This window comes from Micromonospora sp. AMSO1212t (assembly GCF_008868145.1).
GTDB lineage: Bacteria > Actinomycetota > Actinomycetes > Mycobacteriales > Micromonosporaceae > Micromonospora > Micromonospora tulbaghiae.
In genome coordinates, this window is the sequence record NZ_WBKS01000008.1 from 1 (window position 1) to 89,597 (window position 89,597).

The 89,597-nt window shown below is 70.5% G+C and carries 74 protein-coding genes and 1 pseudogene; 55 read left to right on the forward strand and 20 right to left on the reverse strand.

The genetic code is table 11. The features are described from left to right. A pseudogene (locus tag F8279_RS03850) lies at positions 1 to 109 on the forward strand (IS5/IS1182 family transposase); the annotation flags it as partial. Positions 110 to 305: 196 nt separating this feature from the next. Here F8279_RS03850 and F8279_RS30485 read toward each other — a convergent pair. Then, positions 306 to 497: a hypothetical protein gene (locus tag F8279_RS30485; protein WP_225853113.1), complete on the reverse strand. Its 192-nt coding sequence runs from the start codon at positions 495 to 497 to the stop codon at positions 306 to 308. Positions 498 to 1,020: 523 nt separating this feature from the next. On the opposite strand from F8279_RS30485, the gene F8279_RS03860 reads away from it, so the two are divergent. The 6 genes from F8279_RS03860 to F8279_RS03885 all read left to right on the forward strand — a co-directional run bounded on the left by F8279_RS03860 (position 1,021) and on the right by F8279_RS03885 (position 6,756). After that, positions 1,021 to 2,235: a hypothetical protein gene (locus F8279_RS03860; protein WP_151499094.1), complete on the forward strand. Its 1,215-nt coding sequence runs from the start codon at positions 1,021 to 1,023 to the stop codon at positions 2,233 to 2,235. After that, positions 2,228 to 2,809: a hemerythrin domain-containing protein gene (locus tag F8279_RS03865; RefSeq protein ID WP_151499095.1), complete on the forward strand. Its 582-nt coding sequence runs from the start codon at positions 2,228 to 2,230 to the stop codon at positions 2,807 to 2,809. The genes F8279_RS03860 and F8279_RS03865 overlap by 8 nt, the downstream gene beginning before the upstream one ends. 15 nt (positions 2,810 to 2,824) lie before the next feature. Further along, a complete protein-coding gene (locus tag F8279_RS03870; protein WP_151499096.1) occupies positions 2,825 to 3,736 on the forward strand; it encodes an SDR family oxidoreductase in 912 nt (303 codons plus the stop codon). 1,479 nt (positions 3,737 to 5,215) lie between these two features. After that, positions 5,216 to 5,674: a hypothetical protein gene (locus F8279_RS03875; protein WP_192580617.1), complete on the forward strand. Its 459-nt coding sequence runs from the start codon at positions 5,216 to 5,218 to the stop codon at positions 5,672 to 5,674. Next, positions 5,671 to 6,075 carry a phage holin family protein gene (locus F8279_RS03880; RefSeq protein WP_151499098.1) on the forward strand — a complete coding sequence of 135 codons (405 nt, stop codon included), beginning with the start codon at positions 5,671 to 5,673 and terminating at the stop codon, positions 6,073 to 6,075. Before F8279_RS03875 ends, F8279_RS03880 begins: the two co-directional genes overlap by 4 nt. A 15-nt stretch (positions 6,076 to 6,090) precedes the next feature. After that, on the forward strand, positions 6,091 to 6,756 hold the full coding sequence (locus F8279_RS03885; RefSeq protein ID WP_151499099.1) for a DUF3618 domain-containing protein: 666 nt from the start codon (positions 6,091 to 6,093) through the stop codon (positions 6,754 to 6,756). A gap of 388 nt (positions 6,757 to 7,144) precedes the next feature. On the opposite strand, the gene F8279_RS30170 is transcribed toward F8279_RS03885, so the two are convergent. Beyond that, positions 7,145 to 7,414, reverse strand: coding sequence for a hypothetical protein (locus tag F8279_RS30170; protein ID WP_192580618.1), 270 nt, complete (start codon positions 7,412 to 7,414; stop codon positions 7,145 to 7,147). 242 nt (positions 7,415 to 7,656) lie between these two features. Here F8279_RS30170 and F8279_RS03895 point away from each other — a divergent pair, with 242 nt between their 5' ends. Both F8279_RS03895 and F8279_RS03900 read left to right on the forward strand, forming a co-directional pair. Then, entirely contained in the window at positions 7,657 to 8,436 is a 780-nt protein-coding gene (locus tag F8279_RS03895) for a DeoR/GlpR family DNA-binding transcription regulator (RefSeq protein WP_121684837.1), read from the forward strand. A 263-nt stretch (positions 8,437 to 8,699) separates the two neighbouring features. Then, entirely contained in the window at positions 8,700 to 10,838 is a 2,139-nt protein-coding gene (locus F8279_RS03900) for an RICIN domain-containing protein (protein WP_225853114.1), read from the forward strand. A gap of 122 nt (positions 10,839 to 10,960) precedes the next feature. Here the strand turns inward: F8279_RS03900 and F8279_RS03905 are convergent, their stop codons facing one another. Then, positions 10,961 to 13,123: an RICIN domain-containing protein gene (locus tag F8279_RS03905; protein WP_192580619.1), complete on the reverse strand. Its 2,163-nt coding sequence runs from the start codon at positions 13,121 to 13,123 to the stop codon at positions 10,961 to 10,963. Further along, positions 13,120 to 15,438 (reverse strand): RICIN domain-containing protein, encoded by a 2,319-nt coding sequence (locus F8279_RS03910; RefSeq protein WP_151499103.1) that lies wholly within the window; start codon positions 15,436 to 15,438, stop codon positions 13,120 to 13,122. The genes F8279_RS03905 and F8279_RS03910 overlap by 4 nt, the downstream gene beginning before the upstream one ends. Before the next feature lie 313 nt (positions 15,439 to 15,751). Here F8279_RS03910 and F8279_RS03915 point away from each other — a divergent pair, with 313 nt between their 5' ends. From F8279_RS03915 to F8279_RS03940, 6 genes are all read left to right on the forward strand, one after another. Further along, positions 15,752 to 16,999 carry an extracellular solute-binding protein gene (locus F8279_RS03915; protein WP_151499104.1) on the forward strand — a complete coding sequence of 416 codons (1,248 nt, stop codon included), beginning with the start codon at positions 15,752 to 15,754 and terminating at the stop codon, positions 16,997 to 16,999. Between the two features lie 226 nt (positions 17,000 to 17,225). Beyond that, positions 17,226 to 18,044, forward strand: a complete 819-nt coding sequence (locus F8279_RS03920; protein ID WP_225853115.1) for a carbohydrate ABC transporter permease — start codon at positions 17,226 to 17,228, stop codon at positions 18,042 to 18,044. After that, on the forward strand, positions 18,041 to 18,910 hold the full coding sequence (locus tag F8279_RS03925) for a carbohydrate ABC transporter permease (RefSeq protein ID WP_151499106.1): 870 nt from the start codon (positions 18,041 to 18,043) through the stop codon (positions 18,908 to 18,910). The genes F8279_RS03920 and F8279_RS03925 overlap by 4 nt, the downstream gene beginning before the upstream one ends. Continuing rightward, positions 18,907 to 19,830 (forward strand): 1-phosphofructokinase family hexose kinase, encoded by a 924-nt coding sequence (locus F8279_RS03930; protein WP_151499107.1) that lies wholly within the window; start codon positions 18,907 to 18,909, stop codon positions 19,828 to 19,830. Before F8279_RS03925 ends, F8279_RS03930 begins: the two co-directional genes overlap by 4 nt. 29 nt (positions 19,831 to 19,859) lie before the next feature. Further along, positions 19,860 to 20,756: an SIS domain-containing protein gene (locus F8279_RS03935; protein ID WP_151499108.1), complete on the forward strand. Its 897-nt coding sequence runs from the start codon at positions 19,860 to 19,862 to the stop codon at positions 20,754 to 20,756. Positions 20,757 to 20,765: 9 nt separating this feature from the next. Beyond that, positions 20,766 to 21,608, forward strand: coding sequence for a class II fructose-bisphosphate aldolase (locus F8279_RS03940; protein ID WP_151499109.1), 843 nt, complete (start codon positions 20,766 to 20,768; stop codon positions 21,606 to 21,608). An 80-nt stretch (positions 21,609 to 21,688) separates the two neighbouring features. Here F8279_RS03940 and F8279_RS03945 read toward each other — a convergent pair whose 3' ends face one another. Together F8279_RS03945 and F8279_RS03950 are read right to left on the reverse strand one after the other, a co-directional pair. Then, entirely contained in the window at positions 21,689 to 22,879 is a 1,191-nt protein-coding gene (locus F8279_RS03945) for an ROK family transcriptional regulator (RefSeq protein WP_151499110.1), read from the reverse strand. 80 nt (positions 22,880 to 22,959) lie between these two features. Beyond that, the gene (locus F8279_RS03950; protein WP_151499111.1) at positions 22,960 to 25,365 is read right to left on the reverse strand and encodes a family 20 glycosylhydrolase; all 2,406 of its coding nucleotides are present in this window, start codon (positions 25,363 to 25,365) and stop codon (positions 22,960 to 22,962) included. A 220-nt stretch (positions 25,366 to 25,585) separates the two neighbouring features. Between F8279_RS03950 and F8279_RS03955 the strand changes: the two genes are divergently transcribed. From F8279_RS03955 to F8279_RS03985, 7 genes are all read left to right on the forward strand, one after another. Next, the gene (locus F8279_RS03955; RefSeq protein ID WP_151499112.1) at positions 25,586 to 26,401 is read left to right on the forward strand and encodes an ABC transporter permease; all 816 of its coding nucleotides are present in this window, start codon (positions 25,586 to 25,588) and stop codon (positions 26,399 to 26,401) included. Then, a complete protein-coding gene (locus F8279_RS03960) occupies positions 26,398 to 27,180 on the forward strand; it encodes an ABC transporter ATP-binding protein (RefSeq protein WP_151499113.1) in 783 nt (260 codons plus the stop codon). Before F8279_RS03955 ends, F8279_RS03960 begins: the two co-directional genes overlap by 4 nt. Then, positions 27,177 to 28,184: an aliphatic sulfonate ABC transporter substrate-binding protein gene (locus tag F8279_RS03965; protein ID WP_151499114.1), complete on the forward strand. Its 1,008-nt coding sequence runs from the start codon at positions 27,177 to 27,179 to the stop codon at positions 28,182 to 28,184. The genes F8279_RS03960 and F8279_RS03965 overlap by 4 nt, the downstream gene beginning before the upstream one ends. A gap of 32 nt (positions 28,185 to 28,216) precedes the next feature. Beyond that, positions 28,217 to 29,617 (forward strand): sulfatase, encoded by a 1,401-nt coding sequence (locus F8279_RS03970; RefSeq protein WP_225853116.1) that lies wholly within the window; start codon positions 28,217 to 28,219, stop codon positions 29,615 to 29,617. After that, entirely contained in the window at positions 29,589 to 29,960 is a 372-nt protein-coding gene (locus F8279_RS03975) for a YidH family protein (RefSeq protein ID WP_199733189.1), read from the forward strand. The genes F8279_RS03970 and F8279_RS03975 overlap by 29 nt, the downstream gene beginning before the upstream one ends. Continuing rightward, a complete protein-coding gene (locus F8279_RS03980) occupies positions 29,960 to 30,283 on the forward strand; it encodes a DUF202 domain-containing protein (RefSeq protein WP_151499116.1) in 324 nt (107 codons plus the stop codon). Before F8279_RS03975 ends, F8279_RS03980 begins: the two co-directional genes overlap by 1 nt. Before the next feature lie 135 nt (positions 30,284 to 30,418). Beyond that, positions 30,419 to 32,734, forward strand: a complete 2,316-nt coding sequence (locus F8279_RS03985; RefSeq protein ID WP_192580620.1) for a beta-galactosidase — start codon at positions 30,419 to 30,421, stop codon at positions 32,732 to 32,734. A 68-nt stretch (positions 32,735 to 32,802) separates the two neighbouring features. Here the strand turns inward: F8279_RS03985 and F8279_RS03990 are convergent, their stop codons facing one another. From F8279_RS03990 to F8279_RS04020, 7 genes are all read right to left on the reverse strand, one after another. Continuing rightward, positions 32,803 to 33,381 carry a lactate utilization protein C gene (locus tag F8279_RS03990; protein WP_225853117.1) on the reverse strand — a complete coding sequence of 193 codons (579 nt, stop codon included), beginning with the start codon at positions 33,379 to 33,381 and terminating at the stop codon, positions 32,803 to 32,805. Further along, positions 33,368 to 34,819 carry a lactate utilization protein B gene (locus tag F8279_RS03995; protein WP_151499117.1) on the reverse strand — a complete coding sequence of 484 codons (1,452 nt, stop codon included), beginning with the start codon at positions 34,817 to 34,819 and terminating at the stop codon, positions 33,368 to 33,370. The genes F8279_RS03990 and F8279_RS03995 overlap by 14 nt, the downstream gene beginning before the upstream one ends. After that, positions 34,816 to 35,514: a (Fe-S)-binding protein gene (locus tag F8279_RS04000; RefSeq protein WP_151499118.1), complete on the reverse strand. Its 699-nt coding sequence runs from the start codon at positions 35,512 to 35,514 to the stop codon at positions 34,816 to 34,818. The genes F8279_RS03995 and F8279_RS04000 overlap by 4 nt, the downstream gene beginning before the upstream one ends. An 82-nt stretch (positions 35,515 to 35,596) precedes the next feature. Continuing rightward, positions 35,597 to 38,272 carry a discoidin domain-containing protein gene (locus tag F8279_RS04005; protein ID WP_151499119.1) on the reverse strand — a complete coding sequence of 892 codons (2,676 nt, stop codon included), beginning with the start codon at positions 38,270 to 38,272 and terminating at the stop codon, positions 35,597 to 35,599. Positions 38,273 to 38,289: 17 nt separating this feature from the next. Then, positions 38,290 to 40,566, reverse strand: a complete 2,277-nt coding sequence (locus F8279_RS04010; RefSeq protein ID WP_151499120.1) for a family 20 glycosylhydrolase — start codon at positions 40,564 to 40,566, stop codon at positions 38,290 to 38,292. A 20-nt stretch (positions 40,567 to 40,586) separates the two neighbouring features. Beyond that, positions 40,587 to 43,322 (reverse strand): alpha-L-fucosidase, encoded by a 2,736-nt coding sequence (locus F8279_RS04015; RefSeq protein WP_192580621.1) that lies wholly within the window; start codon positions 43,320 to 43,322, stop codon positions 40,587 to 40,589. Between the two features lie 11 nt (positions 43,323 to 43,333). Beyond that, positions 43,334 to 46,039, reverse strand: a complete 2,706-nt coding sequence (locus tag F8279_RS04020; RefSeq protein WP_225853118.1) for a glycoside hydrolase N-terminal domain-containing protein — start codon at positions 46,037 to 46,039, stop codon at positions 43,334 to 43,336. A gap of 276 nt (positions 46,040 to 46,315) precedes the next feature. Between F8279_RS04020 and F8279_RS04025 the strand changes: the two genes are divergently transcribed. Genes F8279_RS04025 through F8279_RS04070 form a run of 10 tightly spaced genes read left to right on the forward strand, consistent with a single transcriptional unit; the run spans position 46,316 to position 55,691 of the window. Next, positions 46,316 to 47,164 carry a fumarylacetoacetate hydrolase family protein gene (locus F8279_RS04025; RefSeq protein WP_151499123.1) on the forward strand — a complete coding sequence of 283 codons (849 nt, stop codon included), beginning with the start codon at positions 46,316 to 46,318 and terminating at the stop codon, positions 47,162 to 47,164. Further along, complete coding sequence (locus F8279_RS04030; RefSeq protein WP_225853119.1) at positions 47,161 to 48,474, forward strand: enolase C-terminal domain-like protein; 1,314 nt, start codon at positions 47,161 to 47,163, stop codon at positions 48,472 to 48,474. The genes F8279_RS04025 and F8279_RS04030 overlap by 4 nt, the downstream gene beginning before the upstream one ends. After that, the gene (locus F8279_RS04035) at positions 48,471 to 49,250 is read left to right on the forward strand and encodes an SDR family oxidoreductase (RefSeq protein WP_225853120.1); all 780 of its coding nucleotides are present in this window, start codon (positions 48,471 to 48,473) and stop codon (positions 49,248 to 49,250) included. The genes F8279_RS04030 and F8279_RS04035 overlap by 4 nt, the downstream gene beginning before the upstream one ends. Before the next feature lie 7 nt (positions 49,251 to 49,257). Beyond that, positions 49,258 to 50,304 (forward strand): sugar ABC transporter substrate-binding protein, encoded by a 1,047-nt coding sequence (locus F8279_RS04040; RefSeq protein WP_151499124.1) that lies wholly within the window; start codon positions 49,258 to 49,260, stop codon positions 50,302 to 50,304. Further along, a complete protein-coding gene (locus F8279_RS04045; protein ID WP_151499125.1) occupies positions 50,301 to 51,821 on the forward strand; it encodes a sugar ABC transporter ATP-binding protein in 1,521 nt (506 codons plus the stop codon). The genes F8279_RS04040 and F8279_RS04045 overlap by 4 nt, the downstream gene beginning before the upstream one ends. Continuing rightward, on the forward strand, positions 51,818 to 52,819 hold the full coding sequence (locus F8279_RS04050) for an ABC transporter permease (protein ID WP_151499126.1): 1,002 nt from the start codon (positions 51,818 to 51,820) through the stop codon (positions 52,817 to 52,819). Before F8279_RS04045 ends, F8279_RS04050 begins: the two co-directional genes overlap by 4 nt. A 2-nt stretch (positions 52,820 to 52,821) precedes the next feature. After that, a complete protein-coding gene (locus F8279_RS04055; protein ID WP_151499127.1) occupies positions 52,822 to 53,136 on the forward strand; it encodes an L-rhamnose mutarotase in 315 nt (104 codons plus the stop codon). Then, entirely contained in the window at positions 53,133 to 54,119 is a 987-nt protein-coding gene (locus F8279_RS04060; protein WP_225853121.1) for an aldo/keto reductase, read from the forward strand. The genes F8279_RS04055 and F8279_RS04060 overlap by 4 nt, the downstream gene beginning before the upstream one ends. Then, positions 54,113 to 54,967: an amidohydrolase gene (locus F8279_RS04065; RefSeq protein ID WP_192580622.1), complete on the forward strand. Its 855-nt coding sequence runs from the start codon at positions 54,113 to 54,115 to the stop codon at positions 54,965 to 54,967. Before F8279_RS04060 ends, F8279_RS04065 begins: the two co-directional genes overlap by 7 nt. A 52-nt stretch (positions 54,968 to 55,019) precedes the next feature. Next, positions 55,020 to 55,691, forward strand: coding sequence for a FadR/GntR family transcriptional regulator (locus tag F8279_RS04070; RefSeq protein WP_121684865.1), 672 nt, complete (start codon positions 55,020 to 55,022; stop codon positions 55,689 to 55,691). A gap of 10 nt (positions 55,692 to 55,701) precedes the next feature. On the opposite strand, the gene F8279_RS04075 is transcribed toward F8279_RS04070, so the two are convergent. Continuing rightward, complete coding sequence (locus F8279_RS04075; protein ID WP_151499129.1) at positions 55,702 to 57,525, reverse strand: beta-galactosidase; 1,824 nt, start codon at positions 57,523 to 57,525, stop codon at positions 55,702 to 55,704. A 119-nt stretch (positions 57,526 to 57,644) separates the two neighbouring features. On the opposite strand from F8279_RS04075, the gene F8279_RS04080 reads away from it, so the two are divergent. From F8279_RS04080 to F8279_RS30175, 8 genes are all read left to right on the forward strand, one after another. Beyond that, the gene (locus tag F8279_RS04080) at positions 57,645 to 58,622 is read left to right on the forward strand and encodes a LacI family DNA-binding transcriptional regulator (RefSeq protein WP_151499130.1); all 978 of its coding nucleotides are present in this window, start codon (positions 57,645 to 57,647) and stop codon (positions 58,620 to 58,622) included. 206 nt (positions 58,623 to 58,828) lie between these two features. After that, the gene (locus F8279_RS04085; protein ID WP_225853122.1) at positions 58,829 to 60,151 is read left to right on the forward strand and encodes a carbohydrate ABC transporter substrate-binding protein; all 1,323 of its coding nucleotides are present in this window, start codon (positions 58,829 to 58,831) and stop codon (positions 60,149 to 60,151) included. Positions 60,152 to 60,272: 121 nt separating this feature from the next. Further along, on the forward strand, positions 60,273 to 61,244 hold the full coding sequence (locus F8279_RS04090) for a carbohydrate ABC transporter permease (protein ID WP_225853123.1): 972 nt from the start codon (positions 60,273 to 60,275) through the stop codon (positions 61,242 to 61,244). 11 nt (positions 61,245 to 61,255) lie between these two features. Beyond that, positions 61,256 to 62,122 (forward strand): carbohydrate ABC transporter permease, encoded by an 867-nt coding sequence (locus tag F8279_RS04095; RefSeq protein WP_151499131.1) that lies wholly within the window; start codon positions 61,256 to 61,258, stop codon positions 62,120 to 62,122. A 19-nt stretch (positions 62,123 to 62,141) separates the two neighbouring features. Continuing rightward, complete coding sequence (locus tag F8279_RS04100; protein ID WP_151499132.1) at positions 62,142 to 62,324, forward strand: hypothetical protein; 183 nt, start codon at positions 62,142 to 62,144, stop codon at positions 62,322 to 62,324. A gap of 35 nt (positions 62,325 to 62,359) precedes the next feature. After that, entirely contained in the window at positions 62,360 to 64,351 is a 1,992-nt protein-coding gene (locus tag F8279_RS04105) for a discoidin domain-containing protein (protein WP_151499133.1), read from the forward strand. 296 nt (positions 64,352 to 64,647) lie between these two features. Then, positions 64,648 to 65,841, forward strand: coding sequence for a hypothetical protein (locus F8279_RS04110; protein ID WP_151499134.1), 1,194 nt, complete (start codon positions 64,648 to 64,650; stop codon positions 65,839 to 65,841). Further along, positions 65,838 to 68,669, forward strand: a complete 2,832-nt coding sequence (locus F8279_RS30175) for a right-handed parallel beta-helix repeat-containing protein (RefSeq protein WP_192580623.1) — start codon at positions 65,838 to 65,840, stop codon at positions 68,667 to 68,669. The genes F8279_RS04110 and F8279_RS30175 overlap by 4 nt, the downstream gene beginning before the upstream one ends. A gap of 39 nt (positions 68,670 to 68,708) precedes the next feature. On the opposite strand, the gene F8279_RS04120 is transcribed toward F8279_RS30175, so the two are convergent. The 4 genes from F8279_RS04120 to F8279_RS04135 all read right to left on the reverse strand — a co-directional run bounded on the left by F8279_RS04120 (position 68,709) and on the right by F8279_RS04135 (position 73,317). Beyond that, positions 68,709 to 70,142 (reverse strand): GH1 family beta-glucosidase, encoded by a 1,434-nt coding sequence (locus tag F8279_RS04120; RefSeq protein WP_151499135.1) that lies wholly within the window; start codon positions 70,140 to 70,142, stop codon positions 68,709 to 68,711. Continuing rightward, positions 70,139 to 70,918 carry a carbohydrate ABC transporter permease gene (locus F8279_RS04125; RefSeq protein ID WP_225853127.1) on the reverse strand — a complete coding sequence of 260 codons (780 nt, stop codon included), beginning with the start codon at positions 70,916 to 70,918 and terminating at the stop codon, positions 70,139 to 70,141. The genes F8279_RS04120 and F8279_RS04125 overlap by 4 nt, the downstream gene beginning before the upstream one ends. Before the next feature lie 130 nt (positions 70,919 to 71,048). Next, the gene (locus F8279_RS04130; protein WP_030500465.1) at positions 71,049 to 71,981 is read right to left on the reverse strand and encodes a carbohydrate ABC transporter permease; all 933 of its coding nucleotides are present in this window, start codon (positions 71,979 to 71,981) and stop codon (positions 71,049 to 71,051) included. A 64-nt stretch (positions 71,982 to 72,045) separates the two neighbouring features. After that, the gene (locus F8279_RS04135; protein ID WP_151499137.1) at positions 72,046 to 73,317 is read right to left on the reverse strand and encodes an ABC transporter substrate-binding protein; all 1,272 of its coding nucleotides are present in this window, start codon (positions 73,315 to 73,317) and stop codon (positions 72,046 to 72,048) included. 207 nt (positions 73,318 to 73,524) lie between these two features. Here F8279_RS04135 and F8279_RS04140 point away from each other — a divergent pair, with 207 nt between their 5' ends. Then, positions 73,525 to 74,598, forward strand: coding sequence for a LacI family DNA-binding transcriptional regulator (locus F8279_RS04140; protein WP_225853124.1), 1,074 nt, complete (start codon positions 73,525 to 73,527; stop codon positions 74,596 to 74,598). Between the two features lie 145 nt (positions 74,599 to 74,743). Here F8279_RS04140 and F8279_RS04145 read toward each other — a convergent pair whose 3' ends face one another. After that, the gene (locus F8279_RS04145; RefSeq protein WP_151499138.1) at positions 74,744 to 76,159 is read right to left on the reverse strand and encodes a PLP-dependent aminotransferase family protein; all 1,416 of its coding nucleotides are present in this window, start codon (positions 76,157 to 76,159) and stop codon (positions 74,744 to 74,746) included. Between the two features lie 751 nt (positions 76,160 to 76,910). On the opposite strand from F8279_RS04145, the gene F8279_RS30180 reads away from it, so the two are divergent. The 7 genes from F8279_RS30180 to F8279_RS04175 all read left to right on the forward strand — a co-directional run bounded on the left by F8279_RS30180 (position 76,911) and on the right by F8279_RS04175 (position 81,771). Beyond that, positions 76,911 to 77,087, forward strand: a complete 177-nt coding sequence (locus F8279_RS30180) for a hypothetical protein (RefSeq protein WP_192580624.1) — start codon at positions 76,911 to 76,913, stop codon at positions 77,085 to 77,087. A 91-nt stretch (positions 77,088 to 77,178) separates the two neighbouring features. After that, positions 77,179 to 77,481, forward strand: coding sequence for an urease subunit gamma (locus F8279_RS04150; protein ID WP_091427589.1), 303 nt, complete (start codon positions 77,179 to 77,181; stop codon positions 77,479 to 77,481). Continuing rightward, entirely contained in the window at positions 77,478 to 77,873 is a 396-nt protein-coding gene (locus F8279_RS04155) for an urease subunit beta (protein ID WP_151499139.1), read from the forward strand. The genes F8279_RS04150 and F8279_RS04155 overlap by 4 nt, the downstream gene beginning before the upstream one ends. After that, positions 77,870 to 79,573, forward strand: a complete 1,704-nt coding sequence (locus tag F8279_RS04160; RefSeq protein ID WP_151499140.1) for an urease subunit alpha — start codon at positions 77,870 to 77,872, stop codon at positions 79,571 to 79,573. Before F8279_RS04155 ends, F8279_RS04160 begins: the two co-directional genes overlap by 4 nt. Beyond that, the gene (locus F8279_RS04165; RefSeq protein WP_151499141.1) at positions 79,573 to 80,265 is read left to right on the forward strand and encodes an urease accessory protein UreF; all 693 of its coding nucleotides are present in this window, start codon (positions 79,573 to 79,575) and stop codon (positions 80,263 to 80,265) included. Before F8279_RS04160 ends, F8279_RS04165 begins: the two co-directional genes overlap by 1 nt. Before the next feature lie 88 nt (positions 80,266 to 80,353). Further along, on the forward strand, positions 80,354 to 81,025 hold the full coding sequence (ureG, locus tag F8279_RS04170; protein WP_225853125.1) for an urease accessory protein UreG: 672 nt from the start codon (positions 80,354 to 80,356) through the stop codon (positions 81,023 to 81,025). Then, a complete protein-coding gene (locus F8279_RS04175) occupies positions 81,025 to 81,771 on the forward strand; it encodes an urease accessory protein UreD (RefSeq protein ID WP_151499143.1) in 747 nt (248 codons plus the stop codon). The genes ureG and F8279_RS04175 overlap by 1 nt, the downstream gene beginning before the upstream one ends. A gap of 6 nt (positions 81,772 to 81,777) precedes the next feature. On the opposite strand, the gene F8279_RS04180 is transcribed toward F8279_RS04175, so the two are convergent. Beyond that, positions 81,778 to 82,242 carry a MarR family winged helix-turn-helix transcriptional regulator gene (locus F8279_RS04180; protein ID WP_151499144.1) on the reverse strand — a complete coding sequence of 155 codons (465 nt, stop codon included), beginning with the start codon at positions 82,240 to 82,242 and terminating at the stop codon, positions 81,778 to 81,780. A gap of 96 nt (positions 82,243 to 82,338) precedes the next feature. Here F8279_RS04180 and F8279_RS04185 point away from each other — a divergent pair, with 96 nt between their 5' ends. The 7 genes from F8279_RS04185 to F8279_RS04215 form a co-directional block, all read left to right on the forward strand. Continuing rightward, the gene (locus F8279_RS04185; RefSeq protein WP_151499145.1) at positions 82,339 to 83,421 is read left to right on the forward strand and encodes a substrate-binding domain-containing protein; all 1,083 of its coding nucleotides are present in this window, start codon (positions 82,339 to 82,341) and stop codon (positions 83,419 to 83,421) included. Positions 83,422 to 83,863: 442 nt separating this feature from the next. Next, positions 83,864 to 85,069, forward strand: a complete 1,206-nt coding sequence (gene urtA / locus F8279_RS04190; protein WP_225853126.1) for an urea ABC transporter substrate-binding protein — start codon at positions 83,864 to 83,866, stop codon at positions 85,067 to 85,069. A gap of 76 nt (positions 85,070 to 85,145) precedes the next feature. Next, positions 85,146 to 86,033 (forward strand): urea ABC transporter permease subunit UrtB, encoded by an 888-nt coding sequence (gene urtB / locus F8279_RS04195; RefSeq protein WP_121684922.1) that lies wholly within the window; start codon positions 85,146 to 85,148, stop codon positions 86,031 to 86,033. Continuing rightward, a complete protein-coding gene (gene urtC / locus F8279_RS04200; RefSeq protein WP_151499147.1) occupies positions 86,030 to 87,214 on the forward strand; it encodes an urea ABC transporter permease subunit UrtC in 1,185 nt (394 codons plus the stop codon). The genes urtB and urtC overlap by 4 nt, the downstream gene beginning before the upstream one ends. Beyond that, positions 87,211 to 87,987: an urea ABC transporter ATP-binding protein UrtD gene (urtD, locus tag F8279_RS04205; protein ID WP_151499148.1), complete on the forward strand. Its 777-nt coding sequence runs from the start codon at positions 87,211 to 87,213 to the stop codon at positions 87,985 to 87,987. The genes urtC and urtD overlap by 4 nt, the downstream gene beginning before the upstream one ends. Beyond that, positions 87,987 to 88,679 carry an urea ABC transporter ATP-binding subunit UrtE gene (gene urtE / locus F8279_RS04210; RefSeq protein ID WP_151499149.1) on the forward strand — a complete coding sequence of 231 codons (693 nt, stop codon included), beginning with the start codon at positions 87,987 to 87,989 and terminating at the stop codon, positions 88,677 to 88,679. Before urtD ends, urtE begins: the two co-directional genes overlap by 1 nt. Positions 88,680 to 88,908: 229 nt before the next feature. After that, positions 88,909 to 89,597, forward strand: a 689-nt coding sequence (locus F8279_RS04215) for a lytic polysaccharide monooxygenase (RefSeq protein WP_151499150.1), incomplete at its 3' end; no start/stop codon positions are given.

An 89,597-nucleotide genomic window follows, 5' to 3' on the forward strand; every position in this document is an offset into this window, starting at 1 on the left:
CTTCAACCGGCTCAAGCAGTGGCGTGACCTGGCAACGCGATACGCCAAACGCGCATCCCTCTACCGAGCCGGCCTCGTCCTGATCGCTGCCGTCATCTGGCTCCCATGATCGACAGGACACGCCCTAAGAGACGTGCCGAGACGCAGCACCGCCCGGTCGTGCGGATGGCGACCGGGCGGCGATGTCGTGCTTGGGATCAGGCGTTGTGGGTGGAGCGGCTGCGGGCCTTGGCCATGCCGCGGCTGACCATGTAGCCGATGGTCAGCATGGTGACGTAGAGCAGGCGCGGTCGGCGCGGAAGAAGTCACCGCCGCTGCCGTTGTCGCCGTTGCCGTTGTCGTCGACCACGAGGGAGGCGATTGAGCACGCCGTGGTCCATGACCACGTACACGACGAACTCGGTGGTCTTGTAGGCGGGCTTCGTCTCGCCGTGGACGCGGTGCGACTCGGTGGCGTTGGTGTCGCGCCGGGCGGTGGCAGTGGGGGACGAGGTCATGAACAGCTCCTGGTTATCGGGGTGCGCCCAGGGAGGAAGGACCGTCAGGTCCGCTGTCGCTGGACGCGGATGCCGGGGGCATCGAGAAGACATCTCTCTTCACGGAAGTCCGGGTGACCCACCGGGAAGCGCCGAATGCCGCCGTAGCGGCCGTATGCGCCGGTCCTTGACGTACCCCCGCCGACGTCGGGGCGAACACGCGGTTTCCGCCCGGCACGCCCAGCCGGGTGTACGCCTGCACCTATAGGTCGGAAAGCGCCGGGAAGGTGTCAGGTCGCCCGGGTCGGGTAGAGGGGACGAACGGGTCAAGACAGCGCCCTTCCGGGCCCTCCCCTGCTGTTTCGCGTAACGCGGGTGGGCCGTTCACGGAGAGCGGAGGTGCCATGTCGGCAAGGGGATACCCGGCCCACGCGACTGCCGGCGCCGTTCGTGCGGCGTGCAGGGTGGCGGGGCTCGGCGAGCGCCGGCCCACCTGCTCATGCCCTCGGGTGGAGACCGCAACAACACCCAACGAAGGAGTGCCATGTTCAATCCGTTGGATCACAAGGGAATCCCGCTGGAGAGCCAGATCCGCAACTGGCGCGAGCTTGATGTCGAGCCGATCGACCCTGAGGCCGTCGACCCGTACACCCGATGCCGGATCATCACGATGAACGGCATCGAGGTCGAGGCGATCAACTTCCAGCACCAGTTCGCCCGCAACTGCCCCGACCAGGAGGTCCGCCGGCAGCTCGCGTACGTGCGGTACGTGGAGAGCCAGCAGCAGCGGGTGGTGAACTGGCTGCTGCCCGGGGTGGCCAGCGTGCTGGAGACGACGCTGGGATACGAGCAGGTCGCCGTCGACCTCACCGCCTGGGTGGCCCGGCACGAGCCGGACCCGTACTTGAAGCGGGCGTACGAGTTCGGTGTGTTGGAGGACTTCGACCACCTGTACCGCTACGCCAACCTGTACGAGATGGTCGAGCGTCGCAAGGCGGAGAAAATCGTCGACGGGCTGACCGAGGTGATGCCCGGGCGGCCCACCGTGCAGGAGCACCGGCACCCGTTCGACGAGGTCCGCACGCCGTACGACCGTAACTCGGTGGACCCGCGCTCGAAGTTGCACGCGCTGACGATCCTCTCGGCCGAGCAGCAGGTGATGTTCTACTACATGAACGTCGGCCCGCAGTACATGGAGCCGATCGCCCGCCAGCTCTACCAGGAGATCAGCCTGATCGAGCAGGAGCACGTCACTCACTATGAGTCGCTGCTCGATCCGGGTGAGAACTGGTGGGAGCGGCTGCTCACCCACGAGTACAACGAGTGCTGGCTCTACTACTCCTTCCTGCAACAGGAGAGCGACCCAAAGGTCAAGGCGATCTGGGAGCTGCACCTGCAGATGGAGCTGGCCCACCTGCAGCAGGCCGCCGACCTGCTGCGTCGCCACGACGGCCGGGAGCCCGAGGAGATTGTCGGCAGCGCCGGCCTGCCCGAGCCGCTGACGTTCGAGCCGAACAAGCAGTACCTGCGGCACCTGCTGGCCGAGACGGTCGGCCTGACCAAGCTCGGCGAGGGCTACGTCACCGAGGCCCACGAGCGCTTCGAGTGGATGCAGCAGCAGCTGCACGACGGCCAGCAGCCGCCGAGCGAGCAGGTGATCGACATGCACCGGGAGCGCTTCGGCGACGAGTACCGCATCGAGACCGAGGGCCCGCACCCGGTGGAGCGGCTTCGCGCCGACGGAGGCACCCATGCCTGACACCGACGCCCCGGCCAGCCCGGGTCCGCAGGAGGACGTGGTCGACCTGCTGCTCGCCCAGCACGCCGAGATCGAGCGGCTTTTCCTGCTGGTCATCGGTGGCACCGGCGACACCCGCCGGGACGCCTTCGACGACCTGGTGAAGCTGCTCGCCGCGCACGAGACCGCCGAGGAGGAGGTCATCCACCCACTCGCCCGAACGCTGCCCGGCTCCGGCGGCGACGCGATGGTCGACGAACGGCTCGCCGAGGAACGGCAGGCCAAGGAGACGTTGCAGACGTTGATCGCCGGCGGCGTGGACGCCGGCGGCTTCGACACCGGCATCGTGCTGCTGCGCGACGCCGTGCTCACCCACTCCCGCTACGAGGAACGATACGAGTTCCCCCACCTGCGCCAGCACGTCCCGGCGGACCGGCTGCGCAGCCTCGCGACCGCGGTCCGGGCCGCGGAGGCGACCGCGCCGACCCGGCCGCACCCCAGCGCCCAGTCGGCCAAGGGAAACCTGGCCGCCGGCCCCGCGCTCGCGGTCGTCGACCGGGTCCGCGACGCCATCCGCAAGCCGTCGAAGAGCTGAACCGAAAGGGAGACGTTGAGCGACAACCAGTACCAGGAGCAAGACCCTAAGGACCAGTACCGCGGGCCCAACGAGCAGACCGGCGGCCAGCAGTCTGCCCCCGGGACCACCGGGGAGATGCCCGACAAACCGGACCACGGCGAGGAGAGCTACCAGGGCACCGGCCGGCTGACCGGCAAGCGCGCCGTGATCACCGGCGGTGACTCCGGCATCGGCCGCGCCGTCGCGATCGCTTTTGCCCGCGAGGGCGCCGATGTGCTCATCACGTACCTCCCGGAGGAGGAGGAGGAGGAGGAGGACGACGCCCGACAGACCGCGCAGCTGGTCGAGAAAGCCGGCCGCAAGGCGGTCACGGTACCCGGCGACATTCGCGACGAGGCGCACTGCGAAGAGATCATCTCGCGGGCGGTGAGCGAGCTGGGCGGCTTGGACATCCTGGTCAACAACGCGGCCTACCAGATGTCCCAGCCGAACGGCATCACCGACATCACCACCGAGCAGTTCGACCGGGTCCTCAAGACAAATCTGTACGCGATGTTCTGGCTCTCCAAGGCGGCCGTACCGCACCTGGCGCCGGGCTCCACGATCATCAACACCGCGTCGATCCAGGGCTACCAGCCCTCGCCGGACCTGCTCGACTACGCCACCACGAAGGCCGGCATCATCGCCTTCACCAAGGGTCTCGGCCAGGGCCTGGCGGAGAAGGGCATCCGGGTCAACGCGGTCGCGCCAGGTCCGGTCTGGACCCCGCTCATCCCCGCCACCATGGCCGAGGAGAAGGTCGAGTCGTTCGGCAAGGACGTCCCCCTCGGCCGCGCCGGGCAGCCGGCCGAACTGGCCCCGGCGTACGTCTTCTTTGCCTCCCAGGAATCCAGCTACGTCACCGGCGAGGTGCTCGGCGTCACCGGCGGCAAGCCGCTCGCCTGACCCCGCCCCCGCCCGGCCGTCCCCGACTCGTGCGGGGGCGGCCGGCGTCGTGTGCGCGGCGGCTCCATGTGATCTGAAACGACATGAGCCACGGCGGCTGTGCCGTCCTGCGCGTTCAGGTTGGTGCCGGCCGGCGGTTGTTGCCACGGAGGCTGAGCGAGGGTGTACGTGTCGACTCCGCCGGGTAGTGATGCATCACCGCGATCGCGACGGCACGGTGGTCGCGCTGGTTCGCGGCCACTTCGATGGCAGTGCGGTCGTAGAGGCGGTGCCCGACCAGCGCGCCAGCGGTTGGTGCGCGGTGCGTCGGCGGCACGACACTTTCGACGGCGGGTAGGAGGGCAGCTTCCGATGTCAGACCCGGCGCACGAACACCACTCCGACCCGCTGCCCCTGCTGGGCACCCTGACCGAGCGAACCGGGTCTCGGGGCATCGACCAGTGAACTGCTGCGGACCGTACTGGTGCACCTGCCGGTCGCCGTGAGCGTGCTCGACGCCGAACAGCGTTTCATCCTGGTGAAACCAGAGAGCCGCCGAGATCAGTGGTCTACCCGCCGACGCGCACGTCGACCGACTCGTGTTCGGCCTCCTGCCGGCATACCGAGGTCAATCGGAACCGTCGTGCGGCCGGTGGTCGAGACAGGCGAGCCGGAGGTGAACGTCGACATCGTCGGCTCCACCCCGGTCCGACCCGACAGCCCCCGCTGGCGAGGCAGCTACTATCCCGTCTACGCCGCAACCCCACCCTCGCCGACTGGAACGGCCGGCCGGCCTCTCACCCTGACAAGAACCAACAGCGGTCTCGCTCGGCGCCACAAGACCCCGGCCGTTCCGGCACCGCCCGCCACAGGGCCGTGCGCGATCCCCCTACGTGCGCGGGAGTGCGCTCAGGTCGCGAGCATCGACGACGTCTCCGCGCGGCGATCCGCAGCGGCGCCGTGCGTCCCAAGGGCTCCGGAAGTACCGCCGAGCTCCAGACGCTCGGCGGCGGAGTCGCGGCGCCGTCGGAGGACCGCGGCCCCCGCGACCGCCGTCAGGGCCAACGCCGCTAGCGTCCAGCGCTGACGTGCCGAGATCATCGTTGTTCGCCGCCTCTGGGGCCTCTTTGCTCTCATGCCGCGATTGTCGATCCCCGCTGTCGCACCGGGGACGAAAACGACGGCAGCCACCCGAAGTCGTGACGGTCCGGGCCGGATCGGTGGGCCGGAGCCGGCCATTGCGTGCGGCGGGGATTACGCCACGTTCCCGCGGGTAAGCCGTGCTGCCCGTCCTCCTGCCCGACGGGCCGAAGAGGGGACATAGGGATGACTTCGAGTATGGATTCAGGGTCCGCGCCATCCGCGAGCGGAGGTGGCACCGCTCAGGGCGCCCGTCGGGAGGCCGCACGGCTCGGTCAGGAGACTAAGCAGGCCGCAGGACACCTCGCTCACGAAGTTGCCGAGCAGGGCACGCAGGTGGCGTCGCAGAGCGGACAGCAGGTGCGCGACCTGGTCACGGATGTGTCTCGGCAGGTCCAGACCCAGGCTCAGGAACAGCAGCAACGAGCCGCCGAGAGCCTACGCAGCCTCGGTACGCAGTTGCGGTCCATGGCCGACGAGGGTGACGACCAGAACGGCCTCGCCGCGCAGGTCGTGCGCCGCGGGGCCGACATCGCCGATCAGGCCGCCGGGTGGCTCGGCGCCCGAGAGCCGGGCGACCTGGTACGAGAGGCCCGCGACTATGCCAGCCGGCACCCCGGCACCTTCCTCGCAGGCGCCGCGATCGCCGGAGTGCTCGCCGGACGGCTCACCCGCGCACTAACAGGCGGTGCGTCGGATGGGGACGGCACACCGCCGAGCGGGGGCGCCGACGCGGAGAAGGCCCTGCGCGTGCCGCCTTCGACAGGCACGGCCGCGCCGCTGCGGCACGGCCCCAGCGGCACCGAGGTCGGGCCGTGAGCACGCCGTCGGACGCCGACCGCCCGGAGCGGGCGCAGTCCTCCGTCGGCGAACTCCTCGCCGACGCAACCCGGAACTTCTCGCTTCTGCTCCGGCAGGAGATCGACCTGGCCAAGGCCGAGGTACGCGAGGAGGTGCGCACCATCGGCACCGTCGCGGCCATGTTCGCCGCCGCCGGGATCGCGGCCCTTATCACGTTGCTGTTCCTGTCCCACGCCCTGTGGTGGGGCCTGTCCAACGTGATGGACCAGGGATGGGCGGCGCTGATCGTAGCCGTGATCTGGGCCGTCATCGGTGCCGTGCTCGCTTCGCGAGCGCGCGGACAGATGCGTTCGATACGCACGCTGTCGCGCACCAAACAGACGGCGCGCGAAATACCGGACGCGGCCAGAGGCCGCTGAACCCGAGGGAGTGTCATGTCCAACGACCCAGACCGGATCCGACACGACATCGAGACGACCAGGACCGACCTGAGCAACGACGTCGACGCGCTGGCCTACAAGGCCAGTCCTCGCCGGCTGGCCGGCACACAGGTGTACCGCGCCCGCTCCGGACTCAGCAGGCTCCTCGACCGTGTCATGGGAACCGCACGTCACGCCGGGCACAGCACCCGGCACCAGAGCGCCGCGATGGGTCAGCGCATGTCCGGCATGGCCCAGCACGGCGTCGAGATGACGTCCGGCCGCGCCCACCAGGCGGCCGGCGCGATGTCCTCCGTCGGGCACCGCGGTCAGGCGCTCGGGCACGCCTCGCGTGAGCGCGCCGAGAGCAACCCGCTCGCCGCAGGTCTCGTCGCCTTTGGTGTTGGCCTGCTCGCCGCGTCCCTCGCGCCTTCCACTCGAAAGGAACACGATCTCGCCGAACGGGCGAAGCACCAGGTCATGGAGCATTCCGACCAGATCAAGCAGCGTGCCGGCGGGATGGCGCACCAAGTGCAGGACAATCTACGCGAGCCTACCCAGCATGCCACAGAAGCGGTCCGGTCAGCGGCGGCGGAAGGCGCGGCCACGGTGCGCGACACCGGGCGGGACGAGGCACAACGCGTCCGCGACGACGCTCGCGAGGCGCCGCGGAGGCTTTAATTCGACAGCGTCAGCGTCTCCGCAGCATCTCGGTGACACCCTGCGCGCCGAACGCCCTCAGGTTCGGCCGGAGCGGGGTGGTGGTGCGGGGTACCTCCGGGTCGGACAGTGGCCCCGGTCCGTGACGGCATCCCGGCCCTACTCCTCAAGTGATTCGAATCGGCTGGCGATCCGGGCGACCTCGCTCGCCTGGCCGGCCGTTGACGGAGGATCGGGCGTCCGATGGCGCGCTAGCCACCAGACGTCGGCAGTGAACGCTGGTCGAGCTGCTTGACCGCGTCGACGAAATGCATGTCGGCGCCCCTGCGGCTAGTGCGTCACCCGGCGAATCCAGTCCGGCCGGCGGCAGCCCCAGGCCAGCCGAAGAAGGCAGCGCTTGTGCGCGACGTCAGTCGTTGTCTGGCGCTGGAGTTCCGGCCGCTTGCCGGATCAGGTCCAGTAGCAGCTTCTGGTGCGCGGCGATGTGGGCTGAGTTGACGCTCATCCTGTGTCGGCTCCACCGCGCCGCGTCCGACAAGACGTCGAGGCCGGAAGCATCCAACAGGGCACTGGTGTCGTCGCTGCGCGGCAGCCGGATCTCCAACACCGCGTGACTGCGCCGTGGTCGCACTTGCACGAAGTTGTCGGCGATGCCGTCGCGGGCCAGACCGCGCTGCAAGCCGGCCTGCACGCGGTTGCCGCCGCTCAGCCTGCATCAACACCAGATCGCCCAACCCGAGCAGGCTCGGGTCCTCGGCGTGACTGCAAATGAAATACAGAGGCAATTTAGTTGCATTTTTTGTCATCGATCGGCCTGAACATGGGGGGTTGAAGGGGCGGAAGCAGCTACGGTGCCGTACAGACGTTGCATCGAGGATGCAAGGATGGCTGCATACGCAGGCCCGAGGACCGGAGTGAAACGTGAATCAGCACGAGCGGTGGCACCGGCTCCTGGAGATGGTGGCGGCCGCCGGCCAGCTCGACATCGAGTCCACCGCCCGGGAGCTGGGCGTGAGCGCGGCGACCATCCGGCGGGACTTCGACGAGCTGGCCACCCAGCAGCTGGTCACCCGCACCCGTGGCGGGGTCGTCGCCAGCAGCGTCTCCTACGACCTGCCGTTGCGCTACAAGGCCGTCCGGCAGGCGCCGGAGAAGCATCGCATCGCGGCGGCCGCTGCGGACCTGATCCCGGCCGGAGCCACCGTGGGGCTCAACGGGGGTACCACGACGACCGAGGTGGCCCGGGCGCTCGCGCTGCGGACCGACCCGAACGGGCAGGCGCCCGCGGTCACCGTGGTGACCAACGCGCTGAACATCGCCAACGAGCTCATCGTGCGGCCGCACCTTCGGGTGGTGCTGACCGGAGGCACGGCTCGCCCTCAGTCGTACGAGCTGGTCGGCCGGATCGCCGAGACGATGCTCACCTCGGTGGCGCTGGACCTGGTGGTCCTCGGCGTGGACGCGATCGACCACCAGCACGGCGCCAGCGCGCACAACGACAGCGAGGCGGCGATCAACCAGATCATGGTGACCAGCGCTGCCCGGACGATCGTGGTGGCGGACTCCTCGAAGATCGGCCGCCGGACGTTCAACCGGATCTGCCCGCTGGGCAACGTCGACACCCTGATCACCGACAAGGCGGCGGACCAGGACGCGGTGCAACTCATCGAGCAGGCCGGCGTGAACGTCGTACAGGTCTGACTTGATCTTCAACGTGCGGGGCGGCGGCATCGACCCTTGATCGATCATTCCTCCCCATGCCGCCGGGTGACCGAGAGTCCAGCTGGGACGGTCAAAAGGTAACGGGGCGATGCCCGGCCACCTATGGCATGGGTAACATGATCTGCGGCCCCGGGTTGCGCTTCAATCGATGGCAGTGGTTGTTATGGGTATCAATTCCTGCCATGCTGAGCGCTCCGCCAGAGGGAGGTCTCATGCGTCATCGCCACGGACCGTCAGCCCGCGTGACATTGACCGTCGCCCTGATCTTGACCAGCGCCCCGCTGACCGCTTCGGCAGCGTCGGCGGCAGTGCCCGGCTCGTTCACCGTCAGCGTCGACAGCAGATCGTCATGGACCCGCCCGGACGACACTCCGGCCTTCCCGTTCATCGACAAGGACGGCACCTTCTACTACCAGCAGTCCCACTCGCTGTACGGACCGAACGACGGTCGCTCGTGGAGCTTCTACACCGGCGCCGACTTCGACTCGGCGCCGCGAGCCGCCATCAGCGACGCCGGGACCAACCCGGACACCACGACGCTGTGCAACAACAGCCCCACCGGTGTGGAGTCGACGTACGCGCCCAGCGGCTCGGGTTACTCGCAGCGCAACTTCTGCGTGCTGTCCGGCGTCTGGGTGGACCCGGACACCGGCCACTGGTACGGGCTGGTCCACAACGAGTTCACCCCGCAGCCCTTCGGCGACGGCATCCACTACGACGGCATCGACTACGCCGTCTCCACCGACCAGGGCCGCACCTGGACCATCAGGGACCACGTCATCACGTCGCCGTACAGCACAGACCGGGGCGACAACGTGGCCTTCCCGCAGCAGACCTACCACTACGGTGACGGCGATCAGCGCCTGTACGTCGACGCCGCGTCGGGCTACTTCTACGCCTTCTACGGCTCGCGCATCGTCGACAAGTACGGCGGCTGGAAGGCGTTCTACGGGCACGTCGCCCGGGCGCCCATCGCGGGCAAGATGGCGCCCGGCTCCTGGCGCAAGTGGTACAACGGGGCCTGGTCGGAACCCGGAGTCGGCGGCCGGGAAAGCACCCTGATGCCGGTCACGTCGACCGCGCCGACCGGCTACGTCGCCGTCGACAAGGAATACAAGCCGACCACCCCCGGCACCGTCGACCAGCAGGTCGCGGCCGGCACCACCCCGCCCACCTCGCCGCTGTTCGTCATGGACATCACCTACAACGCGCACCTGGGCCTCTACATCGGTCAGCCGCAGGCGGTCGACCAGTCCGGCAACGCGCCGCAGCAGTTCTACGCCACCGACAACCTCGCCACGCAGAAGTGGACGCTGATCGGCGACACCGGCAGCTACCGCAACGCGTCGTGGTACCGGTGGTTCCTCGACAGCACCAGCAAGACCAGCTCGCGGATCGTCGGCAAGAGCTTCCGCTCCTACTGTTCCTTCGGGTGCTCGGGCGGCGCCTCCGGCGAATACATCAACGTCACCATCACCGGCTCGATCCCCGCGGTCGTGCCCTTCGACCCCGCCAGGACCTACCGGATCGCCAATGGCAACGGCCGTGTCCTGGCCCAGGTCGCCGGCGGCTCCGCCACCACCTCGTCGGCCGGCGCCACCGGAACAGGCCTGGACGCCTGGCGATTCACCACGACCGGCGACGGCGCCTACCGGATAGCCAACGCCGCCACCGGCAACCTGCTCGGCGTGCCCGGCACCCCGGCCGGCCGTGCCTGGGGGACCGCGCCCACCGTCACCGCTCCCGGCGCCGGCACGGCGGCCGTCGGGCAACAGTGGTGGATCGTGCCGAACGGGGGCACGTACCGCCTGGTGAACCGGCACAGCGGTTTGGTCATCGGCCTCTCCGCCACGGCCGGCCGGCTCGCCGAGACCACTCCCGTCCGCGCCTGGACCGACACCAGCGGAACCATCGTGGGCGCCGGGCGCACGGCCGGCGAGCAGACCCTCACCATCACCGCCACTGGCGACGCACCGAGCGGCGCCCGCACCCTCACCGTCTCGGGAAAGGCGCTCGACAACCCCGGGCACAGCACCGTCGCCGGCACCCAGCTCATCACGTACGCCACCAACGGCGGCGCGAACCAGAGCTGGGTCCTCACCCAGCAGAGCGACGGCTCCTACACCCTTGCCAACCGCGAGTCGGGGCTGTGCGCCGACGTCGAGGGCGGCGTCACCACCGCCGGCGCCCGGATCATCCAGTGGACCTGCACCGGCGGCACCAACCAGCGGTGGCGGATGACCCCGCGAGCCGACGGCGCCTACACGATGGCCTCTGTCCGCAGCGGCCTCCTGCTCACCGCGGGTTCCCTGACCGACGGCGCCCCGGTCACTCAGCAGCCGGACACCGGCAGCACGCTCCAGCGGTGGGTGATCGGCTGACCGTTCCGGCGCCTGAGGACCAAAGTTCGTGCCGACCGCCGTCGCGCCGTCGGCAACGTCAATAGATGAAGAACGATGGCCGCCACGAAGTGGCGGCCATCGTTCAACACCAGTCACCTAGCTCACGAGATGGACCACTGCTGACCGGTTCCGCCGTTGGCGGTCCGCTGGACGATGTCCGTCCCGTCGCTCGCTACCGGGCCGAGAAGGTCCAGTGGCAGGCCACTGTTGCGGTTCGTGATGACGTAGTGCGCGCCGGACCGGGTGATCCGCCACTGCTGGTTCGCCCGGCCGGTCGAGGTCCACTGGATCACGTCGGCGCCGTCCGCGGTGGAGCTGCCGGTGACGTCGAGTGCCCGGCCGCTGCGGCGGTTGATGATGCGGTGGTACCCGTCGCCGGTGGGGATGATCGACCATCGCTGGTGCGCGCCACCGTTGTCGGTCCACTGCACGGCGTCGCCGCCGTCGCCGGGCGCGCTGACCGCGACCTCCATGACCTTGCCGCTCGTCCGGTTCCTGATCGCGTAGGAGGCGTTCGGGTCGAACGAGCCGTTTCGGGCGTCGAGCTCGGCGAGCGTGAACCGGACAGTCATGATGTACGGGTTGCTGGTGTCGGTCCGGTCGAAGTAGCCGTAGGAGGTGAGGACGAAAGTACCGTCGGGCAGGACGACGTTGCCGGCGTAGCCGGTGTCGCCGCTTCGCGCCGAGGGTGTGAAGTCCTCCATCAGCCGGACCCGGTACTGGCCCTCGCGGGAGTTGACCAGGTCGTCATAGGTTCCGACCCACGCCACCCAGTCGCCGGCGAGCCACGCGCCGGTGTTGCTGACGCTGTTGCGGATGATCTCGCGGAAGGTGATGACGAGCCTGCCGCTCGCCGGGTCGTACGTCGCGGCGTGCCGTTCGCCCATCAGGGCGCCCTGCATCTCGCGCGGCTCGGTCCAGGTGTTGCCCTCGTCGTCGGAGAACGCGACCATGGCGTTGGTTCTCTTGTGCTGTGCGCGGGCGAGCAGCGCCAGCTGGCGCCCGTCGGGGGAGCGGATGATCTCGATCTCGCACAGGCCGGCGAACTTCTCGATGGCGTTGTGCGGTGCGAGCAGCCGGGTAGGTGTGCTCCAGACGGCGTTGCCCGCGGCGTCGAAGGTCAGGTAGGTCTTCCAGTTGTCGTACGCGCCGTCGTGGAAGACGCCCATGTACCGGAAGTCCCAGGACCCGTCGGCCCTCTTCAGCCGGGTCAGGGCGGCGTGCGCGACCCAGCCGTTGAAGCCGGAGTCGGCGAAGTGGTGGGTGAACTCCGACCAGGACGCGCCGTTGTCGTCGGAGAACGCGGTCTTGAAGCCGCCGGGGCTGCGCGGCAGTCCGCTGACCAGCAGCAGGCGGTTGCGGCCGGCCGGTGTGGCCACCTTGTAGAGCGTCGGTGTCTCCTGGCTGGTGTCCCAGCTCGCCGGGGTGGGCAGCCGGCCCGACCAGGTACGGCCGCCGTCGTCACTGCGCTTGAGCACCACCGGGCCGACGCCGTGGCCGCGCGGGTACACGGTGAAGATCGTCCGGCCGTCGTCGAGCAGCACCGAGTCGGGCTGACCGAGGTACTGCCCGGCCTGGCGGTCGGTGAGTACCTGGCGGGCGGTGTCGTCCTTGAGGTCCAGGAACGGGATCGTGTAGTCGATGCGCATGCTGAGGTCGCTGATCTCGCCGGCCGGCAGCGGCGTGCCGTACACCCGGACGAAGTCGATGTCGCCGTTGTAGTGCCACTCAGCGCCCCGCGAGTCGACGTTGCGGCCGATCCACATGCCGTTGAGGCCGGTGACGTTCGAGAAGAACCGCGTCGACGGGTCCGACGCCCGCAGCGTGCCGTCGACGTACAGCCGGGTGCCCCCGGCGCCGACGGTGACGATGGCGACGTGCCAGCGACCGTCGTTGAACGGTCCGCCCGACGAGTTCAGCCGGGTGGCGTTGACGCCGTTCTCCCGGTTCTCGAAGTACACCGTCCCACCGTTGACGGTCAGCGAGATGTTGCTGGACTCGTCCGCGGTGTGCGATGCGCTCAACAGCGTCTTCGCCGTGGCCGGACTCGAGGTCCGGAACCGGACGGCGATGCTGCCGTGCGTCAGCCCGGCCACCCGGGACACATCGGCGGACCGGTCGACGAAGGTGCTGCTGCCGTCGAAGGCCTGGTTGACCGCATAGTTCACGGTCGTTGCGGTCGCCGCCTGCGCGGCCGACGACGGTATCAACATGCCGAGCACGAGCATCAGCCCGGCGATGATGAAACTACCTGTCCGTTTCATCGGGTGAGTGTCCATTGCTGGTGGTTCCCTCCGGTGTAGGTCGACTGCACGACGTCCGCGCCGTCGGTCAGGTCGGAACCCGCCACGGTGAGCGCCTTGCCGGTAGCTCGATTGACGATCCGGTGGTAGCTGCCCTCCGGAACGATGCTCCAGAGCTGGTTGTCGTTGCCGGTCCAGGCCCACTGGATGACGTCCGTGCCGTCCGCCGTCTGGCTGCCGAACACGTCCAGTACCTTGCCGCTGCTGCGGTTGGCGATGCGGTAGTAGCCGTTGCCGGCGTCGGTGAGGGTCCAGCGCTGGTGCAGGGCGCCGTTGTTCGTCCACTGGATGGCGTGGCCGCCGTCCCCGGCACCGGCCGGCACCTCGAGCGCCTTGCCGCTGTTGCGGTTGAGGATGCGGTACTCCACCGCCGGGTCGAAGGCGCCGGCCTGCACGGCGATGGAGGACACCTCGGCCTTGTCCACTGCGACCGCGGTGCCGGTCGAGGCGGCGTTGCGAGTGTTCAGCACCCGGACGCGCAGGGTGTGCTGGCCCTGCGCCAGTGGACCGCTGGTGAACAGCTGGGCCTGGTCCATCCGGGTGGCGGAGTACAGGTCGACAACGGTCTCCGGGCCGCCGTCGATCGAGATGCCGGCCCGCCCGTGGTTCGCGGCCCGCGCCCCGAACAGTTTGACCTTGGTGCCGGTGAACCGCAGTTCGGCGGTGCTGCCCGCAGTGCTGCTGTAACGGTCGTCGCCCTGGAACTGCCGGGCGCCGCCGGTGCTGCGGTTCCACGTGCCCGCGTACTGGAGCTGGTCGTCGTTGAGCTGGGTCACCGTCGGCACGCCGGGCGCGTCCCCGATCGCGTCCACCCGCGCGAAGTACGCCTCCACTGTGGCTGATCGAGGGCCGCCCCACACCCGCTCGGCGAGAACCTCCATGGGCCGGGTCGCGTACTGGTCGAACCACTCGTCGGTCTGGAACTCGCGCTGGTCGGACCAACGGGCCATCCGATAGCCGTTGACCTTGGCGTTGGTGTCCGGCACCCAGTTCTCGTAGACGTTCTTGGAGTTGACGAACAGGTTGAGGCCCGGCGTCACGTACAGGGTGTTCTCCGGGATGGCCGACACCGTGTAGCCGAGGTTGTAGAAGTAGCTCAGTGTGCCGGTGTACGGCGTGAGCACGATCTGCGTGGACGGCTTGATGCTGGTCTGCTGGCCGTTGGTCTCCCACCAGTTCCACATCTGGGTGGTCTTGCCGTACGACCGCACCTTGTCGTTCATCAGGTTCATGAACTCGGTGAAGACGTCACCCGGGTACGGGAAGCCACGGCTGCGGGCGTAGTCCACCAGCTCGGGGCAGGCGTTCTTTGCGGCGTCGTTCTGGTACTCGTCGCCACCGATGTGGAAGTACGGGCCGTCGAACAGCGGCACGAACTCGTCCAGCAGGTTCATGGCGAAGTCCCGGGCGTTCTGCCTTGTCAGGTTCAGCGTCCAGCCGCCGAGCTCGCCGCCCGGCCAGGGCGCGACGCTCATCGACTGGCAGGAGAAGCGCATCGTCGGGTCGTAGGTGGTCATCACGGTCGCGTGACCCGGCAGGTCGATCTCCGGGACGATGGTGATGTGGTACCTGCGGGCGACGTCCTGCAGCCGGCGCAGGTCGGCCTTGCTGTAGGACTGGGCGGAGGCCAATCCGGGGTAGCGGTCGCTGCGCAGCCGGAAGCCGTTCCACTCGGTGAAGTGCAGGTGCAGGGTGTTGAGGCGCAGCCACGACATGCGACGGAGCAGGTTCTCCAGGTAGTCCATGTCGTAGTAGTGCCGGCCGACGTCGAGCATCACGCCGCGCTCGCGGAACTGCGGAAAGTCGCGGATCGTGCCGGCCGGCACGGTGGTCCGGGTCGCGCTCTGCTTGATGATCTGCAGCAGCGCCTGCGTGCCGTAGTAGACGCCGGCCGCGGGCCCGCGGATCGCCAGGTGCGTGCCGACGGCCATCACGTAGCCCTGTGCGCCGACGCCGGCGTCGGCGCCGGTCGTGCTGAGCAGGATGTCGCCGGCCCGGGGCGTCGCCGACGAGACGATCGGTACGGTGATGCCGCTGATCGCGCCGAGGTCGGCGCGCAGGGTTTCGGCCGCCGGGGTCAGCGCGGTGGTCTGTGCGGGGTCCACCAGGATGCGGGAGGACGTCGTCAGGGTGAAGGCGCCTTCGCCGCCGGTCCATTGCCGGATGCCCGGCGCGACCGGAGGCGCCGGGTTGGCCGCCTGGGCGGCGGTGGGTATCTGGAGGCAGGCGGCGGCCACCAGGATCGCGGTGAGACAGGAACGGGCGGATAACTTCATCGGTTACGGGCCTCCGTGGGTCGGGGAGTGCGGGGGCGGGTGGCACCGAGCGGGGCATGGTCAGGGCATCGCGACTGTGGTAGACATCTGACGTCCGATGTGGGACGACAGTAAGAACGCGGCGTGACGCCGTCAAGAGGGTCGATGCAACTTCCTGCAACCTTCAGCTGAGGTCAAGGCTCAACTTGTCGCCGGCAGCCTTGACGCCCTGGCCGTCGGCCCCTAGGGTCTGCAATATCTTGACTGACTCTGGCGCTTTCGCGTCATAAAAACTCATGCGCTCTCACGGCTTCCAACACGGGAAGAGGCATAGATGAATCGACGTCTGGGCGTGGCGCTCGCCGCTGCCACCGCAGCGGCACTCCTGATCTCCGGCTGTGGTTCTTCGGGAGAGTCCTCATCCGACGGGTCGGTCACCCTCAAGCTTGTCGGCGCCGACTACGGCACCGGCCCGGCCGACACCACCCAGAAGTATTGGCAGCAGATCGCCGACGCGTTCCACGCGCAGAACCCGACGATCACGGTCGAGGTCTCCACCATCAACTGGACCGACTACGACACCAAGGTCAAGACGCAGCTGCAGAACAAGGACTACCCGGACATCCTCCAGGGCGTGTTCTACCCGCAGTACGCGACGAACAAGCTGATCGCGCCGCTCTCCGAGGTCATGTCGAAACCCGACGCCGGCACCGCGACCTTCAAGGACGCGCTCAGCGTCGACGGCGTGCAGTACGCCGCGCCGTTCGTCACCTCGGCCCGGGCGATGTTCTACAACAAGAAAGCGTTCGCCGAGGCCGGCATCGCCGAGCCGCCGACCACCTGGGCCGAGCTCGAGACGGCCGCGAAGGCGCTGAAGGCCAAGAACTACATCCCGTACGCCCTGCCGCTGGGACCGGAGGAGGCGCAGGCCGAGTCCACGCTGTGGATGCTGGGTAACGGCGGTGGCTGGAAGACCGGTGACAAGTACACCATCGACAGCCCGCAGAACGTCGAGACCTTCACGTTCCTGAAGAATCTCGTCGGCGCCGGCCTCACCCAGCCCAACCCGGCGACCTACGACCGGACGGCCAACTCTGCCGCCGACTTCGCCGCGGGCAAGGTCGGCATGCAGTTCAACGGCCCGTTCCTCACCGCCACCATCGCGAAGGCCGGCAAGCTCGGCGAGACCGACTACGCCACCGCGCCGGTGCCCGGCAAGACGGGCCCGGTCCAGCAGACGCTCGGCGTGGCCGACGCGATCCAGGCCTTCAAGACCGACGACGCCGGCAAGGCCGCGGCGATCAAGAAGTTCATGGACTTCGCGCTCAGCGACGAATACCAGCTGTCGTTCGCCAAGCAGTACGCCCTGCTGCCCGGCACCCAGTCGGCGCTGGACAGCCTGAAGAGCGACCCGGTGCTGGGCACGTTCTCCAGCCTGCTGCCGCAGTCCGTGCAGTTCCCGAGCGACGAGAAGTGGACCGCGACGGTCCTGCCCGCGGTCAAGAAGAGCATCGGCCTGGCCGTCAAGGACGACCCGGCAACCGTGCTCGGCGACCTGCAGGCCAAGGCGACCGGGCGCTGACCGGCCCCGCGTAGACCACGGTGGCGCGCGGCTGTCCCGAGCCCGCGCGTCACCGTCCGACGCCCGGATGGGACTGAGAATGGCAAGAACTGCGACGCTGCCGCGGCCCCCGGCCGCGGTCAGCGCCACGCCGGACGGCACGCCACGCCGTCGCCGGCGCTCCCGGTGGGCAGGGCTGGAACCGCTGATCTGGATCGGGCCGGCGATCCTGCTGATCATCGGCGTGGTGCTGGTGCCGGTCGTCCTGATGTTCCGCACCGCGTTCCACGAGATCGACGCGATCGGCTTCGACCACGGCTTCGTGGGCTCCGCGAATTTCGAAGCGCTGTTCCAGGAGCCGTCGCTCGATGCCGTCGTGATGCGCACGGCCCTGTGGGTCGTGGTCGTCGTGACGGTCACGGTGATCGTCTCGCTGCTTCTCGCGCAGCTGTTCAACCAGAGCTTCCCCGGCCGCAGGGTGGCTCGCTGGGCCCTCATCGCGCCGTGGGCGGCGTCGGTCTTCATGACCGCCGTGGTGTTCCGCTGGATGCTCGACTCCCGGTCCGGGCTGATCAACATCTTCCTGCACGACATCGGGCTGCTGACGGAGCTCGGCACCGCGCAGGCGGACTGGCTCGGCCGGCCGTCCGTCGCGATCTGGTGGATGATGGGCGTCGCGGTGTTCGTGTCGGTGCCGTTCACCACCTACGCCATACTGGCCGGCCTGCAGGGCATCCCCGGCGACGTCTACGAGGCGGCTGTGCTCGACGGCGCGTCCGCGTGGCGTACCTATCTCTCAGTCACCCTGCCGCTGCTGCGCCCGGCCCTGCTCGTGGCCATCTTGATCAACATCATGAACGTCTTCAACAGCTTCCCGATCATCTGGGCCATGACCGGCGGCGGGCCGGGCGACGAGACCGCCACCACCACCATCTTCATGTACCAGTTGAAGTCGTCGTCGATCGCCGAGTCGGCGGCCATGTCGGTGGTCAACTTCGGCATCGTCATCGTGCTGGTCGGGCTCTTCGTCAGGGCCAGCAGCGGAAAATCGCAGGTGCAGTCATGACCACAGCCGTCGCGCCGAGCCCTATGCGTCAACCCCCGCGTCGCGTCAAGCCCCGACCCTCGGCCCGCAGGATCATTCTTGCCGTCATCGCGTACGCGATCGCCGCCCTCTTCCTGCTCCCGTACCTGGAGATGGTGGTCGCTGCCGCGCGCCCGTCCGACCAGCTCAAGGACCCGAACTACCTGCCGTCGGAGTTCGACTGGTCGAACTTCGTCAGCATGTGGACCAGCGGCCTGGGCGCCAACCTCTGGATCAGCCTGCAGGTCGCGGCCGGCGCGACCCTGGTGGTCCTGCTCGTGGCGCTGCCCGCGGCGTACTACACCGCGCGGTACCGGTTCCGCGGCCGGATGGTGTTCCTGCTGCTGGTTCTCGTCACCCAGATGTTCCAGCCCACCGCGATGCTGGTCGGCATCTACCGGGAGTTCGTGGCGCTCGGCCTGAACAACTCGGTGCTCGGGCTGACGCTGGTCAACGCGGGGTTCAACCTGGCGTTCGCGACGTGGATCCTCAACGCCTACATCAGCTCCATCCCGCCGGAGTTGGAGGAGGCGGCCACCGTGGACGGAAGCAGCCGGCTCGGAGCGCTGTTCCGGATCACCCTGCCGCTCGCCTGGCCCGGCATCGTCACCGCGCTGATCTTCACCTTCATCTCGGCGTGGAACGAGTTCGTCGTCGCGTTGATCCTGACGTCCGATCCGGAGAAGCAACCGCTGACCGTGGTGCTCGACAGCTTCCTCGGCGGCTACCAGATCGAATGGGGACAACTGTTCGCCGCGTCCGTGGTGGCCACCATTCCGGTGATCATCCTGTTCGCGCTGATCGAGCGGAAGGTCGTCGGCGGCCTCACCGCGGGGTCGGTCAAGTGATCGCGTCGGTGTCGCTCAACCCGGCTCTCGACCTCACCTATGCCTTGCCGGCGCTGGTTCCGGGCAGCTCGCACCGGGTCTCGGAGGTAATCGCCCGCGCCGGGGGCAAGGGCGTGAACGTGGCCCGGGTGCTGCACCGGCTGCGTGCCCCGGTCCTGGTCCTGGGTCTCGCCGGCGGCGCCACCGGCGAGCGTCTCGAGGCCGAGCTCGCCGGTGCCGGCCTGCCGGCGCGGTTCACCCGGCTGGCCGCCGAGACCCGCCGGACGGTGACCGTGGTCGCCGGCGGCTCGGCGACGGTCCTCAACGAGCCCGGTCCGCCCGTCACCGGCGCGGAGTGGGCGGAGTTCCGCGCGACCTTCGCGAGCCAGGTCCGGCAGGCGCGGGTCGTGGTGCTGTCCGGGAGCCGGCCGCCGGGCGTGCCCGAGAGCGCGTACGCCGATCTCGTCACGGTCGCCCGGGCCGCCGGCGCCGAGGCGATCGTGGACGCCGAGGGACCGGCCCTGCTCGGCGCCCTGGCGGCCGGGCCGGCGGTGGCGAAACCGAACGCCGAAGAGGCGGCCGGGCTGCTCGGCCGGCCCGTGCGCACCCGTGACGACGCCGTGGCGGTGGCGCACCGGCTGGTGCGTCACGGCGCCGGAGCCGGCGTGGTGTCCCGCGGCGCCGACGGCTTCGTGGCGGTAGCCGGCGGGGCCACCTACCACGCCCGCGTTCCGGAGGCCGTGCACGGCAACCCGACCGGGGCCGGAGACGCGTTGGCCGCCGTGCTCGCGGCCGGTCTGGTCGCCGGGACGCCGTGGCCCGAGGTCTTCGCCCGGGCCGTGGCCGTTTCCGCAGCGGCCGTCGCCTGTCCCTACGCCGGCGAGTACGACGACGCCGTGGCCGCCCGGCTGCTGCCCGTGGCCACTGTCGAACAGCTGTAGACGCACCACACCGACAGAAAGCAGGAATCGTGTTCCACGTCGCCTCCGAGATCGCCGCCCAGCCCGAGACCTGGCGCCGCGCCGCGGATCTGATCGCCCGGTCGCGTGCCACGGAGATGCTCCCGCGCCTGGGCGAACGGGTCGCGGTCGTCGGCTGCGGTACGTCCTTCTTCATGGCGCAAAGTTGCGCGGCGCTGCGCGAGGCGCTCGGTCAGGGTGAGACCGACGCGTTCGCGGCGTCGGAGTTCCCGGCCCGCCGCTACTACGACCGGGTGGTCGCCATCACCCGCTCCGGCACCACGACCGAGATCCTGCGGTTGCTGGGTCAGCTGCCGGCCGACAGCCGCTCCACCGTCATCACGACCGCTGCCGACCGGCCCGCGGCCAAGCTCGCGAACGCCAGTGTGGTGCTGGACTTCGCCGACGAGGAGTCGGTGGTGCAGACCCGCTTCGCCACCACCGCGCTGGCCGCGTGGCGGGCCGGCCTCGGCGAGAGCCTCACGCCGGCCGTCCTCGAGGCGCAGGCGTCGCTGAACGCGCCGCTCGACCCGGCCCTGGCCGACCGGCAGCAGTTCACCTTCCTCGGCACCGGCTGGACGGTGGGCGTGGCACACGAGGCGGCCCTGAAGGTGCGGGAGGCCGCGCAGGTGTGGGCCGAGTCCTACCCCGCCATGGAGTTCCGGCACGGCCCGATCAGCGTGGTGGACCACCGGTCGGTGGTGTGGATCTTCGGGGAGCCGGTGCCCGGACTCCGCGAGGACGTCGCCGCCTCGGGCGCGCTCGTGGTGCAGAACGGCATCGACGCCATGGCCGATCTCACCACCGCCCAGCGGCTCGCGGTCGAGCTCGCCGTGCGCCGCGGCCTGAACCCGGACCGGCCGCGGCTGCTCTCGCGTGCCGTCGTCCTGCCCGCACCGACCGCCTGAGGACTTTCGATGACCCTCGTACCCACCGCCGACCTGGTGGCCGCCGCGCGCGCCGCCGGTACCGGTGTGTTCGCCTTCAACGTCATCACGATCGAGCACGCGCAGGCGATCGCCGCCGCCGCGCAGCGTGCCGGCCGGCCGGCCATCCTGCAGATCAGCCAGAACGCGGCGCGTTACCACGGCGGCGTGTCGGCCATCGCCGCGGCCACCGCCGACATCGCGCATCGGGCGTCCGCGGACCTGGCGCTGCACCTGGACCACGTCGACGACCTGAACCTGCTGGTGCAGGCTCCGGCCGCCGGCTTCAGCTCGGTGATGGTCGACGCCTCCGCGTTGCCGTACGCGGAAAACGTCGCCACCACCCGCAAGGCCGCCGAGTGGACGCACGACCGCGGGCTGTGGGTGGAGGCGGAGCTCGGCTACGTCGGCGGGAAACCAGACGCCCCGGCCAGCGCCCACGCCGCCGGGGTCCGCACCGACCCGGCCGAGGCGGCCCGATACGTGGCCGAGACCGGAGTCGACGCGCTCGCCGTGGCGGTGGGCAGCTCACACGCCATGGCCGAGCGGACGGCGTCGCTGGACCTCGACCTGGTGAGCGCGATTCGCGACGCCGTGCCGGTACCCCTGGTCCTGCACGGCTCGTCCGGGGTCCCGCTGGAGCAGCTCCGGGCCGCCGCCGCCCGCGGCATGGTGAAGATCAATGTCGGCACCGCGCTCAACGTCGCGTTCACCGACGCGGTCCGCGGGGCCCTGCCTGCCTCGGCGGACCCGCGGCGATACCTGGCGGCCGGCCGGGAGGCGATGACCGGTGTGGTCGCCGGGTTGCTCACCGTCCTGTCCGCGGCCTACTAGCCGGGCGACAGCGGTGGTCGAGGACCTGTGGGTGCTGCGCCGGCTGATCTGTTTCCTGCGCGCCGTCGCTGCGGCGACGGCTACGTCAGCGGCCGGGTCGGCAGCAGGGATTCGGACGCGGTGAACCGCAGGGCGGCCGCCACCGCGCCCATCGCTCCGCCCTCGTCACCGAACTGGGCGGGCACGACGTCCACGCGCCGGGGATGACGGGGGATCGCCAGCCGGGCGATCGCGGTGCGCACCGGTTCGAGCACCGTGTCGCCGGCCTGGGCCAGCAGGCCCCCGATGGCTATCGTGCCGGGGTCGAGCTGCACCACCGAGCCCGACAGCACCTGACCGAGCAGGACCGCGGCGTCGTGCAGCACCTCCCGTACGGCCGGCACGCCGGCCTGCGCCTGCGCGACCAGGTCGGCCGGATCCCGCACGGTGACGCCGCGGCGGGCGCACTGCTCGATCAGTGCGGACGGGCGGATCAGCAGTTCCAAGCAGCCGCGTCCGCCGCACGGGCAGGGATCGCCGTCCGGGTCCACGCTGACGTGCCCGATCTCGCCGGCGGCGCCGTGCGCGCCGCGGGCCAGCTGGCCGTCGACGATGAAGCCGCCGCCCACGCCATCGCTCCACCGCACGTAGACGGCGTCACGAACGTCGCGGGCCGCGCCCCAGGTGCCCTCCGCGAGGGCGGCCAGCCGCGAGTTGTTGTCGGTGATCACGGCCGCGCCGTAGCGTTCGTGGATGCGGGTGCTGATCTGCTTGGCGGTCGCCGAGGAGCCGCCGCCGCCGGCCGGGCGGCCGCGCCCGGTCACGAGGCCGGGCAGGCCGATGCCGATCGCCTCGAGGGCACGCAGGTCGATGTCGTGCTCGCGGACGAGGTCGTCGATGAGCTTGCCGGCCGCGTCGGCGCGCCGGGCCGGTCCCGCGGTGAGCGTGACGGCGCGGGTGCCGCTGGCCAGGATGTCGTGGCCGAGCGTGGCGATGACGACGGTGATGCTCGCGCGGGCGAGGTCGATACCGATGATCCGCCCGGCGGACGGGTTGAGGCTGACCGTCGAGGTCGGCCGTCCGCGTCCGCGCTGGCCGGACAGCTCGGGTTCGCGTTCGACGACGACGCCGCGGGTGATGAGGTCGCCGATGATGTCGAACAGCGTCGTGCGCGACAGCCCGGTCAGCCGGATCAGCTCTGCCCGGCTCAGCGGCCCGGCACTGCGCAGTTGCGCCAGCAGGGTCTCGGTGTGCGCTCGCCGCACGCGTTGCATGGCATCCGGGCGTTCCATCACCGCACCATCATGCCTCCCCCATGTCGGCGCCGGTCGCCACCGTCGCTCCGGGCGGGGCGACGGCGGCGACGCCACGGTCAGGTGGCGCGCACGGTGACGGTCAGTGCCCGGGTGATCGGGGCCTGTCCGGCCGAGCGCACCGACAGCGTGCCGGTGTATGTGCCGGCCGCCGCGAACGTACGCCGGGACACCACGGTGAACGCGCTGTTGATCTGCATCGCCGTGATGTTCGCCTCCCGGGTCGCGGTGACCGGCAGCGACTCGACGCGTCCGTCACTCCAGGTGACCGTGGCGATCAGGTCGGCGGACGCGGCGCCGGGGGCGGTGACCGTCCAGGTGGCGCCGGCCTGAGCGCCGACGGTCACCGTGGCCGGCCTAGCGATGACCTGGCGCCGCCACGGGACGTCGGCGGTGGGGAAGAAGTTGATTCCCTGGACGGTCAGCCGGCCGCCGGCCACCGACAGCCGGGTGGTGAAGTCGGCGTAGTCGCGTTGAGCCTGCGGGGTCCAGCCCACCTCGGCGGTGGCGATGAGCCGCGGGTAGCTGTAGTACTGCGCCTGCCCGAGGCGGCGGATCCACTCGCCCCACAGGGCCGACTCGACGCCGAGCACGCTGCTCTCGGCGATGTTCGGGATGAAGGTGCCGGGGTCCCAGTCGTAGTGCCGGTCGAGACCGCACGGCCCGCCGCACGCCCATGTGCCGCCCTGCGGCTGGCGCGGGTCCTGCTTCTGCGGCACGTACGTGTGCGGCGCGGGGGACAGGAGCACCTTGGCGCCCCGGTTGTTCACCGCGGTGGCCACCGCGGTGCGGTCGCCGTTCCAGTACTGCACGACGGCGTTGTTCTGCGGCAGCGTCGTGCCGGAGTACTCGTTCCACCCGACCACGGTCTTGCCGAGCGACGCGACCGTCGCGTTGAAGTTGTTCACCATCGTGGTGTAGTCCGCGTGGCTGGTGACGTGGGCCTCGTCGCCGCCGATGTGCAGGTACGGGCCGGGCGTCATGGCCGCGATCTGGGTCAGCACCTGCCGGACGAACTCGTACGTGGCGGGGCTGTCGGCGTCGAGCGAGGAGTAGCCGACGTTGCCGGTGCCGTTGTGCGGGACGGTCTGCTGCCCGGGGGCCGGCTTCGGCTGCGCGCCCGCGGCGTTCAGCTGCGGGATGGCGTGCAGCGCGGCGTTGGTGTGCCCCGGCACGTCGATCTCCGGGACCACAGTCATGCCGTTGACGCCCGCGTAGCGGACGATCTCGGCGTAGTCGGCCTTGGTGTAGAAGCCGGTGACGCCGAGCTCGGTGCCCATCAGCTGGCCGCTGGGGCTGTAGGTCATCGCCGTGCGGCCGCTGACCTGGGTCAGCAGCGAGTAGTCGATCCCCGCGGGGTTGGACGCAGGGTTGTCCATCACGATCCGCCAGCCCTGGTCGTCGGTCAGGTGCAGGTGCAGGCGGTTGATCTTGTATTGGGCCGCGGCGTCGATGTACGCCTTGACCTCGTTCATCGGGTAGAAACTGCGGGCGACGTCGAGCATCATCCCGCGGTAGGCGAAACGTGGGCAGTCGGTGACGGTCACGGCCGGTACCTGCCAGACCGCGGCGGCGACGGTGTCCGACTCCACCCATTGCGGGAAGAGCTGCCGCAGCGTCTGTACGCCGTGGAGCGCGCCGGCCGCGGTGTCGGCGCTGATCGTGACCCGCGACGAGGTGCTCGTCAGCCGGTATCCCTCGGCGGCCTGGCCGGCCGGTCCCTTGCCGGGGCCGACGTCGAGGACGATCTGCGAGGCGGCGCTGCTCTGTGCGACGACCGGCAGGGCGTAGCCGGTGGACGGGCGCAGGATGTCGGCCAGGTGGTTGGCCGGCGCGCTCGCTCCGGCGCCGAGCGCGACGATCGGGCTACCCGGGGCGAGGGTGAACGGCGTGCCGCCGTTCTCGGACAACGACACCGGCTTGGGGATCAGGCCCAGCGACGGCGCGGGTGCCGGCGCGACGCTGTCCCAGATCTCGAACTCGGAGATCGAGTACCCGTAGGTCGACCACCGCTGGCGTCCCTGCATCCGCACGTGGGTCACCGGCTGGGCCGACTTCACGTCGATGACGTCGGTGCGGGGGCAGGTGTCGCGCTGGACGCGGGCCACGTCGGTCCAGGTGGTGCCGTTGGCCGAGGTCTGCAGGACGAAGTCACGGGCGCAGGCGTTGGGCCAGCTGATCGTGACGTGGTCGACCCGCGCGGCGGACGCCAGCTGCACCTGGACCCAGCTGTTGTCCTGATACTTCGACGACCACCGGCTGTTGCGGTTGCCGTCGTTGACGTGCGCCGCGACGAAATCGGCGCGGTCCAGTTCGACGCTGGACGCGGTGGCGGTGCCCGTGCGGGCGAGGTTCACGGGAGCGGCGGCGGCCGGGGCCGTGCCGCCGGTGAGAGGGGCGACGATCGTCGTGCCGAGCACGACGGCGAGGTACGCCGCGAGCCTGCGGCGTCGAGGGGATGGCATGGGACTCCTTCGTCTCCGCGAGTCGGTTATGCGGAGTATGGCGGCGCCACTCATTAACGTAAATGGGTTGAACAAAAATCTGCGGCTACACTGCCGCCAAAGATGAGACGTCCTACGTCGCGACCAGCTCGGCCTATTTAGTCCGACGGGTTGACAAGATTCGCGATGGCGCCCAAGATTCGTCCAGCCCCGCTCCCCGACCTGGCTACGGAGGACCACCGTGCCGACAGATGTCCGTCCGTCGCGGCCGCGCGCGCCGGGAACCACCCGCGCGGCCTCGCCGCCGCGCCGCGCCCTGCCCTTGCCGGTCTGGAACGTGCTCGCCGTGGCGCTCGGCCTCGGCATCTGGACCGGCCTGGCCCGGGCCGGCGTGTCCGGACTGCCCGGCCCCCAGGAGGTCGCCGTCCGCGCCGGCGAACTGGCCATGGACGGCACGCTGCTCGACGACGCCCTGGCCAGCCTCCGGAGGGTGTTCATCGGCTTCGCGCTGGGGACCGCGCTCGCCGTCCCGGTCGGCTTCCTCATGGGCTGGTACCGCACCGCGCGCGGCCTCATCGAGCCCTACGTGCAGTTCTTCCGCACCATCCCGCCGCTGGCCGTCATCCCGCTCGCCATCCTGCTGATGGGCATCGGAGAGACCCCCAAGGTCTTCGTCATCTTCCTGGCCGCGTTCCTGTCCTGCGTCGTGTCGACGTTCCAGGGCGTGGTGAGCGTCGACAAGACCACGATCAACGCGGCCCGGGTGCTGGGTGCCGGCGACGCCGTGGTGTTCCGCCGGGTGGTCGTGCCCGCCTCCACCCCGTTCATCCTGGTCGGCATGCGCGTCGGCCTCGGCGCGGCGTGGGCCACCCTGGTGGCAGCCGAGCTGATCGCCGCGCAGGAGGGGCTCGGCTACCGGATGCAGCAGGCCCAGATCTACTACGACCTGCCCAGCATCTTCGTCGGACTGATCACCATCGGCGTGCTCGGCCTGATCATGGACCGGCTCCTGCTCGCGGCCGAGAAGCGCCTCACCGGATGGCAGGAACGCCGATGACCGAGAAGATCTCCTTCCGCTCCACCAGCCGCACCTTCGACGTCGGCGGCAAGCCCTTCCAGGCGCTGCAGAGCGTGGACCTGGACATCGCCGACCGCGAGTTCGTCACCGTGGTCGGGCCCTCCGGCTGCGGCAAGTCGACGCTCATGAACATTGCGGCCGGCCTCGTCGAGCCCACCGGCGGCGAGGTGCTCGTCGACAACCGTCCGGTGCGCGGGCCCAGCCCGGAACGCGGCGTCATCTTCCAGCAGTACGCGCTGTTCCCCTGGCTGACCGTCCGGGACAACGTCGAGTTCGGCCTGCGTATCGCCAAGGTCGGCCGGGCCGAGCGGCGCAGGCGGGCTCAGCACTTCATCGACCTGGTGGGCCTGACCGACTTCGCCGACGTGCTGCCGCGGATGCTGTCCGGCGGCATGCGGCAGCGCTGCGCGATCGCCCGGGCGTATGCCGTCGACCCGCAGGTGCTGCTCATGGACGAGCCGTTCGGCGCGCTCGACGCCCTCACTCGCGTGCAGATGCAGGACCAGCTGCTGGCGACCTGGGGCTCCGAGCAGCGCACCGTCATGTTCATCACCCACGACGTGGACGAGGCCGTCTACCTCGCCAACCGGGTCGTCGTCATGGCCGCCCGGCCCGGCCGGGTGCAGGAGGTCATCGACGTCGACCTGCCGTACCCGCGCACCGAAGCCGTCCGTCTCTCCCCGGAGTTCACCCGGATCCGCAACCGGGTCTGGCGCGCCGTGTATCACCAGCCCGTACAGGAAGGTTCCGCCCGATGAGTCCTTTGTCCCGTCGTTCCGTTCTCGCCGGCCTCGCCGGCATCGGCGCCACCGCCGCCCTCGCCGCCTGCGGCGACGAGGAGCCGTCCGGAACCGGCGGCTCCGGTTCCGCCACCGAGCCGGTCAAGCTCGGCTACATCGCCGACTTCACCGGCGCCAGCCTCATGGCCATCGCCGAGGACAAGGGCCTGTGGGCGCAGCACGGCCTCAAGCCCGAGCTCAAGGTCTTCACCAACGGGCCGCTGCAGGTGCAGGCGCTGGGCGCCGGCGACCTCGACTTCGGCTACATCGGCCCCGGCGCGATGTGGCTGCCCGCCTCGGGCAAGGCGCGGGTCATCGCGATCAACTCGCTCGGCTTCGCCGACCGGGTCATCGCCCAGCCGGGCATCACCTCGGTCGCCGCGCTCAAGGGCAAGAAGGTCGGCGTACCGGAGGGCACCTCCGGCGACATGATCGTGCGGCTGGCCCTGCAGCAGGCCGGGCTCACCATCGACGACATCCAGAAGGTGTCCATGGACGCCAGCACGGTGGTCACCGCGTTCGGCTCCGGGCAGATCGACGCGGCCGGCATCTGGTACCCGCTCATCGGCACGATCAAGAAGCGGGTGCCGGATCTCGCCGAGCTGTCCAAGAACGAGGACTTCTACCCGAAGGTCAGCTTCCCGTCCGCGTACGTGGGACGCAATCAGGTCGTGAGCGGCAAGCCGGAGCTCGTGAAGAAGGTGCTCGCGGTCCTCAAGGCCGCCAACGACGAGCGGGCCGCCAACCTCGACGCCGCGGTTGAGGTGACCACGAAGTTCCTCAGGTCGGCGCCCGCCGACCAGCTGCGCGCCGAGGCCACCAACGCCCGGTTCCTGCCCTCCGCCGAACTCGCCGCCAGGTCGAAGGACGGCACCGTGAACGGCTGGCTCAGCGGTCTCAACGGCCTGTTCAAGGACCTCGGCAAGCTGCCCGAGGCCACCGACCCGGCCAGCTACTACGACGCGGCCGCCTACGCCGCCTGAGGTTGAGCGACTCCAGGCAAGAAAGGAAGGCCGTGCGGCCCAACATCGTCTTCATCATGGCCGACGACCATGCCGCGCATGCGGTTGGCGCCTATGGCAGCAAGATCAACGAGACACCGCACATCGACCGCATCGCGGCCGGCGGCGCCCTGTTGGGCAACTGCTTCTGCACCAACTCGCTGTGCGCGCCGAGCCGGGCAACCATCCTCACCGGCACCTACAACCATGTGAACGGCGTGCAGACGCTGTCGACCGAGTTTGACAACCGTCAGCTCGTCTTCCCCGAGCTGCTGCGCCGGGCCGGCTACCAGACCGCCCTGGTCGGCAAGTGGCATCTCGGGCACGGGCCGGAGCACGACCCCCGCGGTTTCGACTACTGGGAGGTCGTGCCCGGCCAGGGCCGCTACCGCGATCCGGTCTTCTACGGCGCCGACGGCGTGGAGCGGGTCCGGCCCGGCTACTGCACGAACATCATCACCGACCTGGCCGTCGACTGGCTCGACCAGCGCGACCGGTCGCGGCCGTTCTGCCTGCTCGTGCACCACAAGGCCCCGCACCGCAACTGGGAACCCGACGACAAGCACCGCGACATGTACGTCGACGACGTGATCGTCCCGGCCACCTTCGACGACGACCATTCCGGGCACGCCGCCGCCGCGCGGGCCGCCCGGATGCGCATCGACCGGGACCTGACCGCCGACGACGTCAAGGAACTGCTGCCGCCGGACCTCGACCCCGACGAGGCGGCGCTCTGGACCTACCAGCGCTACATCAAGGACTACCTGCGCTGCGTGGCGAGTGTGGACGACAACGTGGGCCGCCTGCTCGACTACCTCGACGAGCACGGGCTGACCGACGACACCATCGTCGTCTACACCTCCGACCAGGGCTTCTTCCTGGGCGACCACGGTTGGTACGACAAGCGCTTCATGTACGAGGAGTCGCTGCGGATGCCGTTCCTCATCCGCTACCCGGCGGAGATCCCGGCTGGTACGACGACGAACGCCCTCGCCATGAACGTCGACTTCGCCCAGACGTTCCTCGACTACGCCGGGGTGCCGGCCGACCCGCGGATGCAGGGCCGTTCGCTGCGGCCCCTGCTGCGCGGCGACGACGTGGACGACTGGCGGCAGTCGGTGTACTACCGCTACTGGGAGCACGACGACAACGAGCACCACGTGTGGGCGCACTACGGGGTGCGCACCCATGACCACAAGCTCGTCTTCTACTACGCCGACGGGCTCGGCCTGCCCGGCACGTCCGCGACGCCCCAGCCGCCCGAGTGGGAGCTGTTCGACCTGCGGGCCGACCCGTGGGAGATGCGCAGCGTCTACGACGACCCGGCGTATGCGGCGATCCGGGCGTCGCTCACCCGCGAGCTCGCCCGTGTGCAGGAGGAGTGCGGTGACGCCCCATGGACCCCGGCCGCCTGACGACCGTCGCTGGCCGCGCCGGGTCTACGGGACGGGCGACGAGCCGGACCCGCGGTTCACCCTGGCCAACGAACGCACCTTCCTCGCCTGGTTGCGTACGTCCCTGGGTCTCATGGTGGCCGCTGTCGCGGTGAAGGCCTTCGGCCGCGACGGCGCACAGTGGGCCGCCGCGGTGCTGGCACTGCTGGCGGTCCTGGTGGCCGCCGAGGCGTTTCCCCGCTGGATCCGCAACGAGCGCGCCCTGCGGATGCGAGCGCCGTTGCCGTCCACCCCCGTCGTGGTGGTGTCGGCGGCGGCGGTGATCGTGTCCGGCGTGATGATCAGCCTGGCGGTGCTGATCTGATGGAGCCACGCCGGCCACCCGACCCCGGCGCGCAGGCCGAACGCACGCTGCTCGCGTGGCTGCGCACCGCTCTCGCGACGGCCACCGTGCTGGTGCTGGCCGGCCGGGAGCTGGTGCCCCGCCATCCCTTCGCGGCGGGATGCGTGCTGGCCTGCGCGCCGGTGGCCGTCGCGGTGGCCGTCCTGGCCCGCCGCCGCTACCGGGTCGTCCGGCAGCCCGGCGGACTGGGGCGGCCGGGCGACGCGGTTCTACTGGCCGCGGGCGGCCTGCTGGTCGTGACGGGCGGCCTGGCGGTCGCCACCTCCGTCCTGGCCGGCTGGTGAGCCGCCTTCTGTATCGAGACTTCCCGATGCGCTGACCGCGTTCATGAAAAGATAAGCAACTTTAGATGTAAATATTTACAACTTCGAGCATAGGCTGGCACGATCGGTGTAGTCGCACCGAGCTAAGGGAGCCTCATGCGCCGACGCACACTGCTCGCAGTCAGCACGCTCACCCCGTTCGCGGCCGCATTGGGGTCGGGCGGTCCCGCGCACGCCGCCGCAGCGCAGACCTTCGGCTTCTCCGCCGACGGCAGCAACTTCCTGCTGGACGGCCAGCCCTTCCAGATCCGCAGCGGCGAGATGCACCCGTGCCGGATTCCGGTGGAGTACTGGCGGCACCGGATCCAGATGGCCAAGGCGATGGGCCTGAACGCGATCGGCGTCTACATCATGTGGAACGACGTCGAGCCGCGCGAGGGCGTCTTCGACTTCAGCACCGATCGCCGCAACATCGCCGCCTTCATCCGGCTGTGCCAGGAAGAGGGCATGTACGTGCTGCTGCGGCCCGGCCCGTACGTGTGCGCCGAATGGGACGCCGGCGGCATCCCGGCGTACCTGATGCGCCACCCGAACATCAAGCTGCGGGTACGGACGGCGTCCGACCCGAACTACATGGCCGCGGTCACCCGCTACGTCAACGCCCTGGCCGCGCAGGTGCGTCCGCTGATGGTCGCCAACGGCGGGCCGATCCTGATGGTGCAGGTGGAGAACGAGTACGGCTTCTTCGGCAACGACACCGTCTACCTCGAGGAGCTGCGGCAGCTGTGGCTGCGGGCCGGCATCGCCGGCCCGTTCTACACCCAGGATCCGCTGGCGCAGGTGCAGGCCGCCCGCTCGGTCGTCACCGGCGGGGCGATCGGGCTCAGCCGCGGTGACGCGGCCGCCATCGCGGCCGCACGGCAGTCCTTCCCGGCGGTGCCTGCCTTCTCCGGTGAGCTGTACCCGGGATGGCTGACGCACTGGGGCGACGGCACCTTCGCCGGGGCGACCACCGACATCTCCACCGAGCTGCGCGGGCTGATGTCCGGCCGGTTGTCGTTCAACTTCTACATGCTGCACGGCGGCACCAACTTCGGTTACTTCGCCGGGGCCAACGCGAACGACGACGGCAGCGGCTACCAGGCCGACATCACCAGCTACGACTACGGCGCGCCGATCACCGAGCAGGGCGGGCCGGGCCGCATGTACTCGGCGTACCGCAAGATCATCTCATCGTCGCTCGGCACCACCCCGCCGGCCGTGCCGGCGCCGATCCCCACCATCGTGCGGACCGGCATCCAGCCCACCCCGTACGCGTCGATCTGGGACAACCTGCCCGCCGCGCTGCCGTCCGCGGTCAACCCGCAGCCGATGGAGATGTACGGGCAGAGCTTTGGCTTCATCCTCTACCGGCGCACCCTGCCCGGCTACGCCCGCGCCGACCTCACCGTCAACTCGGTGCGCGACTACGCCACCGTGTTCCTCAACGGCGTCTACCAGGGCGGCATCTCGCGGCAGAACGTCGCGTCCACCTACACCGGACCGCTGGGCATCGTGCTCGGCAACGCGGCGCTGCCCCTGCAGAGCTCGGCCGTCGCCGCTCCGACGCTGGACATCCTGGTCGAGGGCATGGGCCGCAACAACTTCGGCCGGTACGTGGTCGACCGCAAGGGCATCACGAACTCGGTGTCGCTGGGCGGCACCACGCTGACCGGGTGGCAGACCTTCTCACTGCCGGTCGACGAGGCGTACGTGGCCGGCCTGCGCCCGGTGATCAGCAACCCGTCCCGGCCCGGCATTTTCTTCAAGGCCACGGTGAACCTCACCCAGACCGGTGACACCTACATCGACATGTCGCGCTGGACCAAGGGCGTCGTCTGGGTCAACGGCCGTAACCTCGGCCGCTACTGGAAGATCGGCCCGCAGCACCGGCTCTACTGTCCCGCACCCTGGCTGCGGGCCGGTGCCAACGAGATCGTGGTCTTCGACCTGCACCAGACGCAGGCCGCGCCGATCACCTTCGAGGCCACCCTCAGCGGCCAGGCCGGGGCGTCCACCTTCACGCTGACGAACCGGCGCAGCGGCAAGGTGCTGGACGTGCCGGCGCTGTCCCCCGAACCCGGCGTGCAGCTGGTGCAGTGGGCGGGCAACGGCGGCGCCAACCAGAAGTGGCAGATGGCCGGCGCGGCCGGCGGTGTCACCACGATCACCAACGTCAACTCGGCGCTGCTCGTCGACGTGGAGGGCAACGTGGCCGCCGACGGCACCCGCATCATCCAGTGGCCGAGCAACGGCGGCGCCAACCAGCAGTGGCGCCTCGTCACGGTGACCGGCGACTTCGTCAAGCTGGTGAACGTGTCGACCGGCAAGGTGCTCGGCGTGTCCGGCAGCGCGACCGGGGACGGCGCGTTGATCGTGCAGCAGACCGACAACGGCGACCTCAGCCAGCACTGGAGGCTGAGCGCCGGCTGAGCCGGGCCGGGCCGCGCCCGGCGGTTCCCGGAAGGCGCGGTGCGCGCTCCCGGACCGCCGGGTGCGGCTCAGCGCACCAGGATCACGTGCAGTCGCCGAGGGCCGTGCACACCTTCCACCCGGTCGAGTTCGATGTCGCTGGTGGCGGACGGCCCGGAGATCCAGGTCTGCGGGGCGGTGGGGCGCAGCGCCGCCACGGCGTCCGGCACGTCGGCGTGGATCTGCGACGCGCGGACGATGCAGATGTGGTGGTCCGGAATCAGGCTCAGCACTCGCGGACCCTGGGCAGGCCCGGCGTCGAGGATCACCGTGCCGGTCTCCGCCACGGCCGCCGCGCAGCCGGTCAGCACCGCGTCCGCGGCGTCCACATCGGTCACCACGCGTCCGTCGTAGTGGGCGAGCCACCCACGGGGAGCGTCGTCCGGCACGATGACCGTCGGTACGCCGGCGAGCGCCGCGGCGACCGACCGGGACAGCCCCTCGGGCGCGCACCTCGTGACGAGCGCCCGGTAGTCGGCCAGCCGTTCGGCGAACCGGTCGGCATCTCCCGGGCGCGGTGTGCACGGCATCGTGTCGCCCGGCGTGTGTGTGGGGCCGGTTGCCGCGGCTTGCCGGGCCCGGGCCAGGATCTCGTCACGAGCGTTCACGGATCCACCACTCTCGGAAGGTCTCGGCGGCCGGCTTCGGCGCGTCGCGGATGGTCGTCCAGGCCGAGGCCGGCCACGGCAGGCGCTTGATCCGGTCGCCGGGCATCAGCCCGGCGCCACGACGGGCGGCGCGCAGTGCCGCCGCGTACCGCCTACGGTGGCGCATCACCCAGGACGCGGCGCGCATCGCGGCGCGCTCGCCCGACGGCCGGGCCCGGCGGCTGTCCACCACGGCCTGCCGCAGATGGACCAGCACCCGCGGAATGTCGATCTTCACGGGGCAGACGTCGTAGCAGGCACCGCAGAGCGTCGAGGCGAACGGCAGGCTGCGTGCGGTGTCGTTGAGGGCGACGCCGGTCAGCTGAGGTGACAGGATGGCGCCGATCGGGCCGGGGTACACGCTGCCGTACGCGTGGCCGCCGACGCGTTCGTACACCGGGCAGACGTTGAGGCAGGCCGAGCAGCGGATGCAGCGCAGCGCCTGGCGGCCCACCGGGTCGGCGAGGGCGGCGGTGCGGCCGTTGTCCACCAGGACGACGTGGACTGCCCGCGGGCCGTCGCCCGGGGTCACTCCGGTCCAGATCGACGTGTACGGGTTCATCCGCTCGCCGGTGGAGGAGCGGGGCAGCAGGCGCAGGAACGTGCCGAGGTCGGCCTGGCATGGCACCAGTTTCTCGATGCCCACCACGGCGATCAGCGTCTCCGGGAGGGTCAGGCACATGCGGCCGTTGCCCTCGGACTCGACCACCACGAGGCTGCCGGTCTCGGCGACGGCGAAGTTCGCGCCGCAGATGCCCACCTTCGCCGTACGGAAGCGGTGGCGCAGGTGCAGCCGGGCGGCCTCGGCGAGGTCGGCCGGGTCGTCGCCGAGCTCGGCCGACGCACCGGGCATGCGGGCGCGGAAGATGTCCCGGATCTGCGTGCGGTTGTAGTGGATGGCGGGCACCAGGATGTGCGACGGCCGGTCGTCGGCCAGCTGCACGATGAGTTCGGCCAAGTCCGTCTCGGTCGCCTCGATGCCGGACGCCGCGAGGGCCTCGTTCAGCCCGATCTCCTGGGTGAGCATCGACTTGACCTTCACCACCTGGTCGGCGCCGGTGTCCCGGACCAGCGCGGTCACCACGGTGTTGGCCTCGGCGGCGTCGCGCGCCCAGTGCACCGTCGCGCCGGCCGCGGTCGCCGCCACCTCGAACCGGGTGAGCAGCTCGGGCAGACGGGACAGGACGTCCGCCTTGATCGCCGCTGCGGTGTCACGCAGCGCCTCCCAGTCCTCGACCTCGCCGACCACGGCGGCCCGCTTGTCGCGGATGGTGTGGGTGGCGCGGCGCAGGTTGGCCCGCAGTTGCGTGTCGCGCAGCCGCTCCGCGGCCGCCTCCGGAAACGCCGTGCCCTCGGCCAGCGGCGCCGCCGGGCGAGCCTGACTCCGTCTCCTGGTCACGCCGCCGCCAGGATTTCCGCGTAGTGCAGGGCTCGCACCGGTGCGCCACTGCGGGACAGGCCGCCGCCGATGTGGGCGAGGCAGGAGTTGTCCGCCGCCGCGAGGACCGTCGCGCCGGTGTCGCGGACCGCCGCGCACTTGTCGGTGAGCATGGCTCCCGAGACGCCGCTGTTCTTCAGCGCGAACGTGCCGCCGAAGCCGCAGCATTCGTCCGCGCCGGGCAGCTCGGCCAGGTCGAGGTCGCGCACCGCGCGCAGCAGGCGCTCCGGCCGGTCGCCCAGGCGGAGCATGCGGAGCCCGTGACAGGTGGGGTGGTAGGTGACGCGGGCGGGAAAGCGTGCGCCCACGTCGGTGACGCCGAGGATGTCGATGAGGAACTCCGAGAGCTCATAGGTGCGTGCGCCGATCTCGGCGGCGGCCGGGTCCAGCGCCGGATAGGAATCGCGGACCATCGCCACGCACGAGCCGGACGGGGCGACGATCGCGTCGTACGCGGCGAAGGTGTCGACGAATCCTCGTACGAGGGGCAGGGCCTCGGACCGGTAACCGGAGTTGGCCTGCATCTGCCCGCAGCAGGTCTGTGCCTGCGGGAAGTCCACGTGAACGCCGAGGCGTTCCAGCACGGTGACGACGGCGCGTCCGGTCTGCGGATACAACAGATCGTTGACGCAGGTGATGAAGAGGGCTACGCGCACAGCGTGGTGGATCCCTTCGCTTCGCCATGGCAGCAGGAGCCGGCCGCCCCGGGGCGGCGCTGCCCCGGGGCGGCCGAATCGGTCAGGCTGCCGAGCCGTACAGGTTGATCTCGGCGGCCGAGGCGTACCCGGCGCCGTTTGTGGCTCGGGTGGTCCACAGGCGGACGTAGCGGGCCGTGGTGGGTGTGAACGAGACCGACTTCAGGGCGCTGCCCGCACCGAACGTGCCGGCGGCCACCTGGGTCCAGGTGACGCCGTCGGCGCTGGTCTGGATCTGGTAGTCGGCGATGATGCCGTTGGTCCCGCCGTCCTGACGGGGCAGGTAGTCCAGCCGTTCGATCCGGTGGTTGCGCCTGGTGTCGAGCGTGATCTGGTGCGGCATGCCGGCGATCCCGCCGACGTACCGGGTGTGCCAGATCGTGGCCGGGTCGCCGTCGATGGCGTTGGCGGCGTTGCCGTTCTCCCCGGTCGTCTCGACGCTGTCGGCGCTCGCTGTCCAGCCGGCCCGCGACAGCACTGTGGTGCCGCCGAGCGGCTCGTCGGTCGGCGCCGCCTCGAAGACGGCCACCTCGAACGGCTGGAGGGTGACGGTCATCGGTCCGGCCGGGCCGACCACGAAGCCGGGGCGCAGCCCGTCCCGCTCGGTGAACCGGTATCGCTGCCACACCCCGCCGGGCAGCTCGAACAGCGTCTGCGGGTTCACCGTGAACGTCTGCGCCGACGCCGACGGGTTGCGCAGCATCAGCATGCCCTTCGACGCGCCCGTCGTGGAGTTCCAGGCGGTCGTGCCGTAGACGGCGCCCGAGGCCGGGTCACCGCCGACCCAGCGGACGTCGCTCAGCAGCCCCTGGTTGGCGCGCGCCCACCTGGCGTTGGCCGCCACGGTGTCCCAGAACCAGGCCGCGCCCGGCCGGCTCGCGTCGACGAGCGTGTTGCGCACGTACAGCTCCTGGAGGCTCAGCCCGAGCGCGAAGTACGCCCGGATGTCCTGCGAGACCTGAGCCTGCACGCTGGGCTTGGTCAGGTCGTGGTCCGCGGTGAACTGCGGCGTGCGGTCGGAGAAGATGATGCCGTGGTTCATGACGCTGGGCACCGGGAACAGCGGGTTCTGCACGGCGATGTTGCGGTAGGTCTCGGAGTCGCGGTAGTTGACGTATCGCTGCTGCGGGGTGCCCGCGCCGTTGAGGTACGCGTCGTCGCCGTCGCGCCAGATCGAGTCGACGAACCACAGCCAGTAGGGCGAGCCCCACGTGCCGACGGTGGCGTTGACGAACACCTCCTTCTGGTGCGCCCGCAGGTCGCCGGTCAGCTTGAGCAGCGCCTCGTAGTCGGCGATGTAGTCGGCGTTCGGGCCCCGCTGGTAGAGGCCGCCGCCGATGCCGTCGAACTTGAAGCCGCGGACGCCCTGGTTGTCCATCATGTCGAAGGCGACCGACCGGAACCGCTCGTAGTACTTCGGGCCGCCCAGCTTGAACTGGCCGCCGCCGTGCGTCTCGTACTGCTGGGCGGCCGGCTTGCTGGCGTTGAGCGCGGTTCGGGTGCCGGCACTTTGGCCGTACCCGCCGAACGGTGACATCCACACCGACATCGACGCGCCGTACTGCGCGGCGGCGGCCCGCTGCGGTGCGAAACCGGTGGGGAACTGAGTCGGGTCGAACGACCAGACGTTGAGGTTCGACTCGTTGACCGCCGGTGCGCGCAGGTAGTCCCAGCCGTCGTCGACCCAGAAGCTGTCGATCTTGGCGCCGCGGTTGGTCAGCTGCGTGCCGAACAGGTTCACCGCCCGGGTCAGCTCCGCGCTGTTGATGACCAGGCCCGGCGGCTTGAGGTCCATCCACGACTGGTAGTGCAGGAACGTCCGGCGGTCGTGGGCCCGCTCCCGCTGCACGTAGTACTGGAACGAGCGGCGCAGCTGCCCGGCCGGGGCTACACCGGTGGACGTCGTGTAGTTCCACGACTCGCCCTGGATCAGGTCGCCGGCGCGCGCCACCGCGATGTCGACGTCGCTGCCGCTCACGGTGGGCTTCGCCATCGGGTTCTCGATGCCGACGAACAGCGTCTCGCCGCCCGCGGCGCCGTGCACCACCGGGCTGCCGTCGTCCTGACCCATGACGCGGGCCTCGCCGAGGCTCAGCTGCACCAGGCGCAGCGAGGTGATGTCGAAGGTGCCGGCCACCGACCGGACGGTGAAACTGTGCTGCACCGAGTTGGCGCCGCCGCGCAGCCGTACCTGCCACTGCACCTCGAGCGTGCGCCCGCCGGACGCGTACCGGAAGGTGGTGGTGACGGCCTTGCCGGCGTAGCGCTCGGCGAGCCGGGCCGAGGCCGCGTCGGCCGGCAGGTCACTGAGCGCCGGAGCGGCCGTGACCGTCATGTTCGCCGGGGTGATGGTGGTGCCGTCGGCCAGCGTGAGCGTGAACAGCCCGCGCAGGCTCATCGGCGCCGTGCGGTTCGCCGCCCGGTTGTCGAAGCGGGTCAGCGAGACGGTGCTGCCGCTGAGGTTCCAGGTGGCCGACAGTGCCGCGTTGGCCAGCGTGAAGCTGCCGCCGGACAGCGACACCGTGGCCGGGCCCGGCTGGACACCGGGGAAGACCTGGCCGGATGCGTTGACGTAGGCCGGGTCCGACGGTGGCGCCGCCGCGGCCGGCGGCGGTCCGCCCGGTGTGGCGAGCGCGCCGGCGGTCAGGCCGGCGACCAGCACGGTGGCCAGGGGCCGCCGCCGGGATCGTGGCCCGGGTGGGGATTGTGCGTGACGCAACCTTGCTCCTCCATGCATCATGCGGCGGGGAGGGTCCACCGCTGGTTCGCGGCGCCGGTGCACGGCCACAGCACCAGACGGGTGCCGTTGGCGGTGGCTGCGGCGTTGGCGTCGAGGCACTTACCGCCGGTGCGATAGCTGCTGCCGGCGGCGTCGTAGGTCCAGCGTTGGGTCGCCGCGTCGGTGCAGGTGCGGATCACGATGCCGGTGCCGTCGGCGGTGCTGCCGCCGGCCGGCTCGAGGCATTTGCCGAGAGCGACCAGGTTGCCGTTGGCCCGCTGGGTCCAGGTCTGATTGGCCCCGCTGTTGCAGTCCCAGAGGTTGACCGCGGTGCCGTCGGCGCTGTTGCTGGCCGGGATGTCGATGCAGCGCGCGCTGGCCTGGCCGGTGATCAGGCCGCGGCGGGGCCCGAAGACCTCGAACTCCCAGAGCGAGTAGCCGAAGCCGGTGCCGCGCTGGGTGCCCTGCATCCGCACGTAGCGGGCGGTGCCGCTGACGGCCAGCTCGTCCTTGCCGCCGTCGCCGGTGGTCGTGCTCGCCACGGTCGTCCAGGTGGTGCCGTTGGCGGAGGTCTGGATCTGGTACGAGCGGGCGTAGGCCGCCTCCCAGTGCAGCACGACGCGGGAGAGCTCCTGGCTGCTGCCGAGGTCGACCTGGATCGTGGTGGGGTCGGTCCAGGCCGAGGACCAGCGGGTGCCGAGGTTGCCGTCGACCGCCGCGGTGGCCGGGAAGCTCGCCGTCTCGGTGGAGGATGCGGTCACCGGCCGGTTGAGCGCCAGGTTGCCGTCCGCGCCCGGGCCGCCGGGCGCCCGGCCGATCCGGTCCATGACGGTGGTGAACGCGGTGTACGAGGCGACCGGCTTGGGCGAGCCCCACGTCTGCTGGGCCACCACCCGCAGGATGGTGCGGATGCCCGCGGCGATCTGGTCCTCGGTCTCGTTGTCCGGGCTGTCGCACCACACGTGCACGAGCGAGCCGAGATTGCGCGACGGGTCGGAGATGGTGGCGCCGCCGTGGAACATGTCCGGCCGCCAGGTCTCGTACGCCCAGGTCAGGTTCGGTTTGCTGCGGCCGGGCACGTAGTAGGTCGGGTCCCAGGAGGCGTTGGCGAGGGTGTGCCCGCGGTCGAGCAGCGCCTGCGGGCCGATGCCGAGGCCGTACCAGGCCTCGACGATGATGTTCGAGGCCGGCCGGATGGTGCCGTTGTTCTTGATGCCGTCGTTCCACATCCGGCTGGTCTTGCCGGCTGCGCGGACGATGTCGTTGGCCCAGTTGATGAAGCCGTAGTAGGTGTCCTGGGCGACAGCGTTCGGTCCGTAGTTGGCGCGGGCGTACTCGAGAAGCTGCGGGTAGTCGTCGAAGCTGGCGTAGTCGCCGAGGTACTCGTCCGCCCCGATGTGCCAGTACCGACCCGGGAACAGCGGCAGGAACTCGGTCATCAGGTCCCGGACCAGGGTGTACGCGCCCGGCTTGGACAGGTCCAGGTAGTACGGGTCGCGGTTGCCCCGCACGTCGGTGAGCTGGAGTTCCGGGTGATTGGCCAGGATCGCGTTCATGTGCCCGGGCATGTCGATCTCGGGGACGATCTCGATGTGGTACTGCCGGGCCAGCGCGATGAGCTCGCGCATCTGCTGCTTGGTGTAGTGCTGCTCGGAGACGACCTCGGGATGGGTGGTGCTCTCCAGCCGGAAACCGAAGGTGTCGGACAGGTGGAAGTGGAACCGGTTCATCTTCAGGTAGGCCAGCTCCTTGATGTGCTTGCGGAGCCAATCCACCGTGAAGTACTTGCGGCCCTGGTCGACCATCAGGCCGCGCTCGGGCTTGACCGGGCTGTCGGTGGTGGTGCCGGCCGGCACGGTGCTGGACTGCTTGAGCAGTTGAAGCACGGTGCGGGTGCCGTAGAAGGCACCGGTGTCGGTCGAGCCCTGGATGGCGATGCTGGAGCCGACCGTCATCGTGTAGCCCTCGACGGGCTGGTTGCCGCCGAGGGTGAGCCGGATGTCGCCGGCCGCGGCGGCGCCGGTGACGACCGGAACCGTGCGGCCGGTCAGGTCGCGCAGGTCGGCGGCGAACGTCGCCGCGTCGTCGTTCAGCTGGGCGGTCCAGGCGGGGTCGACAACGATGCGGGAGGCGGCACCGAAGGTGTAGCTGCCGGTGCCGGCGGTCCATTGCTTGAGAGCGGGGATGACGTGCAGATCGCCCGGTACGGCCGCGGCCGTACCGGCGGGCACGGCGATCACCGCGGCGGCGAGGGCGCCCACCGAGCCGGTGACCGCGAGTCGTCGGAGTCGCATGTGTTGAGCTCCCATCGGGGTCAGCAGGAGGAGGGGTTGGCGGCGGTGTCGGTGGAGTAGGCGGTGAGCGTGGCGACCTGTGGGACGCCCCGCGCGGAGGTGACCCGCAGCCGCAGCCGGTCGCTGGAGACTGCGGACGACAGCGGCACGATCCGCTTGTAGCCGACCGATCCGGCGGTGGCGACCTGCTGCCAGGTGCCGTTGATCCAGGCGTCCACGGCGAAGCCCTCGATGCGCTGGCCGTTGCCGATCGATTCCTGCACCAGCACCCGGTCGAAGGCGCGCGCCCGGCAGGAGGTCAGCTCGACCGAGCCGGTGGTGGCGTTGTTCGCCGGCGACCAGAACGAGGCCAGCGACGTGTCGGTCAGTGCGGCGGCGGTGCCGGTGGCGTCGGCCCGGGCGAACAGTTCCCTGCCGTAGCGGCCGCGGATCGTGGCGCCGAACGCGTCGAGCGAGGCGACGTCTGCCGTGTCCAGCACGCCGGCCTGGTTGGGCGGCACGTTGAGCAGCAGGTTGGCGTTGCGGCCCACCGCGTTCTCGTAGAGCCGGACCAGGGCGTCGGGCGTCTTGACCGAGCCGTTCTGCGCGGACTTCCAGAACCAGCCGGGCCGGATCGACACGTCGGCCTCGGCCGGGTACCAGGACAGGTAGGTGATGGTGCCGAGGTTGCGCCCGATCAGCGCGCTGGAGCCCAGGTCGGTCGACTGCGGCCCGCCCAGCAGGTCGTCGTCGCGGTTGAGCGCGGCGGGATTGGCGCCCTTGAACGGGAGGGCGCTCCACTCGTCGGCGCGGAAGGCGCCGGACTCCGAGCCGATCCAGCGCACATCCGGCCCGTTGATCGCGATGTTGGCGTTCGGCTGCAGCGACCTGATCAGGTTGTACCAGTCGCCGACCTGGTAGTTCTGCGGGTACGCGGTGTACGGGTTCGCGCCGTCGAACCAGACCTCGGACATCGGGCCGTACTCGGTGAGCAGTTCGTACAGCTGGTTGAGGAAGTAGGCGTTGTAGTCGTCGGCCTGGTAGGTGAAGGTCCGCGCCGGGGTGCGGGTGTCGCCGGCGACCAGCGTCGGGATGGTCACCGAGCGCCGGGCGCTGTTGTTGCCGAACCGGTCGCCGCCGCGCCGGCCGGGGATCTCCGCGCCGTCGGCGGGGGAGAGGTAGAAGCCGACACCGAGGCCGGCCGCGCGGGCGGCGTCGACGGTGGCGCGGAAGATGTCGTCGCGCCACGGGCTGGATCGCACCGAGTGGGTGCTGTACCGCGACGGGTAGAGCAGGAAGCCGTCGTGGTGCTTGACGGTGAGGATGACCTCCTTGAAGCCGTTGCGCTTGAGCACCTGCATCCACTGCGCCGGGTTGACCGTGGCCGGGTTGAACAGGGCCGGGTCCTCGTTGCCGGTGCCCCACTCGACGCCGGTGAAGGTGTTCATGCCGTAGTGCAGGAAGGCGGTCAGTTCCTGCTGCTGCCAGGCGAGCTGGCCGGGGCTCGGCACCACGTGGGCGGCCTTCTGCCGGATCCGCTCCAGCGTGTCGCACCGGTCGACCGGGATGACGGTGGCCGGGGTGACCGGTCCGCTGGTGCCGGGGTCGTTCTCACAGCCGGCCGGCGGCGGGGTGGCGCCGCCGCAGAGCGGCGCGTCGAGCTGGAAGTCTGCGGGGCCGGCCGCGCTGCGCATCGTCGCCAGCGCGATCGCGTCCAGGGTGCCGTGCCAGCCCCGGTTCCTCGTGCCGGCGTCGTTGCCGAACGCCAGCAGGCCCTGCGCGGCGTTGGCCGCGGCGACCGGGGTGGTCACGGCGGTGCCGACGCGGCAGCCGTTCACGTACGCCTCGAGGCGAGCCGAGGCGTCGCTCACGTACTCGTAGGCCAGTGCCACGTGGGTGTTCTGTGTGTCGGACAGGTCCGGCCCGTTCTGCCGGGTGTCGTAGTAGGGCGCGTCCGGTCCGTACATGCCGAACTGGGTGGTGCTCTGCGACCCGTTGGCGTATCGGTAGTAGGCGCCGCCGGCCAGGCTGAGCACCGTGTCGAAGGCCATCGTGGCCCCGGCCCGGCGGCGCACGACCGCCTCGGCCAGCAGGCTCCGGTTCACGTACCTGGCGCTGGTCAGCGCGATGCGCGGGGTGAAGCCGATGCCGGTGCCGCCGCCGGTGAGCGTGACGGCGGAGCCGTCGACGGTCTCGGTGCCGGCCAGCCGGGTGAGCTGCCCGTCGACCAGTTCGCCGGGCGCCGGGGTGTACCCGCTGGCGGTGGTGAACGAGCCGCCGAACCCGACGTTGAGCAGTGGCTGGTATTCGGCCGCGCCGATGCGCCACTGCTGGTTGGTGGCGGTGCCGCAGGACCAGAGGATGAGGCGGGTGTTGTTGGCGGTGCCGCCGCCGTTGGCGTCGAGGCAGGTGCCGGTGGCCTGGTTGCGCAGGGTCCGTGCGGTGGTGTCGTAGGTCCAGCGCTGGTTGGTGGCCGTGCCGCAGGTGCTGATGGTGGCGGCGCCGTTCGCGGCGGTGAGGCACTTGCCGCGGTTGCGGATGGTGGTGTCGGCCATCCGGTTCCAGATCTGATTGACCCCGCCGGAGCAGTCCCACAGGACCAGGACGGTGCCGTCGGTGGTGCTGGAGCCGGGGACGTCGACGCAGCGGCCGCTGCCCACCCCGGTGATCTGTCCGGTGAACGCGGCGGGTTCGGCGGCGGCCGGGGAGGAGGGGGCGACGGCGATGAGGAAGGAAGCGGTCAGGGTCAGGACGGTGGCGCGTGTGATCGATTTCAAGGAGATGCCTCCTACATCAGCCACTGCTGGTTGGCCGCGGTGGTGCACGGCCAGAGAATGAGACGGGTGTTGTTGGCGGTGCCGCCGCCGTTGGCGTCCAGGCAGGTGCCGGTGGCCTGGTTGCGCAGGGTCCGTGCGGTGGTGTCGTAGGTCCAGCGCTGGTTGGTGGCCGTGCCGCAGGTGCTGATGGTGGCGGCGCCGTTCGCGGCGGTGAGGCACTTGCCGCGGTTGCGGATCGTGGTGTCGGACTCGCGGGACCAGATCTGGTTGGCCGCGCCGGAGCAGTCCCACAGGATGAGGGCGGTGCCGTCGGCCGTGGCGGCGCCCGGCACGTCGACGCAGCGGTTGCTGGCGACCCCGGTGATCGTGCCGGTGGCCCCGGTGGACACGGCCTGGTAGCGGCGACCGGCGATGGCCGCGAACGTGATCTGGTTGCCCGAGCGGGTCACCGGCACGGCCTGGCCGGTGCTCAGGTCGATCAGCGTGGCGGTGGACAGGATCGGGTTGCGTACCGTCAGGTTGCCGCTGCGGCCGGCGGTCAGCGTGATCCGGCTGGCCTGCCGGTTGCGCCACTCGGCGTCCACCGTGACGTCGCCCCGCGCCTTCAGGCCGGTGACCGTGCCGGCCGGCCAAGCGGCCGGCACGGCGGGTAGCACGTCGACGACGCCGTGCTGGCTCTGCAGCAGCATCTCGGCCATGCCGGAGGTGGCACCGAAGTTGCCGTCGATCTGGAACGGCGGGTGGGTGTCGAACAGGTTGGCCAGCGTGCTGCCCTTGAGCTGCTCGCTGAGCATCTTGTGGGCGCGGTCGCCGTCCAGCAGCCGGGCCCAGAAATTGATCTTCCAGGCCTTGCTCCAGCCGGTGCCGCCGTCGCCGCGCGCGTTCAGCGAGACCTTGGCGGCCTCGGCGAACGCCGGGGTGGTCAGCGGCGAGATCTGCCGGCCGGGGTGCAGGGCATACAGGTGCGAGATGTGCCGGTGCTGGTTGTTGCGGTCGTCCCAGTCGGTCTTCCACTCCTGCAGCTGGCCCCAGGAACCGATCCGCAGGCCCGGGTCGAGCCGGTCGAGCGTCGACTGCCACTGCTGGCGCAGGGTGGTGTCCACACCGAGCGTCGTGCTGGCCTCGACGACGTTGGTCAGCAGCTCCCACACGATCTGCTCGCTCATCGACGCGCCGGCCGAGAAGTCACCCTGCTCGGGGGAGTAGCTGGGTGAGACGACAAGCCTGTTGTCGCGCGGATCGGTGTGCAGGTTGGCCCGCCAGAACTCGGCCGCCTCCTTCATCGCCGGGTACGCCCGGTCGCGCAGGAACGCGGTATCGCCGGTGAACCGGTAGTGCTCGTAGAGGTGCTGGCACAGCCAGGCGGCCGCCTCCGGGAACCAGAACGCGGTGGCGTAGCTCTCCACGCCGGTGAAGCCGTACGGGTTGGTGCCGAGATGGGTGACCCAGCCGGTGGTGCCGTAGTTCCGCTGCGCGGTGACCCGGCCGGGGGCGCGCAGCGCCTCGATGAAGTCGAACAGCGGCGTCGCGGTCTCCGAGAGGTTGGTGATCTCCGCGGGCCAGTAGTTCATCTGCACGTTGATGTTGGTGTGGTAGTCGGCGTTCCAGGGCGGGCTGTTGGAGTTGTTCCAGATGCCCTGGAGGTTGGCCGGCAGGGAGCCGCCGCGCGACGACGCGATGAGCAGGTAGCGGCCGTAGGAGAAGAACAGCGACTCCAGCGCGCGGTCCTGGGCCCGGCCGGCCGCGCCGGTGTAGGCCGACCGCAGTTCGTCGGTGGGAATGTTCGGCATCTGCCCGCCCACGTTCAGCCGCACCCGGTCGTAGAGGCGGCGGTAGTCGGCCAGGTGCGCGGCGCGTAGCGCGTCCGGGGTGGCGGCCGCGGCCGCGTCGACCGCCTGGGTGACCTGCGTCCGCGGGTCCGCGCCGCGGTAGGAGGGGTAGGCGCCGGCGTACGACGTCCCGGCGGACAGCACGACGAGCGCCGAGTCGGCGCCTGTGACGGTGACCCGGCCGGAGCCGTCGGTCCGGGTGCCGCCGGTCGTCACCACCCGGTACTGGGTCTCGTGGACGAGGCCGTTGCCGAGCGTGCCGCGGATGGTGATCCGGCCGTTCGCCACCGTGACGGAGCTGCCGGCCTGGGCGCTCACCGGCCGTAGGACGAATGAGATCTTCCCGGCCTGGCTGGCCGACAACCGGGAGACGATGACGTTGCCGGGGTAGCTGGCGAAGTACTCGCGGCGGTAGGTCGCACCGCCGTGCGAGTACTCGACGCGGGCGGTCGCATCGGCGAGGTCCAGCTCGCGCCGGTAGCCGCTCACCGTCGCGGGCGTGCCGGTCATGTCGAGGTACATGTCGGCGAGGTTCTGGTACGCGCCGAACGCGGTCGGCTGCTGGCCGAGCGCCGCGGAGACGGCGTTGGGGTCCATCCGGCCGTCCCGGTCGATCTGTGCCTGGACGGCGTCCAGGGCGCCCGGGCGGGGCGTCGTCCAGTTGCCGTGGTCGTACCCGGCGGCACCGGGGCCGCCGGTCCACAACGTCTTCTCGTTGAGCTGCAGACGCTCGGTCTGTACGCCGCCGAAGACCATGGCGCCGAGCGCGCCGTTGCCGATCGGCAGGGCGTTGTTCTCCCAGTTGGCCGCGGGCTCGTCGTACCACAGGGCCTGGCTGGGATCGGCGGCCGCGGCCCGTGCGGGCTGTGGGCGGTCGACCGCCGGCAAGGCGGACAGGGTGACGAGCAGGGTGACGGCGACGGCTCGCGAAACGGTTCGGCTCCCCGCAGGTAGACGCATAAGCCCTCCTCAATGCGTCGCAGTTAACATTGGATGTTTTTTTATGTCAAGACGTCGGAGTATTTTGGCAGCTAAAGCCGCTGAAGGCCGATCCCGCAAGGTCATCAAGGGCAGACGGAGGTCTTGCTCCGAGCGATCGGTGGATGTTAGACATCCGATGTTCGATGCCGAAACGGCAAAACACCCGATGTATTTGGTGGTGTGGTGAAGCTTCTCCGCGTAGGCCCTCCGGGCGAGGAACAGGTCGCCGTGCTGGACGCCGACGACGGCCTCGTCGATATGTCCGATGTGGTCGACGACCTGGATCCGGCGTTCTTCGCGGCCGGCGGCATCGACCGTCTGCGCGAGCGGTTGGCGGGGCGGGCGTCCCGGCCGGCAACGGGGGCACGGATCGGCCCGCCGATCCGGCGCCCCGGAAAGATCGTCTGCATTGGCCTGAACTACCGCGACCACGCCGAGGAGACCGGCGCGGCGCTGCCGGTCGAGCCGGTGGTGTTCCTCAAGGCACCGGACACCGTGGTGGGCCCGGACGACACGGTGCTCGTGCCGCGCGGCAGCAGCTGCACCGACTGGGAGGTCGAGCTCGGCGTGGTGATCGGCCGCCCGGCGCGCTACCTGGAGTCGCACGAGGCCGCGATGGCCTGCGTCGCCGGCTACGTCGTCTCGCACGACGTGTCCGAGCGCGAGTTCCAACTGCACCGCGGCGGTCAATGGGACAAGGGCAAGTCCTGCGAGACGTTCAACCCGATGGGCCCGTGGTTCGTCACGGCCGATGAGATCGCCGACCCGCAGCAGCTCGGCCTGCGGCTATGGGTCAACGGCACGCTGCGCCAGGACGGCAACACCAAGGACATGGTCTTCGGGGTGGCCGAGATCATCCGGTACCTGAGTCACTTCATGACCCTGTACCCGGGCGACCTGATCAACACGGGCACACCCGCCGGGGTGGCGCTCGGCCGGCCCGAGCCGAGGCCCTACCTGCGTCCCGGTGACGTGGTGGAGCTGGAGATCGACGGGCTCGGCCGGCAGCGGCAGACGGTGGGAGCAGCGTGACGATCCCGCGATTCCGGGCCCTGGAGACCCACGACATCCGGTTCCCGACCTCCACGACGCTCGACGGCTCGGACGCCATGAACCCCGACCCCGACTACTCCGCGGCGTACGTGGTGCTGCGCACCGACGCGCCGGACGGGCTGGAGGGCCACGGGTTCGCGTTCACCATCGGGCGCGGCAACGACGTCCAGCGTGCCGCCATCGACGCCCTCGCGCCGTACCTCGTCGACCGCGACGTCAACGACGTGCTCGACGACCTCGGCGGGTTCTGGCGGGAGCTGGTGCACGACTCACAGCTGCGCTGGCTCGGCCCGGAGAAGGGGATCATGCACATGGCAGTCTCCGCGGTGGTCAACGCGCTGTGGGACCTCAAGGCCAAGACGGCCGGCCGGCCGCTGTGGCAGATGCTGGCCGCAATGTCGCCCGAGGACCTGGTCGACCTCGTCGACTTCCGTTACCTGACCGACGCGCTCACCCGGGCCGAGGCGCTGGAGATCCTCCGGCGGCAGGTGCCCGGGCGCGCCGAACGCCGGCGCCTGCTGCTGGCCGAGGGATATCCGGCCTACACCACCTCGCCGGGATGGCTCGGCTACAGCGACGACAAGCTGCGCCGGCTGTGCGCCGAGGCGGTCCGGGACGGCTTCACCCAGATCAAGCTGAAGGTGGGCGCCGACCTGGACGACGATGTGCGCCGGATGCGTATCGCCCGGGAGGTGTGCGGGCCGGACTTCCGGATCGCCGTCGACGCGAACCAGCGCTGGGACGTGGAGTCCGCGGTGACGTGGGTTGCCGCCCTCGCCCCGTACTCGCCCTGGTGGGTGGAGGAGCCGACCAGCCCGGACGACGTCGTGGGACACGCCGAGATCGCCCGCCGGATCGCGCCGGTGCCGGTCGCCACCGGCGAGCACGTCGCCAACCGGGTGATCTTCAAGCAGCTGCTGCAGCTCGGCGGGATGTCCTACCTGCAGCTCGACGCCGCCCGGGTGGCCGGTGTCAACGAGAACATCGCCATCCTGCTGCTGGCCGCCAAGTACGGCGTCCCGGTGTGCCCGCACGCCGGCGGCGTGGGCTTGTGCGAGCTGGTCCAGCACCTGTCGATGTTCGACTACGTCGCGGTCTCCGGCGCCATGGGCGACCGGGTCATCGAGTACGTGGATCATCTGCACGACCACTTCGTCGATCCGGTACGGGTGCGTGACGGCCGCTACCAGGCGCCGCTCCTTCCGGGCTTCAGCGCCACCATGCGACCGGAGACCCTGGCCCGCTACGCGTTCCCCGGCGGTCCGCAGTGGATGGGTGTGGCTCGATGACCGTGCGCGAGTTCGACGGGCTGGTGGCCGTGGTGACCGGCGCCGCCTCCGGCATCGGCGCCGAGACCGCCCGCCTGCTGGCCGAGCGCGGCGCCCGGGTCGCCTGCCTCGACCGGGTGGCCGCGCCGTACCTGCCGTCGTTCGTGGCCGACCTCGCCGACGACGCGGCTGTCCGTACGGCGGTGAACCGGATCGCCGACCGGTTCGGCGGGCTGGACATCGTGGTGAACAACGCCGGCATCGGCGCGGTCGGCACCGTCGCGGACAACGACGACGCCGAATGGCACCGGGTCCTGGACGTCAACGTGGTCGGCGCGGTGCGTGTGACCCGTGCCGCCCTGCCGCACCTGCGCCGGTCCCGGCACGCCGCGGTGGTCAACACCTGCTCGGTCGCCGCGCACGTCGGGCTGCCCGACCGCGCGCTCTACAGCGCGAGCAAGGGCGCCCTGCAGGCGCTGACCCTCGCGATGGCCGCCGACCATGTCCGCGACGGCATCCGAGTCTGCTGCGTCAACCCCGGCACGGTGGACGGCCCCTGGGTGCGCCGCCTGGTGGCCGGGGCTGCCGATCCGGACGCCACGCTGACCGCGTTGCGCGCCCGGCAACCCAACGGACGGCTGGTCACCGCCTCCGAGGTGGCCACCGCGATCGCCTACCTGGCCAGCCCGCTCGCCGGTGCCACCACCGGAACCGTGCTGGCCGTCGACGGCGGCATGCAGCATCTGCGGCTGCCGCCGGCCTCTCTTCCACCCGTCGTCACGCCCGATCCCGAATGAGGAACTCATGAAACGGTCCCTGCGCGCCACGGGCGCCGCCCTGGCCACCGTTGCCCTGCTGACCACCGCCGCGTGCGGCTCCGACTCCCCGGACGCCGCGTCCGGCAACTCGGACAAGCCGCAGATCGGTGTCGACCTGCCCCGGGCCGACTCCGACTTCTGGAACTCCTACGCCAAGTACGTGCCCTCCTTCGCCGAGGAGGTGGGTGCCGACCTGATGGCGCCGACCAACTCGCAGAACGACGTGGCCAAGCTCGTGGCCAACAGCCAGGCCCTGGTCAGCCAGGGCGCCAAGGCGATCGTCATGGCGCCGCAGGACACCGGCGCCATCGCCACCACGCTCACCATGCTGGAACAGAAGAAGATCCCGGTGGTCTCCGTCGACACCCGCCCCGACAAGGGCAAGGTCTTCATGGTGGTGCGCGCCGACAACCGCGCGTACGGGCAGAAGGCGTGCGAGTTCCTCGGCCAGAAGCTCGGCGGCAAGGGCAAGGTCGTCGAGTTCCAGGGAGCCTTGTCTTCGATCAACGGCCGGGACCGCTCCGAGGCCTTCGCCGAATGCATGAAGACGAAGTTCCCAGGCATCACCATCTTCGAAGAGCCCACCGAGTGGGAAGGCACCAAGGCCTCCGCCGCCCTGCAGACCCGGCTCGCCCAACACCCGGACATCAAGGGCATCTACATGCAGGCGGGCGGCGTGTTCCTCGCGCCGACGCTGCAGCTGCTGCGCTCCAAGAACCTGCTCGTGCCGCCGACCGACCCGAAGCACATCTTCATCGTCTCCAACGACGGCATTCCGCAGGAGTTCGAGGCGATCCGCAAGGGTGAGATCGACGCCACCGTCTCGCAGCCCGCCGACCTGTACGCCAAGTACGCGCTGTTCTACGCGAAGGCCGCGATCGACGGCAGGACCTTCCAGCCCGGCCCCACCGACCACGACAGCTCGATCGTCGACGTCGGCAACGGCGTCCTCGAAGACCAGCTCCCCGCCCCGCTCGTCACGGCCGAGAACGTCGACGACGCCGGGCTGTGGGGCAACCAGGTCAGCAAGTGACCCCGGCCGTCGAGGCGACCGGCATCAGCAAGCGGTTCGGCGCCACCGTCGCCCTGGCCGACGCGCAGATCTCCATCGCGCCCGGCTCGACACATGCCCTGGTCGGGCGTAACGGCGCCGGAAAGTCCACCCTGGTGTCCGTCCTGACCGGGCTGCAACGCCCGGACGGCGGCACGCTGCACTTCGACGGCCGGCCGGCGCCTCCGACGGCCGACCGTCGACAGTGGCGGCAGCGCGTCGCCTGCGTGTACCAGAAGAGCACCGTCATCCCGGAGCTCAGCGTCGCGGAGAACCTGTTCCTCAACCGGCACGAGGAGGCCGGACCGCGCGGCCGGGCGCCGTGGATCAACTGGCGTGGCCTGCGCCGGGCGGCCGCCGACCTGCTGGACGAGTTCGAGCTCGCGGTCGACCCGGCCCGGCCCGCCGGCGAGCTCGACGTGGAACAGCAGCAACTCGTGGAGATCGCCCGCGCGCTGTCCACCGGCGCGCGGTTCATCATCCTCGACGAGCCGACCGCCCGGCTGGACGCCAACGCGATCGAGCGGTTGTTCCAGCGGATGCGCGTGCTGTCCGCGACCGGGGTGACACTGCTGTTCATCTCGCATCACCTGCACGAGGTGTTCGATGTCTGCGACACGGTCACCGTGATGCGGGATGCGCGCTGGGTGCTGACTCGGCCGGTCGCCGGGCTGAGCCGCGAGGCGCTGGTCGACGCGATGACCGGCGAGGCGGCCGGCGGCATGGCGCCGGCCGCCCGGCCGCCGGTGCCGGCGGACGCGCCGGTGGCGCTCGAGGTGCGCGATCTCGGCCTGGCCGGTTCCTACTCCGGCGTCCGGCTCGCCGTGCGGTCCGGGGAGCTGGTCGGGGTGACCGGCTCGGGCAGCAGCGGCAAGGTGGCGCTCGCCGAGACGGTGGCCGGCCTGCGCCGGGCGGACACCGGCGAGATCCGGGTCCGGGACCGGGCGGTGCGGCCGGGCGACGTGCCGGCCGCTTGGGCCGCGGGCATCGGGCTGGTGCCGCAGGACCGCCATCGCGAGGGCCTGGTGCCGTTGCTGTCGGTGGCCGAGAACGCCACCATGCCGATCGGCGACCGGCTCGGCCCCGCCTCGGTGATCCTGCCCGCCCGCCGAGACAAGGTGGCGGCGGACATGATCGCGCGGTACGACATCAAGACCAGCGATCCCGGCGAGCCGGTGAGCAACCTGTCCGGCGGCAACGCGCAGAAGGTCGTCCTGGCCCGCGCCCTGTCGACCGGGCCGGACGTGCTCGTGCTCATCTCGCCCACCACTGGGGTGGACGTGCGCTCCAAGGAGACGCTGCTCGACGCGGTGCTGGACGTCGCGACCTCCGGGACCGGCGTCCTGCTGGTCTCCGACGAACTTGACGATCTGCGCTCCTGCGACCGGGTGCTGGTGATGTACCACGGCGAGGTGAGCCGCGAACTGGACCGCGGCTGGGACGACGCGGAGATGGTCGCCGCGATCGAGGGACTGGCCGCAGAGGAAGGAACCCGATGACCGCAATGACGCCGGTGGCTCCGGCACCGGGCCGGGTGGTCCGCATCTCCCGCTTTCGGGACCTGGCGCTGGTACCGGCCATCCTGGTCCTGCTGTTGGTCGGCGCCCTCGTCGACCCCGTCTTCCTCACCCGGGTCAACCTCATCAACGTGCTGCAGCAGCAGACCGAACTGGCCCTGGTCGTACTGGCCGAGGCGATCATCCTGATCAGCGGCAAGTTCGACCTGTCGCTGGAGTCGATCGTCGGTCTGGCGCCCGCGCTGGCTGTGGCTCTGGTCATCCCAGCAGCAAGCAACGGCCTCGGCACCGAGTGGGCCACCGCGCTGGCGGTCCCGCTCTGCCTGCTCGCCGGTGCGGCGGTCGGCGCTTTCAACGGCCTGCTGATCCTGCGCCTGCGATTGTCGGCGTTCATCGTGACGCTCGGCATGCTGATCGTGCTGCGAGGTCTGCAGATCGGCATCACCGGCGGGCAGAACCTGTTCGAGCTGCCGCCATCGGTGCTCTACCTCGGCAACGCCGTGTGGCTGGGCCTGCCGGCCTCCATCTGGCTGGCCGGGCTGCTGTTCGGCGCCGGCATCGCGACCCTGCGCTACCTACGCCAGGGGCGGGCGCTCTACGCGGTCGGCGGCAACGTCGACGCGGCCCGGGCGGCCGGCATCCGTACCGACCGGGTGATCTGGAGCGCCCTGGTGGTGGGCGGGGCGCTCGCCGCCCTCGCCGGCCTGCTGATGACCGGCCGGCTCGGCTCGGTCGCCGCCGCCCAGGGCGACGGCATGATCTTCACGGTGTTCGCCGCGGCGGTCATCGGCGGGATCAGCATGGACGGCGGCAAAGGCACCCTGTTCGGCGCGCTGTGCGGCGTCATCGTCCTCGGCCTGATCAACAACATCCTGACCCTCGCCGGGGTGTCGGCACAATGGATCCAGGCCATCTACGGCCTGATCATCCTGGTGGCGCTGCTGCTGGCCCGGCTCACCACCGGAAAGGCACAGGACTGACGATGGCCGTGGAGATCGCTCTGCACACTGTCCTGAAGCCGGGTGCGCAGGCACGGTACGACGAGGTGCACGCGGTGATCCCGGAAGAGCTGGACCGGGCGCTGCGCGAGGCCGGGGTGCTCGGCTGGCGGATCTGGCGGGACGGGCAGCACCTGTTCCACCTGGTCCGGGTGGAGGACCCGGCGCACATGCGGCGAACGCTGCGCGACCACCCGGCCAACCAGGTCTGGCAACAGCGGATGGCGGAGCTGCTCGAGGTGGCCGACGACTACGACGACGACGGCCGAGGGCTGCCGATGGTCTGGGAGCTGCCGTGACCCGGACCAGCCTCGGCCTCGGCTGCGCCGCGCTCGGCAACCTGTACCGGGCGGTCACCGACGAGGTCGCCGCGGCCACCGTCGAGGCGGCCTGGACGGCCGGCATCCGCTACTTCGACACCGCGCCGCACTACGGGCTCGGACTGTCCGAGCAGAGGCTGGGCCGCGCGCTGCGCGGCCGGCCGCGGGACTTCTACACGGTCAGCACCAAGGTGGGCCGGCTGCTGGTGCCCGATCCGGCCGGCGCCGGCCGCCCGGATCCCGAGGGGTTCGTCGTGCCCGCCACCCACCGGCGGGTCCGCGACTTCAGCCGCGACGGCGTCCGCCGCTCCCTCGACCAGAGCCTGGAGCGGCTCGGGCTCGACCGGGTCGACCTGGTGCTGCTGCACGACCCCGAGGGGCACGACCGGGCGGCGCTGGACGAGGCGTACCCGGCTCTCGCTCAGCTGAGGGCAGCCGGCGTGGTGGGCACGATCGGGGTGGGGTCGAAGGACCCCGGCATCCTGCAGCGGTTCGTCACGCAGACCGACGTGGACACGATCCTGCTGGCCGGCCGGTACACGCTGCTGGAGCAACCGGCTCTGGACGAGTTGCTACCGGCCTGCCTGGACCGGAACGTCCAGGTGATCAACGCCGGGGTGTTCAACAGCGGCCTGCTCGCCGTCGCCGACCCGCACGAGGGCCTGCCGTACGAGTACGGCCCCGCCTCCGACGGCGTGCTGCGGCGAGCGCGGGCGCTGGCCGGCATCTGCACCCGGCACGGCAGCTCGCTGCCCGCGGCGGCGCTCGCCTTCGCCGGCGGCCATCCCGCGGTCGCCTGCGTGCTGCTGGGCGCGCAGACGCCCGAGGAGCTGATCCGCAACGTGGCCCTGTTCCGGTGTCCGCCACCGGCGGCGTTGTGGGCCGACACGGTGGCGGCGGGGCTGGTGCGCGCGGACGCGCCGCTGCCGTCCGCGGATCACGAGGGGGCGCCGGCATGCTGACGGTCGACGCCCACCATCACCTCTGGCAGGTGCCGCAGGCGTACGCCTGGCTGGACGACGACCGGATGCGGATGATCTATCGCCAGTTCACCGTCGCGCAGCTGCAGGCGCAGCTGCGCTCCGCCGGGGTGGGCCGGTCCGTGCTGGTCGAGGGTGGCCGCTGCGACGAGGCCGAGTCCGACGACCTGTTGCGGTGGGCGGTCGAGGCGCCGCAGATCGCCGGCGTCGTGCTCTGGGCCGACCTGGCCGATCCGGCGCTCGCCGGCCGCCTGGCCCGGCACCTGCGGCGGCCCGGCGGTGACCGGGTGGTCGGCGTACGCAGCCAGGTCCAGGGCGAACCGGATCCGGATCACCTCGACCGCCCGGACGTCCGGGCGGGACTGCGGGCGGTCGAGGCTGCGGGACTCGCCTTCGATCTGGTGGTCCGGGTCGACCAGCTGCCGTCCGCCGCCCGGGCGGCCGCCGCGCTGCCGCAGCTGCGCTTCGTGCTGAATCACCTCGGCAAGCCGGAGGTTCGGGCGGGCGCGGCCGGGCTGGCCCGGTGGCGCGGGCCGTTCGCTGCGCTCGCCGAGCAACCCAACGTCGCGGCCAAGGTGTCCGGCCTGGTGACCGAGGCGGACTGGGCCTCGTGGCGCGCCGACGACCTGCGCCCCTTCGCGCGGGAGGCGCTCGAGCGGTTCGGGCCGGACCGGCTCATGTTCGGCTCGGACTGGCCGGTGTGCCTGCTCGCTGCCAGCTACGGCCGGGTCCGGGCCGCACTGCTGCAGGCCGTGGCGCCGTTGTCCGAGGCGGCCCGGACGGCGATTCTCGGCGGCACCGCGGCCCGCGTCTACGGCCTGCGGGTGTGATCCGCGCCATCATGGCGACGCCCGTACCCTGAACTTTTCCGCGGAGGCAGCGATGGCCCTTACCGACGAGGCGATCGGCAAGATCAAGTCGATGATCACGTCCGGCGAGCTCGGCCCCGGTGACCGGCTGCCCAAGGAGGGTGATCTCGCACAGCGACTCGGCCTGTCGCGCAACTCGCTGCGCGAAGCGGTGAAGGCGCTGTCGATCATCCGGGTGCTGGACGTCCGGCAGGGCGACGGCACGTACGTGACAAGCCTCGCCCCGCAGCTGCTGCTGGACACGCTGGGCTTCGTCGTGGACTTCCACCAGGACGACACCGTGCTCGAGTTCCTGGAGGTCCGGCGCATCCTGGAGCCGGCGGCCACGGCGCTGGCCGCGCAGCGGATGAACGCCGAGGACGTCGCCAAGCTGCAGGCCGTGCTCGACGGCCTCGGTGACACCCTCGACGTCAAGGCGCTGGTCGCGAACGACCTGGAGTTCCACCGGCTCGTCGCGGTGGGCTCCGGCAACACCGTGCTGTGCTCCCTGCTCGAGGGCCTCTCCGGGCCGACCACCCGGGCGCGGATCTGGCGCGGTGTCACGCAGGAGGGCGCGGTCGCCCGGACCCGCGAGCAGCACCAGGCCATCGTCGACGCGATCGCGTCGGGTCAACCCGACCTGGCGCGGTCCTGGGCGACCGTGCACGTCGCCGGGGTGGAGGAGTGGCTCCGCAAGGCGCTGTGACCGCCGTCGCTCAGTCGAACTCCTCGACGTACTCCTCGGCCGGGCCCAGCTCCGGGCGGTCACGCAGTTCCAGGACCGGACTGAGCCGGTCGGTCTCCAGCACCACCACCGTGTTCTCCCCGGCCCGCAGCAGTGGCGCCGGGCAGTAGAGCGTCACCTGCGGGCCGATGTCCCAGTACCGGCCGAGCAGGAACCCGTTGACCCAGACCACGCCGTGCACCGAGCCGGGCAGGGCGAGGAAGGTGTCGGCCGGCTCGTCGACGCGGACCGTCGCGACCGCGAAGCCGGCCTCGGTGCGGGCCGGTCCGGTTCCGGTGGCCCGCAGCAGGTCGTCGGCCGTCCACTCGGGCAGCGCGATCGGCGTGCTGGTCCAGCCGTGCACGATCCGCCGGTCGACCAGCACCGGCCCGAGCAGCCCCTTGTGCTGCCCGACCAGCGGCCCGTAGTTGATCCGGCCGAGGTTCTCCACCAGGATCTCCAGGCGTACGGTCGCCCCCGTGCCACGGATCGGCAGCTCGCGGTTGTCGGCGTCGGCGATCCCGAGCGGCACCCCGTCGGCGAACACGACCGCCCGGTCCCGGACGTCGCTCAGGACGATCCGGTGCTCGCCGGCCGGGATCCTCGGCCGGGCGGTGAGCAGCATCATGCCCGCGTCCAGTCCGAGCTGCTCGAAGCTGACCGGCTGCGGGGTGTTCACCGTGAGCGCCGGCACGGCGCACAGCCCGGCGAGCAGATCGGCGCAGTGCGTCAGCGGCACCCGGGCCGGGGGCAGCACCGGCATCCGCTCGGGTACCCGCACCGGCGCGGTGGCGCCGAGCACCGCCCGCATGGCGTGGAACTTGGCGGTCAGCGTGCCGTCCTCGGCGATCGGGGCGTCGGAGTCGTAACTGGTGACGGTGGGCTGGATCCGGCCCTGACCGGCGTTGGCGCCCGCCCACAGCCCGAAGTTGGTGCCGCCGTGTGCCATGTAGATGCTCACGCTGCCGCCATCGGCCACGATGGCGTCCAGGGTGCCGGCCGCGCTGTCCACCCCGCGGACGTGATGCCGTTCGCCCCAGTGGTCGAACCAGCCGTTCCAGTACTCGGCGACCACGAACGGCTCATCCGGGCGGCGCCGCCGGAGCAGGTCCCGGGCGGCCGTGGGCTTCGAGCCGAGCGTGATCGCGGCGAGCGTGCCGGGGATCGTGCCGGCGTCGAGCATGAGCTCGGTCGGTCCGTCGGCGGTGAACAGCAGCTCGGTGATGCCGCGGGCGAGCAGGGCGGACCGGTTCCAGCGCAGGTAGGCGTGGTCGTCGCCGTAGCTGCCGTACTCGTTCTCGATCTGGACCGCCACGACTGGCCCGCCCGCGCTCGCCTGCAGCCCGGCGATCCGGGGGATGAGCTCGTCGAACCACCTTTCGACGGACCCGATGAACGCCGGATCGGAGCTGCGCAACGCCATGTCGCGGGCGGTGAGCCAGGCGGGCAGGCCGCCGTTCGACCACTCCGCGCAGATGTAGGGGCCGGGCCGCACGATCACGTCGAGGCCCTCGGCGCCGGCCAGCGCGATGAACGCCTCGACGTCGTGCCAGCCGTCGAACCGGGGCGCCCGGTCCGCGCGCGGCTGGTGGAAGTTCCAGGCCACGTACGTGTCGACGGTGTTGAGCCCGAGGTCGACCAGTCGCCGGATCCGGTCGTGCCAGAGGTCGGGGTGCACGCGGAAGTAGTGCATGGCCCCGGACAGGATGCGGTGCGGGATGCCGCGCCGGTGCAGCCGCCGGTCATGCCAGCCGAGCGTGGGGGAGACCGTGGTCGCCGGCTCCGGCGCTACGCCTGACGTGGTCGTCTCGATCATGGCGTGAGCCTATGTTACCGATGCCATAGCGAACAATGGCGCTATGATCAGGCCACCCTGAGTCTGAGGAGCGGCAGAACAGCATGACCGAGGCCATCACGCATAACAGGCAGCCGAGCATGGCTGACGTGGCACGCGCTGCCGGTGTGTCGGCGCAGACGGTCTCGCGGACCCTGCGCGACTCTCCGAACGTCAACGCGGAGACTCGCCGGCGGGTGCTCGACGCCGTCGACCAGCTCGGATACCGCTACAACAGCGCCCCCAAGGTGCTGTCCTCGGGTCGCAGCTTCACGCTCGGGCTCGTGCTGCTGCAGGCCGGCGGCTACTTCTCGCGGTCCGCGGTGACCGACGGCGTGGAGGCCGCGGCCCGCGCCGCGGGCTACTCCGTCAGCATCACCACCATCGCCGAGCTGGATCCGGCGCTGATGGAGAAGGCCCTGTTCAAGCTCTCCGACCAGGGTGTCGACGGCATCGTCATCGCGGTTCCGCTGATCTCGGTGACCCAGCGGATGGAGGACATCACCCGGGAGATCCCCACCGTCACGGTGGACGGCTCCCGGACCACTGGCGCCAAGGTGCTCGGCATCGACCAGCGCGAGGCCGGCCGGATCGCCACGCAGCACCTCCTGGAGCTGGGGCACCGTCAGGTCTGGCACGTGGCCGGGCCGGACGAGTGGATCGAGGCGCGCCAGCGCCGGCAGGGCTGGCAGGAGGCCCTGGCTGAGGCCGGTGTCGACGCGCCGCCGCCGCTGGAGGGCGACTGGTCGCCGGAGTCGGGCTACCGGCAGGGCCGGATCCTCGCGATGATCCCCGAGGTCACCGCGGTCTTCGCGGCCAGCGACGAGATGGCGTTCGGAGTGATCAAGGCGTTGCGTGAACGGGGCCGGTCGGTGCCGGAGGACGTGTCGATCGTGGGTGTGGACGACATCGACCTGGCGGCCTACTGCCACCCGCCGCTGACCACGGTGCGGCAGGACTTCTACCGGTCGGGCGCGGCCGCGGTCGCCGTGCTGCTCGGCTCCGCGGGCGCCGTCGAGCCCGCCGTCGAGCCGCCGACCCTGACGGTCCGGGCCTCCACGGCGCCGCCGACCCGCTGACCTGCCGTACCGCCGCCCTGCTGACAGGCCGACCGGCCCGTCCCCTCGGCCATGCCCGCCGCCGCTGTCGGACGGAGCGTGTCCCTCCGCATCAGCATCGATCTTGACTACTCATGTTATCGGTGCCACAGTAACAATGCCTGGCTGACCGAGCGATTTGGCGCAGGCCAATTCACCCATGCGCGCTCGCCCACGAAGGACCACTCATGATGAAAAGATCATTCGTCCTCGCCGCCGCGGCGGCGACGGCGCTGAGCCTGATCGCCGGCTGTTCCGGAGGCGGCGACGCCACTGACGGGGACAAGAAGATCCTCAAGATTGCCGCCTTCGAAGGCGGCTACGGCCGCGAGATGTACACCGAGCTCGTCGCCGCGTACCAGGCCAAGAACCCCGGCCTGGACGTGCGGCTGCAGATCTCGAAGTCTCTCGAGGACGAGATCAGCCCGAACATGAAGGCCGGCAAGTTCCCGGACGTCGTGGTGCTGCCCCAGGGCCGCAAGGCCGCCCTGTCCGAGACCCTGGTCAAGGACAAGGCGCTGGAGGACCTGACCGGCGTGCTGGACACGACCGTGCCCGGCGAGCAGACCACCGTACGGGCCAAGCTGGCCGACGGGATCATCGGCCTGGGCACCAACCCGTACGGCGATGACAAGACCTACCTCATGCCGATGTTCTACGCGCCGACCGGTCTGGTCTACAACAAGGCCCTCTTCGCGCAGCACGGCTGGCAGGTCCCGGCCACCTGGGACGAGATGTTCGCGCTCGGCGAGAAGGCCAAGGCGCAGGGCATCGCGCTGTTCACCTACCCGACCGCCGGGTACCTCGACTCGTACTTCTACGCGATGCTCGCCAACGTCGGCGGCACGGAGTTCTTCAACAATGTGATGACCTACCAGCAGGGCGTGTGGCAGACCCCGCAGGCACGCCAGACCCTGGACATCACCGCCAGGCTGCTGGGCTACGCGGCGAAGACCACGGTCGGCTACGCCAACGAGCAGGACTTCACCAAGAACCAGCAGTCGATCCTGGACAACAAGGCGCTGTTCATGCCGAACGGCACCTGGGTCGTCGGCGAGATGAAGGACGCGCCGCGGGCGAAGGGCTTCGCATGGGCGATGACCCCGCTGCCGGCGGTCACCGCCGGCGGTAAGCGTCACCTCACCACGATCATCGAGTCGTCCTGGATCCCGAGCGGCGCCGCCAACAAGGACGCCGCCAAGCAGTTCATCGCCTACCTGTACTCGGACGAGGCCGCCAAGATCTTCGCAAAGTCCAGCGCGATCCAGCCGATCAAGGGCATCGCCTCCAGCGTGACCGGCGAGATCGCCGACTTCTACAAGCTCTACGACGACCCTGCCATCACCGCGCTGGTCGGCGGCTTCGCCAGTAGCGCCCCGGTCGAGGGCGTGAGCATCAAGACCACCCTGTTCGACACCGCCAACAGCATCGTCAGCGGCGACAAGACCGTGGAGCAGTGGCAGGCCGCGCTCAACGACGCCAGCGAGAAGCTGCGGCTGGCCGGCAAGTGAGCACGCGGCGGCAGCCCCGGGGCTGGGCTGCCGCCGCGCCCGCTCGCGCGGGTCACCCCAATGTCCTTCCCGGCCGTTCGTTGCGGCCATCCGTCCCGGCTAGAGGCAAGGACCGGTCACGGTGACAACCACCATCACCCCACCATCGGGCGCCGCCGAACAGGCACCCAGCGAACCCCCGGCGCGCCGGCGCCACGCCGTCACCCGCCGGCGGCGTGGCAACGGCCGATTCGTCGCCGCCTGCCTGCTGCCTGCGCTGGCGCTGTTCGCGCTCTTCATGATCTGGCCCACGCTGAGCGTCTTCCGGATGTCGCTCTACACGTGGAGCGGCTTCTCCCCGAAAATGCGCTTCGTCGGCTTGGACAACTTCACCAAGCTGATCGACGACCAGCAGTTCCTGCGCGCCTTCCAGAACACGGTCGCGTTGCTCGTGATCGTCACCGTCGTGACGATGGGCCTGGGACTTTCGCTGGCGGCCGTCATGACCCGGCAGAAGCTGCGCGGCCGAAACCTCTACCGGTTCATCCTCTACATCCCGAACGTGCTGTCGGTCGTGGTCATCGCGGCCATTTTCTCGGCCGTCTTCGACCAGGAAAACGGCTTGATCAACGGTACGTTGCGGCTGCTGTCGCTGGACGGGCTGCAGCAGGTCTGGCTCGGTGACCAGGGTGTGGTTCTCTGGTCGGTCGCCATCGCGATGGTCTGGCAGGCGCTCGGCTACTACATGGTCATCTACATGGCCAGCATGGCGAGCATTCCGGAGGAGCTCTACGAGGCGTCCGCGCTCGACGGCGCCGGCGCCGGCCGGCAGTTCTTCACGATCACGCTGCCGCTGATCTGGGAGACCCTGCGCACGACACTCACCTTCTTCGTCCTCAGCGCGGTCAACCTCAGCTTCGTGCTGGTCCGGGCGATGACCGGCGGCGGACCGGACGGTGCCTCCGACGTGCTGCTCAGCTACATGTACCAGCAGGCCTACACGAACTCCTCGTACGGCTACGGCATGGCCATCGGCGTGGTCATCTTCGCCTTCTCGTTCCTCGTGTCGCTGCTGGTCAGCCGCGCGACTCGGCGTCAGCCCCTCCAGTACTAGAGGACGGTCCCATGTCCACCATCCGCAAGTCCGGCCGGACCTTCTCCACCCTGCTGCTCACCGTGATCGCGCTGCTCATCGTGATCCCGGTCGGCTGGGTGCTGGTGGCCTCGGTCAAGCGGAAGAGCGAGTTCTTCGGCAGCCCGTGGACGCTGCCGGAGGGCCTGCACCTGCGCAACTACGTCGACGCATTCGTCACCGCCGGTATGGGCGGGTACTTCGCCACCTCGGTGCTCGTGACGCTGCTCGGGCTGGTCCTGGTGCTGGCGGTCTCGGTGCCGGCCGCGTACGCGGTGGCCCGCTACGAGTTCCGCGGCAAGCGCCTGGTCGAGACGGCGCTGATGGCCGGGCTGTTCATCAACGTCAACTACATCGTGGTGCCGATCTTCCTCATGCTTGTCGACTGGGACCGGGCGTTGCTCGACGTCCTTCCAGACGGCTTCTTCATCGACAACCCGGCCGTGCTGGCGCTGGTCTACGCGGCCACCTCCATCCCGTTCACCGTCTATCTGCTCGCCTCGTACTTCCGGACGATCCCGGGCGACTACGAGGAGGCGGCGTTGCTGGACGGCGCGTCCCGGTTCCGGATCATGACACTTGTGATGCTGCCGATGGCCCGCCCGGCGGTCACCACGGTGATCCTCTTCAACTTCCTGGCCTACTGGAACGACTTCATCATCGCGCTGACCCTGCTGCCCGGCGAGGGCAAGACGCTGCAGGTCGGCCTGCTCAACCTGATGACCGCCCAGAAGGCGGCCGCCGACTACGGCCGGCTCTACGCCGGCATGGTCATCGTCATCGTGCCGGTGCTGCTCGTCTACGCGCTGATCCAGCGCCGCCTCATCGAGGGCATGGCCGCCGGCGGCGTCAAGGGCTGAGGTTCGAGGAAGGACTGTCATGAAGGATTCGACACGCGGCGCGGTGCTCATCGCCGGCCGGGCGGCGCTCGCGCTCGCCTGCATCGTCACCGTCGTCGTCGCCCGGCCCACCGTCGGCTGGGCACACCTCGCCGTGATGCTCGGGGCGCTCGCCGTCCTGCTGCTCCTACTCGCCGGATACAACCGCACGTTCCGATCTTGATTGCTCCTGTCGCCCCCGCACAGTTAGGACAGTCGATGCACCCGTTCCGGACAACCCTCACCGTGCTACCGCTGGTAGCCGCCGCAGTCCTGGTCGCCGCGCCCCCGGCAGCGGCCGCGAACACCACCTACTACGTCGACTGCTCCGCGACCGCGGCGGGCAGTGGCACCCAGGCCAGCCCCTGGAACAGTTTCGCGCCGGTGAACTCCCGGACGTTCACCTCCGGTGATCAGATCCTGATTCGGCGCGGCACCACCTGCGCGGGCCAGCAACTGTGGCCCAAGGGCTCGGGCAGCGCAGGCGCGCCCAACATCGTCGACGCGTACGGCACCGGCGCCAAGCCCATCCTGGCCGGCAACGGGGCCGTAGACGACGTGGTGAAGCTCTACAACCAGCAGTACTGGGAGATCCGGAACCTCGACATCTCCAACCAGGGTGCGGCGCCGGCCGCCCGTCGGGGCGTGCACATCATCCGCGAGAACTCCGGCACCGGCACCTATTACCGGGTCACCGGCGTCGACGTGCACGACATCAACGGCGTACAGAACAAGAAGGACGACAACGCGAGCGCCGGCATCTTCTTCGAGGTGCTCGGCAATTCCGTGCAGACGAAGTTCGACGACGTGGTGATCGCCAACAACACGGTCCGTGCGGTGGACCGCTACGGCATCCACTTCTGGACCCGGTGGATGACCCGGCCGGAGCTGGCCAACCCCAACTGCGGCTCGACCTGTGGTGCCTGGCACCCGCAGACCAGGGTCGTGGTGCGCGGCAACACCGTCACCGACATCGGTGGCGATGCGATCGTCGTACACCACACCCAGGGCGCACTGGTCGAACGCAACCGGGTGGACGGCTTCCGGATGCGCGACACCAACTGCGCCGCCGGCGTCTGGGGCTGGAACGTCAACGACACTCTGTTCCAGTTCAACGAGGTCAGCGGCGGCCGTAGCACCTGCGACGGGCAGGGCTTCGACCTCGACGAGGGCAACATCCGCACCATCTACCAGTACAACTACAGCCACGACAACGAAGGCGGTTTCATCCTGCTGTGCAACGGCGGCGGGTCGACCACCAAGGACAACATCGTGCGCTACAACATCAGCCAGAACGACCGTGGTGACGTGGTCGACCTCATCTGCGGGAAGATCACCAACACGAAGATCTACAACAACGTCTTCTACGTCGGTCAGAACGCCAAAATCATCAACAACACCAACGGGTCGACCGGCGCCAACGCCGAGTTCTACAACAACATCTTCTACGTGACCAGCACCGGCTCCAGCTACGTCAATGCCGGCTCGCTGCTGTGGAACTCGAACACCTTCTACGGCCAGCACCCGGCCGGCGAGCCCGCCGACCCGGCCAAGAGCACGGCGGACCCGCTGATGGTCGGTCCGGGCACCGCCACCTCGATCAGCAACGCCGGTGGGTACCGGCTGCGGGCCGGCTCGCCGGCCCTGGCCGGCGGCCAGGTCATGACGAACCCGGGCAGCCGGGACTTCTTCGGCGGAGCGGTCACCGCGGGATGCCGTCCCGACCGGGGCGCGCACCAGCTGACCACCACCTGCGCGCCCGGTGGCGGCGTCGTCCCGCGCACCGGCTGGTCGGTGCGGTACGTCGACAGCCAGGAGACGGCGGCCGAGAACGGGGCGGCGACCAACGCGTTCGACGGCAACCTCAGCACGATCTGGCACACGAAGTACACCGGCGGCAGTGACCCGGCGCCGCACGAGATCCAGATCAACATGGGCGCGAGCTACTCCGTTTCGGGCCTGCGTTACCTGCCCCGGCAGGATGGCGGCTCCGGCGCGGCCAACGGGCGCATCGGCCAGTACGAGGTGTACGTCAGCACCGACGGCACCAACTGGGGAACGGCCGTGGCCACCGGCACGTTCGCCAACGACGCGAGCCAGAAGGACGTCCGGTTCACCGCGAAGACCGGGCAGTACTTGCGACTGCGTGCCGTGAGTGAGGTCGCCGGCAACCCGTGGACGTCGGCCGCGGAGATCTACGCCCTCAACTGAGGCTCGTCCGTGCGTTCCTGGGGGAGTGACCGCACGGGACGGTGAGGCATGGGGTGGCCGCCACGGAGCGGGCACCCCATGCCGTTACAAGCCGGCTACGCCCCGGTGCCAGACGAAAGACGCATACGAACACCAAGTATCGGTCCGCCGAACAGGGATGACACGGTGCACTCCCGAAGAGTCGACGACTTCCGGAGTCAGTCCTCACCGAGCGGCGGCACAGGTCGGATCCTTGATCTGGCAGGGATCGGGTTCACGACTGCCTCGGGTGACCGAGGGCTCCTACGCTGAAATCTGTGGAAGATGTCGATGACGCCCGCGAGCTCGTTGAGCAGCGGATGCGCGCCACGGGGTTCGAGGAGGACATCCTCGACAAGGTCTTGGATCTGCTGGAACGCTTCGACACCGATCGGGAGAAGCTGTTCGAGGAGATGCTCTCCAAGCTGGAGCAACCGGGCTATGACGGCCTGACCGACCGGTGGGAGACCAACTGCGAGCAGGCCGAGGCGCTGATGGAGCGCCTCGAATCGGACATCCGGTCGGTGCTGGAGGACAGCCAGGCCAACGCGATGTCCGTCGACGAACGGTGGACCGCGGTCGGCCCGCGTGACTTCCTCGCCGGGGAGCGCAAGATCTGGGCGCAGGTCGCCCGGCTCGACGTCTCCGAGGTCGCCACGCTGATGAGCAAGGTCCTGGAGGCCGACCTCGCGCTCATCAAGAAGTGCGAGGAGGACCTCAAGAACGCGCGCAGCAACGACGCGATCGTCGAGCAGCTGCTCCTCAAGAACTTCGGCTCCATCCAGGACACGGTCAAGAGCCTGCTCGTCAAATACCTCCCGACCTCGGGCGCCCGCCTGATCGTCCTCTTCATGAAGGACCCGTCGTCCAAGGAAGCCGCCAACGAGGCGATCAAGAACTTCGAGAAGCTCACCGCGGAGAACCTCATGGCGGCCAAGCAGAAGCGTGCCGCGAAGCAGACGGTGGTCGACAACATCAAGCTGCTGACCGCGGCCCGCGAACAGCTCGACGAGGACTGGATCGACAAGCTCTTCGCCCGCGGCGCCGAGGCGGCGGGGAACTGGCGCGGCATCGGCGCGTCCGGCGACTACCGGGCCACCGACTGGGACTGGATGAAGGAGAACGTCCTCGACCGAGGGCTCGACACGCGGGCCGAGGCGGCCAAGGAGCAGTCCAGCAAGCTCTACGACGAGCTCTTCCCCACGCTCGTGGAGGAGAGCATCAACGCCTTCGCCCAGCTGACCGATGATCCGGGCACGCTGGCGAAGTTCAACGAGGAGCTGGAGAAGGCCTCGGAGTCCCTGGAGTCGCTGCTGGCGACCGAGGAGGAATACGTCAAGGACCTGGCCGAGGGACCCTACAAGCAGACGGGCCTCGCCGCGTTCGCACAGGTCAAAGACGCGGTCAAGGTGGGCTTCAAGCTGCTCGCGGACAAGACGGAGGAAGCCGACGACGAGGTGAAGAAGTCATGACCGACCTCTTCGTCGCGGCGGGCGGCCCGGTCGGCGACGGCACCCGGGCCCGGCCGTTCCACGACCCGTGGCTCGCGCTGCGGCAGGCTGCGCCCGGCGACCGCATCCACATCGCGGCGGGCACCTATACCGGGCGTGGCGAGCGCTCCTCGTGGGTCGTCGACACCCCCGAGCTGACCGTGCTCGGCGGATACAGCCCCGACTTCGCCCGCCGTACCCCCTGGCAGACACCGACGGTCTTCGCGGCAAAGACCGGCCTGCGCGTCCCGAACGAGCCGAACATGCTCCAGGGCATCGGCGGCCACGACGGCCTCGTCCTGGACGGGCTGTTCTTCGACGGGGCCGGGCGCGACGACTACGACGAGCAGGGCGGCCTGCAGCGCGCCTCCTACGGGGACGGCCCGCTGGTGAGCCTGCGCGGCGAGCGCATCACCGTCCGCGACTGCTGCCTCGCCAACGGCAGCTCCGGCGCCGTCGAGCTCGGCGGCGACTCCGTGGTCTTCGAGAACAACATCGTCGTCAACTGCGTCGGCCTCAGCCTGCTCACCGTCCGCGACGGCGCCCCCGAGACCCCGGCCGCGGTCAGCCGCAACACCTTCGCCTTCGCCCACGACGACTCCGACCCGCCGCGCGGCTCCGGCGCCGACCGGGCCGTCGGCGTACGGGTCAACGGCGCTGCCGCGATCGCCGAGAACGTGTTTGTCGGCTGCGGCAACGCGGCCGTCGCCTGCCTGCGCGACGTCGGGCAGATCGCCATCGACCGCAACCTGTTCTTCGCCACACCGCGCGACATCGTGCGCAGCCGGGTGTCGGGCGCGGAGGCCGAGCTCACCGAGGAGTACGCCGCGGAGCTCGAAGACGTCGGCCTGCGCTCGGCGGCCGGCAACACCGTCGGCGACCCACAGCTGACCGGGCTCCCGGCGGCGTGGCTCGACACGTACACGGTGGACGTCGCCGTCACGTACGAGCGCCCGCCGATCGCCGCCCTCAACGCGCTGCGGAAATCGGCCGGCCTCGGCGAGCTGCCGTCCACATCAGACCGTGATGTCCAGCGGCCCGTCATGCGCCGGCTCGCCCCGGCCGAGGTGCTCGCCCTCGCGGTCGGCGCGGCGCCGGGCGCGCACCCCGCCGACCTGGCGGCGCCGGAGCCGTTCACCGAGCTCACGGCCGGTCCGGCGTACCAGGCCGTCGACTGGGCGCGGCTCTACGAGGCCGACCCGGCGCTCGCCGGAGCCCCGGTGCAGGTGCGGGCCGGGGTCGGCTTCGACCAGAACACGCAGATCCTCCCCGAGCTCGCGGAGACGCACATCGGCGTCGCCGTCTACGAGCCCGGCACCGACAACAGCCCGTGGTGGGCGCTCGCCCCGCGCTACGGCCTCGTCCATCACCAGACTGAGGAGGCCGTACGGTATTCGCGCGGCCTCGACGTCGAGTCCACGTACCTGCTCCGCGGCACGTATCGCCTCACGCCGCCCGGCGGGCGTCAGAGCGCCACCATCGTCCTCGACTCCCTCGCGCCCGTGCTCGACGTCACGGCCCCCGAGCCGCCCCGGCCGGCCGGCCGCGACTGGTTCGTGCGGGCCGGATCCTCCGGCGGGGACGGCAGCCGCGAGGCGCCGTTCCGCGACCCGTTCCAGGCCCTCGAAAAGGCCGCCGAGGGCGACCGCATCCTCGTCGCCGCGGGTGAGTACACGGGCCGCCTGCGGTCGGGCACGTGGCGCATCCCCGTACGCAACCTGACGCTGCTGGGCGGGTGGGACGCCGAGTTCGCCGCGCGCGACCCCTGGCGACACCCCGTGCGCTTCGTGCTCACTCCGGAGACCAAGGCGAAGGGCATCTTCGGCGATCCGGTGCTCACCGGCGAGGACTCGGGGGAGGGCCTCGTCCTCGACGGGTTCATGTTCGACGGGGCGACCTACAACGCGTACGCCGGCAGCGGCGCCCTCGACGCGGGCCATTCCCAGTCGGCGGCGCTGCTCGACCTGCGCGGCGGCAGCGGCGGCATCACCGTGCGCAACTGCGTCTTCGCCAACGCGGCGTACTGCGCCGTGCAGCTCAGTGCGGCGTACGGGACGTTCGAGAACAACGTGGTCGTCAACACGAGCGGCACCGCCGTCCGTATCCAGGCACCCGGCGCGGGCCCCTGGACCATCCGCGGCAACACGGTCCTGTTCGCCGCCGACCCCACCGGCCGGGCCTCGACCGGGCAGTCCACGACCGGCTGCCTGCTGGACATCTCCGGCCGGGGTGTCATGCGGGTCGAGGCCAACGTGCTCGCCTTCGCCGACAGCATCGCCGTCCGCGCCACCGTGCCCGACCAGAACCTGCTGCTCGACGGGAACGTGCTCGCCGCCAACCTGTACGCCGACCTCCACGACGGCCGCCACGTGCTCGTCGACGCCGAAAACCGCGACCGGGTGTTCCGCGACGCCCCGTTCGGCGCTCAGACCGGCACCCGGTTCGAGCTGCCGGCGGTGCCGGTCGACGCCGCGTACGCCGAACAGGCCGTCGGCCGCCTCTCGGCGCTGGCCGCCGCGATGCCGAAGGACGGGCTCAACGCCGCCGCGGCGGCGCTCGGCGTCTCGATCACGGCGCCGAAGACGGAGGCACCCGTCGAGGCGGCGCCCCCGGAGCCGAAGAAGGAACCGTCAGTGGCCGACCTGCTCGCGGACCTCGGCCGGGCCCGCAAGGCGTTCGAGGCGAAGGACGCGGCCCCGCCGGCCACAGACACTCCGCTGTACTGCCCGGTCTATCCGGTCGAGGCGGCGCTGAGGCTGGCCCTCGACGCCCCGCCAGGCGAGCCCGGCGCCCACGCCCCGCCTTCATGATCGAAGAGCTTGTTCCGGCCACGAGCCGCGGGCGGCGCTTCAGGTGGAGGTGCGTTTCCGCCACGCCCGCAAGCGGTCACGCAGCCAGTGGTAGCTGGCCTTGGGCGTACGGGATCCGGTGCCGTAGTCGACGTGGGCCAGACCGAAGCGGGGCCCGTACCCGCGGGCCCACTCGAAGTTGTCGATGAGCGACCAGTAGAAGTACCCCCGCAGATCGAGCCGGTCGTCGACGGCGGCCGCACGGGCCGCCGCCGCCAGGTGCCCGGCCACGAACGAGATCCGTTCCGGGTCCGGCTCGGGTCCGTCCCGCAGGTCGGCGCAGCCGTTCTCCGTCACGTACACGGCAGGCAGGCCCGGGTAACGGTCCGCGAGCCCGGTCAGGGTGTCGAACAGCCCTTGCGGCTCCACCGGCCAGCCCAGGTCGGTGGTGGGCAACCCGTCCGGCCGTAGCTGCCGGACCCCGATGTCGAACGCGCTGCGCAGCGCCGGGTCGGGCTGCTCGTACGGGGCGTCGGCGACGTGCACCCGGTAGTAGTAGTTGACACCGAGGAAGTCCAGCGGCGTGGAGATCACCGCCAGGTCACCGTCCCGGCGGAACGACAGATCGCTCACCCCGGCGTAGAGCCGCTCGAACCCGGGCGGGTACGCGCCGCCCAGCACCGGATCCGTGAACTGCCGGTTGAGCATGAGGTCCTGCCGATCCGCCGCCGCCCGGTCGGCCTCGGTATCGCTGGCCGGCACGGCGGGGGAGAGGTTGAGCGTGATGCCGACGCGCGACTGCGGGCCGGCGGCGGACCGGACTGCGGCGACCGCCCTGCCGTGCCCGAGCAGCAGGTGGTGGGCGGCGGCCAGGGCACCATGTCCTTCGGCGGTGCCGGGAGCGTGCCGGCCCTCCGCGTAGCCGACCATCGACGAGCAGTACGGCTCGTTCAGCGTGATCCAGTCCTGGACCCGGTCACCGAGGACGCCCGCCACCGCGGCGGCGTACTCGGCGAACCACTCGGCGGTGTCCCGTACCCGCCAGCCACCCTCGTCCTCGAGCGCCTGGGGCAGATCCCAGTGGTACAGCGTGACGAACGGCCGGATGCCGTGCCCGCACAGGGCGTCGACCAGCCGGTCGTAGTAGTCGAGGCCCCGCCGGTTCACCGCGCCCCGCCCGGCCGGCATGACCCGTGGCCAGGCGACCGAGAAACGGTAGGCGTCCACGCCGAGGCCGGCCAGCAGGTCCACGTCCTCCCGCCAGCGGTGGTAGCTGTCACAGGCGACCGAGCCGGAGGTGCCGTCGTCGACGGCACCGGGGCGGCGGCAGAAGGTGTCCCAGATCGACGGCCCGCGGCCGTCCTCGTCGACCGCCCCCTCGATCTGGTACGCCGCGGTGGCCGCGCCCCAGCTGAAGCCGGCCGGCAGGTCCGGCAGCTCGGGCAGGTCCGGCCGGGTTGCGGCCGCGGCGGCGCCTTCGGATGTGGTGGTCATCCCTTCACCGCCCCCTGCATGATGCCGTCGACGAGATGCCGGCCGAGGAGCATGAAGACGACGAGGATCGGCAGCGTGGCGAGCAACGTGCCGGTCAGCGTCAGGGTGTAGTCGGTGGTGTAGCCGCTGGCCAGTGCGGAGAGCGCCACCTGCACGGTCGCGTTGTTCTGCAGCACGACCAGCGGCCAGAAGAAGTCGTTCCACGCCTGCATGAAGGTGAACAGGCCGAGCACCGCCGCGGCGGGGCGGGCCGCCGGCAGGACGATGTGCCAGTACAGGCCGAACGTGCTGGACCCGTCGACGCGGCCGGCCTCCAGCAGTTCGTCGGGTACGGCGCGGCCGAGGTACTGGGTCATGAAGAAGACGCCGAACGCGGTTACCAGCCCGGGCACGATCACGGCGGCGAGGCGCCCGGTCCAGCCGAGATCGGCCATCAGGATGTACAGCGGGATGATGCCGAGCTGGTGCGGCACCATCGAGGTCGCGATGGCCACGACGAGAAGCGCCTTTCGGCCTCGGAACCGCAGTTTGGCGAAGGCGAACCCGGCCAGGGTCGAGAAGAACACCACGGAGACGGTGATCGAGCCGCTGACGATGAAGGAGTTCACCAGGGCTCGGCCGAAGTCGGTCGTGTCGAACACGCGCGCGATGTTGTCGAAGAGGTGCCCGCCGGGCACCAGGGCCGGCGGCACCTTCGTGACGGCGTCGCTGGTCTGCGAGGACACGACGATGGACCAGTAGAGCGGGAAGACCGACCCGGCCACGACCGCCAGCAGGGCGCCGTAGCTCCAGACCGAGCCCTTGCGTGGGTACCCGAAGCTCCGGCGCCGGTGGGACCGGCGTGGCGGCGGCGAGGGTGTGGTGCCGGTCTGTGCGGGGTCCGCGAGGGTGGTCACGGCGTTCTCCTCAGTCCTCGTCCTTGGCGATGCGCCGGGTGAGCAGGAAGTTGATGATCGCGAAGATGGCGATGACCAGACAGAGCGTCCAGGCGACCGCCGAGGCGTAGCCGAAGCGGAACTCCCGGAACCCCTGCTCGTACATGAACAGGGCGACGGTCTGGAACTGCCGGTCGGAGCCGCCGGTGGGCGTCTGGGAGCTGGCGAACAGCAGGGGTTCGGCCATGATCTGCAGGCCGCCGATCGTCGAGATCACCGTGGTGAAGATGATCGTCGGCCGCAGCATCGGGACGGTGATCCGCCTGAACTGCTGAGCCTGCGACGCGCCGTCGAGGTCGGCGGCCTCGTACAGGTGGTGCGGGATCGCCTGCATCGAGGCGAGGTAGATGAGGGCGTTGTAGCCGGTCCACCGCCAGGCGACGATGAACGAGATGGCCAGGTGGGAGCTCCAGGTGTTGGCCTGCCAGTCGATCGGGCCGATGCCGACGAGGCCGAGCGCCCAGTTGACCATGCCGAAGTCGCGGCCGAAAAGCTGGGTGAAGACGATCGTCACCGCCACGATCGAGGTGACGTTGGGCAGCAGCACGCCCATCCGTAGCGCGGTGCGGGCCCGCAGCCGGTGGTTGAGCAGGTGGGCGATCCAGAGCGCGGCGAGCAGTTGCGGCACGGTGGACAGCACCCAGATGCTGAGTGTGTTGCCCAGGGCGTTCCAGAAGTAGGCGTCCTGCAGCATCTCGCGGTAGTTCGCGAGGCCGACCCAGCGGTGCGACCCGGAGTCGAGCAGGTCCCAGTCATTGAACGAGACGTACGCCGTGTACAGCAGCGGGAACAGCCCGAACGCGCCGAACAGCAGGAAGAACGGCAGGATGTAGAGGTAGGGCGAGCCCTTGGTGTCGAGCCGGCTCAGGCCGGCCCGCCGGGCCTGGTGGAGGTAGGTGGCCATCGTCGATCCTTCGTCGCCGGGCGCCGCCGGCGGTCAGGGGCGACCGCCGGCGGCGCGGGTCGAGTTACTTGGCGAGGCGCTCGACGTCGCTGACCATCTGCTTCCAGGACTCGTCGGAGCTTTGCTTGCCCTGTTCGATGCGGACGAGGGCGTCGCGGATGGTGGTCTGCACGTCTCCGGCTCGCGGGCCCTGGTACTGGGGCTTGAGTTGCTTCGCCGCGGTGGTGAAGAGCTGGCCCACCGGGGCGTTGTTGAAGAAGGCGTCCTTGTACTGGGCAATGTCGGGCTTGTCGTACAGAGCCGGGATGGACGGCAGGTTGCCCCGCGCGGTGAAGACCTTGGCCTGCTGTTCCGGGGCGGTCAGCCACGCCGCGAGCTTCTTGGCCTCCTCGATGTGCTTGCCCTGCTTGGGAACGGTGAGGTACGAGCCGCCCCAGTTGCCGCCGCCGCCCGGGACGCTCGCCACGTCCCACTTGCCGGCGGCGTGCTTCGCCTGGTCCTTGATCTTGGTCATCATCCAGGCCGGGCACGCGATGGTGGCGAACTGGTCCTTCGCGAAGCCGTTGTTCCACTCCTGCGAGCTGCCGATCAGCTTGGCCGACAGGTTGCTCTGGATCGCCTTCACCGTCAGGTCCCAGGCCTTTCGGACATCGGGGCTGGTGCCCACGACGATGGCGTTGTCCTCGTTGTAGTACCCGACCGGGGCCTGGCCGATGATGGCGTTGAACAGTTGACCTCCGCCATCGAAGAAGGCGCTGCCGGCCGGGGCCTTCGCCGCGTACCGCTTGCCGAACTCGATGTACTGGTCCCAGCCGCTGCCCCAGGCGGCCGACACCTGGTCGCGGTCGAACGGCATGCCGGCCTTCTCGAACAGGTCACGCCGATAGCAGATGGCCAGGCCGCCGACGTCGGTGCCGTACCCGACCTGCTTGCCGTCCTTGGCCAGCGACGCCGCCCACTTCCAGTCGAGGTACTCGGACTGGCGGTCCTTGCCCAGGTCGACGAAGAGGTTGCCCCGCTCGCGCATCTGCGCGATGAAGCCCGTGTCGACGCCCTCGATGTCGCCCGCGCCGGAGCCGGTGGCCAGGTGGGTGATCAGGTCGCGATGATGGTCGTTGTAGGCGGCCGTGCGCTCCTGGATCGTGATGTTCGGGTGCGCCTTCTGGTACTCGGCGTACAGGTCCTGGTACCCGAAGTTGCCGAACAGGTTGACGTTCAGGGTGATCTTTTCGTTGCCGCCGCCGGAGCCTCCCTCGGTGCCGGTGCCACACGCGGTCAGCAGTACTCCGGCGGCCAGGGTGGCCGCCGCCAGTCGCAACAGTCGGTTTGGGTGCATGCCAGGGAACCCTTTCGTGCGATGTAACCGGTTACCTGAAACCGGTTACATTGTCGGCGAAGCGATGGTGGTGGGGGTGGGTGGAGTTGGATGAAGACCGGATGTCGGCCGAGTTGCGGGTGACCGCCGGCGAGCGCCTTTCCTGGGAAGTGTGAACGGGTTCGGCTAGGGGGTGTCAAGTTACAAAACGGTAACGGTCGATGCGGCTTGACCGGCGGACAGTGCCGGCGCTACGGTCGTGAAACCGGTTACAGAGAAGGCACCACATTGACCACTATCAGGGAGTTGGCGCGCCGCTCCGGCGTGTCCGTCGCCACCGTGTCCCGCGTCTTCAACACCCCCGAGGTCGTCAGCCAGCACACCCGCCAGCGCATCCTCGACCTGGCCGCCGAGATCGGCTACCTGCCGAACGGGTCGGCCCGGACGCTCGCCACGAAGAAATCCAACATGGTGGGCCTGGTATGGGACACCGACCATCGCCGCCCTGGATGGCGCCACCCATTCCTGCAGGAGATCCTCGTCGCGCTCAAGACGGCGCTCAGCGCGCACGGGCTGAACCTGCTCATGCTCGCCGGCCACGACGCGGCGGGGCCCGACGACGGGCAGCGATACGTGCGCGCCGTCCGCCAGCACAACCTCGACGGCGCGGTCATCATCGACAACGGCACCCGGGACCCGGCCGTGCTCGCCCTCGTCGAAGCCCAGGTGCCGTGCGTCGCTCTCGACCTGCGGGTCGACGGCCCGACGTCGACCTACATCACCTCGGACAATGCCGGCGGCGCGGCGCTCGCCGTGCGCCACCTCGTCGAGCGCGGCCACCGGCGCATCGCCACCATCACCGGCCCGCTGCGAACCTGGCCGGGAGCCGAACGGCTCGTCGGCTTCCGGGCCGCGCTGGCCGGGGCCGGCCTGCCGCTCGCCGACGACCACGTCGTCGAGGGAGACTTCTATCTCGACGGCGGTCACGCCGCGATGGACCGGCTGCTCGCCCTCGACGACCGCCCTACCGCGGTGTTCGTCGCCGGTGACGAGATGGCTGTCGGCGCGATGCGGGCGGCCCAGGCGGCCGGCCTACGGATCCCCGACGACATTGCGATTGTCGGCTTCGACGACATCGAGGTGGCCGCGCTGATCCCGCCCGGGCTCAGCACCGTCGCCCAGAACAAGCCCGGCTTCGGCACGGCCGCCGCCGAGGCGCTGGTCGCCATGCTGCACGGCGGCGACGACCCGCCAAAGCCGACCGTGTTGCCGACGACGCTCGTCGTCCGCGGCACCACCTGACCCGAACCGCGCGACGTCGGCGCCGTCCCGCTCTGGATCGTGCTGCTGCTCGCGGTCGCTGTTGCCGGAGCCGCTGTCACCGACCCCGCAACCGGACCTGCCTCGAGCGTCACACCTGTGCCTGGGCGAGGTCGCGGCCGGCGGTCTAACCGGTGGCCAAACAGTGATGTAGTCGGGCCATCCCTTCGTCGATGCGGTGCGCGTCGATCATGCCGTACCCGAAGATCACTCCCGGCGGATCGGGTGCCGCGGCGGCGATTTCCGGAAAGCTCGCCACAACGACGCCGGCGGCCCGGGCCCGGACGAGCGCATCGGCGGCGGTGGCTCCCCGCACCATCGCGCTCAGGTGCAGGCCGGCCGCCGACGGCACGACCCTGAGGTACGCCGACAGCGGGCCGGCGAGCGCAGCCGCGATGCGTTCGTGGCGCTGCCGGTACACCCGGCGGACCCGCCGCAGGTGCCGCGTGAACATGCCCTGCTCGAGGAAATCCGCCATGGCAGCCTGCAGGGGCAGGCTGGTGTGCCAGTCGGTGACGAATTTGGCGGCGTGCAGGGCGTGGCGTAGCGACGGCGGATGGATCAGGAAACCCAGTCGCAGCGTGGGCAGCAGAACCTTGGAGAACGATCCGACGTAGAGGACCCGGCCGCTGCGGTCGAGGCTGTGCAATGGTTCCAGCTGCTGTCTGGTGTAGCGGAACTCGCTGTCGTAGTCGTCCTCGACGATGGCCGCGTCATGCCGCCGGGCCCACGCGAGCAGCTCGACGCGCCGCCGCAGCGACAGCGCCACGCCGGTCGGGTACTGGTGGGACGGCGTCACATAGACGAGCCGAGCGTTCGCGGGCAGCGCGTCGACGATCAGGCCCTCCTCGTCGACCGGGACGCCGGTGACCCGGGCGCCCTGGGCTTCCCATACGAGTTTCGCGGGTTCATAGCCGGGATTCTCGATCGCCGCCGTGGCGCCAGGTTCGAGCAGCACCCGCCCGACCAGGTCGAGCGCCTGCTGCACGCCGCAGGTCATCAGCACATCCTGCGGATTCGCCCTGATGCTCCGGGCCGTGCCCAGATGACGGGCGATGAGGGTACGCAGTCGGAAGTGGCCGGCCGGCTCAACCGGCATCCCGGTGCCGACGGCGGTCGGCCGGAACTGGTTGCCCAGGAGCCGGCGCCAGGCCGCGTACGGGAACAGCCGCGTATCGGGCGCACCGACCCGGAAGTCGAACTCCGGTGCGTCGCCGAAATCGGGCGGCACCGGGATCGACGGCCACACGGCGCGCGGCGTGAGAGGTCCGGACGGCAGCACGGGCGCGGTCGGCTCTGCGAGGGGCAGGGCGTTGACGAACGTTCCGGAGCCCGGTCGCCCGGTCAGATAGCCCTCGGCCACCAGCCGCTCATAGGCGGTCGTCACGGTGTTGCGCGAAACCTGGAGCTGCTCGGCCAGATCCCGGCTGGATGGCAGCGCCTCGTCCGGGCGAAGCCGCCCGTCCAGGACGGCATCGCGTAGCTGCCGGTAGATCTGCCCCGCCAGGATCCCGTTCCGGTCCAGCCGCACGGCCACGTCCACGTCCCGAGATCCTAAGTGGCACCGTCAAGGTGCCCGCGAATTGGCTCTGGGCGACGACCACCGCGGCTTCTACGGTGATGACGAGGGCAGGGAAGCAGAATGCGATCGGTATTCCGCCGGACCGTGACCGTTCTGATTCGCAGGACGATCGAGCGCGAAATCCACCGTGAACATCTGTCGTGCCCGGTCGGTAGGAAAAACCACCGGAAGGAAGAACCATGGTGCGAGCCGTAGGACGTATGACCGTGATCTGCATGGCGCTGGCGGCAATGGCGACCGCCCTGGCAGCTCCAGCTCAGGCGGACCAACGTCGCGTTGGTGCGGAGGCCGCAACTGCCGAACCGGCGACCCGGACCAGCAGCGTTACCACGATCAGCAGCGATATGGCGCTGCTCTCGACGAGCTGCCGTACCTTGAGGGATTTGAACCCCTGGACATACCTCAGCGCGAGTTGCACGCGTAGCTCGTTGTACCCCTCCGCGGCCTACAGCGTCTGGCTGACATGCTGGGACGTGAGCGCTGAGGTGTCGTACACCGCGTTCGGGCGGGCGTACACGGCACCGTGGACGTCGTACGGACCCACGTCAACGGCACGATGCGACTCTGGCGACTATGCAACCAGCGGCTCTGTTCACACGTCCTGACGCCGAAAGCGCGGGCTGAGCAGCCGCCGAAGCCGGCGGCCGGGACGGTTCAGGAGCCGCTCGGGGGGCTTCAGAACCGTCCCACGTTCAAGCCGTAGGCGCGGCAGTTGACGGCGCGGGCGTGCCAGAACCTGTTGCCCCCGCCGGTGGCGATCCTCTACGGTCTGCTCAAGCGGTGGGCGGTGCGGTCCGCATCCGACCGACACCGCCGGGTGCCCGTCACGCGGGCCGGGACGGTGGAGTCCCGGGCCACCCCGTCGGCGGTCGACGCGGCGGTCGTGTGACTCCAGCTCGTACTCCGGGTGGTGCTGCCCGGCGCGGCTCCCTGCGGAGCCGACGGCGAGCGGGCCACGCCGATCCCCACCGGAGAGTCCCGTGTTCCTCAGCCCGCACGAGCAGGACCGCCTGCTCGTCCACGTCGCGGCCGATGTCGCTCGCCGCCGCCGCGAGCGCGGCCTGCGACTCAACTATCCCGAAGCCGTCGCGATCATCGTCGCCTTCCTGCTGGAAGGGGCCCGCGACGGACGGTCGGTGGTCGACCTCATGTCCGCCGGCCGGACGGTGCTCGGCCGCGAGGACGTCCAGGACGGCATCCCCGAGCTGCTGAGGGAGGTGCAGGTGGAGGCGACGTTCCCGGACGGTACCAAGCTCGTGACGGTGCACCACCCGATCCCGTGATCCCCGGGGAGATCCTGCCGGCGGCCGGCCCGGTCGAGATCAACGTGGGTCGGCCGGTGACCACAGTGGTCGTTGTCAACACCGCCGACCGTCCGGTGCAGATCGGCTCGCACTACCACTTCGCCGAGGCCAACCCGGCCCTGATGTTCGACCGGGCCGTCGCCTGGGGTCAGCGTCTCGCCGTTGCGGCGGGTACCTCGGTCCGGTTCGAGCCGGGCGTGAGCCGCACCGTCGAGCTGGTCCCGCTCGGCGGCGCACGCGTCGTGCCCGGCCTCCGGGGCGAGTGCGCCGGGCCGCTGGACGAAGCGCCACCGACCACGCCGGAAGCAGACGCGCCGACGAATGGGGCGCCGGCGAGCGGGGCGCCGACGACCGACGGGCCGGCGCGGTGAGCGCCGTGCGGCGGGACCGCTACATCGACCTGTACGGGCCGACCACCGGCGACCGCATGCGGCTGGCCGACACGAGCCTGCTGATCGAGGTGGAGACCGACCATTGCGTGGGCGGCGACGAGGCGGTCTTCGGTGGCGGGAAGGTGATCCGCGAGTCGATGGGCCAGTCGCGGGCGACCCGCGCCGAGGGCGCGCTCGACACCGTCGTCACCGGCGCGGTGGTGCTCGACCACTGGGGTGTGGTCAAGGCCGACGTGGGTCTGCGCGACGGGCGGATCGTGGCGCTTGGCCGGGCCGGCAACCCGGACACCATGCCCGGCGTCCACCCCGAGCTGGTCATCGGCCCGGCCACCGAGGTCATCGCCGGGAACGGCCGGATCCTCACGGCCGGCGCCGTCGACACCCACGTGCACTTCATCTGCCCGGAGATCGTCACCGAGGCGCTGGCCGGCGGCATCACCACACTCGTCGGCGGCGGCACCGGCCCCGCCGAGGGCACCCGGGCCACGACGGTCACCCCGAACGCCTGGCACCTGGCCCGCATGCACGAGGCGCTGGACACGATGCCGGTCAACGTGCTGCTGCTCGGCAAGGGCAACACCGTCTCGCAAGAGGCGCTGTGGGAGCAGTTGCGCGCCGGCGCGGGCGGTTTCAAGCTGCACGAGGACTGGGGCACCACACCGGCGGCGATCGACGCCTGCCTGCGGGTGGCGGACGCCTCCGGGGTGCAGGTGTCCATCCACACCGACACTCTCAACGAGGCCGGTTTCGTGGCCGACACGCTGCGGGCGATCGCCGGCCGGGCCATCCACTCGTACCACACCGAGGGCGCGGGAGGCGGGCACGCGCCGGACATCATCACGGTGGCCGGCGAGCCCAACGTGCTGCCGTCGTCGACCAACCCGACCCGGCCGTACACCGCCAACACCCTCGCCGAGCATCTGGACATGCTGATGGTCTGCCACCATCTCAACCCGTCCGTGCCGGAGGACCTGGCCTTCGCCGAGAGCCGCATCCGACCGTCCACCATGGCCGCCGAGGACCTGCTGCACGACCTCGGTGCGATCTCCATCATCGGCTCCGACTCGCAGGCGATGGGCCGGGTGGGCGAGGTGATCCTGCGAACCTGGCAGAGCGCGCACGTCATGAAGGAGCGGGTCGGCGCGCTGCCCGGCGACGGCGCGGCCGACAACCACCGGGCCCGCCGGTACGTGGCGAAGTACACCATCTGCGCGGCGATGGCGAACGGGCTGGACCGGGAGATCGGCTCGGTCGAGCCGGGCAAGCTGGCCGACCTGGTGCTGTGGGATCCGGCGTTCTTCGGCGTACGACCGCACCTGGTGCTCAAGGGCGGCATGATCGCGTACGCCCAGATGGGTGACGCCAACGCGTCCATCCCGACGCCGCAGCCGATGCTGCCGCGCCCGATGTTCGGCGCGTACGGCGCTGCGGCGTCGGCCACCAGCCTGGCGTTCGTCGCGCCGGCCGCTCTCGACGCCGGGCTGCGCCTCGACGTGCGGCGACGGGTGGTGCCCGTCGCGGACGTGCGCTCGCGGGGCAAGGCCGACCTGCCGGAGAACGACGCGATGCCGCGGATCGAGGTGGAGCCGGACACCTTCACCGTGCGGATCGACGGTCAGGTGGTGGAACCGGACCCGGTGACACGCCTGCCGATGGCCCAGCGGTACTTCCTGTTCTGATGGCGACGTCGAGCCTGCTCCTGCTGCTGGCCGACGGTCGCTTCCCGGCCGGCGCGCACGCCCACTCCGGCGGCCTGGAGGCCGCCGTCGCCGCCGGCCGGGTCACCGACCTGGCCTCGTTGGAGGCGTTCCTGGTCGGTCGGCTGGCCACCGCCGGGCTGGTCGGTGCGGCGTTCGCGGCGGCGGCGCACCGGGCGGTGACCTCGGCCGGTTCCGCCGTACGCGGGTCCACGCTGGCGTTGCTCGACGCGGAGCTGGACGCCCGGACGGCGGCACCGGCGCTGCGCATGGTGTCCCGTCGCCAGGGACGGGCTCTGCTGCGCGCGGGCCGGGCCATCTGGCCGGAGGCGTCCTTCGACGACCTGCCCTCCACACCTGGCGGAGCGCACCAGCCGCTGGTGCTCGGGCTGCTCTGCGCCGCCGCCGGCCTGAGCCGCGCCGAGACCGCCGCGGCCGCCGTCCACGGGACGGTGACCGGTGCGGCCAGTGCGGCCGTACGCCTGCTCGGCCTCGACCCGTACCAGGTCCAGGCCCTGCTGGTCGGTCTCGCCTCCCGGTGCGACGGCACCGCCGCCGCGGCGGCCCGGGCGGCCGACGACCCACCCGAGCGGCTGCCCGCGGCAGCCGCCCCTCTTGCCGACATCCACGCCGAAGCTCATGCCACCTGGGAGGTGCGTCTCTTTGCGTCCTGACACCGTTGTGCCGGCCGCTGCGCCCACTGCCGGCCGGAATCCTGCCCCGCACGACGAGACCGTTCCGCACACCCACCCCGAACCGGGGGTGGACCCGCATCCGCCGCTGGCGCAGGCCGGCCGGGCGCTGCGCGTCGGCATCGGCGGGCCGGTCGGGTCCGGCAAGACCGCCCTGGTGGCGGCCCTGTGCCGGGCGTTCGCCGGCGAGCTGCGACTCGGCGTGGTCACCAACGACATCTACACGACCGAGGACGCCGACTTCCTCAAGCGGGCCGGCGTGCTGGACCCGAGCCGGATCCGCGCCGTGGAGACCGGTTGCTGCCCGCACACCGCCATCCGGGACGACATCGGGGCCAACCTCGACGCCGTGGACGAGCTGGCCGAGGCGGTCGGCCCGCTGGACCTGGTGCTGGTCGAGAGCGGCGGGGACAACCTGACCGCCACCTTCAGCCGAGGCCTGGTGGACCGGCAGATATTCGTGGTCGACGTGGCCGGCGGGGACAAGGTGCCGCGCAAGGGTGGACCGGGGGTGACGTCCGCCGACCTGCTCGTGATCAACAAGACCGATCTGGCCCCCATGGTGGGCGCGGACCTGGCCGTCATGGACCGGGACGCGCGGGCCCGCCGCGGCGACCTGCCGACCGTGTTCCTGTCGATCGTCGGCGACCCGGCGGCGGGGCGGGTCGCCGACTGGATCCGCCACGAACTGGCCCACCATGCGGCAGTGCACCCGGTCACCACGCGGGTCGGCCCGGCCTGATGCGCGCGTACGCCCGGCTGGTGGCCCGGGCCGACGGCCGGGGTGGCACGGTCCTCGCCGAGCTGCGCGGTGAGACGCCGCTGCTGCTGCGACAGACGCCCGGCAGCGGTCGTGTCGCGACCGTGTACGTCGTCGGCGGTGCGGCCGGCCCGCTCGCCGGCGACGACCTGCGGCTGGAGATCGACGTGGGAGCGGGGGCGGCGGTGCGGGTACACACCGTCGCCGCCTCGGTCGCCCTGCCCGGCCGGCCCGACGTCGTGTCACGGATGGCGGTCCGCGCCGTGGTGCACGACGGCGGCGCACTGCACTGGCTGCCCGAGCAACTGGTCGCGGCGGCCGGCTGCGCGCATCTCACCGAGTCCCATGTGAAGCTGGCCGCCGGGGCGAGGCTGACCTGGCGCGACGAGGTGATCTGTGGCCGGTACGGCGAGGCGCCGGGCGGCGCGGTCGTACACACCCGGGTCGACTACGACGGCAGGCCGCTGCTGCGCCAGTCACTGGCCGTGGGACCGGGCGCGCCCGGCTGGGCCGGCCCCGCGGTGCTCGGCGGCGCGCCGGCCACCGGGTCGCTGCTGGTGGTGGACCCGTCGCATCCCCACGAGACGGCGGCGGTCGAGGGCACCGTCGCCCGGCTGCCCCTGGCAGGTGGTCCGGCGACACTGTGGACCGCCACCGCTCCCGACGCGCACACGCTGCGCACCCACCTCGACGTGGAGGTCGAGCCGCTGTTGACCAAGGTGGAGTGAAGCGGGTCAGCGGCGAGGGCCGGCCGCCTGGACGTGGTCGCGGCGACCCGCCGGATCGAGTCGGGCGATCAGGTCGGCGAGATGGTCGAGCAGGGCGGTGTCGACCGGTACGCCCGCCTCGGCGAGGCTGGTCCGGACTCGCTCGTCGAGTCGGGCGTGCTCGCGGCGGCCCCGGGTGGTCAGGTAGGCCCGGATACGCCGGCGGTCCAGCGGGTCGATCCGCCGGAACACCAGGTTACGGTCGACGAGCTGGTCGACCAGCTTGGTGAGGGTCCCCGGCGGCAACGACGCCTCGGCGGACACCTCGCTCATCGGATGGCCCTGACCGTCGGCGAGCAGGCAGAGCACCCGCCACGCCTCGGTGGTCAGGTCGTCGTCGGCCAGCACGGCGGCCAACCGGCGGGACAGCAGCCGTTCGGCGCGGGTGAGCGAGCGCAGCAGATCGGCTGGCGCCCCGGGCACGTCTGACATGGAACTCCCTGGGCCGGTGGCCCTGCCATGGTAGCGACTCGTCCCGGTCCGTGGAGAGCTGTGGTTTTCCCACGTCGGCCGGGCAATCATGGGCTCATGTCCGCGCCGGCACCGCCGTGGCTCACAGTCGATCGGGCCGTGGTCAGCATCGCGCTGGTGTACCCGATGCGCGGGCCGGCCGGAATGTTCGGCCCGGCCTGCGAACTCTGCGCCCAGCTCGCGGTCGAAGAGATCAACGCCGGTGGCGGGGTGCTGGGCCGCGAGGTGCGGCTGGTGCCGGTCGACGGTGGGGCCCCGCCGTCCGAGGTGGCCGCCCAGGTGGAGGCGCTGGTGTCGGTGGGCGCCGTGCAGGGCGTGACCGGTTGGCACATCTCCTCGGTGCGGCAGGCGCTCGCGCCCCGGGTCGCGGGCCGCGTGCCGTACGTCTACACCGCCCTGTACGAGGGCGGTGAGCGTACCGAGGGGGTCTATCTGACCAGCGAGACGCCGGACGCCCAGCTGTGGCCCGCGATGCGGCTGCTCGCGGGGGAGCAGGGCGTGCGCCGCTGGTTCGTGGTCGGCAACGACTACGTGTGGCCCCGGCGCACCGCGCGGGCGGCCCAGCGGTACGCGCTGCGCGGCGGTGGTCGCGTGGTGGGGCAGGCGTTCCTGCCGTTGGAGACGCACGACTTCGACGACGTGTTGCGCCGGATCGAGCGCAGCGACGCCGACGCCGTGGTGATGCTGCTCGTCGGCGCGGACGCGGTGCGGTTCAACCGGGCGTTCGCGCGTGCCGCGATGGACCAGCGTTGCCTGCGGCTGAGCACGCTGATGGACGAGAACATGCTGCTGGCCAGCGGGGTGGGCGCGACACGGCGGCTCTACAGCACGGCGGGCTTCTTCGCCGGCCTCGTGACGCAGGAGAACCTCGACTTCCACGGCGAGTTCGCCCGCCGGTTCGGGGTGGATGCGCCGCCGCTGGGCAGCCTGGGGGAGTCCTGTTACGAGGGCGTTATGCTGCTCGCCGCCCTGATCGGGCAGGCCCGCACCCTCGACGTACGGGCGATCGAGACGGCTGCCGACACGGTGGCGTACCACGGGCCGCGCGGTCGGCTTCAGCTGCGTCGACGGCACGTGCGCCAGCGGATCTACCTCGCCGAGGCCGACGGTCTCGACTTCACAGTGCTCGCCCAGCTCTGACCGCCCGGTGCAGACCCTTGACACGTCCACCCGGCCCGGCCCTAAGATGCTTCCTGCGTGAAGTATCTACCCCGGAGGGTGGATACCGCGAATGTCTGTCCACCGTCGGCGGAATCTGTCCGCCGACCATTGTGGTGGTAATTTTTCACCGAATCAGTCACGGCTGAAACCGTCTTACGTGCGACGGTGTCAGCCGTTGTGGCATGCGTTCTCTCCACGTGCGTGGGAAACAGTCAATTAAGGACTGGGAAACGTCCGCGCAATCATGCCGGTCAACGCTTTGCGTGCCCGTAACCGATGCGATGACCATGGGCGACGTCCACCCGTCGACCTTGGCATCGCCAACTCCACCGGACCGCACCGGCCGTCCTTTCGCTACTTGAGTGCACCGCAGGGAGAATAGATGTCAGTTCTTTGGGGCCGCCGCATCCTGGCGGGTGCCATGACTTTCGTCGCCGCGGCGGCCATGACCGCGTGCGGCAGCAAGACCAGTGACGAGGGCGGCGCGGCCGGCATCACCGCCGACGTCTCCGGCGACACCGTCAAGGTGGGCCTGCTCAACTCGCTCTCCGGCACCATGGCGATCAGCGAGGTCACCGTCCGCGACTCCATCATGCTCGCCGTCGAGGAGATCAACGCGGCCGGCGGCGTCCTCGGCAAGAAGATCCAGCCGATCGGCGAGGACGGCGCCTCGGACTGGCCCACCTTCGCGGAAAAGGCCGAGAAGCTCCTCTCCGAGGACCGGGTGGCAGCCGTTTTCGGCTGCTGGACGTCGGCCAGCCGCAAGGCGGTCAAGCCGGTGTTCGAGAAGAACAAGGCGCTGCTGTTCTACCCGGTGCAGTACGAGGGTCTGGAACAGTCGCCCTACATCTTCTACACCGGCGCGACGACCAACCAGCAGATCGTCCCCGGCCTCGACTACCTCAAGGCCCAGGGAACGAAATCGGTCTACCTGGTCGGCAGCGACTACGTCTTCCCGCGCACGGCCAACAAAATCATCAAGGCGTACGCGGCGGCGAACGGGATGACAGTGGTCGGCGAGGACTACGCGCCGCTCGGGTCCACCGAATTCGGCACGATCGTCAACAAGGTCAAGTCGTCCGGCGCGAAGGCGGTCTTCAACACCCTCAACGGCGACAGCAACGTGGCGTTCTTCAAGGAGTACAAGTCGGCCGGCCTGACCGCCGCCGCGATGCCTGTGGTGTCGGTGTCCATCGCCGAGGAGGAGGTCAAGGGCATCGGCACCCAGTACCTGGAGGGCCAGCTGACCGCCTGGAACTACTACCAGACCACACCCGGCGCGGCGAACAACAAGTTCGTGGCCGCGTACAAGGCGAAGTACGGCGCGGACAAGCCGACGAGCGACCCGATGGAAGCCGCCTACGTCAGCGTCCACCTGTGGAAGGCGATGGTCGAGAAGGCCGGCGCGTTCGACGTCGAGAAGGTCCGCGGCGCCTCCGACGGAATCACCTTCGACGCGCCGGAGGGCCTGGTCACCGTCGACGGCAAGACCCAGCACATCGCCAAGACCGCCCGCATCGGCAAGGTCGGTGCGGACGGCCTGATCACCGAGGTGTGGAACTCCGGCAAGCCGATCGCGCCGGACCCGTACCTCAAGACCTATCCGTGGGCGAGCGGCCTGAGCTGACGACGCCGGCCCCGGGCGGGCACCGCGACGACGCGCCCCGCCCGGGCCCCCGACCAGCAGTACGGGAGTACCCACCGTGACAGTCCTCTTCGGTCAACTCTTCACCGGCATCAGCATCGGCGCGGTGCTGCTGCTCATCGCGCTCGGACTGGCGCTGACCTTCGGCCAGATGAACGTCATCAACATGGCGCACGGCGAGTTCATCATGGCCGGCGCCTACACCACGTACGTGCTGCAACAGAGCATCACCGGCGCCGGCCTGTCGCTGCTGGTCGCGCTGCCGGTGGCGTTCGTGGTCGCCGGCACGATGGGGGTGCTGCTGGAGATCCTGCTGATCCGCCGGCTCTACGCCCGTCCCCTGGACACCCTGCTGGTCACCTGGGGCGTGTCCCTGATGCTGCAACAGCTCGCCCGGGACGTCTTCGGCAGTCCGAACGTGCAGACCCGCGCGCCCGACCTGCTCACCGGCAACGTGGCCCTGCCCGGCGGGCTGACGGTCGCCAACAACCGGCTGTTCATCCTGGCCCTGGCCCTCGCCGCCGTCGCCGCCCTCACCCTGGCGCTGCGGTTCACCCCGTTGGGGCGCCGGATCCGCGCGGTCGTGCAGAACCGCGACCTCGCCGCGGTGTCCGGCGTCCCCACCGCCCGGGTCGACCGCACGACCTTCTTTCTCGGCTCGGGCCTGGCCGGGCTCGCCGGGGTGGCGCTCACCCTTCTCGGCCCGATCGGCCCGACCATGGGCACCAACCTGATCATCGACGCCTTCCTGGTCGTCGTGGTCGGCGGGATCGGTCAGCTCAAGGGCAGCGTGATCGTCGCCTTCGCCCTCGGGGTCCTCCAGGCCACCGGGGAGTACCTCACGACCCTCAGCGTCGCCAAGGTGATCGTCTTCGTGGCGATCGTCGCGTTCCTCCAGTGGCGGCCACAGGGCCTGTTCACCCTGCGGACCAGGAGCCTCGCATGACCGCCGTGACACCGGCGCCACCGAGCACCGCCGACGCACCGGCCCCGGCCGGCATCGCGCCTGCGAGCCGGTCCGGTGGCCGGTCCCGGCTGCGTGCTGCGGCGGGGTTCGCGTTCGGCGCGGCGCTGCTGTTCGCCGTCGCGCCGCTGGCGCTGTCGGACTTCCGGCTGGCCCTGCTCGCCAAGTACCTCTGCGTCGCCATGGTGGCCGTCGGCATCGGCATCGCCTGGGGGCGCGGCGGCATGCTCACCCTCGGCCAGGGCGTCTTCTTCGGCCTGGGCGGCTACGCGATGGCCATGCACCTCAAGCTCGCCGACGCGGGTCCCGGTGGGATGCCCGACTTCATGCAGCTGTACGGGCAGCTCGACGAACTGCCAGTCTGGTGGCGGCCGTTCGCCAGCCCGTGGTTCGCGCTGCCGGCCACGGTGCTGCTGCCGATGGCCGTCGCCTTCGGGCTCGGCTCGCTGGTGTTCCGCCGCCGGGTGCGGGGCGCGTACTTCGCCATCCTCAGCCAGGCGCTCGCCGCCGCCATGGTGATCCTGTTGATCGGCCAGCAGGGCACCACAGGCGGCACCAACGGGCTCACCGACATCGAGGGCTTCTTCGGTTACGACCTGGACGACCCGGTCAACCAGCGGATGGTCTACTTCATCATCGCCGGTGTCCTGCTCGCGCTGCTCGCGCTGGCCCGCCAGATCGTCCACAGCCGGTACGGGGAACTGCTCGTGGCGGTGCGTGACAGCGAGGAGCGGGTCCGTTTCCTCGGCTACGACCCGGCGTCGGTCAAGCTCGTCGCCTACGTGGTGGCGGCGGGTATGGCGGGCCTCGCCGGCGCGCTGTTCGTGCCGGCGGTGGGCATCATCTCGCCCGCCCTCATCGGCATCGTCCCGTCGATCGAGTTCGTCATCGGTGTGGCGGTGGGCGGCCGGGCCACGCTGCTCGGGCCGGTGCTCGGCGCGGTGGCGGTCGCCTGGGCACGTACCGCCCTCTCCGAACGTTTCCCGGGCACCTGGACGTACCTGCAGGGTCTGCTCTTCGTGGTGGTGGTGGCGTTCCTTCCCGGCGGCCTGGCGTCGCTGTGGGCGCTGGCCCGCCGCCGCGACGCCGGCCCGGAGCAGAGCCGGCGCGGCCGGCCGGCGCCGGCCCGACGACGTGCCTCGCGGGCGGAGGCGCACCGATGAGCGACGACCGACTGGACGGGCTGTCCGTCCGTGACGTGCGGGTCAGCTTCGACGGCTTCACCGCCGTCGACGGCGTCTCGCTGGAGGTGCCCGCCGGTGACATCCGGTTCCTGATCGGGCCGAACGGTGCCGGCAAGACCACCCTGGTCGACGCGATCACCGGTCTGGTGCGGGCCACCGGCTCGGCGTGCTTCGGAGACCAGGAGCTGCTGGGTCGCCCGGTGCACCGGATCAGCCGGCTCGGCATCGGCCGGACGTTCCAGACGTCGACGATCTTCGAGGAGCTGTCGGTCGTGCAGAACCTCGACATCGCCGCGGGCGCCCGCCGGAGCTGGGCCACCCTGGCCCGGCGCCGGCGCGGGATCCCCGACGAGGTGGCCGCCGCGCTGGAGACCATCGGGCTGACCGGCCGGGCCGACCAGCTCGCCGGCACGCTCGCGCACGGCCAGAAGCAGTGGCTGGAGATCGGCATGCTGCTGGTGCAGGACGCGCGGCTGCTGCTGCTCGACGAGCCGGTCGCGGGAATGAGTCACGAGGAGCGCGACGCCACGGGCGCGCTGCTGGAGACGGTGAGCCGGGACCGCACGGTTGTGGTGATCGAGCACGACATGGACTTCCTGCGTCGCTTCGCGCGCAGCGTCACCGTGCTGCACGCGGGGAAGGTGCTCAGCGAGGGCACTGTGGCGCAGGTCCAGGCGGACCCGCGCGTGCAGGAGGTCTACCTCGGCCACCCGGTCGACGCCGGGTCGGTCCCCAGCGGTCTGGAGGCATGATGCTGACCCTGCGCGGGGTGCACGCCGGATACGGGCGTTCCCGGGTGCTGCACGGCGTGGACCTCGCCGTCCCGCCCGACGGGGTGGCCGTGGTGCTCGGGCACAACGGCGCCGGTAAGAGCACCCTGCTGCGGGTCGCGGCGGGCCTGCTGCGCCCGACCGCCGGCACCGTCGAGCTGGACGGCGAGGACGTCACCCGTCTGGCGCCGCACGAGCGGGTGGCGCGCGGCATGGCGTACGTCCCGCAGGGCCAGCAGTGCTTCCCGCACCTGACGGCGGCGGAGAACCTGCGCCTCGTCGCCGACGCCCGGCGCGACGGCGCGGTGGCGACGGCGGAGGTGCTGGACCTGTTCCCGGCGCTGCGTCCGCTGCTGCGGCGGCGGGCCGGGCTGCTCTCCGGTGGTCAACGTCAGCAACTCGCCATCGCCCGCGCGTTGATCACCCGGCCGCGGCTGCTCATGCTCGACGAGCCGACCGAGGGCATCCAGCCGTCGGTGGTCGCCGAGATCCAGGAGCGGATCGTCGAGCTGACCCGGCAGTCCGGCTTCAGCGTGCTGCTCGTCGAGCAGCACCTCGGGTTCGCGCTGCGGGTGGCGAACCGCTACCACGTCCTCGAATCCGGCCGGGTCACCTCGCACGGCGACGGGGGAGTGACGGCGGAGCGGGAGGTGCGCGCGGCCCTCGCGGTCTGACCCGGGCCGGGTCGCGCCCTTCGGCCGAGCGCGGCCCGGCGGCGCCGCCCGGCTCGTGGGCGATTTACATTGACGGCCGTCTTTACTAACATCGTGGTTGGGAGTCGCCAAGCGCTGCTGGGCAGCAGTGCCGTCCACCCCTGGGACGGCTTGAATCGATCGGCGTCACCTTCTCCGGGGTGGGCACCCAGCGAGGGCCACTGGGCGCCGGCGCATCCACTGGAGCATCATGAAAATCTCACGGACAGCACGCCGTCTGGGACTGGGCGCGGTCGCAGTTCTCGTCGCCTCGTTCACGATGGTCGCCGTCAACCAGGCCGGTCCGGCCTCGGCGCACGGATCGGTCACCAACCCGCCGTCACGCAACTACGGATGTTACGAGCGCTGGGGTTCCGACCACCTCAACCCCACGATGGCCCAGACCGACCCGATGTGCTGGCAGGCGTGGCAGGCCAACCCGAACACCATGTGGAACTGGAACGGCCTGTACCGCGAGAACGTCGGCGGCAACCACCAGGCCGCCGTGCCGGACGGACAACTGTGCAGCGGCGGCCGCACCCAGAACGGCCTGTACGCCTCGCTCGACGCGGTCGGCGCGTGGACCGCGAAGCCGATGCCGAACAACTTCACCCTGACGCTGACCGACGGCGCCCGGCACGGCGCCGACTACATGTTGATCTACATCACCAAGCAGGGTTTCGACCCGACCACCCAGCCCTTGACCTGGAACAGCCTCGAGCTGGTGCTCCGCACCGGCAGCTACCCGACCACCGGGCTCTACGAGGCGCAGGTGAACGCGGGCAACCGCACCGGGCGGCACGTCGTCTACACCATCTGGCAGGCGTCCCACCTCGACCAGCCGTACTACCTCTGCAGTGACGTGATCTTCGGCGGCGGCGGCAACCCGCCGCCCACGAC

What these genes read in the sequence shown, in the direction of transcription:
- F8279_RS04175 (WP_151499143.1), top strand. Translation starts at nt 81,025, where the DNA reads ATGCGCGCGTACGCCCGGCTGGTGGCCCGGGCCGACGGCCGGGGTGGC.
- F8279_RS30175 (WP_192580623.1), top strand. Translation starts at nt 65,838, where the DNA reads ATGACCGACCTCTTCGTCGCGGCGGGCGGCCCGGTCGGCGACGGCACC.
- F8279_RS03865 (WP_151499095.1), top strand. Translation starts at nt 2,228, where the DNA reads ATGCCTGACACCGACGCCCCGGCCAGCCCGGGTCCGCAGGAGGACGTG.
- urtD (WP_151499148.1), top strand. Translation starts at nt 87,211, where the DNA reads ATGAGCGACGACCGACTGGACGGGCTGTCCGTCCGTGACGTGCGGGTC.
- F8279_RS03980 (WP_151499116.1), top strand. Translation starts at nt 29,960, where the DNA reads ATGGAGCCACGCCGGCCACCCGACCCCGGCGCGCAGGCCGAACGCACG.
- F8279_RS04055 (WP_151499127.1), top strand. Translation starts at nt 52,822, where the DNA reads ATGGCCGTGGAGATCGCTCTGCACACTGTCCTGAAGCCGGGTGCGCAG.
- urtE (WP_151499149.1), top strand. Translation starts at nt 87,987, where the DNA reads ATGCTGACCCTGCGCGGGGTGCACGCCGGATACGGGCGTTCCCGGGTG.
- F8279_RS04075 (WP_151499129.1), bottom strand. Translation starts at nt 57,525, where the DNA reads ATGATCGAGACGACCACGTCAGGCGTAGCGCCGGAGCCGGCGACCACG.
- urtA (WP_225853126.1), top strand. Translation starts at nt 83,864, where the DNA reads ATGACTTTCGTCGCCGCGGCGGCCATGACCGCGTGCGGCAGCAAGACC.
- F8279_RS04130 (WP_030500465.1), bottom strand. Translation starts at nt 71,981, where the DNA reads ATGGCCACCTACCTCCACCAGGCCCGGCGGGCCGGCCTGAGCCGGCTC.
- F8279_RS03965 (WP_151499114.1), top strand. Translation starts at nt 27,177, where the DNA reads ATGAGTCCTTTGTCCCGTCGTTCCGTTCTCGCCGGCCTCGCCGGCATC.
- F8279_RS03860 (WP_151499094.1), top strand. Translation starts at nt 1,021, where the DNA reads ATGTTCAATCCGTTGGATCACAAGGGAATCCCGCTGGAGAGCCAGATC.
- F8279_RS03915 (WP_151499104.1), top strand. Translation starts at nt 15,752, where the DNA reads ATGAATCGACGTCTGGGCGTGGCGCTCGCCGCTGCCACCGCAGCGGCA.
- F8279_RS03950 (WP_151499111.1), bottom strand. Translation starts at nt 25,365, where the DNA reads ATGCCATCCCCTCGACGCCGCAGGCTCGCGGCGTACCTCGCCGTCGTG.
- F8279_RS03945 (WP_151499110.1), bottom strand. Translation starts at nt 22,879, where the DNA reads ATGGAACGCCCGGATGCCATGCAACGCGTGCGGCGAGCGCACACCGAG.
- F8279_RS04040 (WP_151499124.1), top strand. Translation starts at nt 49,258, where the DNA reads ATGAAACGGTCCCTGCGCGCCACGGGCGCCGCCCTGGCCACCGTTGCC.
- F8279_RS04070 (WP_121684865.1), top strand. Translation starts at nt 55,020, where the DNA reads ATGGCCCTTACCGACGAGGCGATCGGCAAGATCAAGTCGATGATCACG.
- F8279_RS03960 (WP_151499113.1), top strand. Translation starts at nt 26,398, where the DNA reads ATGACCGAGAAGATCTCCTTCCGCTCCACCAGCCGCACCTTCGACGTC.
- F8279_RS04105 (WP_151499133.1), top strand. Translation starts at nt 62,360, where the DNA reads ATGCACCCGTTCCGGACAACCCTCACCGTGCTACCGCTGGTAGCCGCC.
- F8279_RS04165 (WP_151499141.1), top strand. Translation starts at nt 79,573, where the DNA reads ATGGCGACGTCGAGCCTGCTCCTGCTGCTGGCCGACGGTCGCTTCCCG.
- F8279_RS04085 (WP_225853122.1), top strand. Translation starts at nt 58,829, where the DNA reads ATGATGAAAAGATCATTCGTCCTCGCCGCCGCGGCGGCGACGGCGCTG.
- F8279_RS30485 (WP_225853113.1), bottom strand. Translation starts at nt 497, where the DNA reads ATGACCTCGTCCCCCACTGCCACCGCCCGGCGCGACACCAACGCCACC.
- F8279_RS04180 (WP_151499144.1), bottom strand. Translation starts at nt 82,242, where the DNA reads ATGTCAGACGTGCCCGGGGCGCCAGCCGATCTGCTGCGCTCGCTCACC.
- F8279_RS04135 (WP_151499137.1), bottom strand. Translation starts at nt 73,317, where the DNA reads ATGCACCCAAACCGACTGTTGCGACTGGCGGCGGCCACCCTGGCCGCC.
- F8279_RS04120 (WP_151499135.1), bottom strand. Translation starts at nt 70,142, where the DNA reads ATGACCACCACATCCGAAGGCGCCGCCGCGGCCGCAACCCGGCCGGAC.
- F8279_RS04010 (WP_151499120.1), bottom strand. Translation starts at nt 40,566, where the DNA reads ATGCGACTCCGACGACTCGCGGTCACCGGCTCGGTGGGCGCCCTCGCC.
- F8279_RS03885 (WP_151499099.1), top strand. Translation starts at nt 6,091, where the DNA reads ATGTCCAACGACCCAGACCGGATCCGACACGACATCGAGACGACCAGG.
- urtC (WP_151499147.1), top strand. Translation starts at nt 86,030, where the DNA reads ATGACCGCCGTGACACCGGCGCCACCGAGCACCGCCGACGCACCGGCC.
- F8279_RS03925 (WP_151499106.1), top strand. Translation starts at nt 18,041, where the DNA reads ATGACCACAGCCGTCGCGCCGAGCCCTATGCGTCAACCCCCGCGTCGC.
- F8279_RS03910 (WP_151499103.1), bottom strand. Translation starts at nt 15,438, where the DNA reads ATGAAGTTATCCGCCCGTTCCTGTCTCACCGCGATCCTGGTGGCCGCC.
- F8279_RS04050 (WP_151499126.1), top strand. Translation starts at nt 51,818, where the DNA reads ATGACCGCAATGACGCCGGTGGCTCCGGCACCGGGCCGGGTGGTCCGC.
- F8279_RS04080 (WP_151499130.1), top strand. Translation starts at nt 57,645, where the DNA reads ATGGCTGACGTGGCACGCGCTGCCGGTGTGTCGGCGCAGACGGTCTCG.
- F8279_RS04065 (WP_192580622.1), top strand. Translation starts at nt 54,113, where the DNA reads ATGCTGACGGTCGACGCCCACCATCACCTCTGGCAGGTGCCGCAGGCG.
- F8279_RS04035 (WP_225853120.1), top strand. Translation starts at nt 48,471, where the DNA reads ATGACCGTGCGCGAGTTCGACGGGCTGGTGGCCGTGGTGACCGGCGCC.
- F8279_RS03940 (WP_151499109.1), top strand. Translation starts at nt 20,766, where the DNA reads ATGACCCTCGTACCCACCGCCGACCTGGTGGCCGCCGCGCGCGCCGCC.
- F8279_RS03905 (WP_192580619.1), bottom strand. Translation starts at nt 13,123, where the DNA reads ATGAAACGGACAGGTAGTTTCATCATCGCCGGGCTGATGCTCGTGCTC.
- F8279_RS03985 (WP_192580620.1), top strand. Translation starts at nt 30,419, where the DNA reads ATGCGCCGACGCACACTGCTCGCAGTCAGCACGCTCACCCCGTTCGCG.
- F8279_RS04185 (WP_151499145.1), top strand. Translation starts at nt 82,339, where the DNA reads ATGTCCGCGCCGGCACCGCCGTGGCTCACAGTCGATCGGGCCGTGGTC.
- F8279_RS04100 (WP_151499132.1), top strand. Translation starts at nt 62,142, where the DNA reads ATGAAGGATTCGACACGCGGCGCGGTGCTCATCGCCGGCCGGGCGGCG.
- F8279_RS04095 (WP_151499131.1), top strand. Translation starts at nt 61,256, where the DNA reads ATGTCCACCATCCGCAAGTCCGGCCGGACCTTCTCCACCCTGCTGCTC.